The sequence below is a fragment of the Steroidobacter denitrificans genome (assembly GCF_001579945.1).
GTDB classification, from domain to species: Bacteria; Pseudomonadota; Gammaproteobacteria; order Steroidobacterales; family Steroidobacteraceae; genus Steroidobacter; species Steroidobacter denitrificans.
On the sequence record NZ_CP011971.1, the window covers coordinates 2,953,814 to 3,067,588 of the forward strand.

Genomic DNA, 113,775 nt, shown 5'->3' on the forward strand with positions numbered 1-113,775 from the left:
GTTTGCGCGCAACCATGGTGCAATTGACCGGCGTTGTCGCCATGGGCTGCATGGGTTTGGCGATGATACTGGCGCTGCGGCCACTGTGGCCCCAAGTCTGGATGGGCGGCCTCGACAAGATGTACCGGTTACACAAATGGCTCGGCATCTCAGTCCTGGTCGTGGCCACCATTCACTGGATGTGGGCGAAATGGCCGAAATGGGCGGTAGGCTGGGGCTGGCTCGAACGTCCGGCACGCGGTGCCAAAGCTCAGATCGACAATCCGGTCGCGGCCTGGCTGTCGAACCAACGCGGCTTGGCAGAAGGCGTGGGTGAATGGGCCTTCTACGCCGCCGCAGCACTGATTGCCTTGGCGCTGATTCATAAATTCCCGTACCGGCTGTTCTACAAGACGCATCGTCTCCTGGCCGTTGCTTATCTGGTGCTGGTCTTCCACGCCATCGTACTGATGAATTTCAGCTACTGGGCGTCACCTGTGGGCTGGCTGACAGCGGTACTGCTCGCCGCCGGAACCTGGGCAGCGCTCGTAGTACTGGCTCGCCGGATTGGCGCGAGCCGGAAAGTCCCGGGAACAATCACGTCCATGCGCTATTTCGCCGACGTGAGGGCTGTTGAAATCGAGACCGACGTGCAGGGTTGGCCGGGTCACAAACCTGGCCAGTTCGCCTTTGTCACATCACACGCCTCGGAAGGTGCACACCCCTACACCATCGCTTCCAGTTGGCACCCGCAGAACCCCAGGATCACCTTCATAGTCAAGGAACTGGGAGACTACACCCGCTGCCTGCGGGAAAATCTACATGCTGGGCATACGGTGAGAATCGAGGGGCCATATGGCTGCTTCACCTTCGACGACGGCCGGGCGCACCAGATTTGGATCGGCGGCGGCATCGGTATCACGCCCTTCATCGCACGTATGAAGCACATGGCGCTCGAACAGAAGGAGCGGGACTGGCCGGAAAACCAACGGATCGATCTCTTCCACAGCACCGCGGAAGTCGATCAGGAGGCGCTCGACAAGTTGACGGCTGATGCCGAGTCGGCGAACGTAACACTGCATATTCTGATTGACACGCGTGATGGCTTCCTGACGGGTGAACGCCTCCGGACTGCCGTGCCTGAATGGCGCAAAACGAGCATCTGGTTCTGCGGGCCAGCCGCCTTTGGCGAGGCGCTGAAGCGCGACCTGGCCGCTCACGGATATCCTGTAGAACAGCATTTCCATCAGGAGCTTTTCGCAATGCGGTAGGCGGACAAACCCCCGAGTTGGGGCACGGGACTTTCACTGAGGCGAAGCAATGAACCACGGCAGCGACGATCGGGTTTGGCGAGAGATCCTCGAGTTCTGGTTTCCGGAAGGGCGCTCGCTCCAGATCGATACCGCCGTCCACAAAAACCATTGGTACTGGCGGATGCGCGGCGGTGCGGACAGCGAAATTACAACCCGCTTCTCCAAACTCACTGCAGAAGCAGCCGCGGGCCATCTCGATCATTGGGCGTCCGATCCGGACGGTAGACTCGCACTCATCATCGTGCTCGACCAGTTCTCACGATCGGTCTGGCGAAACAGCGCCCGTGCCTTCGCGCAGGATCCCGCTGCGCTGGCTCTGGCACTGGAAGGGCTATCGAATGGTCACTATCTTGCGCTGCCCACGCCCTGGTTCAGGATCGTCCATGGTCTGCCGCTCGGCCACTGCGAGGGAGCAGATCACCTCGACCGTCTTGATCTGCTTATCGAGCTTCGCAAGGAAATAGCAGTGCAAGCACCGGGACACCTGCAGCCGATATATCAATCCCTGGTGAAACAGGCTCATGATGTACGAACGGTCATAGCCGCCTTTGGACGACATCCTCACCGCAATCAGCTGCTCGGTCGCCCATCGACTGCCGCAGAAGAAACCTACGTGGCGCAAAGGCAATTTCCTCACCTGCGAGTATTCGAAGGGTAATCGCCTGCAGGGCAACATTGGACCACCGAGGTAGGACATGGCTCGTAATGCCCGGCATCAGGCGCCGATCCGCGTCCTGGTCGTGGACGATCACCCCGGACTGGTGAGCAACCTGTTCGCCTATCTGGAGCGCAGAAACTTCATTCTCGACGCGGCCAGAGATGGTGAGTCGGCCGCGGAACTCGGCGCCCACGGACACTACGACGTGCTCGTGCTCGACTGGATGCTGCCGAGGCTCGATGGATTGCAGGTGCTGCAGCGCTTGCGTGCCGCCGATGTGGATACGCCCATACTCATGCTCACTGCCAAGAGCGACCTTCCCGACAAGCTTTCCGGGTTTGCCGCCGGCGCTGACGACTACCTGACCAAGCCGTTTTCGCTCGCGGAGCTCGAAGCCAGAATCCTGGCCTTGCATGCGAGACGGGTGGGACGTGAGAAAGTCCTGCAAGTGGGCGCGCTGCGCTACGATCTGGCATCTCAACAGGTCACTCGCGATGGCCGGCTCATTCAGCTTCATAGCGGGCCGCGGAAGCTGCTTCAATTGCTGATGAAAGAGAGTCCGAGTCTCGTCACCAAGGACCGCTTGGAAAGCGTGCTTTGGGGCGACGACCGGCCCGACAAGGATCTGTTGCGAACACACATCTACGAACTACGCAGGCGCTTGGATGCCGACCATCAGGCAAAGTTCTTGCAGACCATCCCGAGGATCGGCTATCGGATTGTCGATCCGGAATTCAATTCATGAAGCCTCGCCCACGCTTGAGAAAACTGATCGTCGTCAGCCTGGCCTGCTACACGATCGTACTGTCGTTGGCCGTATCTTTACACGGCCACCTGGTCAACGAGTACGTAGAGAGCCTGATATGGAAGTCGATGCTGGAAAACGAGATGGCCTATATCAAGCGGAAGATTGCCCAAGACCCGGAATACGGCTGGGCGGATCTCGATGCCCTTCACTGGTACGGCGAGCGCGGCAACCGGCCTATACCGTCGCAGTTCCAGGCACTGCCGGATGGCATGCACGATGAAGTGGTCGCGGATGGAAAGCTGTTCGCCATTCTCGTAGAGACCGGTGCTGAGGGGCGTAGAATTCTGGCACTCGATATCACGGATATGGAGCACAGGGAACTTGCAGTCGCAGCCGTGATTGCCGCCTCGATCATCCTGGTGATCGTCGTTCTGACCGTACTATCCTTCTACAGCGTGGACAGACTGCTGCGCCCGCTGACACGGATGGCTGACGAAATATCGAAACTTCCTCCCGACGGTGGCCAGAGGATCGCGACCGCTGACAAGGACGCTCATGAGACCTATACGATTGCCGCCGCCGTCAATGGGTTCACCGATCGAATCCGCGACTATATCGAGCGCGAACGCAAGTTCATCAACGTGGCCAGTCACGAATTACGCACGCCCATCGCAGTGATGTCGGGCGTGACCGAAGTCGTGCTGGATCATCCCGATGCCACACCGGCCATCAAGCAGCACCTGCTGCGTTCCAAGCATATCATTGGCCAGATGGAAGATCTGGTGGCGGTGCTTCTGACCCTTGCACGTGCTCCGGATACGCTGGCTGCCCATTCCGATAACGTGGACGTTCGGGACGAACTACCCGCCATCGTGGCCGACCATGAGCACCTTTGCCAAGGGAAAGACTTGTCGATCACCGTGGAACTGGAGTGGCCCATGCCGGTGGTCGCACCGCTTCACATCGTTCGCGTTGCGATCAGTAATCTCGTGCGTAATGCGATCGAGAATTGCGATCGCGGTGTCATTCGAATCTATTCCGATCGCCCTGGTGCGATCGTCATCGACGATCCTGGACACGGAATGACGCCCATGGAAATCAGCAGAATCTATACTCGCATGGCCAAATCCGGCCAGAGCACATCAGGAGGGATTGGTATCGACCTGATCATGCGTATCTGTAGCCACTTCGGATGGAAACTCGATTTCGAATCGGCCGTCGGGCGGGGGACCAAGGCCACTCTCATCTTCCATTGAATCTATGATGGAGCCACATAAGACCGCACTCGTTTTCCTCCTGCCATGACCCTGCCTTTCAGCATTCCATTTGCCGGTGCAGCCGTCGAGTTTTCCGCATCAAGAGGCCGCGACGATTCCTCGGCTGCACGTTGTCGGCGACCGTGGCAAATGTCCAGGTACAAGCTATACGCAGCCGTAAACGCCGGCAGCAGATTTTGCAACGCACCCACGGCATCCTGCTTGGATGAGAACAGAAAATAACTCAGCGCCATCAGGCTGCCGCCCAAACTCATATACCAGAACAGACGTGGAATCATTGGCTGTTGCGCTCGACGCGAAGCGACGAACTGAATCAGCCAACGCCCACCGAACAGCATCGCACCGGTCAGTCCGATCAGCTTCCACGGCGTCATGTGCAAGCCGGTCCAACCCAGCCACATGATCTCCTGGTCCAGCGCGCTCATAGCTTACGCCCCGAGCCGATTTCGCTCACAATGGGCACATGGCTGCGCTGGATCAGCCAGGATACGCCCAGCAGATCGCGGACGCCGACCAATGCACGACCCAGATTGGTGTACTTGGATTGCCCTGTACGGCGCGGTCGGTGGGACACCGGTACGCTCATCGTCTTCCAGCCGGCGCGCTGCATCAGCGCAGGCAGGTAGCGGTGCATATGATCGAAGTACGGCAAATCCAGGAAGGCGGCGCGATTGAACAGCTTGATACCGCAGCCGGTGTCCGGCGTGTCGTCATGAAGCAGGCGCCGGCGAATGTGATTAGCCCAGTGTGAAGCCCAGCGCTTGCCGGCAGCGTCCTGACGATCGACTCGCCAGCCCGTGACCAGACGGACCAATGGATCGGCATTCGCGCGCGCCCGAATCAAATCGTGAATGTCAGCCGGATCGTTCTGGCCGTCGCCGTCGAGCGTGACGACCCATGGGGACAGCGCATACTTCACTCCGGTACGAATAGCGGCACTTTGCCCGCAGCGGCACTGATGCACGAGCATGCGCAACTCGGGCACCTCGGCTGCCAGCGCGATCAGCACGTCGCGAGTATCATCCTCGGATCGATCATCCACGCAGATAATGTCGAAAGCGACTTGTCCGCGCAGATGCTGGATAATTTCGCGAACTAAGGGTGCGATGTTGCCGCTTTCATTGAAAACCGGAATGACGATGGATAGGGAGGTCATGGCACATCTCACGACGTAGCCCAGTATGCGACACCGCAGGTCGGAGAAATGTCGTGGCCTGGCCGGCTGGCGCACGGCGCATTTGGCCAACGCGCGGCCCATCGCATGGTCTTCAGTCTTCGCTGCTATTCACAGGCTCGTCGGCGGACACTTCGCAGCCTGGGATCCAGGCATCGCCTCGCGCAAGCGCCCACGCCCGCCGGTTGGACCGGCCTATGTCGATCACCTGCCGGGGATCCAGACACGGTCCGATGGCCTCTTTTCGCAAGAATAGCCAGCGACGAGTTGGATCTTCGAGCACCCATTCGTGCGCGCGCTGCCACTGAGCCGCACGTGGCTGCGTGAAGCCGAAATCCATCGCGCGCCGATCGGCTTGGAGCAGGTGCTGCTCGCGCCACCCCAACATAGCCAGGCCGGCATCGGGGCCGATGCGTTCACCGACACGCCGCATCAACGCTTGAGCGGAGCTGTCTGGGCTCAGGAGCGGCATGACACCCACGCCGTAAGTGGCCCACAACGCCGCAGTGACGATCACCAGCGCTATTTCCGGCTGTCGCTGCCTTCCCCACCCTGTCGCTATGATCGCTACAGAGGCGGCTCCTCCAAAGGCCAGCAACCACCACGACAGCGGCATCAACGTGGCGAGGTCCATGCCGCGGTCTTCGACCATCCACCGCAAACGCTCCGGCGACGCCAGCAGCAACCAGAGGCCCGCGCCGATGGTCACGATTACCAGTATGCCTAGGTATCCCCAGAGCAAGGCACGCACGGCGGTACGCCGCAGCAGTGCCGGCACCAGCGGCGCCGCTGCAACGCATAACGCCGGTAGCATGGGAAAGATGTACACATCGCGCTTTCCAGGGCTGACGGTGAAGAATGCCAGGACCAATAATGCCCATGTCAGCAACAGTACGTAGCGTGCATCCTTGCGGCGGATACGACGCCACCATGCCGGTAGTAGCCAGGGCGCCAACAACGTGCCGGGCAGCCACAACGTCAGCATCGCTTGAAGGTAGTACCACGCCGGCTTTACATGATGCCAGGCGTCTGCGTAGCGCGTGCCGGTTTGCCTGAACAGTATTTCACGTGCGTAGGCGTACGTTGCCGGATCGGTAGAGGACAGCGCGGCGGACAGCATCGGCACCAGCCAGACACTTGCGCCCAACAGGAAAGCAGTTGCACCGGCTAGTGCATGCCAACGCTGCGGTTGCACGGTCTGCCGAAACGCCGCGCGAACCCACAGCCACGGGAAAAAAACCAGCAGCGGCAGGAAGCCGACTCCCTTGGTCACCGTACCCAGGCCTGCAGAAAATGTACCCAGCGCCAGCAGCCACGGATTCGGCTTCTCGAGCAAATAGCGAAGCAGCGCCCACAATGACAGCGTGGTCATGCCCACCAGCACCATGTCGATCTGGGCACGCTTGGCTTGCAGCCCGAATTGCAGGCAGACGAATAGCCCGAACATAGCGTAAGGAGTGGCCCGGTATCCCCATAGCCGGCGGGCCAGATCGCCCGTCAACCACAGCGTAAGCAGCGCCGCCAGGAGCGACGGCAGCAAGAAGGCCACTTGCCAGTCACGTACCAGCAAATAGCTGGCCGCTTGCATCCACATGAACATCGGCGGCTTCTCGGCATACAGTTCGGTGCCGCGGTGCGGAAATAACCACTGACCCGACTCCACCATCGCTTGCGCGGCGAGCACGAAGCGTGGCTCGTCAGCTGGCATGGGTTCACGCATTCCCAGGCCTGCCAACAGCGCAAGTGCTATCAAGACCCGCAGTAGCGGCACGGGGCGAAGAACGCGCGGGAGGCGGGAGTGTATTGAACTCATCAGATTACGGGCAGGACGACGCCATGCAGGAGGGTGGGCCATCGCATGTATGAAAACCGTCGCAGTCCGACAATTTTCTGACGTAAGACCTGCAATGCTTCAAGCCTGCGTCATTACTGTCCAGAGAACCTCGTCGATGCGGCTGCTGGTCATCGAAGATAACCGGAGTCTGGTGGCCAATCTCTTTGAGTACTTCGAGATGCGTGGTCACATCCTCGATGCCGCGCCTGACGGCGCCACCGGCCTGCATCTGGCGACCACCCAAATCTACGATGCGATCGTCCTGGACTGGATGTTGCCGAGGATGGCCGGTCCCGATGTGCTACGCCGCTTGCGCGAGGATCACGCCTCGGTCGTGCCGGTCATCATGCTGACCGCACGCGATGAATTGCCGGACAAAATTGCCGGCTTCCGTGCCGGTGCCGACGACTACCTGACCAAGCCCTTCGCGCTACCCGAGTTGGAAGTACGGCTGAGCGCGCTGATGGCGCGCGCTCAGGGGCGCCAGCGCCGCAGCGTGCTGGAAGTCCATGATCTGCGTCTGGATTTAGCCACGCTGGAAATCACTCGAGCCGGACAGGTGCTGCATTTGTACCCGGCGTGCCGGAAATTGCTGGAGACGCTGATGCAGGCCAGTCCTGCGGTCGTCATGCGCCAGCAGTTGGAACACGCATTGTGGGGCGACGACCCGCCGGACGGGGACCTTCTCCGCTCTCATATCTACGAACTACGCCGCCGCGTGGACGGCCCATTCCCGGTCAAGCTCATTCAAACCTTACCGCGTACCGGCTACCGTTTGGCCGCACCTTACGAATCCCCCGCTCGTGACGACGCGTCGTAGCCTGCACGCACAGGTCATGTCGTGGCTATTCGGCTATGCCGTAGCGCTCACCGGGGCAGTGACGCTGCATGGCTTCCTCGTCAACGAGTTCGCCGAGAATTTGGTGTGGGAATCGCTGTTGCAGCGCGAGTTGGAAAACCACTTGCAGCGTACGGCGGAAGACCCAAGCTATCAATGGCGCCACACCGACAGCCTGCAGCTCTACGGCACACCAGGGCACGTGACGCCACCCGCCCTGTCCGCACTGCCCGAGGGTGTGCATGACGATTTCTGGTTGGACGGCCGCGAAACGGTGGTGCTGGTTCAGCGTGTGGACGGCGTAAACTACGCCATCGTCCTGGACATCGCCGATCTGGAAGCACAGGAGGCCACACTGACCTTGTTTGTGGCTGGCTTGGCATTGACCCTGGTGGTGGTGATGGGGCTGATGGTCGCATGGGGACTGCGGCGATCATTGCGGCCCCTGCTGAGCCTGGCGGATGATATTGGCGCCCTGGCGCCAGATCGCGCGGGCCAGCACGTTACGGTGGACCGGAAGGCCAGTTCCGAGCTGCATATCATCGCCAACTCGTTGAACGATTACCTGCACCGGCAGGACGAGTTTGTCGAACGCGAGCGCGCTTTCAATAACACCGCCAGCCACGAGTTGCGCACACCCATAGCGGTGATCGGGGGTGCCGCCGAACTGGCCCTGGACCAGCCCGGCCTGCTACCAGCCGTGCGCCACCAGATACAGCGAATCCGTCGCACCGCGCGCGACGTGGAGCACTTGATCACATTGTTGCTGACGCTGGCCAAGGATCCCGCGCGTTTGATGCGCACCGACGATGTCGTGCTGTTACATGAGCTTCTACCGGAAATCATCGACGACCATCGTCATCTGTTGCGGGGCAAGGCGCTGTCGATCGTGGTAGACGAACTGGCACCGTCCAGCGTGTCGGCTCCGCCGCATCTGGTGCAGGCCGCCATCGGCAACCTGCTGCGTAATGCCATCGAGAACAGCGACCAGGGAGAAATTCACATTCGCCTGGAAACGGACGCTACGGTCGTCATCCAGGATCCTGGACACGGCATGACGCCCGAGGAGATCAGCCGCATCTATACGCAAATAGCGCGCGGCGGCGGCCGGGAGGGGGGCGGCATCGGCCTGGAGCTGTTGGGCCGGCTGTGCGAACACCTGGGTTGGACGCTATCCATCATGTCCACACCAGGACGCGGCACGCTGAGTCAGCTGCGGTTGTTGGATCGGAGAAACGCGGCCAGTTCAAATAGGGCATGAAAACATCCCCGCACCGATGCTATCAGCCACGTTCTTAGCGGTAGGCGTGCCAACGCCGTGTGTGTCTCCGCGCGTATGTCCAGCGGTCCCACCGCCAACCACACCGCCTCGATCCGGATCATCTCAACAACTCGTGCAGCCAGACGCTACACGCCGCGGCACCTTTAGCCGGCCAACTCATCTTGATCGCAAGCTACCGCGCTGCACCTTGATCCGGATCTCACCGCGAGCACTTCAACCTCAGCCACGGACTTCGAGCCTTCCGCCTCGACCACCCCCTTGCGCAGCATGTTCGCACCAGACTGTTGGCCAGGGCGATCACTGCAATCGACACCCCTGCCCCCGGCAAGCCTCGATCACCGAGGTCTTGAATGCTGGAGTGTATCGTCTGCGCCGCTGTCGCTACGCTCGAAGCGTCCATGTGTCCGCCTTAATCTACGCGGACACGAGTATCCTTCCGGCTACCCCTTCAGGAAAGATAACTTCCCCGGACGGTTACGATCCAGGAGCAAGCAGTAGAAGTTCAGAGTCTCATACTCAGACGGTAGCGGCGATCGATTCGCCAGATCGCCCGGCAGAACGGGCTATCACGCAACACCGTTCGGCGGTATCTGCGCGAGCAGCCCGAGGTCAGGTACGGATAGCGCCAGTCACGGCGCTGCACATCCGGCTAGGTGCACCCAATATCAGGTTGCCCAGCGTCTGCAGGCAGCCCCGGCGCTCACCGCTCAAATAAGATCTACACACGCAAACGCAATCAGTTCAAGTTCCTCCGCAGAGGCATCCAGAAGATTACAGACAGCCTCGAACGCCGGGATCATGTATTCGAGATCGTCGACCTCCCATTTCGTGACTATTGCGTACCGGCAGCACTGGACTATGGAAACCGCTTTGAAGATCCGCTCGCGTTCAGCCTCCACTCGCTCGGCAAGCGGTGGAGCGGCATCGAGTCCGGTAATTGGTGGTGCGCTCTTGCGCGTCTTGGCATTCCCTTTCGATCCTGGCGCGGGGGTACGGGATTCTCTCGGCAGGCGTGTGCGCTTGATTGCGCCCTTGGTGGAAGGGCCGGACTTCTTCGAGGTAGACTTCTCTGAAACCATGACTTCCTCCGGGATGGTATGTGTCCTCAGGTAAGGCAGCACCGCACCAGAAACTAGCGAGGATTTGATGAACGAGCGCCCGTTCTTCGATTTCTCACGAAGCTGCCGAGAGCCACATCAATGGCGAAATAGCCGGAGATAGGAGCGACGACGAGGAAGATGCCCAACGTCCGCCCGCTTCCATCGTCCGGTTCTGATGTAATGAGCGAATGCCCTGCAGGCGAGTTGCCGGCTTCGGCAGACCGTTGCGTATAGGCAGTCGTCACAAGGTGGAGAGGATGACGAGGGCCAAGCGGCATCACCACCTGCAGGCCCAGCAACAGCCCCGCCTGGACGATATCAACAAGCTCGTGGAGCATTGACGGGGTTTGTTCGGTCCGGCAGCAGCTCCGATCTTCGTCGAGGTATTTCAAGCTTCGTGAAGAAAGGCATGGGAGGGTCGTCGAGGGCCGGGAGCCGCATGCGGACGAGCGCAATTGCGGCCTCGTCATTGGGTGGATTCCTGGCTACAGCCCGTGATGGCAACGATCCCGCCATTAACGCATGGGTCGACTCGATAAGGCAGCGTGGACTTTCGGCGAAGGATACCGCGCTCGAAGTTGTGCAGAGATTAGTTCCAGTTGGGGGCAGCGTCGATGAGGAGTCTGCCAGGAATGCCATGGATCACGCCATTGCCCATCTCTACGAAATGGAGCCAAACGCAGACATCTTCAATTTAACGGACGACCAGATAGCCAGCTTGATGGCGTATACCGTGGCATTTGATGTTTACAACCGCGTCCAGCTTGAACTTGGTCGAGTCTTCGAGAAACTTCAATACGCACCACAGGTTGTTCAGAGTCGCTTGGGACAGGTGCTCGACTACATCATGGTTGTAGTCAATCGATCGATGGAGAAGGCCCGCGCTGGTGGCGTGGAGCGAGCCATGCGAGAAATCGCGAATGCAGCGCTGCAAGATGCGCTAACGGTATTTGCCGAATCATGAACATTATCTGTTCGAGCGTCGATGCACTACCGGCTTCCCTGCCTTCGGGAGCGCGCGCATTCACCTTCTTGGAGTCATCATCACGACCAACGGTGGGCCGCATAGCCCACGGCTGGCGCCGAGAACTGGAGAAGGCTGGCTATGCGCCTTCAACCCCAGTGTGGGACTTTGTGCTCTTTTGCTTCGCCGTTTGTGCAGCCGACATAGCTGTCCTTCGCAAGAAAAGTGCGGACGGATGGACTCGCCAGATTGAGCTTGATATTACGCTCAGCGATCCAGCCCCATGGGAAAAGAATAAACGCATTGCGGAGAATATGCTGCGGGTGCTAACTGGTGATTTCTGGACACTTCGATTCAGTGAAGGCGGCCCTACTCCACCGAAAGGTCAGCGTCGACTCTGTGACCGCGACTGTGTTGCATTGCTTTCCGGGGGGCTCGATAGCCTGATAGGAGGCATTGATGCTGTCGCTCAAGGGCGTAAGCCAATCTTCGTTTCGCACCTTGCTTTTGAGGACTCGGCCAGACAAGTTGCCTACGCCAAAACATTGGGTGGTACAGATTGGCATCAACAGTGGAGTCACCGCATTGTTTTCGAGGGTGAAAAAGAAACCTCTACAAGGGCTCGCTCAATGGCCTTCTATGGCCTAGCCGTGCTCGCAACATCACTGCTATCACAGAAGAAACCAGAGATTCTAGTCGCAGAGAATGGTTTCATTAGCCTTAATCCGCCACTACTGCCAGGCAGGATGGCTAGCCTTAGCACCAGAACTACGCATCCGTTATTCATGCGCCTGCTGCAAGAGATGCTCGAAGGCATAGGCATCGAAGCAAGTTTGCTCATGCCATACCGGTTCAAGACTAAAGGAGAGATGCTGCGGGAATGTGCGAATCAAACGATCCTCGAAACGCATGCGTGTGACACCACAAGCTGTGGACGTTTTCGCACTTACAACCGGATGCACTGCGGACGTTGTGTGCCATGCATGGTTCGCAAGGCTGCCATTCACCATTGGGGACATCCCGATACGACAAATTACAAGTTTTCATCCCTTTCTTCATCAGGCAAAGCGAGTGCGGATGACCCCATGGCGGTAGCATGCGCGGTTCTTTCTGCTGAGCAACGTGGCCTTGATTCCTTCCTTGGTGCAACGCTGTCTTTTGCTCCTCAGGCTGATCGCCAAAATTATCGGCGTGTTATTGAACAAGGATTGAGCGAGCTGGCGGTTTTGCTTCGAGCAGATGGCGTAATCTGATGGATTTCCATTGTCACCTGGACCTCTATCCCAATGCGAAGCAAGTCTATGCTGATGCACTGAGAAAGGTGGAGTGCAGGATTTCGCGCAATGGACCCGCCCGATTTCCTCTGATTGGACCCACCTTGCGTGGGTTACCGGCGGAGCCGCTGGCGAGGAGTTTTACGCGTCCTTTTTGCGCGAAGCAAGTTTCTTGGCCTTGACACCGCGGTAGCTCTCGCCGGTGACCTCGATGGTCAGCGCCGAGTGCTGCAGCCGATCGAAGATGGCGTCTGCGATGACGGTGTCCGCGATCACCTCGCTCCAGTGAGCGAGGGGCAACTGGGAGGTGAACACCACGGATTTGCTGCTCGATCGCTCTTCCAGGATCTCGCATAGATCCTGAGCCTCGGTGGCGGTCAGTTTGCGGCTGCCCATCTCATCAAAGATGATCAGATCTAACTTGGCGAGCTTGTCCCGATAGCGCAGATACGTGCCGCTGGAGCGTGCCAGATTGAGATTCTCGAGCCACTTGGTGATGCTGGTGAACATGACGGATTTCCCGGTAGCACACGCGTGAAGTCCCGCGGCCTGCGCCACGAAGGTCTTGCCGACGCCAGTGGGTCCGAGGAGCATCAGTGGCCGTGCATCTGCGAGCCAGTCGAGGCTTTGGATCTCTTTGATCTGTGCTCGAGTGAGCGAACGCTTCGCGGTGAAGTCGAAGTCTTCGAAGGCCGGACGATCGCGGAACCGGGCGGCTTTGATGCGATTAGCGGTTTTACGCTGTTGCCGGTAATCGACTTCGGCTTGCACCAACTGATTGAGCAACTCGCTGCTACTGAGCTGATCGCGGGTGGCCTCGGCGAGTGCGTTGTCCAGCACGCCGAGCATACCGAGCAGCTTCATCTCGGCCAACTGATTTTTTACCATGGCAATACTCATAGCGGTAGATTCTCCTGGGCTGCAGTAGATGAGAGAGAAGGTTTGTCAGCGGCCTGCAGCGCTGCGCCGCCAACGTACCGGAGCATGGGATTGCCGGGCTTGCGCACGATGTCGCGCTCGGGCTGGGAGTTCATCGATTGTTTACGCGCCTGAGCGAGCAATTCCTTGAAGTACGGGACACGGATCCGGTTGTAGCGGCGCATGGCGGCAATGGCTGCGGCGATACGTACGCTGGCAAGTTCGTGTCCAACAAGATTGATCTCTTTGGTGCATGCCGAGACCAGCCCCATGGCGCGACGGATATGTGCAAAAACGTCGTCGTTGAACAACTCGATGAAGAGCGCGTGAAGATCGGCGTGGATAAAACGCGACTGTGACAACAGCCGCTGCGGTGTCGACTCGTAATAGGCATCGGAGTTCGGCGGGAAGTGTTCCTTGATCTTGATCCGCTGGCCGGATTTCATGCGGCAGCGTGGATGGACCGCCAGGCGTTCCAGGTTCAGGAAGATCTCGACCTGGTTATCGGTGAGCTTGATTCGTAGCGTTTTATGACGATGGATGTGCGGCGCGCTGTAGTAATCGCCTTCCACGGCGAGGAAGCAATCGGGATGCAGTTTCGCCTCCTTCCACTCCCCGCCATCGTACTCGGCTGTGGGCAACGCCTTGAGCGCGGCCCTTTCGATTGTCTCGAAGCGTTCGCGGCGCGAGACGCCAAAGCGTCGGTGCCGCTGGTCATTGATCCGCTCAACGCATACCATGAGCGCTCGATTGATCTCGGCGATGCAGGTAAATCGTGAGTGACGAAAGCGGAAGCGAAAGTAGCGACCGAGGATTTTTACCAGTCCCTCGACGATCGCCTTGTCCTTCGGCCTTCTGACGCGCGCCGGAACGATTGCCGTGGAAAAATGCGCGGCCATGTGTGCATAGTTTTCGTTCAGATCGGGGTCGTACAAGTGACATTTGACGACCCCTTGCCGCAAACAATCAGGTACGGTGACGTGAGGCACGCCGTTGTAATAGGCGTACATGCGTCGATGGCTGGCGATCCAGTTGCGGCTCTTCATATCCTCCGCCGCCCAGGCAAACAGCAATTGGCTGAAGCCCAGGCCGGACACGAACACATAAGCTTTGTGGATTTCGCCGGTCTTGATGTCGTACCACTCGATCGGATCGCCGGCGTAATCGACTTCGACGCGCTCCCCGGGCTCGAACGTTCGGGCGGTAACGCTGGCGTTGCGACACTGCGGGAACTTGCGATAAAACTGCTTCCAGAAGTTGGAGTACGTCGTCAGCGTCTGCGCCTTTTCTTCCCAAATGAACTTCAGCGGATGACCCAGCCCCAGATCGTGAATGATCACCGGCCAATCCAGCTGCGACATCCACAGTGGATCCGGACTCGCGGCGATCGCGTGTGTCACGCGCACGCCGTCGCGGATCTCGCGCACCAGGCGGCGTGAGCAACTCAACGCGCTCGCGATCTCACGTACGCTGCGGCCCTCGGCGAGCCGTCGTTTGATTTCTTCATATCTCTGCACCGTCAATTCCCTCCGCGCCATCCAGTTCTCCCCGTGCGAGCAAATTGCACGACGATAAGCGGATTGGCTGTGTGAGCGGGCCGGCGCCCGCGACTGGGTGGTGATTGCGGAAACGACGGTGCTCGCCGTAGAAGGCGCTGCGCCACGATCGAGCGCCCGGGGGGCGGGGCTCGCTCCGGGGCTTACCCCCGAATAGGACATCGCCTGGGTTGACATCGCCGTTTCGCTCCTGAGGCCGCGGCGGCGCGCAACAGCGCGCGCCGCCGGGCTCGAAAAGCAGCTCCGGCGGGTGGTCCCATTGCGAGGAAATTGGGTGGGTCCATTCCCAGGAAATCGAGTGGTCCCATTCCTAGGAAATTAGGCGGGTCCAATCACAGGAAATCCTGCAGTGGAGTTTGTTTGGCTAGTGACTACCAGCCCGAGAGCCTTTTCTGCCACATCAAAAATCCTTCCTGAAACAGAAAGCATCTTTATATCTCCTGGCCTTCACCCAGAAGTTGCTGACAAGAAATTTAGCGAACTGGACACCTTGCTTGCTCAGATAGAGAACTGTTCAGGCGTTGGAGAAATTGGCCTGGATGGTTCGGCCCGTTATAGGCAACACAAGGAGCTTCAACGGCACATATTTCAATCCGTGCTACAGAAGTGCGTTACGCTTGGGGGGCGTGTCCTAAGCATTCATTCACGAGCGGCCGCTCGGGAGACTCTGGATTTTCTTGAGGCCTATTCTGGCTTCGGTATCGCAGTTCTCCACTGGTTCACAGACTCTTCTTCGCAACTATTACGCGCCAAAGAGTTAGGGTGCTGGTTCAGCGTCGGGCCTGCGATGTTGCATTCTGCTAATGGGCGGAAACTTGCTGAATTGATGCCACGAGACCGAGTGGTATCAGAGAGCGATGGCCCCTTTGCCAAGGTACGCGGAGTATCTGTGATGCCTTGGGATGCAGCAACAGTCTCAATTCAACTTGCTGAGATTTGGGATATACCGCCAGAACAAGCAGCTCAAGCTCTGAGGTTGAATGGCTTGCGGTTAGCAAGCCTTCTTACTGGAGATACGAGGATGAGCAAAGCTGGCCGATGAGTTGTTGTTAAGACAGCTACGGATCGTCGGGGTCGCCCATGTCGATTCGCCAGTCATCCTTGTCGTACAAACCGACGCCTGAATGGCCGTCCCTGAGTTCCGGCTGCTTCTCGTCATCCAATTCGGAGTTCCGTACAAGCCAAGCAGCAGCTACTGCGAACGCGAGCAACAAGGCCAGCCAGAACGCGACGTACAGCAGCACGGCGAAGACGGCGAGCTTCACGATCCAGAGCAGGAGCCGCGCTACGCCGGCCGGCAGCCCCTTACCGGCGAGCCACTGGACTGCACGGGCCTCTTGCCGAACGAATCCCCGCCATGCGCGGCCGAACCATCTGCCGGCGCGTTCTGCGTTCGTGGTACGGGATGTCGTTTTCATCGCTCTTACCTCGTATGGAGGGTTTATCGCGTCTCCTGTGTAGACCAGTCGGACCGGCTCGCGGCCACCAGGCTTGCCCAATCGTCCGGCGGGTTTCCTCGTTCGAGCATCTTCTCGAACACCGCGTAGGGATCGGACTTGCTACCCGCCGAGCGCAACGTCTGCTCATCGTTGACCCAGGCGAACACGATGGTCTTCGCTCTGGAGTCGTAGCGGAAGAACAGGCGGAACCGCCGTCCGATCTTCGCGCGCCGCCAATGGCGATGCTCCGGTCCCAGGGTGTTGCCCTGGCGGTACTCGTCCCGCGCCGGATCGCTCGGCACGGTATCCAGAATCAGTTGGCTCAGCGCTCGGAACAGCTTGACGTTGGCGTTGTGCTCGAAACCTTCCGGATCGTTGCGCCGTGCACGTTCGTCCGCCGCGTGCAGCTTCTGCAGTTGTTCCACGATGCACTCATGGAACAGCAGCACCCACCCATGACGCTGCATCAGAGCGCGACCTCACCCTCGATGGGCTCATCGAGGTCGTTGGCGTGGCCGACGTTGGCGAGCATGGCCTGGGCGAGATCTTCCGGCAACGCCCGGACGTTCCTGCCGTCGCGGATGTCCACTTCCAGCAGTCCCAGGAAGGCGCCGATCGCCGGGTCTTCGTGCTCGGCCTCGGCTCGGGTGACGACGACCTCGCCGCCGCGCAGCTCGAACGCCACCTTGCCGCCGGTGGTCACGCCTAACGCTTGCCGGATGGACTTGGGCAACGTGATCTGTCCCTTGGATGTGAGTGTGGCAAGTTCGTGGATGCCAGGCATGGTCGGACTCCTGTCTTTGATCTTCATGCCTGCATGGTAAGGAATTTTCCTTACATTGTCAAGCCATACCCCCTCGGGTACGCCATGTCGCTGTATACCCATGATGTCCAGCCTGCTGTGAGAAAGGGACCATCGTAAACAGGGCACAAACTGCCTTCCGCCCTCAATGCGGTACGGGACGGCACCCCTTTGTCTGTGGCCGGGTAGCCACGAGTTGCCCTATACAAGGCCTGGAAAGGGTAGACAGTAGCTCGCTGCCTCGATTAGATGTTGTATGGAAAATAAAATATGATGGTATTTTCAATGCGATCACCGCATAGGGCACTTCCGGTTGATTGGATTTTGTGTTATTTTTCCTACATGGATAGAAGTCCCAGACATCAGGTAATCAAGCGCCTGCAGGCGGAGCTACCGCGTGGGGCGCCGTTCGACCTTGCTACCCTGAACCAGTTCGGGGTATCGCCCCAGCTCGCCGCCCACTATGCGGAGGGAGGGTGGCTCGTGCGCCTGGCCCAGGGCGTCTATGCCTTCCCGAACGACGACTTCGGCGTCTACGGTGCGTTGAAGCTCCTGCAACAGCGTGTGCCCGGCCTGCATGTCGGCGGCAAGAGTGCCCTGGCCCTGCAAGGCGTGCGGCACAACCTGGGCAGCCGGGACACGCTGGTACTGTGGGGCGACAGCCGCTTCGCGTTGCCAGCATGGTTCACCTCACGCTTTCCGGCACGCTACGTCCACGCTCGCCTGTTCGATTGGCCGGACACCACTCTGGCCAACAAGACCCTGACCACGCCGCCGGGCCTGCCCGAGCACCTGCAGGTCGCTGTTTCCGAGCGCGCCGTCCTGGAGCTGCTGTACGAGGCCGGCGTCAAGCAAAGCCTCGAAGAAGCACGCAATCTCTTCGATGGGCTGCGCTCACCCCGCAAGGAGTTGTTCGGGCAACTGCTGTCCTGTTGCACCAGCGTGAAGGCCGTGCGCCTGTTCCTCACCTGGTCGCGCGAGACGAACCTTGTGGATGTCGATGCCCTGCTGGAACAGTACCCGGTTCGCACTGGCAGCGCCGCGCGCTGGATGAGCCGGCTTGATGACGGCAGCCTGTTGAGCCTGAACCCCCATGGATAAGGCCTACGCGGACACCGTTCACGGGGCTTCACCAGCGGCACCGATCGCCAATCTGGCGTGGTGCTTGTCGCTACGCCACCTGCAGCGGAAACCATTCGCCTTCCCTCACGTCTGTGGACACGACCATGATGGCCTTGTCGAGATTGTCTGCCGTGACGGCCTCGATGGCGGACCGACGGCCCAGCGCCCCACGCGGTTTCAGCAGCGCGTGGTAAATCTTCCAAGGGTCTGCGTCCCTGTTCAGCTTCAGGACGGCTTGGATCAGGGCATGCTTGTGCGGGTCGAGATGCCAGTCCGGCACACGCTGGCCCCGGTTGCCGACGTTCAATGCCAGCAGGTTTCCGGCCCTGACCTCGTAGCTGATCCAGCGGCGGGACTTCCCCGCCAGCTTCGCGTATGCGGCGACCGGTAGGTTGTGCGGTGACTCAAAGACATCGATCAGCTCCATCCGCTCGCGCTGGACATCGGAAAGCGGCTGCGCTGTTGGCTGTGGCAAGGTCACAGCGGAGAGTCGATGAGCGGCAGTGGTAACCAGCGGCACCGCATCCCCAGGCTTCGTGACCAGCAGGATCGGGGAGGTCGCGGTCGTCTTGGGAGGCTCGGCGTCGTTTGCCTGTTCGTTCGTGACCGCGGATACACCTTCCACGTGAATGGTCAGGGGCATGCTGGCCGCCTCCACCATGTTCTGCTCGAAGAGATCGAGCCGGTCGGCCCAATCCTGCATCATGCGTCGGCGCTGCTCGACGTACTCGGCATGGTTGTAGGTGGCGCTGGTCTTGTTGGGATCGACGTGCGAGAGCTGCGCATCGACCCACTTGAGGGGATAACCGATCTCGTTGAGCGCGGTGGACATGACAGCCCGAAGGCCGTGCCCGGTCTGCAGGTCGCGATAGCCCATGCGCTTGAGCGCGGTGTTGAGCGTGTTCTCGCTCATGCGCTTCTTCAAGTCGTAGTCGTGCCGGAATAGATAACGTTGCGCCGGCTTGAATTGGTCCAGCAGATGCCGAACGATCTCGATGGCCTGCGCTGACAGGGGCACGATGTACGGCGGGATGTCCTGCGGCTTCTGACGCTTCCTGCGCATGTCCGTCTGCAACTGCTTCACGATCTCTGGCGGGATGATCCATAGCCCCTGGTCCAGATGGAACTGATCCGGCGTCGCCAGCCGCAGTTCGCCTGTGCGCACGCCGGTCAGGAGCAAGAACCGCAGTCCAAGCTGGGTCTGCAACCTGCCGCGATACTTGCGCAGCCGCTGCAACAGCTTCGGCAGGTCGGGCATACGTAGGAACGGGTTGTGGTTCACAGGCGGCAAGGGCACCGCGACCACATCGAGATCGGACGCCGGGTTGTACTCCAGGTCCGGCACGACGACCAGCGCGTAACGGAACATCTGGTTGAACCAGGTTCGCACCTTTTCGGCGACGGACAGCGCCTTGCGCCGCTCGATCCTGGCGATCACTTCCAGCAGATCGGGGCGCTTGATCTCGTAGATCGAGCGCTTGCCCAACAAGGGCAGAACGTCCTTGTCGAAGATGCGCGGGAGCGTCGAGGACGTGCACTGCCGACCCTTCTTGAGACTGAGTTCGCGGTGGGTGAACCACTGCTTGTACACAGCCTCGAAGGTGTGCTCGCCAGCGAGCTTGGCAGCGGCGCGCTTCTGCTTGCGGTGGACACGCGGGTTGATGCCTTTGGCCACCAAAGCCCGAGCTGCGTCCCGCAGCGCGCGGGCTTCGAGCAGCGACACCTCTGGATAGGTGCCGAACGACATCCGCTTGCGCTTGTTCAGCCAGTAGTAGCGGAAATGCCAGCTCTTGCCACCGTTGGCGGTGACGGCCAGATACAAGCCCAGCGTGTCGTAGAGGTCGTAGGCCTTGCCGGTGGCTTTCGCGCGCCGGACAGCCATGTCTGAGAGCACCATGCTCTGGCTCCTGAACAAGCTTCAGGAACCGGATAGTTATCTCGTCAGCCGTGCTCCTCCAGCAACAATCCGGAAGCCGCCGTACCCGTGAAAATGGGCCCAAAAATGGGCCCAAAAGTCCCGGATTCAGGCGGATTTCGGTAGACGGCTCTGGAACGTCGAGTCACGAAAAACTTCGGTCGTGACAACGACTTGCAGCGCTTCCTGGCCGTCCACGGATTTCCGCGGAATGTTGCAGTGGAGCGGGTGATGGGAACAGCACCGGCTATCCAACTCATTGATGGGTAACGCTTCTTCCACAATGAATCTAGTGATATGGACTCGATTGTGGACTTGATTCTGGCACACCAGCGAGGCAGCAGCACAAGAAGTTCCATTGCGGTCCAGTGAGGTTTGCAAATTGCCACGAGCCAGCATCTATCGCTCAGCACCGGTTTCTTTTCGCCTGCAGATGACGGTGGCACAAGCAGCTGGCGCATCTTTTGGCAGCAGCAGTAATTGCTGTTCGCGGGCAGGCGATGCCTCGAAGCCGAAACACAGATACGTACCGGCAACGATAGGCGCTGGATCAGGCGGCTCGATCAGGCTACCCGCCGAAGGCTGGATGTCAGTCCGTCCTGGGACTACCGCAGCCTGTTCTTGAGACGGACCATGAGATCCATCCGCTCGTGCAGGATGGCGAGAATGAGTGCCGGGCGGTCAGGCTGTGGCAGGCAGAAAATGTAGTGGTGCCCGGCCAGCTTCATCCGCAGGCCAGGATGCACGTCGTCCAGGTTCTTGAACGGGCCTTCACCCTTGGCCAGGGCGCAGGCGGTTTCCTCAATCTGAGCAACGTAGGTACGGCATTGCTCTTTGCCCCATTGCTCGACGGTGTAGCGCACGATACCGCGCAGATCGGCCACGGCGCCTTGCGTAAGGCGGTAGGGAAGCGTCATGTCCTGCTTGTGTGGCGCAGCTCATCATCCGCGACGTCGGTGATGCTGCCCTCAACCAGTTCGCCGCGCTGGGCTTGCGCGATACGTTCGGCCAGCAGGGCTTTCAGCTCCTGCAGGGCCTGCTCCTCCGGGGAGGCGGAGGGGAACAGGCGTTCGAGCGCGTACTGCTTGATGGACTTGCCTTCCAGCGCGGCCAAAGCCTTGAGGGCTTGGTGCTGCTGGTCGGTGACGTCGATGGTCAGACGGCTCATGGGCGCGCTCCAAGGACGGGAAATTGAGATGGTTCAGTATCCATCAATTGTGGGTTTGTGGCAATGTGGGTAGTGACAATCCACACCAAGCCTGAAACGAGATGGGCGAGGGTGCTTTCCGGCGCGCCATATCCGTTCGGTCGTTCTCGCGAAGACAACGCTGTACACGCCGCCCAGCCTACCCGAGGGAGTGCGGGTCTTCGCATTCGTTGGCCTATTATGCCAATCGTTCTACACTCAGGCCATCGTCTCGGGAGCCAACGACCATGCCGACGCGCAACGTGGTACTCAGCAAGCATCAACACGATCTCGTCGAAGCTTTGGTGCAATCCGGGCGCTACCAGAACGCCAGCGAAGTGCTGCGCGAAGGCCTGCGCCTGATCGAGCAGCGTGAGCGGCTCGAAGCAGCCAAGCTCAAGGCGCTGAAGGAGGCGGCTGACCAGGGTTGGGCCGCAATCGCTGCCGGCGATTACACGGATGTTGCCGAAGACCAGATCGAAGACTTCATCGACCAGTTGAGTGAGCAGGCGGTCAAACTCGCACACACGGCAGACTGATGGCTGGCTACCGGCTGTCGGGCCCAGCCAAAGCCGATATTGTGAAATTACTCGCGTGGACTGAACGGCAATTTGGAGAGGCCGCCCGCACACGCTACGCAGCCCTGATCACGGCTGCACTGCACGACATCTCCAGCCAACCTGACAGGGTTGGCAATATCCTCCGCCCGGAACTCGGCGAAGGCGTCCGATCCTGGCACCTGAGACTCAGTCGGGAGCGCGCACGTACTGTGACCGGCATCGTACGCCGGCCGAGGCATTTCCTGATCTACCGGATTGAGGATGGCCTAGTTGTCATTGGCCGGGTACTGCATGACGCCATGGAGTTGGTGCAGCACTTGGACCCTGAGAAGTCCTGGGAATAGATAGCCGCAACCTTATGCCATTGGAACCCCAGAGCAGGGATGAGAAACAAGGCCACCTGGGAGAGAGCAGTTGAGGTGCAGGGCATGGCCGGTTCGGAACGTGCCCTAAACCGCGCGTCAAAAACGGGCAACACATGCCTTCCAGCGCAAACCAGCCACGGCTATGGCTACAGACAGTCAGTTCCGGGAGGCAATGCCTTTCGCTTGAATGAATGATGCGGAGATACTTCAGATTCTGACCCACACGGATCAACGTCCAGCGACGGCCTGATGGATAGCAACAGCCACGAGCGTACCCAGTCCTACATTCTGGCGCGCCAGCAGAATCCTGCGTGGCAGCTACTGGCTGGGCGCCGAGCTCCACTGGTGCTGGGTTGTCTGCAGGCGCTGTTCGAGGAAAGTCAGGACGGTGTCGATTACGACGATGCCCAGCAAGCCTTGGCCGAGTTGCTGGCTGGGCATGTCGGACTGAGCGAGTTCGAGATCAGCGGTGATACCGCCATGTTGGCACGCAGGGAGCTGCGTACCTGGATACGGCGCTCCCTTGTGGTTGAGCGCGAGGGGCGACTGTACGCCACAGATGCGCTGGAAACTGCGCTGCGTTTCGTGGAAGCGCTGGACAGCCGCATTATGACCTCCACGGCTTCGCGTCTGGCAGTAGTTCAGCGCGAGATCGAGCGCCTGGAAGCTCGGCTGAACCCTGATCCACAGAGCCGGGCCGAACATCTGCGCCGGCAGATAGCCGACCTGCAACGGGAGTTGGATGAGGCTGAAGCCGGCCGGATCGAGGTCGCTGACGCCAAGGAAGCGGCCGAGGGTATCCGCGAACTCTACGCGCTGGCGACCAGTCTGCGCGCGGACTTCCGAAGAGTGGAGGATTCCTGGCGCGCTGCCGACTTGCGCTTGCGTCACGCCGTCGTCAACGAAGGCCACCACCGCGGCGCGATCGTCGACACCCTGCTCGACGGCCACGACACATTGCTCGAAACCGCTGAAGGTCGGGTATTCCAGACGTTCCATCAGCAGTTGCAACAGGAAATCGAGCTTGAAGCGATGAAGCGCCGGTTGCGCACCATCCTGCAGCATCCCCAGGCCGGGATCGCGTTGACACTGTCGCAACAGGCCGATCTGCGGTGGCTGGTGATGCGTCTGGTCAAGGAGTCGGCCTCAGTCATCCGCGCACGCTCGCGCAGCGAACGCGATGTCCGCAGTTTTCTCCGCACCGGTCTGGCAGCCGAACATCATCGGGTCGGACAACTGCTCAACGAGGTCTTCCGCCATGCCCAGGCAGTGGACTGGAATATCGCTTCGGTACGCCGGCAACCGGCCCGCCTGCCGCCTCTGGCCATCGCTTGCGGCGGCCTACCCTTGGTGGAACGGCTGCGCTTCAAGTCTCTGGATCAGCAGGCACTGCGCGATCTGGATCTGCAACGCATGGCCGGTGACATCGACCAGATCGACGAGGAGTTCTGGTCCTCGCTGGACAGCCTCGACCGCGAGGCATTAGTGCGCGACACCGTGGAAACGATACGCGGCAGCGACCAGCCACTGAGTCTGGCCGGCCTGGCACAGCGGCTGCCACCCACGCACGACCTGGAATCCCTCGCCGTATGGTTGGGCATGGCACGGGAAGCGGACTGCACCATCGGCGAAGAATGCGAAACCCTGGATCTCGCCACCCGAGACGATCAGAACCTACGCTTCCATGTGCCGTTGCTCGGGCTCGACCCGGCGGCGTTCGAGCACTTCGAATGGGAGCCTTGACATGACGGCCGGCACTGAAGGTATCGACCCGACCGTGGCCAGCTCCGGCGGATGCGACACCGGCGCCCATTTCACCGACGGGAGCGCGAAGACATCCGATCAGGCCCACGTGGCCGCAGCGGTACGGGCTACGATCCTGGAGCTGATGAAGTACGGGCTCCTGGAGGAAGCCAGCAAGCCCAATCTCTACCGTAACGCGCTGTTGCACCGGGATGAAGTGGATCGGATGCTGGGCTGGCTGGAACTGGCGCTGCGTATCGATGACATCCGCGGCCTGGCGTTCATCGTCGTGGCCGCCGCGCCCGACCGGGACGACGACGAATGGTCGCACCCGCTGGTGCGCCGGCAGCGCCTGACCCTGGAGCAATCGCTGCTGGTCGCGATTCTGCGCCAGCAATTCGTCGCCCACGAAGTGGAAGCCGGCGTCGGCGCCGGTGATGCCCGAGTCGCACTCGACGATCTGATTCCGCACCTGCAGGCTTATCTGGGCGACCTGGGCAGCGACGCCCAGGAAAGGAAACGCCTGCTGACTCTGCTGGAGCAGCTCAAAGGCCACGGCATCGTCTCCGACGTCGATCAACAGGAGCGGGTGACGATACGCCCGATCATCGCCCACCTGGCCAATCCGGAGAACCTCACCAACCTGGTGCAAGCACTGCGCGAGGCTACCGGCGGTGGCGATATCGGCCCGACATCGGTCGAGGAGGCGGACGAATGAGCACCTCACCTGCGCTCGCTTCGGGTAGCTACGTGCTCACGCACCTGGACGTGTACGACTGGGGCGCCTTCGACGGTCGCCACAGCGCGCAGATCGATTTGGCCGGCACCGCGATCATCGGCCCCACCGGCAGCGGCAAGACCACGCTGGTCGACGCGCTGATGACCCTGCTGGTCGCCAGCCCCCGCTACAACCTGGCCTCCACCGGTGGCCATGAAAGCGATCGCGACCTAGTCTCCTACGTCCGCGGCGTGTCTGGTGCCGGCAACGACAGCGAAGCCAACGAACACATTGCCCGGCCCGGTCCTGTCGTTACTGCGATCGCCGCACGCTTCAGCAACGGCGAAGCAGTGTTGCGCATCGGCGGCGTGTTCTGGCTCGACGGCACCAGTTCGGCTTTGACCGACCTCAAGCGCCGCTGGCTGTTCTGCCAGGGCGACACGCCGAGCCTGGACGAGTGGCTGGAAACGCACCGCGATGGCGGCGCACGGGCGCTGAAGGAGTTGGAACGTACTTGCCCCGGCTTTAAGGTCTACGATACCAAGCAAGCCTTCTTGGCACGCCTGCGCAACCACTTCGAGGTCGGCGAAAACGCGTTCGCCCTGCTCAATCGCGCTGCCGGCCTCAAGCAGCTCAACAGCATCGACACAGTGTTCCGCGAACTGGTGCTGGACGACCGTTCCGCCTTCGACAGCGCGCGCGCCGTCGCCGATGAGTTCGACACGCTGGCCGGCATCCGACAGGAACTCGAGACCGCTCGCAGACAGCGCGACACACTGGCGCCGATCGATAAAGGATGGGCCGATCATCAGGAAACGTCCGTCAGATTGGACGAACACAACCGGCTACTGGCGCTGCTGCCGGCTTGGTTCGGAGAGCAGGCGATCACCCTGTGGGAGCGCCGAGCCGCCGCCGAAAATATCAAACTGCTCGAACAGCAACAACAGGCCGAGGCGCTGTCCAAGGACCTGGCGTTGGCAGAAGCAGAGGATCAGGCGCTGCAGGTGATCTACCTGCAGGCAGGCGGGCAGAGAATCGAGGAGCTGCGTCGACACATCGATACGCAGGAAGAGAAGCTCGAGCGGTGCCAACGCCAGGCCAAGGACTACCAAGCATGGACCATTAGCTTGGGTCTGAGCCCAGCACTGACGCTTGCTGCGGTGCAGGCCAACCAGACGGAAATCGAACAGCGGCGGATCGATGAAACAGAACGTTGGGAAGTGCAGAAGCGGGCGGCTTGGGAAATAGGAGCGAAGCAACAAGCGCTACTTGCCGAGCGTGACCGGCTCAAGCACGAGCTGGACGAGTCGAAGCAGCGGCCCGGTTCGAACATCCCGGTCGAGCAACAGCGTTTTCGCAGTCTTCTCGCAGACCATCTCAGCCTGGATGAGAGCGCCTTACCCTTCGTTGCCGAGTTGGTCGAGGTCCAGCCTGAGCAGGCACGTTGGCGTGGCGCCATTGAACGCGCCATTGGCAGCGAACGCCTGCGTCTGTTGATCGCTCCGGAACATGCTCCCGCTGCACTAACCTGGATCAATGCGCGTGATAACCGCCTTCATGTTCGGCTGCGCGAAGCGGATGCGCCTGCCGAGCAGGCGCGATTCTTCGACGATGGATTCACCCGCAAGCTCAATTTCAAGCCTCATGCCCATCGTCAGGCATTGAAGCACCTGCTCGCCAGCATCGATCGGCATTGCGTGGACGACGTTCAGGCCTTGCGCCGCACGCCGTATGCGATGACCGTACAGGGGTTGATGTCCGGCCGCAGCGGCTACTTCGACAAGCAGGATCAGAAGCCGCTCGGGCGCGACTGGATGACCGGCTTCGATAATCGCGATCAGCTCGCGCGCCTCGCGCAGGATCTCGCCACGGCGACGGAGCTGCATGCGGTGAGCCAGAGTGAAATGCGTAAGGCCGAGGAACTGGTAGAGAACACCAGAAAAGGCCTCTCGCTGCTGGATCGGATCAAAGATGCGGTGTTCAACGATATCGACGTTCCTGGTGCGCAAGCGGAACTTGATCAGTTGCGGCAGCAACTGCAAGCATTGACGGCGCCGGCGTCCGATGTCGAGCAGGCAAGAATCAAATGGGAGATCGCCAAGGCGGGCACCGAGGCACTACGCGGCAAGCAGATCGAACTGCAGACGCAGATCAGGCTGCTCACCCAGGCCATTGAGCAGGCGAACGACGCCGTGGGCCGTATTCGCAAGAGAATCGGCAGCGGGCTGGATGAGGCGCAGAGAGCGCTGGCTACCCAACACCTGGAAACGCAACGGGTCGACGAGCCTTCCGAGTTGGACGACCTGGAGCGCCGGGAAAGGGAGGGTATCCAGCGGGCCATCGAGCGCCAATCCGCGCGTCTCAGAAATGTCGAACAACAGCTCGTTCGCGACATGGCCAAAGCAAAGGCGGCGGACACCGGCGCATTGTCCGAGGTCGGCACCGAACTGCAGGACGTACCCGCCTATCGCGAACGCCTGCGCGTGCTCGACGAGGAAGCACTTCCCGAGAAACTCGGCCGCTTCCTCACCTATCTTAACCAGTCCTCCGATCAGGGCGTGACGCAGCTGCTTAGCGAGATCGACAGCGAAGTCTCCGTGATTGAAGAACGCATAGCCGATCTCAATGCCACTCTGGAACGGGTGGACTTCCAGCCAGACCGCTACCTGCGCCTGGAGCCGCAGCGGGTCGAGCACGAGAGCCTGCGCACCCTGCGGCAGGCGCGAGCCCACCTACGCTCGGCCCAGCTCAAGGATGACCAGGGCGAAAGCCACTACCGTGCCTTGGCCGACCTGGTCGGCCTGCTGCGCGATGCCGTGGAACGGCGCAAGACCCTGGGTGCGCTGGCCCTGCTCGATCCACGCTATCGGCTGCAGTTCGCCGTTCTGGTGATCGAACGCGGCAGCGGCAAGATCATCGAGAAGCGCACCAGTTCCCAGGGGGGTAGCGGCGGGGAGAAGGAGATCATCGCCAGCTACGTGCTCACCGCCTCGCTCAGCTACGCCCTGTGCCCACCGGGCAGCCAGCGGCCGTTGTTCGGCACCATCGTGCTCGACGAGGCCTTCTCCAAGAGTTCCCAGGCGGTGGCCGGACGCATCATCCGCGCCCTGGCGGAATTCGGCCTGCACCCGCTCTTCGTTACACCCAACAAGGAACTGCGCCTGTTGCGGGAACACACCCGTTCCGCCATCGTCGTCCACCGCAAGGGCGCACAGGCGACCATGACATCGCTGAGCTGGGAAGCGCTGGAAGCGCATGCGCGCAACCGCACCCAGCGACAGGAGCACGATGTTGAAGTCGCCTGATGAACTCGCCAACCTCCTGACCCGGCAATGGCACAGCGCCGACAAGCGTGAACGCCGCCTGCTCGATCCGCAGGCTTGGCCGCTGCAGCTCGCCATCGGCCGCCCACCACCAGCGCTGTTCGCGCACCACACGGCCCGGGTCCGCGAGCACATCGCACGCTGGCGGACAGTGACCGTGGGCGAAGTGCGATGGCAGGACACGGCCTTCCGCAGTGCCGCCGAGCCGGTGTCACTGCCGCTGCACTGGCAACTTTCCTCACCGGAGGAGTGGGCACAGGCGTCGGGCGATGCCCAGGTGCAACTGGAACTGCAACGACTTCGATACCTGCTCGATCGCGTCGACCCGCGCTTCCACGCACTTCTGATCCGGCAGCGCGGGCTATGGCACGAGCGTAACGACGAGGAGGTCGTGCAAGCGGCCGCGTTGACCTTCGAACTGGAACCCGGCATCGCGGCCGGCCGCCCCCTGCGCGGCCTCGCCCTGGCCGGCATCGACAGCAAGTTCATCGAACGCAACCGCGGATTGGTGACCGCGCTGCTGGATATCCGCTTCGAAGGACAGGCATCCCAACTTGGCCTCACCAGCTTTCTGGATGCCGCCGATGAGGGCGACCATTGGCTGCTGGTCGCGCCGCTGACACCGGGGCTGCTACCCTTCGCCCAGCAGCGCGTGCGGGCCCGTGAATTGATGGATACACCGCTACCGGCCGGGCACATCCTGCTGATCGAGAACGATCGCTGCCTGCACCTGCTGCCACCACTGCCCGATACCATCGCCGTCCTCGGTTCCGGCCTCGACCTGGCATGGTTGCGCGCGCACTGGCTGCGCCAGCGTCACCTGGGCTACTGGGGCGACATGGATACCTGGGGCCTGCATATGCTGGCACGCGCTCGCAGCCTGCAACCCCACCTGCAACCTCTGCTCATGGAGCGCGCCCTGTTCGACCGCCACGCCGCTGCACTCGCGGTGCCGGAGCCGATCAATGCCGGCGCGGAACCGCACGATGGCTTGTTAGATCACGAGCAGGACTTCTACCGCCATTTACTCACTCTGCCCAAAGGCAGAATCGAACAGGAATTCCTGCCTGGAGAGACTGTCACCCACGTGCTGTCCCGCTGGGTCAACACGAACTTTGGTGCGCCAGAGTAATGGGTCCAAGAGCACTGGCTGTAAACGGATCTTGGAGGACGTCTGTGGAACGTCCCACCAATGAAAACTAACGAGAAAAGGGGCCGAAGCCCCCTTTTCCCAGCACTTCCTGGATGTCACTGGACCTCCATGGAATTCAATCCTTGGAGCGGGTGATGGGAACAGCACCAGCCACCTAACTCTTTGGTTAAAAAGAGTTCTCACACAATGTGTTCACCGATGTGGACTACATTGTGGACTAGATTTTCGCACACAATCGAGGCAGCAGCACAGGGACGTCCAGGTTGGGTAGTGTCTCAGTTTGAATTCTGAGCCGAATTCTCTGCCTGCCCAGAAAAGGCCGCGCCGATCCATGTAATGTGCTCTTGCGCCAACGTGTAGCTAGCGTTTACGGCGTTCAACATTGCTGCCTGCGCCGCGGGTGACAACCTCCCAAGCAGCGCAGACGGGTTAGTCCGCACTTCCCGATCCAAGTATTGACGGGTGAATGCGTGTACGTCACTGCAATCAAGCCACGAGTCGTATTTCAGAAATCTGTGCTCGCTCTGGAGTACTTTCACTTGCGCATCAAGAAGGGTACGACGGCGTTTGATGTAGTTATTGATTCCGCTGTTTATGAAGAAACCCATGACCAGCGGATCTAGGCACACAAGTACATAGTATTTGTTGTGAGGTGGCGTGATGTGCGACGCGAATACCTCAACGACGCAACCTGTCGTAAGCACGACTACGCTGCCCGTTCGTCGGCAATCTCTAAGTGTTCAAGCACTTCTTCGGTGTGTTCCATCATCCGCGCTATTTCTAGCAACGACATCTCTTGTCCCTCAGATGTCGCCCGCCATGCTGCATCATGGCTTTCATCGACTAACTGCCCAAAGCTCTTTCTACCGTATTTAGCGATGGACCTATCAATGCATTCAAGATCTGATCTGCTAAAGATTGAATTTCGGGATTCTCTAAGCGGATGCACGGTGTAGCGACCAGGAACGCTAATGGAGTTCTTAATAGCTTCTTTTTGATCGACGAATTCTCTAGCACCGCGCCCCGCGCGCATAATGTTATGCACGTTGCTTGGTACTGGGCCGTACTCCATCGCAATGTAACGATCACCAGCCACAAAACGACCATAGTTCGCAAGATGATCTAGATCGGCGAAATAGAGAACCTTGGAAATGTGGTGAAACGTGGGGTCGGGAATACGAGCGGCGATATAGATAATTGCTTCCAGCCCCTTGTCGAAATCAAATCTGAATCGACCCATGTGGCTTTCCCCGAAAATCAACACTTGTCAAGTATATCACCTCGCCATTCAGGGCAGGGCGGCGATTTCTTCCAGTGACCAGACGTGATCCGATACGCCAGCGGCCATTGCCGGGGTAATCCGCAGGCTCTTATGGATGCGGCCGAAGTTGTAGTACATGAAGTGCAGCGCGACGGCGTGGGCGTGATTCTCGACCTTCTTTGAGAAGCCGTTGGTCAGGCGGGTAAAGCGGCGCATGCTCATACGCATCGTGAGATTCTGGCGCTCCACGTAGGACGTGCTGACGTGCTGCATGGCAGGACCGCCGCTGACATGGGCAACCTGGGTTCCGACGCACTGAGCAGGGCTGTAGCGGCGCTGGCCTTCCGGGGCCGCGCCGTAAATCTTGATGAGCTGGGCATAGTCCACGTCGCGACCGAACGCGCTTTCCACGGCTTCGAGGTAAGCCTTGTGGCCGTCGCTGGTGAGCTGGATACGTGAAGCCATACGGCTGGCCAGGTCGGTAATGAAGTCCATCGCGTAGCCGCCATCGCGTCCGCCCACGAGGAAGGACGGAACCAGTTTCGTGTCGGCGCAGATCGCCGTCCAGGTCCACACATCGCCGGCCTGCCCTTCCATGCCATCGGGCACGTTCTTCTGCTTCGAGTACACGAAAGACCAGATTTCATCGACCTGGACGCGCTTGCAGGGCAGGTTCCGCAGTGCCTTGTCCTGGTACTCGGCGCAGGCAGTACCCACGTCCACGAGCAGCTTGGTTACGGTGTTGATGGAGCAGTCGGCAAGCCGGCTGGTGGCCCGCAGGCTGGTGCCTTCAACCAGGAGGCCGAGGATTTGAGCGCGCTTCTTAAGGGGCAGCTTGTTCATGTAATCCATCATAGTACGCTATGCGTGACCAGTCAAGCATTCTATTCAGTTTAACGCATGGCGTTCAGTCGCTATTGCAATGGACGCAACCTTCCCATAAAATGCGCTCGCATGGAAGTGATCTTCGGGAACAAGAAGCTGGCGCTAGTTGAGACAGACGAAGCGGCGCACACGCAGCTCCCTATTTCCGTGATCACGTCATGCCGCAAGAAGCTGGTGCTACTGCGCGCCGCGCCAGATGAGCGAACGCTTAGGAACTGGAAGAGCTTTCATTACGAGAAGCTTTCCGGCGACCGCGAGGGGCAGAGATCAATCCGACTGAACGACCAATGGAGACTGATATTTCAGCTAGACACGAGCAGCAGTCCGCCGCGAATCATTGTTTTGGAAATAGCCGACTACCACTGAGATAGAAGCATGGGCAATCACACAACTACTGCAGTCCCTGCTCCTGGAGTTTTCCTGAAAGACGAACTCGAAGAGCGCGGCTGGTCGCAGCGCGACTTGGCGTATGTGCTCGGCTGCCCGGAGCAGGCAGTGAACATGATCATCTCTGGTAAGCGAGGCATTAGCCCGGAGATGGCGAAGGCCCTTGGGAAGGCGTTCGATGTGCCGGCTGAGTTCTTTGTGAACTTGCAGACAGCCCACGACCTCTCCAAGGCGAGTGATCCTGATCCGGGCGTCGAATGCCGAGCCATGCTCCAGAGGCACTTTCCTATCAGAGAGATGATCAAGCGCGGCTGGCTTGAGGATACTGATAGCGAAATGCTCAGCGTGCAGGTTGCACGTTTCTTTAAGGTCGAGAAACTGGATCAAGTGCCGCATCTGCGATATGCCGCCAAGAAGACTCACTACGACGAAACCCCGCCAGTACAACTTGCGTGGCTATTCCGCGTGCGTCAAGTTGCCGAGAGTATCACTGTGCCCGCGTACTCTGAGCGAAAACTGCGAGAGGCTGTCGAGCAGCTAAGGCGGCTCATCGCAGCGCCGGAAGAGACGCGACAGGTAGCAAGGCTCTTGGGCGAGTGCGGCGTTAGATTTGTGATTGTTGAGTCGCTACCAAGCGCGAAGATAGACGGGGTGTGCCTGTGGCTTGATAAGCAGTCTCCGGTTATCGGGATGTCCATGTCGAGAGATCGCATCGACAACTTTTGGTTCGTTTTGCGCCATGAGATAGAGCATGTGCTGCAGAAGCACGGACAAAAAACCGAGTGCTTGGATGTTGAATTAAGCGAGGACGGTGCCGCCAACGCAAACGAGCCCGACGATGAGCGCATTGCCAACACCGCAGCGGCGGACTTCTGCGTGCCAACCGCGCCTATGAATGACTTCATCGCCAGAGTGCGCCCGTTCTTCTCTGAGCAGCGCGTCGTTCTGTTTGCTCAGCGAATGAATGTGCATCCGGGGCTTGTGGTTGGGCAGATCCAGCGCCGCACGAATAACCACGCCTTTCTGAAGCGATACCAAGTGAAGGTACGCCAATTTGTCGTCCCTGCGGCAACTGTGGACGGATTTGGGCAGGTCGCCCCAGTCAATCTTTGAGAGAATCTTATGACGTACCGCGAGCAGCTTCAGCAATTCTTCGCAAGATACAGCCGTGAGACTGGCAGAACCGGCCCGATCGATCCGCATGACGTTGCCGGCTGGGCTATTACGAATAGGCTGTGGGAACCTCGGCCGCGAGATGTGATCAATCAACTCGCCGACGATATTTCAAAAGCCCTGCGCGAGGAATATCGGACGGATGAGCACGGCCGGCGATATCGCGCCAAGCACGCAGTGAATGGTGGACCACAGCAGGGAACGCTGTGGGCGGATATCGACACCGCGCCGCATGCGCATATGGAGCGTGCGTTCGCGCAGCGCAGACAGCAGGTTGTCGGCGACTGTTTGCAACTCAAGACCGACGTTGATGTTTATAACGATAAGCGGTCTGATGAAGAACCCATCAACATGGTTCTCGATTTTACGAACGACGTTGCGGAGTTGCAGTTGCAGGTCCCGTATCGGAAGGTCGGCTAGCGGGATCGCTTCCACCTAGCCTGTGCGGCGAGTTTCGCAATCTTTGCCCGCTGATCTGCGCTGAGCATGCTGGCGCGCGCCTTCCCGCCCTTCAAGCCGCCCTTACGGCCCAGCGCGACGGCGGCGGGGTCCTTCCCCTCATCGGTCTTGGGCAACTCCACCTCGCCAGTGGCAACGTCCGTAATGAACTTGGCGAGCTGGTTGGTATCGCGGGGGCGTTTCGATTTGGTAGCCATGCCGGTAGTCTGTCATGCTTGAGCGGTCAGGCTCAAGCCGGCAGGCGACCTACGCATTTTCAAACTGAGACACTACCCCAGGTTGATCTGTGTCGGGCTACTGTAATCTGCCCGCGATGTTCAAACGGAACGCGGCAGCACGATCTCGAACCGCGTCATCCTGTCATCGGACACGCCACGAACAGCCCCGCCGTGCGCCTCGACGATCGACTTGACGATGGCAAGCCCCAGCCCTGCACCATCACCCTTGCGTTGCCGAGACGGGTCGCCGCGGTGGAAGCGATTGAAAAGCCTTGGCAACTCCTCCGCCGGAATCTTCTCGCCCGGATTCTCGACGCTGACGGTGGTGGTTTGCTCATCCTGGGACAACCCGACCGTAACCGTCTCTCCCCGCTGTGTGTAGCGAATCGCGTTGGACAGAAGGTTACTGAGTGCCCGGCGAAGCATCTCTCGATCAGCCTGTATCGGCGCCGCCTGTCCTTTGAGTTGTAACGAGACCCCCTGTTCTTCCACCCATGCCTCGAAATACTCGAACAAACCCCGGATAGTATCCGCCAGATCCACACTCTCAAGCGCGAGGCTATGTGAATCATTCTCGGTCTGCGCAAGAAACAGCATGTCGTTGATCATGCGATTCAGGCGCCCGAACTCCTCCAGGTTCGAATAAAGAATCTCCCGATACTCATCGGCGGAACGAGACTGGCCAACGGCGACTTCCGTCTGCGTGGTCAAGTTGGTGACCGGCGTTCGCAGTTCATGGGCAATGTCGGCGGAAAAGTTCGACAACTGCTCGAAGCCATCCTCGATACGCCCGAGCATGTTGTTGAACGAAGCGACCGTCTCCTCCAATTCAATCGGCACTTCCTCGGGGTTCAATCTCGCATCCAGCTTCGACGCCGTGATTGCGCGAATCTTCTCGTTGGCTCTGCGGATCGGGATGTGTCCCCACTGAACGGCGAACCACGCAACCAGTATTGCGATGCACATGACGACGAAAATCGTCCACCACTGGATACGCTTGAAGCTCCTGATGAATTGAAGGTGGTGGTCGATATCCATCGCCACTGCGACTGTATAGACATTATTGTCGAGGCTGGCATCACCGGCCACTCGTATCACTGCTCCGCGGTAGGAAGTCCCGTCTTCCCGCCAGATTGTCATGTCGCGCCTGCCGGCGAGATCCACGGGGCTTTGGTTCGCAGCAAAGCGCGCCAGATCGGGGCCATCCGCAGCCGCATAGAGCGCGTTTTCCGCGGCATCTGCAACGTAGTAGAAAACTCCATGATGTCCTCTTACTGCCCGTTGAAGCGCCTCGTCGCCGACACCGGAATACACTTCCCTCAACGCCTGTATAACGGAAGCGGATACCACCCCTAGTTCGTCCTCGTCCATCTCTGCAAAGTGTCGATCCAGGGATCGCACGCTGACCCAACTGAAAATGAGAAAGACGAGCGTCATGGCAACGCCCACGAGCGTGGTCACGCGCAGTGCAAGTGACGCTGGGCGACGAAAAGGAGAGCTAGTCGCCATCCGGGACATCCAGCGTATAGCCCATGCCCCGCACGGTTTGAATCAGCTTGGGCTCGAAATTGTCGTCGATCTTCGCGCGCAGTCGACGAATGGCGACGTCAATGACGTTGGTATCGCTATCGAAATTCATGTCCCAAACTTGAGAAGCGATCAGTGAACGCGGCAGCACTTCACCCTGGCGACGCGCCAACAGCTCAAGCAGTGCGAATTCTTTATTAGTCAAATTGATCCGTTGCCCGCCTCTTACCGCACGTCGACGCGCCAAGTCGAGTTCCAGATTCGCAATCTGAATTCGATCGTGGTGAGTGGGCGTGTGTCCTCTACGTAGCAGCGTTCGCACACGAGCAAGCAACTCCGCAAAGACAAACGGCTTGACCAAGTAATCGTCGGCGCCCAACTCCAGACCCTGAACTCGATCATCCACATTGCTGCGTGCGGTCAGGAACAACACCGGAACCTGGTTGCCCGTAGCCCTGACCGCCTGCAGGATGCGCCAGCCGTCTATATCAGGAAGCATGACGTCGAGAATGATCAGGTCGTAGGCCTCCGTCATGGCCATGTGGTGGCCATCGAGCCCGGTGCGCGCCAGGTCTACGACAAACCCCGCTTCTACGAGGCCCTGACGAACATAGTCCGCCGTCTTGTTCTCGTCTTCGACAACCAGCAGTTTCATCATTGCTTACTCATGCGGCACCCCGGCGGGGAGGCGGCCCCTCGTGACGGACGAAGCGGGGCGGGTGACTTCAACTGGCAATCTATCTAGCCGGACCTGCCAGGATGATGACGCAGAGATTACAAGAATGTAATTTTCATGTCACTAGAACGACAGCGACAGCTCCATAGGATGACTGCGAAACCGGCGTGAACTCCCTTCCGGACGCCGCGACCATGGAGCTTTCCTATGAGCAGCCACCCCAATCAAAAGCGCAGTTTCTGGCGCAGCCCCGCGGGCTTTGTCCTGTGCGCCTTCCTCATTATCGCTGGATTATTTCTCTGGCTTGAACACCGTGTTCATGTACTCGGGGCGTGGCCGTTCTTTCTGCCTCTATTGATCTGTGTCGGCCTGCACTTCTTCCTGCACCGGAATCATGGCGGGCATGGCAACCACAGCAACCACGACCCCCGGAACGATCGCGATGCACGGTGACGTCCCGGCTTACGGTCTGTGGTTCCTGGCTATTGTGAACGCGGGCATCTTCATCCTGTTTGCCTTCAGCTTCTTCAAGCCCAAGACGGCCCAGGATTGGCGCTCACTGGGGGCGTTCTCCGCCTTCATCGTCGCCCTGTTCGTGGAAATGTACGGCTTCCCGCTGACCCTCTATCTGCTGGCGGGCTGGATAGGCAGCCGGTTCCCGGAACTCGACCCGCTATCCCACGATGCAGGCCATCTGTGGCCCGCGTTGTTTGGCTGGTCGATGGACCCGCACTGGAGCCCCTTCCACATACTGAGCTATGTGCTGATCGGCGGCGGATTTTTTCTTATCGCCAGCGGCTGGAAGGTACTCCATGAGGCGCAGCGCGCCGGCTCGCTGGCGACAACAGGGCCTTACGCTCAGGTGCGGCACCCGCAGTACCTAGGATTCGCACTCATCATGATCGGCTTCTTCTTTCAATGGCCGACGCTGGTCACCGGCCTGATGCTGCCGGTGCTGCTCGTCATGTACTGGCGTCTCGCCAAGCGGGAAGAACGAGACGTGGAAACGGCGTTTGGCGATGTGTATCGCCGCTATGCGCAAGAAGTTCCGGCATTCCTGCCCCGGCTTGGCAGGCTGTTCAAAGAAAGAAAAGAGGCCTGATCCCATGGCAACGAACGACCCGCATGCACAGCACCGCCATGGCCACGGCCAACATGGGCATCACGCCACCCACGGCGGCGGCACCATCGCCGCGGCCGGCTCCACAGACGCGGCACATGCCGGGCACGGCGGCCACGACCATGCCGCCATGGTCGCCGATTTCCGCCGCCGCTTCTGGATCACGCTGCTGCTCAAGTGCCTTCCGTTCGCGGGTATCGCCGGCTCCCCTCGCACCCCGCCCAATGAGTCCACACCACGAACACGGTGACACGATCTGCCCATCCCACGGCCCGAGGGGCCAATCGCCACCACTGGTTCGCCACACTGGCCCTCGCGCTTGCGTTCGCATGCCCGGCGTCGTTTCCGCGAGCGAAGGCGGGTTCCGCCTCAACGTGTTGATGCGGGGACAGGTGCTGGAGAAGCAAGACGAAACACTCGTGGTCTGTGTCGGACAGGTCGATGGCGCTCAGGTCGGGCAGGTGCTGGAAGTGATCCGGCACAAGCGCCGAGCCCGCCACTCGCGGGGAGGCCCCACGCTACCGCCGTGAAGCGGTCGGGCAGGTGCGCATTGTCGAACTATTCGACAGCCATTACGCGGAGGCTGAAGTGATCTCCGGGACGCCCAAGGTCAACACCGTCGAGCTGATTCGTCCCTGACCAGACGCGCGACCGACGCGTAGGCGCGTCGGTTGGGAGTCGTGCCATCCGCCATCACTTCCTTGCAGAACCGGAGCCTCATCATGACTGCGTCTTTCAGCCCCACCCTCCAGTTCCTCGGCGCCGCGGGCACCGTGACCGGCTCGCGCTACCTGGTCGAGGCCAATGGCCAGCGCGTGCTGGTCGACTGCGGCCTGTTCCAGGGCTACAAGCAGCTGCGCGATCGCAACTGGGCGCCGTTTCCGGCTGAGCCGTCGTCGATCGACGCGGTGGTCCTGACCCACGCCCACCTGGATCATTCGGGCTACCTGCCCGCGCTGGTCAAGCAGGGGTTCCGCGGGCGGATCCACTGCACGCACGGGAGCGTTGCCCTGTGCGGGCTGCTGCTCCCCGACAGCGGACATCTTCTTGAGGAAGAGGCGAAGTACGCGGCGCGCAAGGGCTACTCGAAGCACAAGGAGCCACGACCGCTCTATACCGAGGCCGAAGCGCGGCGCAGCCTGAACCAGCTCAAGGGGCATGACTATGGGCGCGACATCGAGGTCGCGCCGGGGGTCACGGCCCGCTTCCATCCCGCCGGCCATATCCTGGGTGCCGCCCACGTCAGCCTAGACGTGCAGGGCCAGCGCCTGCACTTCAGCGGCGATCTAGGGCGTCAGCACGAGTCGCTGATGAACCCGCCCACGCCCCTGCCCGCCTGTGACGTGCTGGTCTGCGAATCGACCTACGGCAATCGGGCGCATGTCGTGATCGACCAAGAAGCCGAACTTGCCCCCATCGTGCGACGGGTCGCCGCCCGCGGTGGCGTGATCGTCATCCCGGCCTTCGCCATCGGCCGCGCGCAGGCGCTCATGCTGCATCTGGCGCGGCTGCGTGAGCGCAAGGAGATCCCACGGGTGCCGGTCTACCTCAACAGCCCGATGGCGATCAATGCCACCCGGCACTACCACGCCCACCACGCCGAGCACCATGTGTCCGACGAGGACTGCCGGCGAATGTTCGAGGTGGCCACTTTCGTCAACACGGTCGAGGAGTCGAAGGCGCTCAACCGCCAGCGCGGCCCGATGATCATCATCTCCGCCAGCGGCATGGCGACCGGCGGGCGGGTGCTGCACCACATCGAAGCGTTCGGCCCCGACGACCGCAACGCGATCCTGCTCGCGGGCTATCAGGCCGGCGGAACCCGTGGCGCGGCGCTGGCGGCGGGGGCCCGCACACTGCGCATGTTCGGCCGCGAGATCCCCATCCGCGCCGAGGTGGTGCAACTCGAAGGGTTCTCGGGCCACGCCGATGCCGGGGAACTCCTGGCGTGGATGCGCACCGCGCCCTCCGCGCCCCGCATCGTCTACCTCACCCACGGCGAACCCGATGCGGCCGACACGCTGCGCGGGCGCGTCCAGCGCGAGCTGGGCTGGCGCGCACGCGTGCCGGAGCACCTGGAGCGCGTTGAACTGGAGGCTGCGCGATGACCACACAGGTCCCGAGCCACACCCGCCTGCGTGTCACCCGCGCCGGGATCGACACGTACCAGCAGCCGGTGGTCTACATGCACCGCGACTGTGAGGTCTGCCGCGCCGAAGGCTTCGCCGCGATGACCCGCGTCAGGCTGGACGTGGGTGGGCGCACCCTGGTGGCGACGCTGAACGTGGTCGTGAGCGACCGGGTCGGCCTGGACGAAGTCGCGCTGTCGGAAGTTGCCTGGGCACTCCTGGATCCCACGCCCGATGCCTTGGCCCGGGTCCGCCACGCGGAGCCGGCGGCCTCAGCCGGCGCCCTGCGCGCCAAGGTGTTCGGCGCGCGGCTGGACGACGCGCAGTACCGCGCCCTGATGCAGGACGTGATGGAAAGCAGGTTGTCGGACCTGGAACTCGCCGCCTTTGTCACGGCCAGCGCGGGCGACCGTCTGGACCATGCGGAAACCACGGCCCTGACGCGCGCCATGATCGCCGTCGGACAGCGACTGGACTGGGGCGAAGGGCCAGTGCTGGACAAACACTGCGTGGGCGGCCTGCCGGGCAACCGCACCACACCGATCGTGGTGGCCATCATTGCCGCGCTGGGCTACCGCATCCCGAAGACCTCGTCCCGCGCGATCACGTCGCCCGCAGGTACCGCAGACACCATGGAGGTCATGGCGCCGGTTGCGCTTGACCTGGCAATGATGCGCCGTGTGGTCGAGCGCGAGGGCGGCTGCATCGTCTGGGGCGGCAACGTACGCCTGAGCCCGGCGGACGACATCCTGATCCGGGTCCAGCGGCCGCTGGATTTCGACAGCGACGGCCAACTGGTCGCCAGCGTGCTGTCGAAGAAGATCGCCGCCGGCTCCACCCACGTCCTGATCGACATGCCAATCGGCCCCACCGCCAAGGTGCGCGGCGACGCTGCAGCCGACAGCCTCGGTGCACGGCTCGAACACACCGCCGGCGCGCTCGGCTTGCGGCTGGGCATCCATCGTTCCGACGGCACACAGCCGGTGGGGCGCGGAATCGGCCCGGCGCTGGAAGCACGCGACGTGCTGCAGGTGCTGCGGAACGTCCCCGGTGCCCCTGTGGATCTGCGCGAACGTGCGCTGGCCCTGTCCGCGGCGCTGCTGGACATGGCGCCCGGCAGCAACGCGGGCACCGGACTTGAAGGCGCGCGCGGCGTGCTGGAGTCCGGCGCGGCCCTTGCCAAGTTCCTGGCCATCTGCGACGCCCAGGGCGGGTTCCGCGAACCGCCGAAGGCGGCGTTCACCGCCGACGTTCCGGCGACTGCGTCGGGTCGCATCGCGGCGATCGACAACCGCAGGCTGGCGCGACTCGCCAAGCTGGCTGGCGCGCCGGCCGCCCCCGCCGCCGGCCTGGAAACGAGCCTTCGGATTGGCGACACGGTGGAGCGTGGACAGCCCCTGCTGACGCTGCATGCGCAGTCGCCCGGAGAACTGGCCTATGCCCTGGAGCACGCCGCGGCGCTGCAACCCTTTGCCCTTGGGGAGGCCCCATGAGCCGCGTGCTGATGCCGTTCCCGTCCGATGCAGTGCTGGCCGGCACCATCGCCCAGCCTCTGCAGGCGCGCATTTCACCCGTGGCCTGGCGGCACTTCCCCGATGGCGAGTCGCTGGTGACCCTGGACGACACGCTGGCCGGCGCCGACGTGGCGATCCTCGCCAGCCTGCGCAGCGCCGATGCCCTGGCCCTCCCCTTGCGCTTTGCCGCCTTGACGGCGCGCGAGTTCGGGGCGCGCTCGGTCGGCTTGATCGCCCCCTACCTGGGGTACATGCGCCAGGACACCCGCTTCCATCGCGGTGAGGCGGTCAGCACGCCGCTGTTCGCGCAGTACCTCGAGGAGGCGTTCGACTGGCTCGTGACCGTGGACCCGCACCTGCACCGCGTCGAGCGCCTGCAGTCGCTCTACCGGATCCCGACGGGCCACGTGTCGGCAACGCCCGCCGTCGCCGACTGGATCGCGAAGACAGTGCCTGACGCGATACTGATCGGACCCGACAGCGAGAGCGAGCAATGGGTGGCGGGCATCGCCGCCCGGTCCGGCATGCCGTACCAGGTGCTGGCCAAGGAGCGGCATGGCGACTACGACGTGCGCGTGAGCCTGCCCGACCCGGCGGCCGTGGCCGGCCGGACCCCGGTCCTGATCGACGACATCGTGTCGTCCGGGCACACGATCCTGGAGACCCTTGCGCACCTGCGCCAACTGTCTCTGCCGGCGCCGATGCTGGTCGCCATCCACCCGGTGTTCGCGGGCGACGCCTATGCCCGCCTGCAGGAGGCGGGTCTGGCCCGCATCGTGAGCACCGACACCATTGCCCATCCGTCGAATGCGATTGCGCTGGGCGCGGACCTTGCCGCCGCGGCATCGCCTCTGATGATTGCATCGAGCCAACCCCCGGAGAAGCCATGAATCTGCATCTGAACTGCTGCACCGCCGACCAGCTTTCGGCAGCCGAGCGCCAACGGATCTCCGAGCTCGCCGCCGCCCACCGGCAGGACGACCCGGCCTTCGCCCACTGGGCGGCCGGGTACGGCGTGGTTCGCCACGACCCGCTCACCCAGCTCCGGGTCCGCCAGATGGTGGACGAACTGGTCGCCCTGGGCCGCACGCCCGACGCCGGCACCGCCTGGCAGCGGCTCGCCGCGGCCGACCGCGTCGCCAGCGCCGGCATGTGGCTGGTGGCCCACATGACCTATAGCCACCGGGTCCGCACCGACGGTACGGCGCTCGACGCTGATGATTTCAAGGCCACGCCCGAAGGCCACACCGGCGGGTCCCTCAACATGGTGCCCGCCTACGCCGGCTACCTGCTGATGGACGCACTGGAGGGGGTGACCCGCGCCTGGATGATGGGCCAGGGGCACTGCGTGGCCGCCATCGACGCGCTGAACCTGCTGGTCGGCAACATGACGGCTAGGCACGCTGAACGCTATGACCGCTCCGACGCGGGACTGAGCCGGTTCGTCGGCGACTTCTATGCCTACACCCTCAATCCGGACGGCACGCCGGCGTCTCCGCTGGGTTCCCACGTCAACGCACACACCGCGGGCGGCGTGATGGAGGGCGGCTATCTCGGTTTCGCCGAACTGCAGTACGTGCATGCGCCGCTGAAGGACGAGCGCCTGGTGGCGTTTCTCAGCGACGGCGCGTTCGAGGAGCAGCGCGGCAGCGACTGGGCACCGCGCTGGTGGCGCGCCGAGGACAGCGGCCTGGTCAGTCCGATCATCATCCTCAACGGACGACGCATCGAACAGCGCAGCCAGATCACCCAGCAAGGCGGCGAGCGCTGGCTGGACCGGCACCTGCGGCTGAACGGCTTCGATCCGATCGCGCTGGACGGGCGCGATCCAGCGAGCATCGCGTGGGGGATCCACGTGATGGAGTCGCGCCTGCAAGCTGGCGCCGCCGTCCCCGACACCGACGTGCGGCTGCCCTATGGCATCGCCGAAACCGTCAAGGGCTTCGGCTTCCCCGGCGCGGGGACCAACGCCTCGCACAACCTGCCCCTGCCCGGGAATCCGGCAAAGGATGCCGATGCACGCGCGCTTTTCAATGAAGGCGCCGCGGTGCTGTTTGTGGCCGCCCCGGAGCTTGACGCGGCCATCGCCGCGCTCAACAGCCATGATGGCCAGCAACGGGTGCGCGAGCGGGACCATGCATTGGCTGACCGCCAGGTGGTCCCGCCCCGCGTTCCAGCGATCGCCGACCGCGGAGCCGGCGGCGAGAGTTCGCCGATGACCGCGCTCGACGACCAGTTCGTCGCGATCACCGAGGCGAATCCTGAACTGCGCGTGCGCGTGGGCAATCCCGACGAGTTGCGCAGCAACAAGCTCGACCGCACCCTGGACGCGATGAAGCACCGGGTGCATGAACCCGAGCCAGGCGTCGCCGAATCGCCGACGGGCGCGGTCATCACCGCGCTCAACGAGGAAGCCGTGGTCTGCGCCGCGCTCGGCAACAAGGGCGGACTGAACCTGGTGGTCACCTACGAGGCGTTCGCACCGAAGATGCTCGGGGCCGTACGCCAGGAGCTGATCTTCGCTCGCCACCAGGCCCAGGCAGGGCGTCCGCCCGGCTGGTTGGGCGTGCCACTGGTGCTGACCTCCCACACTTGGGAGAACGCCAAGAACGAGCAGTCGCACCAGGACCCGACCATGGCCGAGGCCCTTCTGGGCGAAATGGCCGACATCTCGCGCGTGGTGTTTCCCCCTGACGCCAACGGCGCGGCCGCGGCCCTCGCCCACGCCTACGCACAGCGCGGCACCGTGACCACCCTGGTGGTGCCGAAGCGGCCGGTGCCCCACGAGCTGACGCCGCAGCAGGCGCGGGCGCTGGCGGCGACCGGCGCGGTCTGCCTGACGGGTGATCCGGCAACGGCCGCGATCCTGCTGGTCGCCACCGGCGCCTACCAGTTGCAGGAAGTGCGCCGCGCGCAGGCGCGTCTGGCCGAGCGCAACGTGGCGGCGGCGCTCGTCTATCTGGGCGAACCTGGCCGGTTCCGCGCGCCGCGCGATCCGGAGGAGGCGCAGTATGTACACGCCGACAGCTACGTGCAGGCCTTGTTCCCGACGGACCGGCCGCGCGTATTCGTCACGCACACCCGGCCCGAACCGTTCCTCGGCGCGCTGCGCAGGCTCGATACCGGCCCGGCCACGACCACGGCACTGGGTTTCGTCAACCGCGGCGGCACGCTGGACGTGCCGGGACTGCTGTTCGCCAACCGGAGCACCTGGGCACACGTGGTGGATGCGGCCGCGAGTGTGCTCGGTCAATCCCGTGGCAGCCTGTTGTCCGAAGCGGAACTGGCAGCGGTAGACGGCCGGGGCGACCCGGCAACCATCCTGCGTCCAGCCACGGGGCCGGGGCAGTGAGCCGGCCGACCTCCCCACAGATTCATCCTTGCATCCCTGCATCCTGGAAGACGGACCCATGAAACAACACGACCATCATCAACACGATCATCACGCGCATGGCGGGCATGCCTCCCATGCAGGGAAAGCTGCTCCTGGCGACGCCCACGCCGGGCACGACAAGCATGCCGGCCACAGCGTGGCGATGTTCCGCGACAAGTTCTGGCTCACGATGGTGCTGGCCATTCCCACCGTGATCTGGAGTGGAATGATCCAGCACTGGTTCGGCTACACCGCGCCGCAGTTCCCGGGGTCGGCGTACATCCCGGCGGTGTTCGGCACGATCGTGTACTTCTACGGTGGCCAGCCGTTCCTCCGCGGCGCATACAACGAGCTGCGCAATCGCCTGCCGGGCATGATGACGCTGATCTCGCTCGCGATCACCGTCGCCTTCGTTTATAGCGCGCTGGTCACGCTCGGCGTCGTCGAAGGATTGGACCTGTGGTGGGAGCTGGCCACGCTGGTGGCGATCATGCTGCTCGGCCACTGGATCGAGATGCGCTCGATCACCCAGGCCCAGGGCGCTCTCAAGGAACTCGCGAAGCTGCTGCCCGACATGGCGGTGCGGCTGGATGAGTCGGGCACCCCAAAGGAAGTCCCTGTCGCGGAACTCAAGCGCGGCGACCTGCTGCTCATCCGGCCCGGCGCGGGCATTCCAGCCGACGGTGACGTGAAGGAAGGGACCAGCGCCGTCAACGAATCAATGATCACCGGTGAGTCCAAGCCCATGGACAAGGTGGCGGGCGACAAGGTGATCGCCGGCACCGTCAACGGACAAGGCTCGCTGCGCGTCGAGGTGACAAAAACCGGCGACGAGACCGCGCTCGCGGGGATCATGCGGCTCGTCGAGCAGGCGCAAACGTCGCGCTCGCGCGCCCAGGCGCTGGCGGACCGGGCCGCGTTCTACCTCACCATCATCGCCATCGTCGCTGCCACCATCACGGCCATCGTCTGGCCACTCCTCGGTGAGTCATGGGCCTTCACGATGGAGCGCGTGGTCACCGTGCTCGTGATCGCCTGCCCCCATGCACTGGGTCTCGCCATCCCGCTGGTGACCGCGATCTCGACCACGATCGGTGCACGGAACGGCTTGCTCGTGCGCGATCGACGCGGCCTCGAAGAAGCTCGGCTCCTGGATACGGTCGTGTTCGACAAGACAGGAACGCTCACGCTCGGTTCCCATCGTGTCGTGAAGATCACCGCCGCCGAGGGATTCACCGACGACGAGGTGCTTCGCGTGGCCGCGGCCGTTCAGCGCGATGCCGAACATCCGATCGCGCAGGCGCTGATGACCAGCGCCAAGGAACAGGGCATCGACGTTCCGATGTCGCAGGGCTTCGAGTCCATGCCAGGCCGCGGTGTACGCGCAGTCGTCGAAGATCGCACGCTCCACGTTGGCGGGCCGGGGCTCCTGAGAATGCTCGGCGTCGAGCCGCCGGAGACGCTTCGTCAGGCCGCCGCATCCGCGGCCGCCGATGGCCAGTCCGCAACCTACCTGGTTGAAGGCGCTCGGGTACTCGCCGCGTTCGCGATCGCCGACGCCATCCGTCCCGAGTCCTTCGAGGCGGTCAAGCGCCTGCACGACAGCGGCGTGGAGGTTGTCCTGCTGACCGGCGATTCCACGGCGGTCGGAAACGCCGTCGCGAAGGAACTCGGCATCGACGCCGTCTTCGCCGAGGTACTCCCCGAAGACAAGGTGGCCAAGATCGAGGAACTGCAGGCCCATGGCAAGCGCGTCGCAATGGTGGGTGACGGCGTCAACGACGCGCCGGCGCTGCTTACGGCCGACGTCGGCATCGCCATCGGCGCAGGTACGGATGTCGCGGTCGAGGCCGGCGACGTCGTGCTTGTGCGCAGCGACCCGCGCGACGTGCCGGCGATCATCAAGCTGAGCAAGGCGACCTATCGCAAGATGATCCAGAACCTGTGGTGGGCCGCCGGCTACAACATCGTCGCCATCCCCCTCGCGGCTGGCGTTCTCGCCCCATGGGGGATCCTGCTGCACCCTGCGCTCGGGGCCGTGCTCATGTCGCTGAGCACCATTATTGTGGCGATCAACGCGCAGCTGTTGCGCCGGGCGGTGTAGCACAGTGATCGCCACCGACCTGTTACGACAGGCACAGCTCAGTGACGGGCGCCCTGTAATCTCCGTCCACCACCACGGCCTGGGCTTCACGCAGGCGGCACTCGCGCGCATGGGCAACCGCTTGGCGCCGGCGTTGGTCACCTTGGGCCTGTACGTGAGCGGGGCGCTCTTGAGCCTGCATTCCGACGGTCCGCAAGTGTTGCGGCCACTTGCCCTTCCTGGGCATGTTGGCCTTCGCCGCAGCGGGGTTGTTCTCGCTGCGGCTGGTCACCGCAATCGCCAGATCGGGGCATCTGTGACCGGCCGGCGGCTCCTGGCGCTGAACGTAGGTTCCACCACGCTGAAGGGCGCGGTGTATGCACTTCCACCCGCGGGGAGCCGGGAGGCACCGCATGTGATGGAGCGCGCCCGCGCCGAGATCCCGATCGGAGACGGGCCACAGGCGGGACTGGCAGCCCTGTTCGAGACATTGTCGGAGCCGGCGCACGGCCCCGACGTGGTGGTGCACCGCATCGTCCATGGCGGTGACCTGCGCGACGCCCGCGAACTCGACGACAACCTGCTCCCAGCTTGCCGTGGAACTGTTTGCAGTCCGGATTGCGCAGTCCATAGCGGCGATGGCGACGGGAATCGGCGGACTCGACCACGTCGTCTTCTCCGGCGGCATCGGCCATCGCGCGCCCATTCTGCGTGCACGGATCGTCGCGCGCCTGGGCTGGCTCGGCTTGACGCTAGCTCCTGACGACAACGACGCTGGAGCCGTGAGGATCGACAGCGGAATTGGACCGGCCATCTGGAACGTCGCAATCGATGAGGAACGCGAACTGGCCGAATCCGCGGTGACCTGGCTCTAGCACCCGGCACGACCGGACGCGGCTGTCCGGACGGGAATCACGCGTGGATCAGTGGCGTCGTGCGGGAGCTCGATGGCATCACGGTCGAATACCCGGACTGGTGATTCAACGTGCGCGCCTCGCATACCGAGCCGGTAGCCAAGGTGGTAATCGAAGTCGGCTCGCCGGATGCTCTTGCGGCCCGGCAGGAGCAGGTGCTCGCCGCGCTGCGCCAGCCTTGATCTGCATCAAAGAACGCGGCGCCGGGCGCTCTCGGCAAGGAAGGATGCCTGCCCGCTTGCCGAAGCGCGTCTCAGAGCGACCGCGCTCATCCGGCAGGCTTCCCCGGATCATCTGTCGCGCTTTGCTGCGCCACGCCGCGCAGCGCCCGGGCACGCATAAGAAGAGCCGCCCCGGCCCAGGCAGACAGCAAAGCAAGCGGCAGCACGATGGCGAGCGGCCAGAGCAGTCCGATGAGTGCCACCGCCAGCAGGACGAGCGCCGCGCCGCTCATGATGCCGGCCTCCGCCGGTCCGAGTACCCGCCGGTCGGTGATCGCCGCGCCGACCGCGTTGCCGATGCGCAGCGCACCGGCTGCGGCGCGCGACGCGCTGCCGCCGACGCTCCTGCGCCTCAGGGATGTCTTTGCGCCCGCGGGACATACGCGGCGACGAGCGTCGAGCACGATTTCCGTTGCATTGGCGATGTCCTCCTCGTACATGGTCTCCATGGCGGCGGCGAAACGCCCGTCCTCGACCGCGACATCGAGCTCATAATTGCCGAGCCAGCTGGAGAGATTCAGGTTGGTCGAGCCGATGCGCGCCCAACGCCCGTCGGCCACCGCAGTCTTCGCGTGGAGCATCGAGCCGTTCCACTCGAAGACGCGCACGCCTGCCTCCAGAAGCGGCCTGTAGCCCGAGCGCGAGAGCGAGCTGACGAGCGGCAGGTCGCTCGCGCCGGGAACGAGCAACCTGACGTCCACGCTGTCGAGCGCGGCGGCACGCAGCGCCTGAACGTACGGCGCGACACCGACGAAGTAGGCATCGGTGAGCCAGAGGGTCCTGCGCGCCATCGCGGCGATGAGCTGGTCCAGACGATAGAGGCCGGCGAGGTTCGGCGCAGCGGCGAGCACGCGCAGCGCCACGTCGCCGGCCTCGGGCATCCCTTCGGGCGCCGTCAGCTCCTCCGTGGCAAGCGCCGGCCCCGTCGCCGACCATGTTTGCGCGAACGCCTGCTCGATACCGGCGACCCCCGGCCCGCGCACCTCCATCCCAGTATCGCGCCACGGGGCGATGCCTTTCGGCCGGTCGCCAAGCCACTTGCGGCTCACGCACAACCCGGTGACGAAGCCGATGCGCCCATCCACCGCGAGCATCTTGCGGTGGTCGCGGGTGAGCCAGCCGAGCGGGCTGGCGAGTCGCGGCGGATTGAAGGCGCGCACCTCGCCACCCGCTTCCAACAGCGGGCGCCACAGCCGCCGGCCGGCGGCGAAGCTGCCCAGCCAGTCGTAGATGACGCGTACCCGGACGCCTTCGCGCGCTTTTACCGAAAGCGCCGCGACGAACTCGCGCCCGACGTCGTCGTCGGCAAAAATATAGTTCTCGAAGAACACGGTGCGGCGCGCGGAAGCGATGGCCGACAGCCATGCGGGATAGTGCTCCGCGGCATCTTTCAGGATGCGCGCGCTGTTGCCTGTCACGAGCGGCGCGCCCCCCGCGCGCGACAGCGCCTGCCCGGCGAGCAGGCGCAGCACGGACTCGGCCGCCGGATCGGGACAGCGCAGGTTCAAGCGGCCGGCTCCCGCGTAAGCACCACGACCGATCTCGCTGCCACGCGGTAGCGTTGCGACTCGAGCCGCAACGCCTCACCCCCCTCGAGGAAATCCGACGGGCTCTCCCTGCCCGTGTCGACCACGCGACACCATTCGCGCGGCTCGCCCTCCTGCACGTCGAAATCGAGGTCTTCCCAGTAGGCGTTGATCATGACGTACAGGTCACGATCCTGCTCCGAGGCGCCGTGCAGCGCAAAGGCGAGGCTGTGCGACTGCCAGGAAAGGTCGGGCTCGCGGCCTACTCCGTACCAGCGCACGTCCTCGCGCCAGAAGCGGTTGCGCGCGAGTGATGGGTGCTCCTTGCGAAACGCGATCATCAGCCGGAAGAAGCGGAAAACGTCCGCGTTCGCCTCGAGCCGTCGCCAGTCGAGCCACGCAGTCTCGTTGTCCTGGTTGTAGGGATTGTTGTTGCCGCGCTGCGTCTGCAGGAACTCGTCACCCGCGCGGAACATGGGCGTGCCGTTGGCGAGGAGGAGCAGGCAGCAGAAGTTCTTCGCCTGGCGCCGGCGCAGGCTGGCCACTTCGAGCAGCACACCCTCGTCGCCTTCCCAGCCGCAGTTCCAGCTGTAGTTCTCGTGCGGGCCGTCGGTGTTGCCGTGTCCGTTGGCCCAGTTGCGCTTCGCGTTGTAGGCGACGAGGTCGTAGAGCGTGAAGCCGTCGTGCGAGGCGATGTAATTGACACTCTGGTGCGGCCGGTAAGCGTGCATGCGGTCGTCGGGGAAGAGGTCGTCGCTGCCGTAGAGCCGGCGCATGAGCGCGCCCACCATGCCCGGATCGCCACGCACGAAGCGGCGAATGTCGTCGCGGAACTGCCCGTTCCACTGGCATGCCGTCACGCCCGGAAACGCCCGCCCAAGCTGGTAGGCGCCGGCCGCGTCCCAGGGCTCGGCGATGAGGCGCAGGCCGGCGAGCCCCGGGTCGGAAGCCGCGTCGGAAAGCAGTGGCGCATCCGCCAGGTTGATCGAGCCGTCTGCATTCCGGGTGAAGACGGACGCGAGGTCGAAGCGAAACCCGTCCACGCCCATGTCGTGCGCCCAGTGGCGCACGCTGTCCATGATCATCTTGCGCACCGCGCGGTTCGCGCAGTTGAGCGTATTGCCGGTCCCCGAGAAGTTCTCGTAGGGCCGCTCCGGGCGGTCCGAAATCATGTAGTAGGTGCTGTTGTCGATTCCCTTGAAGCTGTAGGTCGGCCCAGTGTGATCGCCCTCGCCGGTGTGGTTGTACACCACGTCGAGCACCACCTCAATGCCCGCCGCATGCAGCGCGTCCACCATCTCGCGACACTCCGCGTGCTGCGACTCCGCAGCACGACGTACCAGATAGCCGTTGTGGGGTGCAAAGAAATTGAGCGGCGAGTAGCCCCAGTAGTCGCCATCGGAAACGTCGAACTGGAACACCGGCATCAGCTCCACCACGGTGACGCCGAGCTCCTTCAGGTAGGGAATCTTCTCGATCACGCCAGCGTAGGTTCCGCGCGCCTCGCGCCCTACCCCCGAGCTCGGATCTCGCGTGAATCCCCCGACGTGCAGCTCGTAGATCACCGTCGTCGCCTCGTGCCGCACGCGCTTTCCGGCCGGCTGGCAGGCCGCCTCGCGTTCGAAGGCGAGCACGCCGAGCGGCGCCTTCCCGGCGTTCGAGCCCGGACGCGCCGCCGCGAGGCGATCGAACGACGGCGGGAAGAACACGGATCTTGCGTAGGGATCGAGGAGCACCTTGTCGCGATCGAACGCGTGCCACTCGAAGCGGCCAGCAGGCGGCGGTCCGTCGATGCGATAGGCGTAGTAGGCCGCACATTTCATCGCCTCCCGCGGTATACGGCAATGCCAGACGCGCCCCGACTTGTTCCTGAGGTGGTCGAAGGCATGGATCAGCACCGGATTCACCAGATCGTCCGACGCGTACAGCAGGAGCTCCACGGTGTGCGCGTGCTTGGAGTAGAGAGCGAAGTTGAACGCCTGCACCTCTTCGACCCAGGTCGCGCCGAGCGGGAACGGCAGCCCTTCCGCCGCCCAGCGTGAGCCTGGCGGGTGCGACGTCTTCAATGTATCCACGCGCGGCCGGAACAATGTTCCAGGCGAACGCCGCGTTCCATTCCCGCTGTCGTCGCTCATCGTTGCCACAGAATGCGTCCCGCTTCGAGAGGCACTGCGGCATCGAGTTTGGGACTAATCCGCGGTGTATAGTCGCTGGCTGGCCGCGTCGCTGTCACACGCGCCGTGTAGGTGTACGTGCTATCTGCGCCGGTGTGGCGCTCAGCGCGGCTCATCTGCCACCGAATCGGTTCGCTACCGTTCGCACCGTCCGCGTAGAGCTCCACACGCACGTGCTCGGGGTCGAGTTCGCCGAGGTCGATCCGCACATGGAAGGCGTGCCCTTCCGCGGTGCTCTCGACGTGCATTTCGTCGAACCGCAGCGCACTCCAGTTTTCTTCAATAGCGCGTATACGCCGCGCGAGCTCTTCTCCCCGCGCTCCGGACTCGGCTGCGCGCGCGAGATAGGCTGCCGCGGCCGGCAGATAGTGCCGCTCGGTATATTCCCGCACCGAACGGTTGGCGGAGTAAGTCGGTGTAAGTGACGCCATGCTCGCACGCATACGGCCAACCCACGCCCGCGGAATCCCGTGCTGGTCGCGTACATAGAACTCCGGCGCCACCTGCTTCTCCAGGATTTCATAGAGCTGTTCGGCTTCGATGGCGTCCCAAGCGGGATCGTCGCCGTGTTCATTGCCATCCCCGATGGCCCAGCCGACCTCCGGGCGGTACGCCTCCGCCCACCAGCCGTCGAGCTCTGACAGATTGAGTCCGCCGTTGACGAGCACCTTCATTCCGCTCGTGCCGCTCGCTTCCCAGGGACGCCGCGGCGTGTTGATCCACAGATCAACGCCCTGTACGAGATGCTCGGCGAGCGCGACGTCGTAATCGCTGAGGAAAACGACACGGCCGCGTGCCCCGGGCCGGTCGAGAAAGCGCATCCATTCGCCGATGAGCGCCTGCCCGGCACCGTCGGCGGGATGCGCTTTACCCGCGATGATGAGCTGCATGGGGCGCTCGGGATCATCGAGGAGCCGCAACAGGCGCTCGGCGTCATGCAGAAGCAGATTGGGCCGCTTGTAGGTAGCGAAGCGCCGGGCGAAACCCAGAGTCAATGTCCCGGTATCGCACACCTGATTCGCCGCCTTGATTGCTTCGGCCGGCGCAGCGCCTGCTGTGCGCTCGGCGACGAGCCGCTGGCGAACATAAGCGATCATCATCGCCCGGTTGGATGTGCGCAGCTGCCACAGCGCGGCGTCGTCAACAATGCGGATGTGCTGCTCGAGCCCTTCTGTCGGGTGCCGCCAGCGACCCTTGCCGCATGCTCCGGTCCAGAGCGCGTCGGCTGCGGGCGAATCCCATGCCGGCACGTGAACCCCATTGGTGACGTGTCCCACCGGCACTTCGTGCTCCGGCCAGCGCGGGAAGAGCGGCCTGAAAAGCCGCCGGCTCACGGCAGCGTGCAGTCGGCTGACGCCATTCACTGCGCCGCTTCCACGCATTGCGAGGTATGCCATGTTGAAGGGCTCGTCCCGATTGGCTGGATCGACCCGGCCAAGCGCGAGAACATCACGCACGGGGATGCCGAGGGACTGCGTCACGTATTCGCCGAGCGTGCGCTCGACCAGTGCCGGAGCGAAGACATCGAACCCGGCCGCCACTGCGGTGTGGGTAGTGAAGAGATTGCCCGCACGTATGGTCGTGAAGGCGGCATCGAACGATCGTGCAGTCACCTGCATGAAGCTGCGCGCGCGCTCGAGGACGGCAAGCGCGGCGTGACCTTCATTCAAGTGGCACACTTCAGGCGCGTGCCCGAGCGCGAGCAACAGACGCCAACCGCCGATCCCGAGGATGACCTCCTGCTTCAACCGCAACTCAGCGTCGCCGCCATACAGCTCGCTGGTGATGCCGCGATGCGCCGGGAAGTTCGATGCGTCGTTGCTATCCAGGAGGTAGAGCGTGACGCGGCCCACCTGCACCTGCCACGCCCGCAGCGACTCCGGCAATCCGGCAAGGCCGAGGCGTACGTGGACCCATTCGCCCTTTGCGTCGCGGACGGGCGTGATGGGCAACTGGCCCGGATCGTTATACGGGTACAGCGCCTGCTGCGCGCCATCCGGACCGATCGTTTGACGGAAATAGCCGCGCTGATAAAGCAGTCCTACGCCGATGACGGGCACACCGAGATCGCTCGCCGCTTTCAACTGATCGCCGGCGACGTTGCCAAGCCCGCCCGAGTAGATCGGCAGCGCTTCACCCAGCATGAATTCCATGCTGAAGAAGGCGACACACGTGAGGCGGGCGTTGCCGTGAACGCGCTGAAACCACGCGGGCGCCTGCATCGCAGCGCGATTCGAGCGCAGCAGCTCGTCGACCTCTTTGCGAAAGCCGCGATCGGACAGACACTCGCGCAGCCGCTCGCGCGATATCGTCTGCAGCACGATCCACGGATTGTGCGTGCGGTCCCACAGAGCTGGGTCGAGCCCCCGCCAGAGGCGGTCGGTGCAATGGTTCCACGACCAATGCATGTCGAGCGCAAGAGCGGCGAGAGACCTGAACCCATCCACATCGGTTGGAAGGAAGCTATAGAGCGCGTCGCTTGACGGTAAGTGCATCATGCCCTCCGATCCTCGTTTCCTGCAGGCATTGCGCAATGCATCCTCGACGACCGTCTGCGCTTCGAGCAGGCGGCACAGGTGATCCGCGCCCCCTGAGGGGCATGCCGCGAACCAGGCGCTATCGCTGGCGTCGGCGTGTACTCGTCGTCGTCAGCGTGGCCAAGACAGCGACTCGCTTCCACCCCACGAAACCTTGCGTCAGCACGGCCGCCGCCGCCCTACATGTGGCCCATCTTCTTCTTGCCCATGCCGCTGCCCATGCTCGAATCCATCTTCTGCTTGGTGGAATCGACCTTCTGCATCTGCATCTCGCAGTGCTCCATGTCCTTCTTCATCTGTTCCATGTGCTGCATCATGGCCGACATGTCCATGTCTTTGTGCGCGGAGGCATCCCCACCCTTCATCGACATGGCCTGCTGATGCATCTGCGTGCTGCCTTCCTGCATCTGTCGGCCCATGGCCTCCATGGCTTTCCCCCTTTCGCGCATCATGGTGGCCATCTCCTCCATGTGCGCGGCCATGGCGTCGGGCGGCGCTGGCGCATTCTGAGAAGCCGAGGACTGCGGATCAGCAGCGTGCGCTGCCGGAGCGTGGGGTGACGCTGGGGTGCTTGTGCTGGCGGGCTGTTGCTCCATGGCGCCCGACTGACCATGCTTGTGCATGTCATCATCAGCCAGCGCCGAGCCAGCGAGCGCGGCACCGAGGATACAGACCATGACGAGCGACGGCCGACGATAGTGCTTCATGACAACCTCCGATATGTTGGCGACGATTCCCCTCGGGAACCGTTGAGCGCGACGCGCTCAAGAAAAAACCAACCTGTGTGTACGGTTGGTTCGTTCATCCTACGTGCGGGAAGCTGTCGATGGCATGACCCCGACATTACGATGTTGCAATCTCCTCGTCATGCAACGACGACGCCTTTCGGGTTCAGCCCATTGGCTAGCTGCGCGCGCCTCGTCGCGCAGGCATGCTGGCAGACACCAGACCGATAGGAGGTTCCCATGCAGAAGTTCGACATCCAGAACATGACCTGTGGCGGCTGCGTTCGCGGTGTCACACGGGCCATTCAATCCGCCGATCCCGCCGCACAGGTTCACGCCGACCCGGCCAGCCGAAAGGTGGACGTCGTCTCCGAGCAACCGCATGCGGTGCTGCAAGCTGCACTGACGAAAGCTGGCTATCAAGCGGTCGGGATCGATCCGTAACAAACACCCAACAGCTTCACCGGGGCGTCCGCCAGGCCGGAGTGGACAGCGACAATACTCCGGCTGTTCTCCAGCCGACAGCTCAGTCGACCGGCAACCTGATCGCTCAATCCGATGGACACGGGCGGTCAGACTCCGCTGGGCGACAACGCTGCGACGACCGCACCATTACAGTGGTGCAATTTCCCTGTCAGCTTTCTTGCCCCCAGAAAAATGCGCTTTTCTTGACCTGTCGCACCACGATAGAGCCTTGATCGTGCCGTTTTAGGTGTTGCACTTAAAAATGTCATAACGATTACATGAATGTAATTATGATGTCATCCATGTGACAGCAACCTCTACCTAAGCTGACTTGGCGCTCATCCGCGTCAACCGTTAACCCTGTACAACACCCCCCGTTAGGAGGAACACCTATGAAACCTATGAAAACACCTTGGATGGTCCTGGTGGCAGCACTCTTTGTCGTGGCCGTTCCCGTGCATGCGCAGCCGGCAGAGGAGCCCATCGTCAAACTTCTCAACGAGATGTCAGAGAAGCCGGAGCATCATCTGGCCATCGCAGGCTACTACCGCACGCTGGCCGCCGAAGCGCTCACGGAAGTGCAGAAGCATGAAGCCATGCGCAACACCTATCGGCGGCACGACCACCGGCGGCTCAAAACCGGCATGCCGGCGAGGCGGTCAATGAAAAGGCATTGTGATCGCCTGATCGAACTCCACCAGGAAACCGCCAGGGAGTACGAAGAACTCGCGAAATTGCACGAAGCTGAAGCAGCGACAAATTGACGGCCTGAGAGCGAAACTCCGCCCACCAGAGGACGGCACTGAGGGGCGGAGCATCCTTCTTTCGGGCAAGTCCGCTTGTAACGCGCCAAGCTGCACGCCTGCGCACAAGCCATCATCTATAACGACGATTGGTGCACGCACAGTACGGAATACAACGACGGTAAGAGCCATCGTCTTCATCCACTCATGAGCGCTACGATCAGTCTTCCTTCGCGCTCCGATCGCGCCCGATTCGCAACTCATCGGAGATCGGTTACCGGAGACGCCATGACAAAATAACAGGTGTCCGTCGTGTCCCATCAGATTCGCACTCGTATTTTTACACTCCTGGTTCTGGCCACCTCGACCACGGGCGCCGCAGCAGCGGATGTTGTGTTGCCGGACCCGTTGCGACTTGCTGATGTGACGTCCGTGGCCCTGCGCAATCGAGCCGAGGTTTCCGCCGCCACCGCCCAGGCGGACGCGCTGGCCGAGAGGCCTGCGATCGTTTCGGCGCTCGAAGACCCGATGATTACGACCTCCATCGGCTACCCCGACGAAAGCATGATGGGGGTCGACCGACGATACGACCGCAGCATCTCGATCGAACAACGCTTTCCTCTGTCAAGGGTGCGTGCGCATCGCCGGGCAGCGGCGCTCGCCGATGCCGACCGGGCCAGGGCACAGGCGAATGCCACCGGACTCGACGTGGTACTGGATGCACAGCGCAACTTCTTCATGCTGCTTGAGCGGCGCCGCATGCGGCAGATCGTCGACGAACAGATTGCACTCGCTGAGCAGCTCCTCGACGTGGCCGCCAGCCGTTACGCCAGCGGCACGAGCCCGCAGGCGGATGTGCTGCGCGCCGAAGTGGAAGTCGCGCGTCTGCAAGCCGAACGACAGGCGCTGCTGGCACAGATTCGCGGGGGCGAAGCGATGCTCAATGCCAGCATGGGACTGCCTGCCGATGCTCCACTTCCGGCATTGGAACACGATCCTGATCTAGCCGTGCCGGCGTCAGAGGCCGAGGTATTGCGCCAGGCTTCCACCCATCGACCGGAACTGGCGGTCGGAGCCGCGGAAGTGAATCGGGCCAGGGCCGAGATCAATGTCATACGTTCCATGTACAGACCAATGGGCATGGTCAGCGTCGGACGAGCATCGACGATGATGACCGGCGATGAAACGATGCTCATGGTCGGCGTGAGCGTACCGATCTGGCGCAGCAGCCTGCGGGCCAGCGTGAACGAGGCGAACGCCATGCAGCGCATGGCCGATGCCGACCTGATCGCCATGCACAGCATGGTTGCCGGCGAAGCGCTGGCCGCCCGCGAGGAAGTCAACGCCGTGCGGACCCAGGCGCTGGTGCTGCGGACGGAGGTCGTGCCTCGTGCGGTGGCGGCGACCGAAGCCGCACTGGCGAGCTACGCCTCCGGGCAAGGCACGCTGATCGCCGTAGTCGAGTCCGCGCGGGCGCTGTGGGAGGTGCAGGCGGAGCAGGTCATGGTCGATGCGGCCGTTGGCGAGGCCTGGGCCAACCTGGATCGAGCCACGGGCACCCTTCGGGAGATAAGCCGATGACCGACATTCGCCGACGGACACTGCTCGCGAGCGCCCTGATCCCGGTCGGGCTGCTGGCGGTGATGCTGTATATCCAGGATCAACGACAGGGTTGGCCCTTCTCGCGACACGCCGCGCATGCCCCAGCCGTGCAAGCCGCCCCGCAAGCAGCCGGAGAGAGCGCCAGCGACCTGCTCTCGGCGCGTGTCCCGGTCGATATGTCGGCGCGGCAGATCGAGATGCTGGGCGTGCAGACCGAGCGGGTCGACACACAAAGACTCGACTATCCGGTACGCGCAGTAGCCACGATCGTCGCCGACGAATCGCGTGTCGTTCACGTGCATACGCGGGTGTCGGGCTGGCTGGAAGAACTGTATGTGAACACCACTGGAGAACAGGTGCGCGTCGGCCAGCCGCTGGGCGCCGTGTTTTCGCAGGAACTGTATTCCTCCCAGAGCGAGTACCTGTCGGCGTTGCGTCGCGCCGGCAGCGGTCCGGCCAGCGCCGTACTGGACGCCGCGCGCACGCGCCTGACCCTGCTCGGCATGAGCGCCGCAGAGATCGCACGCATCGAGGACACCGACGAAGTGCGCCGCCTGGTCACCGTCGCGGCACCGATCAACGGTATCGTGCTGAACCGCGGCGTCACGCAGGGCACCACGATCGATCCGTCCACCGAAATCCTGACCATTGCTGACCTGTCCCGAGTCTGGGTGATCGCCGAGGTCGCGGAGGGCGATGCGGCGCACATCGGCACCGGATCGACGGCCACGCTGAGCTTTCCGACGTCCGGTCGCGAGACTTTCGCCGCCGACGTGGAATTCGTCTATTCGACGCTGACCGAGCGCACCCGGACGGTACGCGTGCGCATGAGTGTCCCGAACACCGACGGCCGCCTACGGCCCGGCATGTACGGCAGCGCCCGCTTCCAGGTCGCGACTCGGGACGCGCTCACCGTGAGACGCGATGCGGTCATCGACACCGGCCAGGCCCAACACGTATTCGTGCAGACCCCGGAGAACCTGTTCGAGCCCCGCCCGGTCAGAGTCGGCGCCCGCTTCGCGGATCGGGTGGAAATCCTCGACGGGCTGGCGCCCGGCGAGCACGTGGTGGCCTCGGGCGTCTTCCTGATCGACTCGGAAAGCCGGCTGCGCGCCTCCGGCGGCGGGCACTTCGGCCATGGCAGTCAATCCAGCCCGGCGCAGGACGGCACCGACCGATCCGGCGAGCACGAGGAGCATTCGCACTGACATGATCGAGCGCATCATCGAATGGTCCGCCACGCATCGCTGGGTCGTCCTGGGGGTGGCCTTCATGCTGGCACTGTGGGCCGCCGACTCCATCCGCAAGACGCCGCTCGACGCGCTGCCCGACCTGTCCGACCCGCAGGTGATCGTCTTCACCGACTGGATGGGGCGCAGCCCGGATCTGGTCGAAGACCAGATCACTTATCCGCTGGTACGCGCGCTGCAGAGCACGCCGGGTGTGCAGGTCGTGCGCGGCTACTCCATGTTCGGCATGAGCTTCGTCTACGCCATCTTCGACGACGGCACCGACATCTATTGGGCACGCACCCGCGTGCTCGAACAGATCGGGCAGGTCCAGCAGCAGCTTCCCGCCGGCGTGTCGCCGACCCTCGGGCCGGACGCGAGCGGCGTGGGCTGGATCTACCAGTACGTGTTGGAGGATACCTCCGGCAGCCTGGACCTGGCCGAACTGCGCGCCCTGCAGGACTTCACCGTGCGCCCGGCCCTGCAGGGCGTCCAGGGCGTCGCCGAAGTCGCTTCGCTGGGCGGCTTCGAGCGCCAGTACCAGATCCTGCTCGATCCGGATCGGCTGGTCGCCTACGGCATTACACCGTTGGACATCTCCCGCGCCGTGCGCGACGCCAACGTCGAAGTCGGCGCGCGCGTGCTGGAGATGGGCGGCCGCGAGTATGTGCTGCGCGGTCGCGGCTACGTCAGGACACTGGACGACCTCGAACAGAGCGTGGTCTCGGTAACCGCCGGCGGCGTGCCGGTCCGGGTTCGCGATGTGGCGACCGTGCAGTTTGGCGCGGAGATCCGGCGCGGCGCCGCGGACTTCAACGGCATCGGCGAAGCGGTCGGTGGCATCGTCGTGATGCGTATCGGCTCCAACGCGCTCGACGTGATCCGCGCGGTGGAGGCGCAGATCGACGCATTGCCGCTGCCGCCCGGCGTGCGGTTGGTCCCCACCTACGACCGCTCCGGGCTGATTCTGGATTCGGTCGCGACGCTGCGTGCGACCTTGATCGAGCAAGGCACCATCGTCGTCATCATCTGCCTGATCTTTCTGCTGCACGTGCGCTCGGCGCTGATCGTGCTCGTCATCCTGCCGCTGTCGGTGCTGCTGTCGTTCATCGTCATCCGCTATCTCGGTCTGTCGATCAACATCATGTCGCTGGGTGGTGCTGCCATCGCGATCAGCGAGCTGACCGACGCCAGCGTCGTGCTGATCGAGCGCGCCCACAAGCGGCTGGCGGAAAACCTGCGCCCCGAAGACCGGGTACGCATCATCATCGAGTCGTGCAAGGAAGTCGGCCGCCCCATTTTCTATTCCCTGCTGCTGGTGACGGTGAGCTTCCTGCCGGTGTTCGCGCTGACCGGCCAGTCGGAAAAGCTGTTCTCGCCGCTGGCCTACACCAAGACGCTGGCGATGTTCTCGGCCGCAGTGCTGTCGATCACGCTGGCGCCGCCGCTGATGGTCTGGCTGCTGAAAGGCCGCTTCCGCTCCGAGACGCAGAACCCCGTCAATCGTGTGCTGACCGGTATCTACCGGCCGGTCGCTGGCATGGCCGTGCGCCGGCGCGTAGCTGTGTCGATCGCCGCCGCGCTGGTCATGCTGGCCACGATTCCGGCGTTCATGCGGCTGGGCTCGGAATTCATGCCTCCACTGGACGAGGGATCGCTGCTGGTGATGCCGACGACCTTCGCGGGCATCTCCATCGAGGAGGCGCGGCGCGCATTGAACGCGCAGCATCGCATCATCATGGAGTTCGACGAAGTGGCCAGCGTGCACGGCAAGACCGGCCGCGCGGAAACCGCCACCGATCCGGCGGGGTTGGACATGAACGAATCGGTGGTGACGTTGAAGCCGCGCGACGCCTGGCCACGGCTGCCGGCCGAACGCTGGTACAGCGGCTGGGCGCCGGCATGGCTGCAACCCGGCCTGCGCCGGGTCTGGCCGGATCAGCGCCCACGCACCCCGTCCGAGCTGGCGCGCGACCTCGACACCGCGCTGCAGATGCCCGGTTATCAGATGGCCATCGCACCGCCCATCCGCACCCGCATCGACATGCTCACTACCGGCGTGCGCACCCCGGTCGGCATCAAGGTGTTCGGCCCCGATCTGGCGGGCATCGAACGGATGAGCCTGGAACTCGAAGGCATGCTGCGGCAGGTGCCGGGCACCCGCAGCACCTTCGCCGAGCGCCAGAGCGGACGCGAGTACATCGACATCGTGCCCGACCGCGACGCCATCGCACGTTACGGCCTGAGCGTGCGCGATGTTCATGATCTGGTGGAAACCGCCATCGGCGGCATGCCGGTGTCCACCGTCATCGACGGCCGCGCACGCTACTCGGTCAACGTGCGCTACGCCGCCGATTTCCGCGACGATCCGCACACCTTGCAGGCGCTGCCGATACCGATTCCGGCCGCCGAGCCCCTGTCCTTCATCGGCGCTGGCGGGGCCGGCCGCGGCAGTTCGCCGGCCCCGCGGTCACAGGTGCCCTCGCGCGGCGGCGGGATGGACGCCATGGGCATGGGCGGTGGCGGCATGGGGAACATGGACGGCATGGGAACCGGCGCGACCGCCGGCCCGATGGGTGCCCCGGCCAGCGCCGGCAACCTCTGGGAGCAGGGATTGCAGGCCGGCACGGCGGTACCGCTCGGCGCGCTGGCCGACGTGCGCGTGGTCACCGGCCCGCCGATGATCCGCAACGAGAACGGCACGCTGGTGGGCTACGTGTTCGCCGACTTCGACAGCGCCCAGCGCGACATGGGCGGCTGGGTCAACGACGCCAAGGCGGTCGTGGAGCGGCAGCTCCACCTGCCGCCCGGCTTCCGGATCGAGTGGACGGGACAGTACGAGTTCATGGAGGAACTGCAAGCCAATCTGCAGACCGTGATCCCACTGACCCTGCTGCTGGTCATCGGCCTGCTGTACCTGGCCCTGCGCGATTGGGCACAGACCTGGCTGGTGCTGCTGACCGTGCCGTTCTCGGTGGCTGGCGGCATCTGGCTGCTGGCACTGCTCGACTACAACCTGTCGACCTCCGCCTGGGTGGGCCTGATCGCGGTCGGCGGGGTCGCGGCGCAGACCGGCATCGTGGTGATGGTCTATCTCGACCGGGCCTATCGCGACGCGCTGGAACAGGGTCGCCTGCGGTCCGGGCAGGACGTGGATGCGGCCGTCATCGACGGCGCCCTGAAATGCCTGCGCCCGATGCTGATGACGGTGGTGACGACCACCTTCGGACTGATGCCGCTGCTGTGGAAGTCGGACGTCGGTGCCGACATGTCGGCGCGCATCGCGGCGCCCGTCGTGGGCGGGATGTGGTTCTGCATGGTCCTGACCCTGCTGGTGCTGCCGGCGGCCTATGCCATCTGGTGTCACTGGCAGTTCAGCCGCTCTCCGGCCCAAGCATGAGACCACAAAGCAGGTGTCTGATTGCTGTGCGAAACCCGCATAGATGATAAGCAAATGACATAAATGTAACGATCGGGTCATTTGCCTGACAGCGCGTGCTCTCTAGCATCGGTATGAAGACGCATGGTGCATTTCGGGCCTCGAATCACGCCCGAGTGCCATGAATTCCCCAGTACCGACAATTGAAGAGTCACGGAGCCGAGCATGATGAATGTCACTCTCAAATACCGCGCTTGGTTGGCGGGCCTGTTTTTGTCGTCCATGCTCGGTACCGGTACGGCAACCGCATCGGAGCTGATCGCCGAAGTCTGGAAAGATCCCAACTGTGGTTGCTGCAACGAATGGGTCCAGCATCTCGAAGAAGCCGGCATCCGGGTGCGCACTTTCAATACCGGCAACACCGACATACGCGAACGGCTCGGCATCGCCAGGCAGTTTGGCTCCTGCCATACCGCCAGGATCGGCGACTATGCCGTCGAAGGCCATGTACCGATCGCCGACGTCAGACGCCTGCTGGAAGAAAAGCCCGAGGCGATCGGCTTGGCCGTGCCCGGCATGCCGATCGGGTCACCTGGCATGGACGGCCTGATGTATGGCGATCGCAAAGACGCCTACGACGTCCTGCTGATCCAAGTCGATGGCAGCACCAGCGTCTATCAACCCTATCGCTGACCGGAACATTCAGCTTCACCGTCGAACACGCGAGCGCCCGACGTGGCATTACCACCCAACCCGCCTCAGGCTTGCTGCCTGCCGCCTACTCCGCGCACTCGCTGGATCCCTCTAGCACTGGCCGGGATGTTGTGGGCACTGAGCTTACCTGCCATTGCCACCCAACCCGTGCCCGGTCGGACGGTGGAATCGGTCCGCACCTGGTTGCTCGACCAGAACCCTGAACTTCAGGCACTGGGTTTGGAAGCCGAGGCCGCGGAGGCCCGCATCGTGCCCGCAGGCGCGCTGCCCGATCCATCCGTTTCGATTGCCTTTAGGGGCCTCGACCCGGACAGACCCTGGCGCAGCCAGGACGCCAGCGACGAAGTCGAATACGAGGTACGCCAACGATTCCCGCTCTGGGGCAAGCGCACCCTGGCCCGGACCGCGGCCCGCCAGGAAGCGGTGGCGACCGGACTTGACCGCAGTGCCGCGGCACATGATCTACTCGCAGAAGCCGAGGCGGCCTACGTGCGTTACTGGCATGCCGACGAGGCTGTTACCGTGCTGGACCGCCGCATTGCGCTGCTACAACAGATCGAGGAAATGGCCAGTGTGCGCTACGCGCTCGGCCGGGCGGCGCAGCAGGACGCGATCCGGGCTCAGGTCGCACAGACCACCCTCCACCGCGAACGCATCGAGCGCCTCGCAGCCAAGCACGAGGCCACCGCGAATCTCAACGCGCTCCTTGGTCGTCAGGCCAACGCACGACTTGCGTCACCGGAAGGTCCCCCAGTTCTGCCTGTCCACAGCCCGGACCTATCCAATGCACTGGATACAGCGGATGCGCATCCGGCGGTACGTTCCCAGCAAGCGCGCGCCGAAGCCGCACACACGAATGTCACGCTACAGCGACGAAACCGCTTCCCGGACGTCACCGTGGGCGTAGGCGCGATGCAGTTCGGAAACGGGATCGAGAGTACCGCGCTGATGCTCGAAGTCGAGATTCCGTTCCAGCAACGCGCCCGCCGTGAACGCGAGCGCGAATCGCGCCTGCTGGAGCAAGCCGCGCTTGCACGGAAGGCATTGGCCTTGCGGGCGATCGAAGGTCGTGGCGCGGCGGCCTGGGCCCAGTGGAACAGCGCACGCGAGCGTCGCGGGCTTATCGAAGACACATTGCTGCCGCAAGCGGACGCCAACTACCAGTCCGCGCTGGCCAGCTACCAGGTAGGTGAAGTCGACTTCGGAACCCTGCTCGAAGCACTCGACGAATGGCAAGGTGCCGACCTCGCACAAGTCGATGCGTTACGCGACGAACTGTTGGGTGCGGCCGCCGTGCGCGCCATCGAAGGAGAGATCCGATGACCCGTGTCCAGACCCTGTCGCTCGCCATCGGCGTCGCACTCGCCGCCCTCGCCGTCGGCTGGATGGCCGGCCGCGCGACGAACGATGCTCCGAGCGCAGCCACGTCCGCCGAAGCGCCGGCCGCGGAACGCAAGGTGCTCTATTACCGCAATCCCATGGGCCTTCCGGACACCTCGCCGGTGCCGAAGAAGGACCCGATGGGCATGGACTACATTCCGGTCTACGCCGGCGACGCGCCTGCCGCGGCGCCGGGAACGGTGGTGATGCCACCCGACAAGGTGCAGGCGCTGGGCGTGCGCACCGAAGCGGTCCAGCGCGCAGTCCTGGCTGCGACCGTGCGCACCAGCGGCACCGTCGAGGTTGACGAGACCCGGCAGTACGCGATCGCGCCACGCTTCGAAGGCTGGGTGGAGCGGTTGTACGCGAACCAGACCGGCATGCGGGTCCGCGCGGGGCAACCGCTGCTGTCCGTCTACAGCCCGCAGCTGGCCGCGGCGCAGCAGGAATACCAGCTGGCCGACGAGACCGCCCGCAGGCTGGCGGCGTCCGACCCCGCGAGCGCGGCGTCAATGATCCGGCTGCGCGATGCCGCCCGCACCCGCCTGCGCAACTGGGAAATCAGCGACGCGCAGCTCGGCAAGACGGCCCTGGTGCTCACCGCACCCGCGGACGCGGTCGTGATCGAGAAGCCGGTGGTCCAGGGCGCGCGCTTCGAGCCGGGCGAGACCATCCTGCGCCTGGCCGACCTGTCGACGGTGTGGGTGATCGCCAAGGTGCCCGCGGCGCAGGCCGCGGACATCAAGCCCGGCCAGGCGGCCCGGTTTGAAACCGTGGCCCTGCCTGGCCAGGTGGCCGAGGGCGAAGTCGCCTTCGTGCAGCCCATCATCGATGCCATGACCCGCACGGTGGACGTGCGCATCGCGCTGCCCAACCCGGCCGGCGATCTGCGTCCAGGGCTCTACGGAACGGTGCTGCTCGAGGAGCCGGGGTCCGGACCGGTCCTGACCGTCCCGCGCTCGGCCGTGCTCGACAGCGGCACCCGCCAGGTGGTGCTGGTCGAGACCGGCCCCGGCAGTTTCGCGCCGCGGGATGTCACCCTGGGGCGGCGCGGCGGCGATCGTATCGAGATTCTGGACGGGGTCGCCGAGGGCGAGCAGGTCGTGGTCTCGGCCAACTTCCTGATCGACGCAGAAAGCAACCTGCAGTCGGCGCTCCAAGGACTTGAAGGTCACACAGGACACGGGACCCCCTCGGGCACCACTGAGGATCCGCACGCCGGGCACGGTGAGGACGCCGCTGACCCGCACGCAGCCCATGGTGATGAGGTTGCTGATCCGCACGCCGGCCACTCCATGCCCGCCGCCCCGGAGAAGACTCCGCCCTCCCCCAGCAGCCACGAGGGGCACTGACATGCTTGGCCGCCTCATCGAATGGTCGGTCCGCAACGTCTTCCTGGTCCTGGTGATGACACTGGCGATCGTCGCCGGTGGCATCTACGCACTGATGAACACGCCGCTGGATGCCCAGCCGGACCTGTCGGACGTGCAGGTGATCGTGTTCACCGAGTATCCGGGGCAGGCGCCCCAGGTGGTCGAAGACCAGGTCACCTATCCGCTGACCAGCGCCCTGCTCGCGGTGCCGAAATCAAAGGACGTCCGCGGCTTCTCGTTCTTCGGCGCCTCCTTCATCTACGTCATCTTCGAGGAGGGCACGGACCTGTACTGGGCGCGCTCGCGCGTGCTCGAAAACCTCAACGTCGCGTCGAAGAACCTGCCGGCTGGCGTGGCACCGGCGCTGGGCCCCGATGCGTCAGGCGTGGGCTGGGTCTACCAGTACGTGCTGCAAAGCGACCGCCACTCGCTGGATGAACTGCGCGCCATGCAGGACTGGTACCTGCGCTACCAGCTCACCACCGCGCCCGGCGTGGCCGAGGTCGCCAGCGTCGGCGGCTTCGTGCGCCAGTACTCGATCACCGTCGACCCCGTGCGCCTGCGCGAGTTCGACATCCCGATCTCACGGGTGTCCGAAGTGATCGCCGCGAGCAACCGCGACGTCGGCGGCCGCGTGATCGAAATGGCCGAGACCGAGTACATGGTCCGGGGACGTGGCTACCTGCGCGGCATCGAGGACATCGAGAGCCTGGTGCTGCGCGCCGAAGGCGGCGCACCGGTGCTGATCGGCGACGTCGCCCGGGTCGAACTGGTGCCCGACGAGCGCCGTGGCATCGCCGACCTGGACGGCGAAGGCGACGTCGTGGCGGGGATCGTCATTGCGCGGTTCGGCGAGAACGCCCTGGCCGTGATCGGCGGGGTAAAGGACAAGATCGCGGAACTTGCACGCGGCTTGCCCGAAGGCGTCAGCGTCCAGGCGGTCTACGACCGGTCAGATCTCATCGTGCGTGCGATCAAGACGCTGCGCACGACCTTGCTCGAGGAGAGCCTGATCGTCGCGCTGGTTTGCCTGCTGTTCCTGTTCCATGCGCGCAGCGCGCTGGTCGCGATCGTCATGCTACCGGTCGGCGTGCTGATCGCAGTCATCGCGATGCGTGCGCTCGGCATGAACTCCAACATCATGAGCTTGGGCGGCATCGCGATCTCGATCGGCGTGATGGTCGACGCGGCGATCGTGATGATCGAGAACGCGCACAAGCACATCGAGCGCTCCGACGGCTCCCGAAGCCGAGCCCAGCTGATCATCGACGCCTGCCGGGAGGTCGGGCCGGCGCTGTTCTTCAGCCTGATGATCATCACCGTCTCGTTCCTTCCGGTGTTCGCCCTGGAGGCGCAGGAAGGCCGCCTGTTCAAGCCGCTGGCCTTCACCAAGACCTTCGCCATGGCCGGTGGTGCGCTGCTTTCGGTGACCTTGGTGCCGGTGCTCATGCTCCTGTTCGTGCGCGGCAAGATCATGCCCGAGCAGAAGAACCCGGTGAACCGGTTCCTGGTCGCGGCCTATCGGCCCGTGATCGACGTCGTGCTGCGGTACCGCATGGCCACGATCGCGATCGCGCTGGTCGCCCTGTTCGCCAGCCTGTGGCCGGCGTCACGCCTGGGCAGCGAGTTCATGCCCACGCTCAACGAGGGCACCCTCCTGTACATGCCAGCGTCGCTGCCGGGCATGTCGGTGACCAAGGCGTCGGAGCTGCTGCAGCAGCAGGACCGGATCATCAAGGGCTTCCCGGAGGTGGAGTCGGTGTTCGGCAAGGCGGGCCGCGCCCTGACCGCCACCGATCCTGCACCTTTGGAGATGTTCGAAACCGTCATCAACCTCAAGCCCGAGGACGAGTGGCGGGACGGCATGACCACCGACAAGTTGATCGCGGAGATGGACGAGGCGCTGAAGTTCCCGGGCGTGGCCAACTCCTGGACGATGCCGATCAAGGCCCGCACCGACATGCTGGCCACCGGCATCCGCACGCCCGTGGGCATCAAGTTGTTCGGCACGGATCTTGAGCAACTCGACGCGCTGGCCACCGAGATCGAAGCCGTTGTGCGCGAAGTGCCGGGGACGACCAGCGCGTTCGCCGAGCGCCTGACCGGCGCCTACTACCTCGACATCACCCCCGACCTTGGCAGCCTGGCCCAGTACGGCGTGACCCTGGGCGAGGTGCAGGACGTGGTGGCGGCCGCGCTGGGCGGCGAGATCGTCACCACCATCCTGCAGGGCCGCGAACGCTTCAGCGCGATCGTGCGCTATCCACGCGAGCTGCGAGACAACCCGCACCGTATCGGCAGCCAAGTCCTGGTGCCCGTGCCCGGCGGCGCGCAGGTGCCCCTCGGCGAGTTGGCGCGGATCGAGGTCAGGAAAGGGGCGCCGAGCATCCGCACCGAGAACGCGATGCTGGCGGCCTACATCTACGTCGATACGCGTCAGAGCGATTTGGGCCGCTACGTGAAGGCGGCGCAGGAAGCGGTCACCGAACAGGTGCAGTTCCCACCGGGCTACTACGTGACCTGGAGCGGTCAATACGAGTACATGCAGCGTGCCGCCGAAAAGATGCGCGTCGTCGTCCCGGTGACGTTGGCGCTGATCTTCCTGCTGCTGTACCTCAACTTCCGCCGCGTCACTGAGTCGTTGATCGTGATGTTGTCGGTGCCGTTCGCGCTGGTCGGCGGTGTGTGGCTGATGTGGCTGCTCAACTACAACGTCAGCGTCGCCGTGATCGTCGGCTTCATCGCGCTGGCCGGCGTCGCCGCGGAAACCGGCGTGGTGATGCTGATCTATCTCGACCACGCGCTGGAGGCTCGCGCCGCGCAGCGCCAAGCCGAAGGCCGCTCGCTGGATGCCGGCGACCTGCGCGAGGCGATCATCGAAGGCGCGGTCGACCGCGTGCGCCCGAAGATGATGACCGTGGTCGCGATCATGGCCGGCCTGCTGCCGATCATGTGGAGCAGCGGCACAGGCTCGGAGGTCATGCGCCGCATCGCCGCGCCGATGGTGGGCGGCATGGTCTCGTCCACGGTGCTGACGCTGGTGGTCATCCCGGCGCTGTACTCGTTGATCAAGCAGCGGCAGCTGGCCAGGAAGCGGCCAACACCTGCTGCGCTGCCGGCGGACGTGTCGTGATGTGGCCGACCTTCAACGCGCCAGGGCAAAGGCGGTCCGCGTGTGCGTTGACCCAAGATTATCGCTGCGGGAGCACTCGATGCCTTGGTGTGGATGGAGGCGTGTCAGCCGAGCTTGACCTGTGTGCGGGACACAGGTCTAGCGTGATCACCATCTTTCCTGGAGCGCGCCAATGATGGGCAAAGACGAAGCAGCGCCGCCGCTGATGACGGTACGCCAGCTGGCACAGCAGGGCGACGTCACGGTGCATGTGGTGCGCAACTATCTGCGGCGCGGCCTCCTACAGGCGGCCACGCACACCGAGGGCGGGTATCAGCTCTTCTCGGCTTCGGAGCTCCAGCGCCTGCACTTCATTCGCACGGCACAGCAGCTTGGTTTCACGCTGGCCGAAATCGAGGAAATCATCCGCCACAGCCTGCAGCGGCATAGTCCCTGCCCGCTTGTGCGGGACATCATCCGGCGCAGGCTTGACGACACCCGCCAACAACTGGACAGGCTGCTCGCCATGCACGAGCGGATGGAGCGTGCCATCCACGCCTGGGCGAAGCTTCCGGACTCCATTCCGACTGGCAATGACGTCTGCGCATTGATCGAAGCCGTTGCCGCGACAGAAGGCGGCAAGTTCGTCAGGTCCACCCCGCGACGCCTTCTCGGACGCCTCACTCAGGATTTGCCATGACTGCCCCCCGCTCTCCAACCACGTCGGGGTCCGGACGTTGGGTCTTCTGGATTTTCCTTGCGCTGGCCGTCTTCTATCTTGGCGTCGAGCATCGCGCCCACCTTGCTGGAGCACTCCGCTGGTTGCCATTGGCCATCCTGCTGCTGTGCCCCCTCATGCATGTGTTCATGCACAAAGGACATGGCGGACATGGCGGACATGGACAAGGCGGCAATGCCGACGACTCATCCAATGGGGGCCATGGCGGCAGCAAGCGGGCGCTGACCGACGAAACGTCCGACACCTCGAACGGAGGGCAATGACATGCACGCATCTGACGCTGGCTACGGTCTTTGGCTCCTCGCCGCCATCAACGCCGCCTTCTTCATCTTCTTCGCCTGGAGCTTCTACAAGCCGTTGACGCGGTGGGACTGGCGGGGGTTCGGGATGTTCTCCGCCTTCGTCGTGGCGCTGTTCGCGGAAATGTATGGCTTCCCGCTGACACTGTACGTCCTGGGCGGCTGGCTCAGCGCCAACTATCCGCAGGTGAACTGGCTCAGCCATGACGCGGGCCATTTGCTGGAGATGTGGTTCGGCTGGCGCGCCAATCCGCATTTCGGTCCATTCCACATCGCGAGTTTCGTGTTTATCGGCGGAGGGTTCTGGTTGTTGTCGACCGCCTGGCCCGTGCTGTATCGGGCACAGCGAGAGGGTCGGCTTGCCCGTGAGGGCGTGTATGCGCGCATGCGCCACCCGCAGTACGTTGCCTTCGTGCTGGTGCTGACCGGCTTCCTGCTGCAGTGGCCCACGCTGCTCACGCTCGTCAGCTATCCGGTGCTGGTGTGGGCCTATGCCCGCCTCGCGCGTCGTGAGGAGAGGGATTGTCTGAGCCGCTTCGGCGAGGACTACGTGAGCTATATGCAGGAGGTGCCGGCCTTCATACCGCGACGCCGGCGCGGTCCTATCCGATCGGCGGGGGAAGCCCGATGAAGGCCGACCGTCGTGTTCCATCCCTTCGTGCTCTAGCAGTCTCGCTGTTTCGCCTCACATCCATGCAAGGAGTCCACACAATGAACAACGTCACACATGCCGCCTGTTTTTCTGGCCCACGCACCAATCCCAATCGCTGGTTCGCCGCGCTGGCGCTGGCGGGCGCCTTCGCCTTCTCCTTCGCACTGCCGGGGGTTGCTTCCGCGGGCGAAGGCGGGTTCCGCCACAACGTGTTGATGCGCGGCCAGGTTCTGGAGACGCAGGACGACACACTGGTGGTCTGCGTCGGCAAGGCCGACGGAGCCCAGGTCGACCAGGTGCTGGATGTGATCCGGCACAAGCGCCGTAACCGCGGTCCTCGGGATATCGGGCCGCGCTTTCGCCGGGAAGCCGTCGGTCAGGTGCGCATCACCGGGCTGTTCGACGACCACTACGCAGACGCTGAAGTGATCTCCGGAACGCCCAAGGTCAATGACATCGTCGAGCTGATTCGACCGTGAGCAAGCCACGCGTCCGGCGCAATCTGCGCCGGACGTGCGCCCGCTGTCCGCCCTCACTTCCTGCCAGAACCGGAGCTCATCATGACCTCGACTTCCCGCCCGACGCTGCAGTTCCTCGGTGCCGCCGGCACCGTCACCGGATCGCGCTACCTGGTCGAGGCCAACGGTCAGCGCGTGCTCGTGGACTGCGGCCTGTTCCAGGGCTACAAGCAATTGCGCGACCGCAACTGGGCTCCGTTTCCCGTCGAGCCGTCATCAATCGACGCGGTGGTCCTGACCCACGCCCACCTGGACCATTCTGGCTACTTGCCCGCACTGGTCAAACAAGGGTTCCGCGGCCGGATCCACTGCACCCATGGCAGCGTGGCCCTGTGCGGCCTGCTGCTTCCCGACAGCGGACACCTGCTCGAAGAGGAGGCCAAGTACGCGGCCCGCAAGGGGTACTCCAAGCACAAGGAACCACGACCGCTTTATACCGAGGATGACGCCCGCCGCAGCCTGAAGCAGCTCAAGGGGCATGACTATGGTCGCGACATCGAGGTCACATCAGGCGTCACGATCCGCTTCCATCCTGCCGGCCACATCCTGGGCGCTGCCCATGTCAGCCTGGACGTCCAGGGCCAGCGCCTGCACTTCAGTGGCGACCTGGGACGGCAGCAAGAGTCGCTGATGAATCCGCCGACGCCCCTGCCCGCCTGTGACGTACTGGTCTGCGAATCCACATATGGCAATCGGGAACACGTTCCGATCGACCAGGAGGCGGAGCTGGCCCCCATCATCCGCCGCGTCGCTGCCCGTGGGGGCGTAATCGTCATTCCGGCCTTTGCCATCGGTCGCGCCCAGGCGCTCATGCTGCATATCGCCCGGTTGCGCGAGCGCAAGGACATCCCTCGCGTGCCGCTCTACCTCAACAGCCCGATGGCAATCAACGCGACCCGGCACTACCACGCCCACCATTCCGAGCACCACGTGTCCGAAGAGGACTGCCAGCGGATGTTCGACGTGGCCACCTTCGTCAACACTGTAGAAGAGTCGAAGGCGCTCAACCGCCAGCGCGGGCCGATGATCATCATCTCGGCCAGCGGCATGATCACCGGCGGGCGCGTGTTGCACCACATCGAGGCGTTCGGCCCCGATGACCGCAACGCGATCCTGCTCGCGGGCTACCAGGCCGGAGGAACACGCGGTGCCGCGCTGGCGGCAGGCAAGCGCACGTTGCGCATGTTCGGCCGCGAGGTCCCCATCCGCGCTGAAGTGGTGCAGCTGGAAGGCTTCTCCGGCCACGCCGACGCCGGGGAGTTGCTGGACTGGATGCGCACCGCGCCGTCCGCGCCGCGCGTGGTGTACCTCACCCATGGCGAGCCCGATGCAGCCGACACACTGCGCGCGCGCGTGCAGCGTGAACTGGGCTGGCGTGCGCGCGTGCCGGAGCACCTGGAGCAAGTCGGATTGGAGGATGCGAGATGACCACGCAGGCCCCGGGCCACACCCGCCTGCGCGTCACCCGTGCCGGCATCGACACCTACCAGCAGCCGGTGGTCTATATGCACCGTGACTGCGAAGTCTGCCGCTCGGAAGGCTTTGCCGCGATGACGCGCGTGAGGCTGGACGTCGGCGCGCGCACGCTGGTGGCGACGCTGAACGTGGTCGTCGACGATCGGCTCGGCCTCGACGAGGTGGCGCTGTCGGAGGCCGCGTGGACGCTCCTCGATCCCATGCGCGATGCCCTCGCCCGGGTGCGGCATGCGGAACCCGCGTCGTCGGCAGGCGCGCTCCGCGCCAAGGTGTTCGGGGCACGGCTGGACGACGCGCAGTACCTCGCCCTGGTGCAGGACGTGATGGAAAGCAGGCTGTCGGACCTGGAGCTTGCCGCTTTCGTCACGGCCAGCGCGGGCGACCGCCTCGACAACGCCGAGACGACCTCGCTGACACGGGCCATGATCGCCGTTGGCCAGCGCCTGGATTGGGGCGATGGGCCGGTGCTGGACAAGCATTGCGTCGGCGGCCTGCCCGGCAATCGCACCACGCCGATCGTGGTGGCCATCGTGGCTGCGCTGGGCTACCGCATCCCGAAGACGTCCTCGCGCGCGATCACGTCGCCCGCGGGCACCGCCGACACCATGGAGGTCATGGCGCCGGTGGCGCTCGATCTGGCGGCGATGCGCCGGGTGGTGGAGCGCGAGGGCGGCTGCATCGTCTGGGGTGGCAACGTGCGCCTGAGCCCGGCCGACGACATCCTGATCCGGGTCCAACGGCCACTCGACTTCGACAGCGACGGCCAACTGGTTGCCAGCGTGCTGTCAAAAAAGATCGCCGCGGGTTCAACCCACGTCCTGATCGACATGCCAGTGGGTCCGACCGCCAAGGTGCGTGGCGAGGCCGCGGCCCACAGCTTGGGCACGCGGCTTGGACACACCGGCGCTGCGCTTGGACTGCACTTGGGGATCCATCGCACTGACGGCACCCAGCCGGTGGGTCGGGGAATCGGCCCGGCGCTCGAGGCGCACGACGTGCTCAAGGTGCTGCGCAACGCGGCCGATGCACCCGCCGACCTTCGCGAACGCGCACTTGCGCTGTCCGCGGCGCTGCTGGACATGGCAGCGGGCAGCAACGCCGGCACCGGACTGGAGCGCGCGCGCGGCGTGCTGGATTCCGGGGCGGCGCTGGCCAAGTTCCTGGCGATCTGCGAGGCCCAGGGAGGCTTCCGCGAACCGCGGCGGGCAGCATTCACCGCCGACGTCCCGGCAACCGCATCGGGTCGGATCGCGGTGATCGACAACCGCAGGCTGGCCAAACTGGCCAAGCTGGCCGGCGCACCGACATCCCCCACCGCCGGCCTCGAAACCGGTCTGCGGATCGGCGATACGGTCGAGCGGGGACAACCTCTGCTCACCCTGCATGCGGAGTCGCCGGGAGAACTGGCCTACGCCCTGGAGCACGCCGTGACGCTGCAACCTTTTGTGCTTGGAGAGGTTCCATGACCCGTGTGCTGATGCCATTCCCGGCCGATGCAGTGTTGGCCGGCAACATCAACCAGCCCCTGCAGGCGCGCATTGCACCCGTGGCTTGGCGGCACTTCCCAGATGGCGAGTCGCTGGTCACCCTGGACGACGCACTGGCCGGAGCCGATGTGGCGCTCCTGGCCAGCCTGCGCAACGCCGATGCCACGGCCCTCCCGTTGCGCTTCGCCGCCCGGGCCGCGCGCGAGTTCGGGGCTCGTTCGGTCGGCCTCATCGCACCCTACCTGGGGTATATGCGCCAGGACACCCGCTTCCATCGCGGCGAGGCGGTCAGTACACCGCTGTTTGCGCAATTCCTCGAAGAGGCTTTCGACTGGCTGGTGACCGTGGACCCGCACCTGCACCGCGTCGAGCGCCTGCAGTCGCTCTACCGCATTCCGACGGTCCACGTATCGGCGACGCCGGCCGTGGCCCGCTGGATCGCTGAGACCGTCCCCGACGCTGTGCTGATCGGCCCTGACAGCGAGAGCGAGCAGTGGGTAGCGGACATCGCCGCCCTGTCCGGCATGCCCTACCAGGTGCTGGCCAAGGAGCGGCACGGCGACTACGACGTGCGCGTCAGCCTGCCCGACCCGGCAGCCGTGGCTGGTCGGACTCCGGTGCTGATCGACGACATCGTGTCGTCCGGCCACACGATCCTGGAGACCCTCGCACACCTGCGCCGGTTGTCGTTGCCGTCGCCGTTGCTGGTCGCCATCCATCCGGTGTTCGCAGGCGACGCCTATGCCCGCCTGCAGGAGGCGGGCCTGGCCCGCATCGTAAGCACTGACACCATTTCCCACCCCTCCAACGCCATCGCGCTGGGTGCGGACCTCGCCGCCGCGGCATCGACCCTGATGACCGCTTCGACCGATTCCCCGGAGGACCCATGAACCTGCATCTCAACTGCTGCACCGCCGACCAGCTGTCGGCCGCCGAGCGCCAGCGGATCCTTGAACTCGCCGACGCCCACCGGCAGGCCGATCCCGCGTTCGCCCACTGGGCGGCCGGCTATGGGGTGATCCGACATGACCCGCTTACCCAGCTCCGGGTCCGCCAGATGGTGCACGAGCTGGTCGCCCTGGGCCGCACGCCGGATGCCGGCACCGCATGGCAGCGGCTCGCCGCGGCCGACCGCGTCACCAGCGCCGGCATGTGGCTGGTGGCGCACATGACCTACAGCCAGCGCGTTCGTACCGACGGCGCGGCCCTGGAGGTCGATGATTTCAAGACCACGCCTGAAGGCCACACCGGCGGGTCCCTCAACATGGTGCCCGCCTACGCCGGCTACCTGCTGATGGATTCCCTGGATGGCGTCACCCGCGCGTGGATGATGGGCCAGGGGCACTGCGTGGCCGCCATCGACGCGCTGAACGTGCTGGTTGGCAACATGACCGACCGGCACGCCGAACGTTACGACCGCACCGGCGAAGGGCTGAGCCGGTTCGTAAGCGACTTCTATGCCTACACCCTCAATCCGGACGGAACGCCGGCGTCGCCCCTCGGCTCCCACGTCAATGCGCACACCGCCGGGGGCGTGATGGAAGGCGGCTATCTCGGCTTTGCCGAGCTGCAGTACGTGCATGCGCCGCTCAAGGATGAACGCCTGGTCGCCTTCCTCAGCGACGGTGCGTTCGAGGAACAGCGTGGCAGCGACTGGGCGCCACGCTGGTGGCGCGCCGAGGACAGCGGACTGGTCAGCCCGATCATCATCCTCAACGGGCGCCGCATCGAACAGCGCAGCCAGATCACCCAGCAGGGCGGCGAGCGGTGGCTGGACCGGCACCTGCGATTGAACGGCTTTGATCCGATCGCGCTGGACGGGCGCGATCCGGCCAGCATCGCGTGGGGCATCCACGTGATGGAGTCGCGCCTGCAAGCGGGCGCCGCTGTTCCCGCCGACGTGCGGCTGCCCTATGGCATCGCCGAAACCGTCAAGGGCTTCGGCTTCCCCGGCGCCGGGACCAACGCCTCGCACAACTTGCCGCTGCCGGGGAATCCGGCGAAGGATGCCGCGGCGCGCACGCTCTTCAATGAAGGCGCAGCGGCGCTGTTCGTGGCCGCGTCGGAGCTCGAGCAGGCCGTTGCCGCACTCAACAGCCACGATCTCCAGCAGCGGGTGCGCGAGCGCGACCATGCGCTGGCCGATCGCCAGGTGGAACCGCCCCGCGTCCCGGCGATCGCCGACCGCGGCGCAGGCGGCGAGAGCTCGCCGATGACCGCGCTCGACGAGCAGTTTGTCGCCATCGCCGAAGCGAACCCCGGGCTGCGCGTGCGCGTGGGAAATCCGGACGAGTTGCGCAGCAACAGGCTCGACCGCACCCTGGACGCGATGAAGCACCGGGTGCACGAGCCCGAACCCGGTGTCGCCGAATCGACCACCGGCGCGGTCATCACCGCACTCAACGAGGAAGCCGTGGTCTGCGCGGCGCTCGGCAACAAGGGCGGGCTGAACCTGGTGGTCACTTACGAAGCGTTCGCACCGAAGATGCTGGGCGCCGTGCGCCAGGAGCTGATCTTCGCCCGCCACCAGGTCCACGCGGGACGCCCGCCCGGCTGGCTGGGCGTGCCTCTCGTGCTGACCTCGCACACGTGGGAGAACGCGAAGAACGAGCAGTCCCATCAGGATCCGACCATGGCCGAGGCGCTCCTGGGCGAAATGGCCGACATATCGCGCGTGGTGTTTCCCCCGGACGCCAACGGCGCCGCCGCGGCCCTCGCCCACGCCTACGCGCAACGCGGCACGGTCACCACCCTGGTCGTCCCCAAGCGGCCGGTGCCCCATGAGTTGACGCCACAGCAGGCCAAGGCGCTGGCCGAGATCGGAGCGACGTGCCTGGCCGGCGATCCGGCGACGGCGGCGATCCTGCTCGTCGCCACCGGCGCGTACCAGCTGCAGGAAGTGCGCCGCGCGCAGGCGCGTCTGGTCGAACGCGGTGTGTCGGCCGCGATCGTCTATCTCGCCGAGCCCGGCCGGTTCCGCGCGCCGCGCGATCCGGAGGAGGCACGGTACGTGCACTCCGACACCGCGGTCCAGGCGCTGTTCCCGGTGAGCAGGCCGCGCGTATTCGTCACCCACACCCGTCCGGAGCCCTTCCTCGGCGCGCTCCGCCGGCTCGACACCGGCCCGGCCACCACCGCGGCGCTGGGCTTCGTCAACCGCGGCGGCACGCTGGACGTGCCGGGCCTGCTGTTCGCCAACCGCAGCACCTGGGCACACGTGGTCGACGCGGCTGCGCACGTCCTCGGCCAGTCCCGTGGCAGCCTGCTGTCCGAAGCGGAGCTGGCGGCAGTGGATGGCCGCGGCGATCCGGCCACGATCCTGCGCCCTGCCACGGGGCCAGCGTCGTGAGTCGCCCGGCCAGGACCTCGCGCTGATGGCGGGTACAGTGCGGCGCGGAGGTCAGATTGCCTGGGCCGGACTGAAGCTCGGAGTCGCCGTGCTGCGCCTGCGCCGGCGCGCACCCGACCTGCTCCCCGCATACGTCAGCACCACCCTGGTGGGGTTGGGCACCACCTTCGTCAAGCTGGGCCAAGGCTTGAGTCTGCGCTGGGACCTGCTGCCGGCACCCTACCGCGAGGCGTTGTCGCGATTGCACAGCGATGTGCCCCCCTTCCCGGCGGAGGAGGCCATGCGTATCGTCGAACAGGCGTTTGGCGCGCCGGTCGGCGAACTTTTCGCCAGCTTCGATGACAAGCCCCTGGCCGCGGCTTCAGTGGCCCAGATCCATCCAGCGCGCATGCATGATGGTCGCGATGTGGTCGTCAAGATCACCCGCCCCGGGATCCATGCCCAGGTGCAGGCGGATCTGCTGCTCCTGCGGCGCACGATGCGCGTCGCCCAGTGGATCTGGCCGCCACTGAAACGCCACCGGCCGCTCGAACTGGTGGACGAACTAGGCGCATTCCTGCGTGACGAGATCGACATGCGTCACGAGGCGCAGAACATGCGGCGCATGGCCAAGGTGCTGGATGCCCTGCCCGGCATCACCCAGCCGCACGTCGTCGAGCCGTATGCCACCCGCAACGTGCTTGTGCAGGATCGAAGCCACGGGACCCGTCTGGAGGCCGCGTACGGCACAGCGGCCGCTCCCGCACTGGCAAGGGCGCTGCTCGGTGCCTACGTGCATCAGCTCTTCGGCGCCGGCGTCTTCCATGCCGACCCGCACCCGGGGAATCTGTTCTTCTTTGACGACGGTCGCCTGTGCCTGCATGACTTTGGCTCGATCGGCGTGCTCGACCCTGCATCCCGGCTCGCGCTCGGCGGCATGGTCGAGGCCATTGCGGCCGACGACGCCGAGGGCGTGCTGGATGCAGCGATCGCCATGGGCTTCTTCCCGCCGCAGGTCGACCGCCGCTCGCATGTGCGCGAGATCCACCTGATCCTGGCCGAGATGGCCAGCCGTCCGCTGGCGCAGTGGTCCATTGCCGAGGCAATCTGGCGCGTGGCACGCATTGGGCAGGGCGCTGGCTTCCGGCTTCCGGCCCACCTGCTGTCCCTGATCCGGACGCTGTTCCTGGTCGAGAACACGCTGCGGGCGCTGGATCCGGATCTGGACCTGCTGGGGACGCTGTCCGCGCAGGCGGCCGCGATCGCCGACATTGCCGAAGCCAGCCGCCCCAGCGGCAACAGGCCGCTTGCCATGCGGCTGGCCCGCACTGCGCGCCAACTGCCACAGATCGCCACCGACCTGTTGCGGCAGGCGCAACTGAGCGACGGACGACCCGCCTTCTCCGTACACCACCATGGCCTGAGTTCCACGCAGGAGGCAATCGCGCGCACGGGCAACCGGCTGGCGTTGGCCCTGGTCACCTTGGGCCTGTACGTAAGCGGTGCGCTGTTGAGCCTGCATTCCGACGGCCCGCAAGTGTTCGGTCACATGCCTTTCCTGGCTATGGTGGCTTTCGCTGCTGCGGGATTGCTCTCACTGCGGCTGGTGATGGCCATCGCCAGATCGGGACACTTGTAACAGAACACTGATCTATCTCCCCGCTGGTGCCCGGCGCATCAGTGCATCCAGGAAGGCAGACCCATGACGCAACACAATCATCATCATCAAGATCATCAGGCGCACGGCGAGCAACCGCCGCATCCCCGCACGGGTGCTGAAGGTGACGTCCATGCCGGGCACGACAAGCATGCCGGCCACAGCGTGGCGAGCTTCCGCGACAAGTTCTGGCTCACGCTGCTGCTGACCATCCCCACTCTGATCTGGAGCGGGATGATCCAGCATTGGTTCGACTACACCGCACCACAGTTCCCGGGGTCGGCGTACATCCCGGCGGTGTTCGGCACGATCGTGTACTTCTACGGCGGCTCGCCGTTCCTCCGCGGCGGATACCACGAGCTGAGAAATCGCCTGCCGGGCATGATGACGCTGATCTCGCTTGCGATCACCGTCGCCTTCCTTTACAGCGCGTTGGTCACGCTCGGCGTTGTCGAGGGCTTGGACCTGTGGTGGGAGCTGGCGACGCTGGTGGCGATCATGTTGCTCGGCCACTGGATCGAGATGCGTTCGATCAACCAGGCACAGGGCGCTCTCAAGGAACTCGCGAAGCTGCTGCCTGATATGGCGGTGCGGTTGGATGAGGCCGGTACCGCGAAGGAAGTCCCTGTCGCGGAACTGAAGCGCGGCGACCTGCTGCTCATCAGGCCCGGCGCGAGCATTCCCGCCGACGGCGTCGTGAAGGAAGGGACCAGCGCCGTCAACGAAGCGATGATCACCGGCGAGTCCAAGCCGATGGACAAGTCGACGGGCGACCGGGTGATCGCCGGCACCGTCAACGGACAGGGCTCGTTGCGTGTCGAGGTGACGGGAACCGGCGACGAGACCGCGCTCGCGGGTATCATGCGGCTCGTCGAGCAGGCCCAGACGTCGCGCTCGCGCGCCCAGGCCCTGGCGGACCGGGCGGCGTTCTACCTCACGATCATCGCCATCGTCTCCGCCGCGGTTACCGCCATTGTCTGGCCACTCCTCGGTCGACCGTGGAGCTTCACGATCGAGCGCGTGGTGACCGTGCTCGTGATCGCCTGTCCCCATGCGCTGGGCCTGGCCATTCCGCTGGTGACCGCCATCTCGACCACGATTGGCGCACGGAACGGCCTGCTCGTGCGCGATCGACGCGGCCTGGAAGAGGCCCGTTTGCTGAACACGGTCGTGTTCGACAAGACAGGCACGCTCACCCTCGGTTCGCACCGCGTCGTGAAGACCACTGCCGCCGATGGACTCACCGACGACGAGGTGCTTCGCGTGGCCGCGTCGGTCCAGCGCGACGCTGAACATCCGATCGCGCAGGCGCTGATGACCAGCGCCAAGGAACATGGCATCGACGTTCCGATGTCGCAGGACTTCGAGTCCATGCCGGGACGCGGCGTGCGCGCAGTCGTCGAGGAGCGCTCGCTTCACGTTGGCGGGCCGGGTCTGTTGAGAATGCTCGCGGTCGAACCGCCGGAGACGCTTCGGCGGGCTGCCGAATCAGCGGCAGCCGATGGTCAATCTGCAACCTACCTGGTGGAAGGCGACCGGGTGCTCGCCGTATTTGCGATCGCGGATGCCATCCGTCCCGAATCGTTCGACGCGGTCAAGCGGCTGCACGACGAAGGACTGGAGGTTGTCCTGCTGACGGGTGATTCCACGGCGGTCGCAAACGCGGTCGCGAAGGAACTCAACATCGACACCGTCTTCGCCGAGGTATTGCCCGAGGACAAGGTGGCAAAGATCGAGGAGCTGCAGGCCCAGGGCAAGCGCGTCGCGATGGTGGGTGACGGTGTCAATGACGCTCCGGCGCTGCTCACGTCCGACGTCGGCATCGCCATCGGCACAGGGACGGACGTCGCGGTCGAGGCCGGCGACGTCGTACTCGTGCGCAGCGACCCGCGCGACGTGCCAGCGATCATCGAATTGAGCAAGGCCACCTATCGCAAGATGATCCAGAACCTGTGGTGGGCCGCCGGCTACAACATCGTCGCCATCCCTCTCGCCGCTGGCGTTCTCGCCGCATGGGGGATCCTGCTGCAACCTGCGCTTGGGGCAGTGCTCATGTCGCTGAGCACCGTCGTTGTGGCAATCAATGCGCAGTTGTTGCGCCGGGCGGTGCGGTCCCCATGAACATGATTCGGGGACACCTGTGACCACGCGCCGGCTTCTTGCACTCAACGTTGGCTCGTCCACCCTCAAGGGCGCGTCCTATCTGTTCAACACTGAGGGACACGGCGCGCAGTCTCGTCTGCTCGAGCGCTCCCGGGCCGAAATTCCAGTCGGCGTGGATGCGCAGGAGCGCCTTGCCACCCTGCTCGAGGCATTGTCGGAGCCGTGGCCCAGCCCCGACGTGGTGGTGCACCGAATCGTACATGGCGGTGACCTGCACGACGCCCGCGAGCTCGACGAAACCGTGCTCGCGAAACTGGATGCATTGGTGCCGTTCGCACCCTTGCACCAGCCGGTAGCCCTCGCTTTCGCGCGTGCCGCGCGCATGCGTTGGCCGCACGCGCGCCAAGGCGTGGCCTTCGACACCGACTTCCACGCGTCGCTCGCGCCCTGGAGCCGGCGCTTGCCTGTCCCTGAAGCATGGGATGCGCTGGGCATCCGCCGCTACGGTTTCCATGGACTCGCCTTTGCCTCCGCGCTCCGCATAGTGGCCAGCCACGACGCTGGAATCCTGAAGGGCCGCGCTGTCTTCGCGCATCTGGGGGGTGGCTGCAGCGTCTGCGCCGTCGAGGGCGGCCGCAGCCGCGACACCACCATGGCGCTCACTCCGCTGGGTGGAATCCCGAGCCCTACCCGCTCCGGAGATCTCGATCCCGGCGCGTTGCTGTATCTGCTGAGGCATGAACGCCTGGATGCGCAGGCGCTTGAAAACGGCCTGTACCGCAGTGCAGGCCTTGCCGGAATCGCCGGCCATGGCGACATGCGCGTGTTGCTGACGGATCCCGGCCCGCAGGCCCAGCTTGCCGTGGAGCTCTTTGCAGTCCGGATTGCGCAGTCCATCGCGGCCATGGCCACGGCAATTGGCGGTCTCGACCATGTCGTCTTTTCCGGCGGCATCGGCCATCGCGCGCCGGTTTTGCGGGCTCGCATCGTCGCGCGACTGGCCTGGCTCGGCCTGGCGCTGGCACCTGACGTCAACGATGCTGGAGCCACGCGGATCGACCGCGGGGGCGGGCCGAGCATATGGAACGTCGCGATCGATGAGGAGCGCGAACTGGCTGAATCGGCACTCGCCTGGCTGTAGCCACGACACGCCCCAAGGGTCGGCTCCGGTGGGGAATCACTCCTCGATCCGTGACGACGTGAGCACCGCTGCGAATCCACCACCGGGGGTGCGCATGTTCGTGGTCTGGCCCTGGTACAGCCTGGCCGCGAACAACAGGACACCCGCCTCGGACGCGAAGCAGCGCACATCCGCCTTGAGGGACTGGCCCCCATGCACGATCCGCATGCTCGGTGGCGCGAAGGCCTGTGCGATGTAGGTCGCCGACGCCATAGACGCCCAAGTCCGCCGGGTCAACTTGTCGCCCCGATAACTCCCACGGCTGCCAAACCCTGCTGCAGGCTTGAAGAAATATCCGTTGCGCACTGCCCACAACGCATCCCGGTTCGCGGGCACGAGTTCGACCGTGGGCGGGATCACCTGGACCAGCAGTGCCGTCGAACCCGCATCGACCCCGAACCCGCCGAGCAGGGCCGGGTCCCCGAGCAACGCAAGGTTGCGCTTGTCGGCAAACAGCGCGTGTGCTCGGGGATGCGGCATCAGCGCGACGTCCCCTGCCAGGTAAGCCTCACGAATGTCTGCATGCGAGGCATCCTCGAGCGCGAAATCGGTCAACCGGTTGTAGACAGTGTCGATTCGACCGTGGGCATCCTCAAGCCCGTCCGGACCAAACGACAAATCCTCGGGAGCGCTGATCACGCAGTCCACGCCATGGTCCCGAAACGTGTTCGCGTACAGCTCAAACTCGGGGTAAAGGAACTGCGCTCGCGGAGTGCTGTCCACGATGGCCAGGCGCGACGGCGTGCGCCCGGATTGCTGCCGAGCATCCTCCATCCAGGCCGTGACGGCCGCATCACGCGCTTGGGCCGCGTTGGTCCAGGTGGCCCATGCTGGCGGCGCGCAAGACCGCACGGCATCGAGCAACAAGGCATTGAGGAGCAGACCGCCTGGATTGGTGTTGACCTCGATCAGCCGCGGGCCATCGACCGTCAGGTGAAAGTCCAGACCCAGGACGCCCCCCGCCGAACCCGGATCATGGGTTGCAATGTCAGGGGCCCATTGCAGGACCCGTTGGCTATATCCCGGGTTTCCTGCGACGTCGAAGACCGCCGCCGCGACTCGTCCCATGGCCTCCAACGCGGGCCGATCAACGAACAAGGCATAGGGTGAAAATAAGTGCGCGTGTACGGCGGGATCAGTCGTGAACTCCGGAAAGGCACCCCGGATCGACTCGTGCAGACGGAGGATGTCGACCACTTCGCATGCACACCGCTGGTTGAGCGGCGCGCTTTCCAGGGTGGCACAGTCGATCTCGCAGCCTGTCTGTCCAACTATTATCGGAGTCCGCGGTTCAACCACAACAGGGATTGTTCTGTTGGATCGGTGGACATGGCACTGTTCCGAACGAGCAGAACACACAGCAGTCGCCTTGATGCGGACGCAAAACCGCTCCACAGCCCGTGCACTCATAGAAGAATTGACACGCTGTGATGGGCATTGTCTCGGTCGCCCGATGGCCGCACTCCGGGCAGGTCAAGACGCTTTCCAGCTTGACGTCACTCACCGCCAGTCCGCACCTTGGCCGGGAAGCCTGCTTCCGTGACTGCACGCGCGATTCCGGCTGCATCCGTCTGGCTCGATTCGAACGTCACCGTGACTGTTTCAGCCCGGGTGTCCACCTTCACATCGGCCACGCCCGGCACCTTCTCCAGCGCCTTCCTGATGGTGATGCCGCAGGCGGGACAGGTCATGTTCTCAGCATCGAGCATCACTACGGTTGCGGGCGTCGCAAGAGCGGCACCGACCGACAGAGCAGCCACCAGGGCCAGTATCCACTTGTGCATCGCGCCTCCTACAGAATCCAGACGATGTAATAGGGAAACAGCAGCAACAGGACGATGAGGGCTGTCGCCAACCAGAGCCAACGTCGCCTGCGTCGCAGAGCGTCCGGGGCGATGCAACTGCCATCCACACCGCACCGTGCCGCCGGTCGATACAGCATCCAAAACGCCACGGCCAAGGACAGTACGGCGGCGGCGCTGAACCAGGGCCTCAAGGGATCGAGAGCTGTCAGGGTGCCGATCCAGGCGCCACTGATGCCCAGCAGGACCAGCACCAGCGGCACGACGCAGCAGACCGATGCGCCAATGGCGGCGATGCTCGCGCCAACGATGGCTGGAACAGACGATTTGGCCGGGGTTGTTTGCATCAGAGCATACTAGCCTCTGTACCTAGGTACGGAGTCAAGCCGTGCGTCCGAACACGTTTACGATCAGCCAGCTGGCGGCGGCGGCCGACGTGCATGTCGAAACCGTGCGCTACTACCAGCGCCGTAGGCTGCTGCGTCAACCCGAGCGACCGATAGGAGGCGTGCGTCGTTACGACGAAAACGATGTCAATCGGCTTCAGTTCATCCGTCGCGCTCAGATGATGCAGGTACCAACAAGATTGATCACTGAGAACAGCGCGAGGTGATCGCTCAACCGACCTTGATGATCATCGCCAGCGAGCAAGCAGCCCGCAAGATCAGGACGCTGCTGGAACATCTTCCAGAACTCCCGACTCTCTGGCCACTCGACGGGCTTCATCGGCACCCTTCCGCTCGCTGTAGCGATCGACCAAGTAATCACTCCGCCCGCGCACCAGGAGCGTGAACTTGACCAACTCCTCCATTACGTCCACCACCCGGTCGAAGAACGGCGAAGCGCGCATGCGCCCCGCGTCGTCAAATTCCTGCCACGCCTTCGCGACCGACGACTGGTTGGGAATCGTCACCATCCGCATCCACCGTCCCAGCACGCGCAGGGCGTTGACCACGTTGAACGACTGCGAGCCGCCGCACACCTGCATGACCGCCAGCGTTCGTCCCTGGGTGGGTCGCACGCTACCGTCCTCGAGCGGCAGCCAGTCAATCTGGTTCTTGAATACGCCGGTGATCGTGCCGTGGCGCTCGGGCGACACCCAGACCTGGCCTTCCGACCACTGCGACCATTCGCGCAGCTGCTGCACTTTCGGGTGATCGCTGCCGACGCTGTCCAGCATGGGCAGGCCATGCGGATCGAACACCCGGGTTTCGGCGCCGAGGTGTCGCAGGATGCGCTCGGCTTCCAGTGCCAGCTTGCGGCTGTAGGACTGCGGTCGCAGGGAGCCGTACAAGAGAAGGATGCGTGGCGCTGGTGCCGTCGCGTCGACGCCGAGCGCGTCATGGCGAGGACCGGGAAGCAGGTCGGCGGCCAGATGAGGGAGGTCGAGGAGCACGGGTGATTGCAGTTCGTTATTCATTCGACTATTCTAGAATGATGGAAACGAATCAGGCAATCGCTGCGCTGACGGCGCTGGGCCACGCCACCCGGCTGGCGATCTTCCGGCTGCTGGTCGAGGCCGGCCCCAACGGCCGCATGGCCGGTGAAATTGCGGAAGCACTGGCCGTCCCTGGCGCAACCCTGTCATTCCACCTGAAGGAGCTCGTCCATGCCGGTCTGATCGGCAGCGAGAGCCGGGGGCGCAACGTCTGCTATCGCGCCAACTTCGAAGCCATGAACGAACTGGTCGCCTACCTGACCCACAACTGCTGCGTGGGCTCCGCGGATGAGAGCTGCCCCCCTGGTGCCGGGGCCGCCTGCGCCTGTTGATCCTCTCCCACCTGTCACTCGAGGAACCGCCCCGATGAAGCGTCGCGTCCTTTTCCTGTGCACCGGCAATTCCGCGCGCAGCGTGCTGGCCGAGGCCACGCTCCGCGCCTGGGCCGGCCACCGCTTCGAAGTCTTCAGCGCCGGCAGCCAGCCGGCCGGCACGGTCAACCCCTGGGCGCTTGCCCAACTGGCGGCCGAAGGCATTGCCACGGCAGGCCTGCGTAGCAAGTCCTGGGACGAGTTCACGACGCCGGACGCGGTACCGATGGATCTGGTGGTGACCGTCTGCGATTCGGCCGCGGCCGAAACCTGCCCCGTCGTGCTCGGGGACTTTCTTCGCGTGCACTGGGGGCTCCCGGACCCGGCAACCGTTGAAGGCGATGACGAGGACAAGCGGAAGGCATTCCGCCAGGCCCACCGCATCGTCAAGGCGCGACTGCAGGCTCTGCTGGCGCTGCCGACCGAGGTCTGGGATGATCGTGAAGCGTTGAAGGCGGCCCTCGACCGCATCGGCTTCGTACAACCTGAAGACGAGGCGGTCGCCCATGGCTGAGGCAGCGCCCCGCATGGGGCTGTTCGAACGCTACCTGACCCTGTGGGTCGCGCTGTGCATCGTGGTCGGCACCAGCCTGGGACATTTCTTGCCAAATGCTTTCGCAGCCCTCGGCGGCATGGAAGTCGCGAAGGTCAACCTGCCGGTGGCCGCACTGATCTGGCTGATGATCATCCCGATGCTGCTGAAGGTCGACTTCGGCGCCATGCGGGAAGTGGGCAGGCACTGGCGCGGCATCGGCGTCACCCTGTTCGTCAACTGGGCGGTCAAGCCGTTCTCGATGGCCCTGCTGGGCTGGTTCTTCCTGCGGCATGTCTTCGCCGACTGGCTCCCGGCGGACCAGATCGACTCCTACATGGCGGGGCTGATCCTGCTGGCCGCCGCACCCTGCACCGCCATGGTGTTCGTGTGGAGCAACCTGTGTCGCGGCGACGCGAACTTCACGCTCAGCCAGGTCGCGCTCAACGACGCCATCATGGTGGTGGCGTTCGCACCGCTGGTCGCCCTGCTGTTGGGACTGTCGTCGATCACCGTGCCCTGGGACACGCTGGCGCTGTCGGTGGGCCTCTACATCCTGTTGCCGGTGGCGGTGGCTATCGTCTTGCGTCGCTGGCTGCTTGTACGCGGCGGCGAGGCCAGGCTGGAACGGGTGCTCGCTCGTTTGGGACCTGTCTCGCTGGTTGCACTGCTGGCGACGCTGGTGCTGCTGTTCGGCTTCCAGGGAAGGCAGATCGTCGAGCAGCCCCTGATCATCGCGATCCTGGCGGTGCCGATCCTGATCCAGGTCTACTTCAACTCCGGGCTAGCCTACCTGCTCAACCGCAGGCTGGGTGTCGCCCATTGCGTGGCCGGACCGTCGGCGCTGATCGGGGCCAGCAATTTCTTCGAGCTGGCGGTCGCTACGGCGGTGGCCCTGTTTGGCGTGCACTCCGGCGCGGCGCTGGCTACCGTGGTCGGCGTGCTGATCGAGGTCCCCGTGATGCTATCAGTGGTCAGGATCGTCAACGGCACACGCCCGTGGTACGAGCGGCAGGTCAAAGCGTCGTAGAGCATGGACTGGACTTCCGTGTCGTTGACCTGATCACGATCAATTGGTTTGAGAGTTCAGAACCCATCGGTTTCGTGATGCCGACCTCTCGGCGCCATCAGAGTACTTCATCATCAGGCCGACCGGTCTCTCTCCGGTGCCATTCGAGGGTCGACGCTTGCACACCACCACCCCGCCGCAGATAACCCGACATATTCGCCAGCTGGTCCAGAGAGTGGTTCCTGGCGGCGTGGCGACCTACATGGTTGTCGAGCCCGAACCTGATGCGCTTGAAAAAGAGTGCTTCCCTAACGTCGAGGCGAAGATCGCGCGGGACGGCGGACGCATGCTCTGCGGTTGGCAGCTATGGGAATGGCCGCATGTGATGGTCGAAGCGGAGTTTCACGCGATCTGGCTGTCCCCTGACGGCCAGATGGTCGATGTCACGCCCAAGCTCCACCATGAAACCAAGGTCCTCTTCGTGTCTGACCCGCGACGCCGCTACACCGGCGCGACGGTCGACAACGTGCGCCTGCCGGTTCGCGATGACCAGTTGATCCGGCACTTCATCGGGGTGTCCGAAGCGATCACGCACGTGCTGAGTCGGGGCGTACCGACGGCCGACGGCCATGTCAGTGTCCCGGCGAACGAGATCGAACCGCTGCAGCAGGCGCAACAGTTCCTGGGACACGCGCTGCTGACCGGGCTGCGCGATCATCAGCCGTGTCTGTGCGGTGGTGGCCGCAAGTACAAGCGCTGCCATGGCCCCGAGCTGGAGCGCGCCTTCGCCCTGTAGCCCTCGCGGCATTCAGCGAAATTGTATACCCCCTCGCCCGCAGGTACCCTGCGTGGTCATGGTCCGCTTGCCCCGCCACCGCTGGTTCCCGCTCCTGCGCGTTTTCGCGCTGGGGCTGGTTGCGCTGGGATTGGTGCTGCAACCGGTCATGACAGCCGCCGGCGAGATGCACGAGCTCGCACACGACCCGTCGGGCATGCACAGCCACGGCCCGCATGCCAACGATATGGGCGCGGAGCTCACCGCGACAGGTGCGCACGATCAGGATGGATCGGAGACCTTGCACGTGCTTCTGGATTTTGCACATTGCTGTGGCGCAGCTGCGGCCGCAATGCCTGTCCTGGAGTCCTTGTCTGCTCTTCCGGTAGCCGGTCGGCTGGTGATTGAGAAGGCGTCGCTCCCACCGGCCGTACGCCTAGCGAGTCCGTTCAAGCCTCCGATCTTCGGATGACTGCGCCATCGGCCTGACGCCGACACCCGTCATTTCGATTCACCGGAGCAACCCCCATGCGTTTGCGATCAGCGGCATTGGCCGCGTTCGTCGTCGTGTGTGCCGTGGCATTTCCCACGCACGCCGCCGGCCCTCTTACTCTGGACGACGCATTTTTTCGCGTTGCCAGCACTCACCCCAATCTGCGCCTGTTTGGCGCCCGCCATGAGGCCCTGGCAGCCGAGTTGGAGCGAGCCTCCTTGCGCCCGGCGCTGGTTGCTGGCGCCGAACTCGAGAACATGCTGGGTCCCGGCCCGGCCAGCGGTCTCGACAGCGCCGAGATCACGCTGAGCCTAGCTTCCGTGCTGGAGCGGGGCGGCAAGCTCGATGCCCGCCGCACGCTCGCGCAGAGCCGCATCGACGCGCTGGCCATTGCGCGCGAGGCGCAGCGGTTGGATCTTCTGGCCGAAGTGGCCCGCCGCTACCTCGCGGTCGTCGGTGCGCAACGGCAAGGCGAGCTCGCGCAGTTGGACGTCGACCAGCGCGAGCGCACCGTCGCTGCGGCACGCCGGCGTCACGAGGCCGGTGCTTCGCCCGAGGCGGTCGTACTCACCGCCCAAGCTGCTCTGGCACGGGCCGAACTGGACGGGGCTCGGGCTCGACAGCGTGAGACAGCCGCCCGCCAACATCTCGCGGCCCTTTGGGGCGAGCGCAATCCGGCATTCGAGATCGCTGGGGGCGATCCGCTGGCAGTGCCGCAGGTCGCGGACTTCGCGGTACTCGCCGACTGGCTGCAACGCACCCCCGAGCTCGCGCAGTTCGTCGACCAGCAACGCATTGGCGAGGCGCGGTTGCAGCTGGCGCGCAGCGAGGCGACACCCGACCTCGACTGGCAAGTCGGCGTCCGGCGGATGGCGGATGGCGATGACTTCGCCCTGGTTGGCAGTGTCTCGATCCCGCTGGGCACCACCAGCCGCGCGCAACCGGGCATCCGTGCCGCACGCGCCGAGTTGACGGCGTTGGAAATCGAACGAGAGGCTACGGGTCTGTGGCTCTACTCCACCCTTGCCGAGGCGCATGGCCGCTTCGGTGTGGCGCGCCTGGAAGCGCAGCGGCTGGGTGAGGACGTGCTCCCACGCCTGGCAAAGGCCGAAGCCGCGGCCGCCACCGCGTATCGCGCAGGGGCGGCCAGCTATCTGGAGTGGTCGAGCTTGCAGGCAGAGCGCGCCGCGGCCCGGCGGCAACAATTGGAGGCGGCGCTGGAAGCCCAGCGTGCCCTGATCGAGATCCAGCGGCTGACCGGTCAGGCCTTCGTCGTCGGCCCTGGCCCGCACGACAACCAAGGAGCAACGCCATGAAGCCTACTCACTTGATCCCCGCGCTGGCGCTGGCGCTAAGCCTGGCGGCCTGTGGTGGTGACTCGGACCAGCCGGCGAATGGCGTCCATGCCGACGAGGCGGCTGACCAAGGCACAGAGGCCGACGATCACGGCCATGAGGCGGGTGAAGTCGCCAGCACGGTCATTCCGGCCGAGATCGCCGAGAAGTCCGGTATCAAGACGCGATCTGTCGGGCCCGGCGTGATTGCCGACGAGCACGAGGTGCAAGGCCTGCTGACCGCGGTCGATGGCCGTGTTGCCCAGATCTCCGCCCGCTTTCCCGGACCGATCCGTTCGCTGCGCGCCAATGCCGGCGACCAGGTTCGCGCCGGCCAGACGCTTGCGACGATCGAGAGCAACCTGAGCCTGAGCACCTACAGCGTGACCGCGCCGATCTCCGGTGTGATCGTCGAGCGCAATGCCTCGGTCGGCGGCCTGGCCAGCGAAGGCACTCCACTGTTCGAGATCGCCGACCTGTCCCAGCTCTGGGTCGACCTGCACATTTTCGGAGCCGACGCCCAGCACATCCAGCCGGGCGTGCCGGTAATGGTCACCCGCATGAGCGATGGCGAGGCGCTGCTCACCACGCTCGAACGTGTACTCCCGGGCATGGCCACGGCGAGCCAAAGCACTGTCGCCCGCGCGACGATCGACAACACCGACAGCCAGTGGCGTCCGGGAACCGCGGTCAAGGCGCGGATCACGGTCGCACAGCAGCCGGTTGATCTGGTGGTGCCGTTGACCGCGCTGCAGTCGATGGATGGCCGGGAAGCCGTGTTCGTTCGCGAGGGCGAGACATACCAGGCCCGACACGTCGAGCTCGGCGTGCGCGATGCCACGCAGGTGCAGATCCTGTCAGGCCTGAGCGTGGGCGAGGAGGTCGTGGTCGCGGAGAGCTACCTGATCAAGGCGGACATCGGCAAGGAGGGCGCGGCGCATGAGCACTGACGCCACAGCCCACCAGGCCGGGCTGGTGGAGCGACTCGTCCGCTTCTCGATCCGGCATCGCTGGATGATGCTGGTCCTGACCCTGGGCCTGATCGGAGGGGGCATCTGGAGCTTTACCAGGCTCCCGATCGATGCAACCCCCGACATCACCAACATCCAGGTGCAGATCAACACCGAGGCGCCCGGCTACTCGCCACTGGAGTCCGAGCAGCGAGTCACCTATCCGATTGAAACGGCGCTCGCCGGCTTGCCCCGGCTCGACTACACGCGCTCGCTGTCGCGATACGGCTTGTCGCAGGTCACCGTCGTGTTCGAGGACGGTACCGACCTGTACTTCGCCAGACAGCAGGTAGCCGAGCGCCTGCAGCAGATCCGCTCACAGATTCCCGAAGGGTTGGAGCCCGAAATGGGGCCGATCTCGACCGGGTTGGGCGAGATCTTCCTGTACACCGTCGACGCGGCGCCCGGGGCGGCCAAGCCGGACGGCACGCCGTGGACCGCCACCGACCTGCGCACCCTGCAGGACTGGGTCATCCGGCCGCAGATGCGCAACACACCGGGGGTGACCGAGGTCAACACGATCGGCGGCTTCGAGCGGCAGATCCACATCACGCCGGACCCGTCTAAGCTGGTTGCACTCGGCTTCACGCTGCAGGACATCGTCGACGCGGTGGCGGCCAACAACCAGAACATGGGCGCCGGTTACATTGAGCGCAACGGCCAGCAGTACCTGGTGCGCGTGCCCGGCCAGGTCGGCGGGATCGACGAGATCCGGAACATCGTGCTGGACCGACGCGACGGCCTGCCGATCCGGGTCGCTGACGTGGCACAGGTGGGTGAGGGTCCGGAGCTTCGTACGGGCGCGGCGACCCAGAACGGCGAAGAGGTCGTGCTGGGCACCGTGTCGATGCTGGTCGGCTCCAACAGTCGCACGGTCGCGCAAGCCGCGGCGGCGAAGCTGCAGGATGCGAACGCAAGTTTGCCGGAAGGCGTCACCGCGACGGCGGTCTACGACCGCACCGGGCTGGTCGAACGCACGATGCAGACCATCTCGAAGAACCTGATCGAGGGTGCCTTGCTGGTGATCGTGGTCCTGTTCCTGCTGTTGGGGAACTTCCGCGCCGCGCTCATCACCGCAGCCGTCATCCCGCTGGCCATGCTGTTCACCATCACCGGGATGGTGCGTGGCGGCGTGTCGGGGAACCTGATGAGTCTCGGTGCGCTCGACTTCGGGCTGATCGTCGATGGCGCGGTCATCATCATCGAGAACGTTCTGCGGCGGTTTGGCGAGATGCAGCACCGACTTGGGCGGACGTTGACACGCGAGGAACGCAACGACCTGACGGCCACTGCCACGGTCGAAGTCATCCGGCCCAGCCTGTTCGGCATGTTCATCATCGCCGCGGTGTACCTGCCGATTTTCGCGCTGACCGGGATCGAGGGAAAGATGTTCCACCCGATGGCGATCACCGTGGTGCTGGCCCTCACCGGTGCAATGGTCCTGTCGCTGACCTTCGTTCCCGCGTCCATCGCGATCTTCATGGGCAACCGCGTCGAGGAGAAGGAGAACAGACTGGTCCAATGGACGCGGCGGCGCTATGAGCCGCTGCTTGCGTGGTCGCTTCGCCGGCAAAACTGGGTCCTTGGCGGGGCACTGATGCTGGTCGTCGTGTCCCTGCTACTCGCCACACGCCTGGGCAGCGAGTTCATTCCCAGCTTGGACGAGGGCGACCTCGCCATGCAGGCGATCCGCATTCCCGGAACGGGCCTGGAGCAGTCGGTGAAGATGCAACTGGCCGTGGAAGAACGCCTGATGCAGGTTCCGGAAGTCGAGCGTGTCTTCAGCAGGATTGGCACGGCGGAGGTGGCCACCGACCCGATGCCACCCAACGTGGCGGACACCTACCTGATGGTGAAGCCACGCGGGCAATGGCCCGATCCACGCAAGCGCAGGGATGTGCTGATCGACGAAATCGAAGCGGCAGTGGCGACGCTTCCCGGCAACAACTACGAGTACTCGCAACCGATCGAGATGCGGACCAACGAGCTGATCTCCGGCGTGCGTGCGGATGTGGCGGTCAAGGTGTTCGGTGACGACCTGGACACGCTGGTCGAGGTGGCCGAACAGGTCGAGGCGGCTGCCAGGCAGGTCGAGGGCGCGGTCGACGTCAACACCGAACAGGCAACCGGCTTGCCACTGCTGACGATCGTCCCGGACCGCGCAGCGCTTGCGCGCTTCGGACTGAATCCGGGGATCGTGCAGCAGACCGTTGCCACTGCGGTGGGTGGCCAGGTGGCCAGCCAGCTGTTCGAGGGCGACCGCCGCTTCGACATCGTGGTTCGACTGCCGGAACAGATGCGTGTCGATCCGATCGCCCTGCAGGACCTGCCGATCCCCTTGCCCGACGTTGCGAACGCGGACCGGTCGAGCTTGGAGCCACGCTGGGCGACCGCGCGGACCGTACCGCTGCGGGAGGTTGCGAAAATCGAGAGCCTGCTCGGACCAAACCAGATCAACCGCGAGAACGGAAAGCGCCGGGTGGTGGTCACGGCCAACGTGCGTGATCGCGACTTGGGCGGCTTCGTTGAAGACCTGCAGCAGCGCATCGAGCAGCAGGTGAGCGTTCCAGAAGGCTACTGGATCGACTACGGCGGCACGTTCGAGCAGTTGATCTCGGCCAGCCAACGGCTCGCAGTAGTGGTACCGGTGACCCTGGTCCTCATCTTCGGCCTGTTGTTCATGGCGTTCGGCTCGGCCAGGGATGCGGTGATCGTGTTCAGCGGCGTGCCGTTGGCCCTGACCGGCGGTGTGGCCGCACTGGCACTGCGTGGCATCCCGTTGTCGATCACCGCCGGGGTCGGCTTCATCGCCCTGTCGGGCGTGGCGGTGCTCAACGGCCTGGTCATGATCGCCTTCATTCGCAACCTGCGGGAGCAAGGGCAGTCGCTGGATGACGCCGTCTTCAACGGCGCACTCGAGCGGCTACGGCCGGTCTTGATGACCGCCCTGGTGGCATCGCTCGGCTTCGTCCCGATGGCGCTCAATGTCGGCACGGGCGCGGAGGTGCAGCGTCCGCTCGCCACCGTGGTGATCGGCGGGATCGTGTCCTCCACGCTGCTCACCCTGCTAGTGCTGCCGACCCTCTACCGTCTTCTGCACCGCGGCGACGCAGCGAAGTCGCAACGGGAGGCCCACTGACGTGAGCGAAGAGAAGATCGAAATACACGACGCCCACCAACGCCGGATCCTGTTGATCGTCCTTGCCTTGAACCTCGCGCTTGCCGCGGGTTCTGGGTCACGGGCCTCGCTGCCGGCTCAAGCGCCCTGATTGCGAATGGACTGGACAATGCGTCCGACAGCGCTGTCCACATCATCACCCTGCTCGCGCTCAGTCGTTCACCGGCCTGGAAACGATCGGCGGCCAAGGTGTCCGGCTGGCTGCTGATCCTGTTCGCCGCGGGAATCCTGGTTGACGTGGGCCGTCGATTTTTCGGCGACGTCGAGCCCATTGGCACAACGATGATGGTGATGGCCCTGGGAGCCGCCATAGTGAACGCGACCTGTGTGTGGCTACTCAAGAAGATCCGGCAGACCAACGTGAACGTGCGCGCCGCGACCACCTTCAGCACCAACGACTTTGTCGCCAACGCGGGCGTGCTTGTGGGTGGCGGATTGGTGCTCTGGACCGGGCGGGCCTGGCCCGATCTAGTCGTCGGTCTTGCGGTGGCGGCGATCGCCCTGAAGGGGGGCATCGAGATCCTGCGGGATGCGCGAGGTCAAGAGCATGGCTAGCAGAGCCGGCTTGCAGTACTTTCTCCATCGGAGCCGCGCTTTGTGTCGGGGCATTCGGCAGGGCACAGCGGTCACCCCATGAGTCGGTTGAACGATGTGCGTGACAGACTGGAACGGCACCAGATCCCGATCTATTTTCTGGCGATTGCGCTCGGCTTCGCCGTCGCGTTGACCGTACCCGGCACCGGCAGGCTGGAAGTCCTGATCAATCCCGCGCTGGCATTGATGCTGTTCGTCACCTTCCTGCAGGTGCCGTTGGTCAAGCTGCGAGCCGCGCTGGCGAACCGGCGCTTCCTGGGCGCATTGCTCGTTGCAAACTTCCTGGTCGTGCCGCTGCTGGTCGCGGCCATGTTGCCGCTTTTGCCAGCAGACCCGCTGGTCCGTATCGCCGTGCTCTTCGTACTGCTGTGCCCATGCATCGACTACGTGGTCACCTTTTCCCATCTGGGCAAGGCGGACTCCGCGCTGCTGCTGGCTGCGACGCCGGTTCTATTGCTCGTGCAGATGTTGCTGTTGCCGCTGTACTTCGGCGTGCTGATGGGCGAAACATCGGCCTCACTGGTCCAGGCAGGTCCGTTCCTGCACGCATTCGTCTGGCTGATCGCGGTCCCGCTACTGCTCGCGGCGGGCCTGCAGGCAGCCGCCTCGCGCTCGCCGAGAGTGGCCCGTTTGGCCGGCCTGGGTGGGGTGATGCCGGTACCCGCCACCGCGGGGGTGCTCTTCGTGGTGATCGCAGCGGTGACACCGCAGCTGGGACCAGCAAGCAATGCTGCGGTCTCGGTAGTGCCGTTCTACATTGCCTTCGCGATCATCGCGCCACAGCTCGGCCTTGCGGTGGCACGGATTTTCAAGCTGGCTGTTCCGGCGAAACGGGCCGTGGCGTTCGCGTCGGGCACGCGCAACTCACTGGTGATATTGCCGTTGGCCCTGTCGATCCCCGGCGCGCTTCCCATCGTACCGGCGGTGATCGTGACCCAGACGCTGGTCGAGTTGATCGCAATGCTGGCCTACATACCGCTGATACGACGGGTGGCAACGCGTTGACTGCCATGCTGCCGCCCGCCCAGGTCACTTCTCGGTGCTTGTCAGTGGGCGCCGCAGCGTGTCCAGGATGACACATTGGCCGCGCTCGCCCCCACTGCAGCTGCCGATCACCCGTTCGAGCTCAGCGGCCATCCGCTGCAGGTCCCCGAGCCGGGCCTGAATGTCCACCAGGTGCACGCGGGCGAGCCGGTCGACATCTTGGCATGACAATCCGTCGTCCTCGGCCAGGCCCAGCAGGCTGCGGATCTCCTCCAGGGAGAAGCCAAGGTCGCGGCCACGACTGATGAAGCGCAATCGATCCACGTCCGTTGACCGATAATCGCGGTACCCGCTCGCTGTGCGCGGCGGCGCAGGCAACAACCCGATGCGCTCGTAGTAGCGCACGGTTTCCGGATGGCACCCGCTGCGTGTCGCGACCTCTCCAATCTTCATGGGCTTGACCCTGTAGCGGCTACAGACTTTAGGATCGCCGACCTGACAGCGGTCCGCAATTCCTGCGTCCGCTCCCATCTGGAGACTTGACCATGGGTGACTCGTGCGGCTGCGGAAGCACAGTGGATATCCGGGCCTTGGAGGCCGGGCAGCGGCGCGTGCTGATGATCGTGCTGGCGATCAACATCGCCACCTTCGTGATGATGATCACGGCGGCGATTTACAGCGGATCGTCCTCGTTGCTGTCAGGCAGCCTCGACAATCTTGGCGATGCGCTGACCTACTTGCTGAGCCTGGCGGTGATCGGCGCCAGCTTGCGCGCCAAGGCCAAAGTGGCGCTGATCAAGGGACTGCTGATTTTCGGCGCCGCGGTGGCGGTCGCCATCCAGATCGGCTGGCGCCTGGCCCATCCGGAGGTACCGATCTTCGAGGCCATCGGCATTGCTGCGGTGATCAACCTTGCGTTCAACGCACTGTGCCTGTGGTTGCTGACGCCGTACCGCTTCGGCGATGTGAACATGTCATCGGCGTGGGAGTGTTCGCGCAATGATCTGTACGAGGGTGTTGCGGTACTGCTGGCGGCCGCCGGCGTGTGGCTGTTCGATGCGGGCTGGCCCGATCTGGTCATCGCCGGTGGACTGTTGCTGATGTTTCTGCGGTCCGCCTGGCGGGTACTCCGTATGGCTTGGCGGAGCTACCGGGACGAGGCGAAATAGCAAGTTGCGGCCCGTTGCCCGGCCCAAGAGAAGAAATGCCCCGTATGCCGGGGCGTTTGTTCGCCGAGTTGGCTGATGATCGGCATCCAGTGGCCGCGACCGCTATCCGCAGCAGGGATTCTGTTGCTGGATCGGTGGACACGGCACGGTGCCGTACGAACAGAACACACAACAGTCGCCCGGCTTGGGCCGCAGTACCGTGCTGCAGCCTGGACACTCGTAGAAAAACTGACAGGCCGTGGTAGGCATCATCTCGCTGGCCTGGTGCCTGCATTCTGGGCAGGTCAGCATGCTTTGCAGTTGCAGATCAGCCACCATTTGTCCGTGCCTTGGCCGGGAAGCCTGCTTCGGTGATGGCCCGTGCGATGTCCGAAGCACTTGTACGCTCGGAATCGAAGGTCACCGTTACCGTGGCTGCCTTGGTATCGACCGCAGTGTCAGCTACGCCGGGCACCTTCTCGAGCGCTTTCTCAATGGTGATGCTGCACGTAGGGCAGGTCATGTTCGCGGCCTGCAACACCACCGTCTCAGTGGGGGCGGCCCCCGCCGTTCCGGCCCATATGACGGCCATCAAGGCCAATGTCCACTTGCGCATCGATCGTCTCCTACAGAAGCCAAATCACGTAATACGGAAACAACAACAACAAGGCGATCACGACAGTGGCTAACCAAAGCCAGCGCCGCCGCCGGCTCAAGATGCCCGGATCCACGCATTGGCCTTCGGCGCGGCATCGAGAGGCTGGTCCGTACAGGCCCCAGAAGGCTAACCCCAGCGACAGCAGGGCGGCAGCACTGAACCAAGGGCGCCATGGATCCAGCGCGGTCAGGTTGCCGATCCAGGCGCCACTGATGCCCAGCAGGACCAACGCCAGCGGCACGACGCAGCAGACCGATGCGCCAATGGCGGCGATGCTCGCGCCAACGATGGCTGGAACAGACGATTTGGCCGGGGTTGTTTGCATCGGAGCATACTAGCCTCTGTACCTAGGTACGGAGTCAAGCCGTGCGTCCGAACACGTTTACGATCAGCCAGCTGGCGGCGGCGGCCGACGTGCATGTCGAAACCGTGCGCTACTACCAGCGCCGTAGGCTGCTGCGTCAACCCGAGCGACCGATAGGAGGCGTGCGTCGTTACGACGAAAACGATGTCAATCGGCTTCAGTTCATCCGTCGCGCTCAGATGATGGGATTCAGCCTCGACGAGATCGCTGGCCTGCTACAGATCACAGGCGAGCGTTCTTGCGAGCAGACCCGTCAATTGACCGAGCGAAAGCTCGCCGATGTCCGTCTACGAATCCGCGAGCTGCGACAGCTGGAGAGGGATCTCGAACAGAAAGTAGCGCGGTGCGCCCAAGTGCCGGCGGGAGAGTACTGCCCAACCCTCGATTTTCTGGAGCGGCCAAGAAAGCCAGCTGCGACAGGCAGTTAGGTCACTTTCGGCCGTTTTTTACACGAATCCCTGCCGACCCTCTGATTCGGCCGCTCGACGCAGGCCGGCACTATCGACAACGAATGGAGCACACAGCATGAAAACCCGCAAACTCGGAAACGACCTGGAAGTCTCCGCCCTCGGCCTGGGCTGCATGGGCATGACCGCCGTGTACGGCCCGGCCGCCGACAAGCAGGAGATGATCAAGCTCATCCATGCCGCCCACGACCGCGGCATCACCCTGTTCGACACCGCCGAGGCCTACGGTCCCTTCGCCAACGAGGAACTGGTCGGCGAGGCGCTGCAGCCGATCCGCGGCCAGGTGGTCATCGCCACCAAGTTCGGCTTCGACATCGACCCGGAGGCCGGCGAGCGCGGCCTCGGCACCGACAGCCGGCCCGAGCACATCGCGCGCGCGGTCGAGAAGATGCTGCAGCGCCTGCGCACCGACCATATCGACCTGCTGTACCAGCACCGCGTGGACCCGGCGGTACCGATCGAGGACGTGGCCGGCGCGGTCAAGGACCTGATCGCCGCAGGCAAGGTCAAGCATTTCGGCCTGTCCGAGGCCGGCGTGCAGACCATCCGCCGCGCCCACGCCGTGCAGCCGCTGACGGCGGTGCAGAGCGAGTACTCGCTGTTCTGGCGCGGGCCGGAACTGGAACTGTTGCCGCTGCTGGAGGAACTGGGCATCGGCTTCGTGCCGTTCAGCCCGCTCGGCGCCGGCTTCCTGACCGGCAAGATCACCGACAAGACCACGTTCGATCCGACCGATTTCCGCAACCACGTGCCACGTTTCTCCGTGGAAGCGCGCAAGGCCAACATGGCGCTGGTCAAGGTGGTCGAGTCCGTCGCCGGGCGCAACGGCGCCACGCCCGCCCAGGTCGCGCTGGCTTGGCTGCTGGCGCAGAAGCCCTGGGTCGTGCCGATTCCCGGCACCACCAAGCTCAATCGCCTGGAAGAGAACATCGGCGCGGTCACGCTCGACCTGAAGCCTCAGGACATCGCCCAGCTCAATGCCGAGGTTGCCAAGATCAAGGTGGAAGGCGAGCGCCTGCCGGAAGCAGCGCTCAAGATGACCGGCCTCTGATCTGAAGGGCCGGCGTCGCCGCCAGGCCGTCGCGGAGTGGCGGTGACGGCGTTTCGATGGCCGGCAGTGGGTGGCGGCAGACGATGCCGGGGCATCATCGCCGGGAAGAATACGGGCATGGCTTTCATCTCCAATGCCGAATCCGTGACCGTCCTGATCGTGGATGCCGACCGGCATCCACGACGGCATGGGTCGGAACCCGGCTCGGACATCGCCACCTATCTCGCACGCCACAACACGGACGTCGTGTTCGACCGGATCGCCTCGGACGGCTCGCCTGTCGCAGAAGCGATCCTAGAAGAAGGTAGCGCTTGGCCCCACCCCTGCCATCTTTCCAGCCCCGAGAGCTTCGTCAGAACCAGAAGCGCAGGCCGATCACCCACCGGTTGTCGGTTCTGGAATGACTGCTAAGCCCGCGCAGGTCCGACGTCTTGCCGAAACTCCATTCGCGCTCGAATCCCACGTAGGGCGCGAACTGCCGCGTGATCTCGTAACGCAAGCGGACGCCTCCCTCCACGGTACTCAGGCCCGCACCGATGACTTCCTCCGGATCGGTCTGCCCGAACCAATTGGCTTCGAGCCCCCAATTGGCGATCAACCGGTTGGTGAACAACATCTCATACTCGACCTCGACGATGGCCGCCGTCTCGCCGCCCTCTCCGACGTAGCCCGTTGCCGAGACCTCGAACTTGTAGGGCGCCAGACCCTGGACGCCGAACGCGGCCCAGTTGCGCGGCGTTCCGCCTCCACCGAAGTCACCAAAATCCCGGCGCACGCCGACCACGGCATCCCACCAGGGATGGATCGCGCGGCCGTACAAGGCTTCAATCCGCCCGCGCTGCAGGCTTTCGTCCAGCGCGTGACCCTTGGTTCGCAACCAGAGGCGGTTGAGGTCGCTGCCGACCCAACCGATCCCCTCCCAGGCGATCTCCCTGCCTTCATCCGTGTTCGCCCCTTCCAACTGGTCCATGAGCCAGAACGAGTTCAGGCTGGTGCCGTGCTTGTGGTAATCCTTCAGCAACGGGAACGCCGCCGAGCGATCGGCATCGGTGAGAGGAGGGATGGGTTCGCGTGGCAGGGCGGGGTTCCCCATCTCGGAATGGTCCATCTCGGAATGGTCCATCTGGGAGTGGTCGACCTGCGGACGGTCCTGTTGTCCATGATCCATCTGCGCGTGGTCGTCACCACTGCCGGCGTGCTCGGAATGGGTCTCCTGCGAACGCTTCGAATGATCCATGCCGGCATGGGGAGGCTGCGTCGTCGCATCTTCTTCCTGCCGGTCCGTCGTCGCACTTGACGTCGCAGGCTGGCCATGTCCGGCGTGCTGCGCGTAGGCGCCGACAGGGAGCGACAGGACGACGGCCAGCCCAGCCCACAGCATCGTTTTCGTTGGGCTCCTCATTCTTCGACCCTCACTTCCCGGAACATGCCCGATTCCATGTGGAAGAAGAGATGGCAGTGGTAGGCCCAACGCCCGAGCGCATCGGCCCGGACTCGGTAGCTGCGCTTCGTGCCCGGAGGCATGTCCACGGTGTGCTTGCGCAGATGGAAGTTGCCCTGTTCGTCTTCCAGGTCGCTCCACAGGCCGTGCAGGTGAATCGGATGCGCCATCATGGTGTCGTTCACCAGCACGATGCGCATGCGCTCGCCGTAGTTGAGGCGCAGCGGCTCGGCATCGGCGAACTTGATCCCGTCGAACGACCAGGCGAAACGCTCCATGTGCCCGGTCAGGTGCAGTTCGACCGTGCGGCCAGGCTCGCGCCCGTCGGGATCCGGGAACAGGCTCTTCAGGTCGGCATACGTCGCCACCTTGCGGCCGTTCCCGCGCAGGCCGATGCCCGGATCGGACAGTCGAGGCGCCGGCGTCATGGTCTGCATGTCGACCAGGGGGTTGCCGGTCTCGCTGGCCGGGTGCGCCTGCATCTGCATGCCTCCGGCCGGCGCGCCCTGCATGGCCGTGGCCGAGGCGCCGTGGCCGGCATGTGGATCGACAGATGCTGCGGCACCATGGCCAGCGTGTGGATCCGAAGCCGGTGTGGCGCCATGCCCGGCATGCGGATCGGCGGCGGCCGGCGTCGCGCCGTGTCCCGAATGCGCGGCGTGGTCGCCGTGTCCCATGTCGGCCATGGTCAGCAGCGGACGCGGATCGACCGCCGGCACCGGTGCACGCAGCCCTTCACGCACCGCCAGCGTGCCGCTGACGTAGCCGGTACGGGCACTGTCCTGGGCAAAGAGGGTGAAGGCGTCCTGGCCGGTCGGTTCGACGATCACGTCGAAGGTCTCGGCGGTGGCGATGCGGATCTCGTCCACCGTCAGCGGATGGACGTACTGGCCGTCGACCTCGACCACCGTCATCTTCAGGCCCGGGATGCGCACATCGAAGTAGCTCATCGCCGAGCCGTTGATGAAGCGCAGCCGGATCTTCTCGCCGCTGCGGAACAGGCCGGTCCAGTTGCCCAGCGAAGTGGTGCCGTTCATCAGGTAGGTGTAGGTGTGCGCGTTGACGTCCGACAGGTCGGTGGGCGTCATCCGCATGCGGCCCCAGGCCGCGCGGTCGCTCAGGGTCGCACGCAGCCCGTCGTTGCTTACGTCGCGGAAGAAGTCCCCTACCGTCCGCTGGTAGTAGTTGTCGTACTCCGACAACTTCTTCAGGCGGGCGAACAGACGCGCAGGATCCATGTCGGTCCAGTCGGACAGGAACACCACGTAGTCGCGGTCGTAGGAGAACGGCTCGGGTGCGATGGGATCGATGATCAGCGGCCCGTACATGCCGCCCTGTTCCTGGAAGCCGGAGTGGCTGTGGTACCAGTAGGTGCCGCCCTGGCGAACATCGAACTCGTACAGGTAGCTCTCGCCGCGGCCGATGCCATCGAAGCTGAGACCGGGCACACCATCCATGTTCGCCGGCAGCAGGATGCCGTGCCAGTGGATCGACGTGGAGTCACCGTGGATCGAGCCTGGGGGCAGGTCGTTGCGGACCCGCAGCTGCACCCGCGTGCCTTCGCGCCAGCGCAGGATCGGTGCGGGCACCGAACCGTTGACGGTGATGGCGGGCCGCGTCTTGCCCGTGTAGTTGACCGCGGTCTCGCCCACGCTCAGGTCAAACTGCGTGCCGGCGAGAACTTCGAGCTGGCCCGGAGAGCGTAGTGCCCAGCTTTGCTTCGGCCACAGCCCCAGGCCCAGCACCGCACCCCCCGCCGCCAACCCTTGAACGAACTGCCTTCGGGAAAGCAGGCGTTGTTCTTCGACGTTCGCACCTGAAGGTCTGGATCGCATGCATGATCTCCTATGATCGGTAGGGGCTGGCCGCAAGGGCGCCCGGTTCATCGCCACGATCCAGGCGATGGGAACCCGCGACGCCGGAGACGCCATCGTGGGGACGGATGCCGTTCAGCGTGCGCAAGACGAGCGCCGCGGCAGTGGCCGGAATTCCCAATGGATAAGGGACTCAGGAATCATGCAACGGTCGGGATCGAGCACATGGCCATGAAACTCGCGTCATCACGGCCAGCTTAGGAGGAGGTCACTTTCGCCGGGATGACCCGTCCATTACATTCCCGTCATTGCAATGTCATTCCCGCTCGGCCAGCGGGTCGCAAGACCTATCGCGGGTCCGTTCTACCTGCGCGGGGTCTTGCGCTTCCGGACCCCAGGCTCATCGACCGCGCCACGTCGGCGTTTGGGTTCTCCCGCCGCCGCTGCCGATGGCTGTTCCAGATCGGCCAGGATCGGGCAATCGGGCCGATCGTCTCCCGAGCAGCCCATCACCAGTTGCTGGAGCGTGCCAGCCATCTCCTGCATGTCCGTGATCCGTTGCCGCAGATCTTCGATATGGCCCAGGGCGATGCGCTTGACGTCCGCACTGCGCCGGCGGCGGTTCCGCCAGAGCTGCAGCAGGCCATCGATCTCGGCGACGGAAAACCCCAGATCCCGCGCCCGCCGCACGAAGCGCAGTACGTGCACGTCGTTCTCTGTGTAGTTCCGGTAGCCTGCGTCCGTGCGGCTGGCCGCCGGGATCAAACCGGTCGCCTCGTAGTAGCGGATCATCTTGGCCGATACCCCTGAAGCGTTCGCTGCTTGACCGATGTTCACGTCATCCTCCTTTCGACCGACCCGGTCGCACCGTGGCCGGCGGACGCGACGGCCTCTCCCGAAACATCGGGCCGGCCAGTCACCGCGGACGCCACGGGCGGATGGAACCGCCGCAGCCTGAGGGCGTTGCCGAGGACGAAGACGCTCGACAACGCCATGGCGCCTGCCGCCAACACTGGCGAGAGCAGGACGCCGTAGGCCGGATAGAGCACGCCAGCGGCGACCGGGATCAGGGCGGCGTTGTAGCCGAACGCCCAGAACAGATTCTGCCGGATGTTGCGGATCGTCCCCTTCGACAGGGCGATGGCGTTGGGCACGCCCTTGAGGCTGCCCGACATCAGCACCACGTCGGCCGCCTCGATCGCGATGTCGGTGCCCGTGCCGATGGCGATGCCCACGTCGGCCTCGGCCAGGGCCGGCGCATCATTGATGCCGTCACCCACGAACACCAGATGGCCGTGAACGGCCCTGAGACGGCGCACCGTCTCGATCTTGCCTTTCGGAAGCACCTCGGCGACCACCTCGTCGATGCCGAGACGGCGGGCGATGGCCTCGGCTGTGCGCCGATTGTCGCCGGTGATCATGGCGACCTTGAGGCCCAGCGCGTGCAGCGCGGCGATGGCCTCGGGCGTGGTGTCCTTGATCGGATCGGCAACGGCGATGACGGCCGCGAGCTTTCCGTCGATCGCGGCGTAGAGCGGCGACTTGCCCTCGTCGCCAAGCCGCTCCGCGATACCGGAAAAGGTGGCCACATCCAGGCCCAGCCGGTGCATGTAACGGTCGGCGCCGATCTGGATACTCACTCCGTCCACCATCGCCTCGACGCCGAACCCGGTCTCGGACCTGAAGCCAGCGACCGCCGGCAAGGTCAGGCCTTGGGCTTGGGCGGCTTCTACGATGGCATGGCCGACGGGGTGTTCCGACTTCGCCTCGACGGCCGCGATCCGCGCCAGTACCTGCGCGCGATCGAAGCCTTCGGCCAGTTCCAGATCGGTGAGCACCGGCCGGCCTTCGGTCAGCGTGCCGGTCTTGTCCAGTGCGATGACCTTCGCATCCTTGAGCCACTGCAAGGCTTCGCCCTTGCGGAACAACACGCCCATTTCGGCGCCGCGCCCGGTGCCGACCATGATCGACGTGGGCGTGGCCAGCCCCATGGCGCAGGGACAAGCGATGATCAGCACGGCGACGGCATTGACCAGCGCGAACGTCAGCGCCGGTGCCGGGCCGAAGGCGAGCCAGACGAGGAACGTCAGCAGCGCCACACCGATCACGACCGGGACGAACCACAACGTCACCTTGTCGACCAGTGCCTGGATCGGCAGCTTGGAGCCCTGCGCTTCCTCCACCATGCGGATGATCCGGGAGAGTACCGTGGCCTCGCCTACCGCGGTTGCACGGAAAGCCAGCGCGCCGTTCTGGTTGACCGTACCGCCGACCACCGCGCTGCCGGCGGTCTTTGCCACCGGCACCGGCTCGCCGGTGATCATGGACTCATCGACGTAGCTGTCGCCATCGATCACCTCGCCGTCGACCGGAACACGTTCGCCCGGTCGCACTTCGACAATATCCCCCGGCACGACGTTGCCGAAGGCGATCTCGGCCGTCTCCTCGTCACGGCGCACTCGCGCGGTCCGCGCCTGCAACCCAATCAGCCGCTGGATCGCCTGGGAGGCGCGCCCCCTGGCCCGCGCTTCCAGAAAGCGGCCGATGAGAATCAAAGTGACGATGACGGCCGCCGCCTCGTAGTAGACGTTGACCGCTTCCGCGGGCAACAGCGCAGGCATGAAGGTCGCAACCAGCGAGTAGGCGTAAGCCGCCAGGGTACCGACCGCGACCAGCGAGTTCATGTCCGGCGCCAGGCGGAACAGCGCGGGAAAGCCATGCTGGTAGAAGCGCCGGCCCGGCCCGAGGATCACCAGTGTCGTCAGCGCGAACTGGATGACCCAGTTCCACTGCATGCCGAGGGTGCGGTTGATCAGGTGATGCACGCCGGGAACGAGGTGCGCACCCATCTCCAGCACAACCACCGGCAAGGTCAGCGCGATGGACACGGCCACGGCGCGTTTCAGGGCCGCCTGCTCGGCGTCCTTGCGGACCGCGTCATCGGCCTCGCGCGAGGACGCCCGGTCGATCGGCCGCGCCGCGTATCCCGCGTCGTCGATGGCCTGGATCAGCAACCTGGCGTCCACACCCCCTTCCACGACTGCGCGCTCTGTCGCCAGGTTGACGCGTGCCGCCGTCACGCCGGGGACGGTACGCAGTGCGCGCTCCACACGTCCGACGCAGGACGCGCAGGTCATGCCCTCGATGGCGAGTTCGGTCTTGATGATCGGAACCGCATAGCCCGCCCTCTCGATGGCCCGGGCCAGTGTCCGGTGGTCGGCCGGTGCCACGGTCTGCACGTCGGCCCATCCGGATGCGGGATCGACGCTCGCACCGTGAACGCCGGGGACGGCCCTCAGTGCCTGCTCGATCCGGCCGGCGCAGGAAGTGCCGCGCATTCCCGCGATGGGTAGGCGCACCGCCTCCAGTCGGAGGGAGGCGTCTTGTGAAGGGGAATCCATGTTCATCTCGCCGTACGATGGGGTCGATGGCCGAGTCTGTGGCTTACCACGGTGGGAAGGTCAACGCTTGCGCGGCCGGCCTGTGAACCCTTGACCTTCCAACGATGGCAAGGTCCATGATAGCCGTACGCAAACCAACAGGAGTTGTCCCATGCAGACGTTCCACATCCAGAACATGACTTGCGGCGGCTGCGTCCGAGGCGTCACGCGCGCCATCCAGTCCGTCGACCCGGCTGCGCGGGTTCACGCCGATGTTCCTGCCCGACGGGTGCAGGTCGTCTCCGACCAGCCCCGTGAGATCGTCGAGGCCACACTGACCAAGTCCGGCTACCAGGCGGTTTGGATCGCTCCGTGAAGCACCGCCTGGCGGCCTCGTTCAGGCCTCGTTGATCGTCAGGGTCAAGCGACCAGGTTCTCGGCCAGTGCGGTCGTCGGACGAAGCCGTTCTTGAACTGACCGGCCCGACCACTCAGTTGCAGGTACTCGGGTGGTCGGGCGGGGAGGGTCGATTGCGCCGCCACGACCATCCTCTCTCGATCTCGATTTGAAGTGCGACGCTCAAAAAGGTTCGGATCAGCACGATCAGCGCAAGGATCGCGACGCCCTGCAGCGAGGGATCGATCGTAACGGTTCGGATGATGTCGGCGGCCACGAGAAATTCCAGGCCCAGTACGATCGCGCCGCCGAGCTCCTGCCGCAGGGAGTGATATCGCGCCGTCAGTTCGAACCCCTTGTGGATGAAGGCGAATCGGCCGCAAGCCAACACGCTGCCCAGGGTGATGACCCCGACGCCGAACAACTCGAATCCCGCGACCGCGATCCCGATCGCCGCATGTGGCAAATCAGCGCTCATCGGCATATCCGGTCAATGGTGATCGTAGATCCCCACACCCCGGATGTCGTTCCATGAAGTGGTCTGGTGGCAGAGATAGCACTGCTCAGGTTCCGCATTCCTGACACCCGCTATCGGCTTGGACATCATTCCGAAGTGCTCCTTGTAGTGGCTGAGCGGCGCGAGGTGGCACTGGCCGCACTCGGTGGAACTCGGCGGTGGATGCCGGTACTCGGCAATCGACCATGTGGTCGTGCCGTGGCATGTCGCGCAGTCGTTTCCGAAGACCTGGACGTGCGGGTCGGTGGTCTTGTGGCAGCTCGCACAGTCCAGCAGCGTCTCCTTGTAAGTCATGCCGTTGGCAAGCGAGAGGTTGCCCGGCAGCGCCTCGGGCCGGTGTGCCTTGAGGTGCGCGAGCAGCACCGCCCCCTCATGACCCTCCGGGGCCCGATCGAGCCATCGCACGATGATGTCGGTCAAAGCCGCATGGTCCATACCACGCAGGCTGCGGCCGGCGTCGTGTTCCTTGTGGCAGGCCACGCAGTTGTTCGAGCCGGCGATGTCGGCATGGAATGCCGTCGGTTGTCGCTGGACCAGGACGGTCTCGTTTGCATGGCAGGCCACGCAAGTCGCGTCCTCCACGCCCTTCACCGGCGTGTGGCACGCCGCACAGTCCTCTTTGAGAAACGCATGTGCGCTGGACAGGGGGCCCGGAGAGGCCATGTTCTGCCACGTCGCGGCGCGCTGCATTTGCGGAAGGTATGTCCACAGTGCGACTGCCGACACCGGCGCCAGGACCGCGAGCAGCGCGGCGAGGATCTTTCCCTTTCGACTCATCTGAACCAGCGCAACCCGAAGTAGATGCCAGCCCAGATATGCAACGCCAGCAGAAGATAGAAGATGATCGAGAACGCGATGTGTGCCGACAGCCAGGCGTTGAACAGCCTGCGCACCCGCTCCTGGAACTGGATCGAGTACTGCAGATCGGCGGCGGCGGATGCCAGTGGCAGCAGTTCGGCGCTGGCCTTGGGCGTACCGGCAACGCCCGCTGTTGGTCCTTGCGCGTAGGCCCAGTACTGCCCATCCAGAAGGCGCCACAGCCCGTCGATCTGCGCCTTCTTCTCGCGGATGTTCTCCGCGACGTAGCGCAGATAATGCTGGCCGATGAACCCAGTGAGCACGCTCAGCAGCATCGATGCCGTCAGCGCGACGCCGAGCGCACTCTGGAACTTGTGCCCGCTATGGAGGATGGCCAACAGCGCGCCTACCAAGCCGAAATAGACGTGCGCCTGCAGCAATGCGCCGAAGCCATGCTTCCTGGTGAATGCGCGGCGCAGCGTAGCGCTGCGCTTGATTACGGTGTAGGTGAGCGGGACGAGCATGAACGCCGCGCCTACGACGCCGAACACGCCACCCAGGAGGCTTCCGGCGAAGAAGGAAGAGCGGTGCACCAGGAAACCCAGCCACAGGACCACCAGCATCGAGAAGATGATCGTCGCGATGATGCGATCCTGGTTGCGCATCTACGCATCCACCGAGATATCGGCCGACGCTTTCGCCTGGCAGGCCAGGATCACGCCCGAGGAACGATCGAGTGGCGTCAGGCTGTCGTCCACGTCCATGGTGACCTCGCCCGACAGCAGCTTGATCTTGCAGAGGCCGCAGTAACCCTGCCGGCAGGCATATTCGATCGGAACGCCGACCTCTTCGGCGGCCTCGAGAACGGTCTGGCCGGCCGCCAGCGGCGCCTTTTTTCCGGACCGCTCGAAGCTGCAGGTGACGGCCGTCGCCGTGTCGCCCGCCGACACCTCCGGGCCGGGAGGCACTGTCCTGGAGGGGCTCAGGAACAGCTCGGAATGAACCGACGCCAGGTCGATGCCCAGCTTGCCCAGTTCGTTGCGGACCGCGTCCATCATCACCGGCGGACCGCACAAGTGGATGCGGCGCGAACGGATCTGCGGAATCTGCCCCAGCAGTTCGGCGGTGATGAACCCACGCGGGCCGGTCCATGCCGCCGATGACTCGTCGCTCAGCACGATGGACACATGCAGGTTCGGATGCCGGCGGGCGAGTTGGTTCAGCTCGTCGCGGAAGATCACACTTTCCAGGTCCTTGCAGGCGTAGACCAGGTCGATCCGGCCGTTCCAGCTCTGGTCGGTCAGGTAGCGGATGGAACTCATCAGCGGCGTGATGCCGACGCCGCCGCCCAGGAACACGACACTGTCGGACTCGACGCCGCGGAAGGTGAAGCGGCCGTAGGGGCCGGACGCATCGAGGAGATCGCCTTCCTTCACCTGCTCGTGCAGGTAACCCGAGACGATGCCGCCGCTTTCGTGCTTGACCGTCAGGTCGCACCAGCCGTGGCAGCATGGCGATGAAGCGATCGAATACGAGCGCTTGACCTGGTTCCCGCCTGAATGCACCGAAAGCGTGAGGAACTGGCCGGGCTCGAACTCGAACGGCAGCGCACCCACGCCCTCCACTGGCGCCAGCCGAAACGTCTTGACCTTGGGCGTCTCCTGGAAGACGCGTGCGACCCGCAGCTTGCCCACCCAGCCGCCCATGGTGGACACGGGTGCGCGTGCCTGCGGCTCGCCCTCGGCCGGCACGCCCGGAGACACGGGCGCCGCGGGGGCCGGCGCCACACCGGAACGAGGCGCAGCGGCGGGGGCCGGAGGCACCGGTGCCCCGGTGCGCAACGTGGCGAGGACCGCATTCGTGCGTCGGGTTCGCGCCACGTACATCCAGGCGGCCAGCAGCGCAAAGGCCAGCAGCAACGCCATCGTGAAGTAGTGGAAGCCCGACAGGCCGAAGACGCCGTGCGCCGGGGCCGTGGTCAGGGGATCGGTCAGGTTCATCTCGCGCCGGAACCACGCCAGCGCGATCCCCCGCGGCGCCTGTCCTTCGGCCAGTGCGCGGTAGGCCGACAAGCCGCTGTCGAATTCGCCCCAGGCCACGCGCATGCGGTCGGATGCTTCCTGCAGGCCGCCGTAGTCGTTGCGCTGGACCGCGTGCGACGCCTCCGACGACAGGGACGCCAATAGCTGGACCCTTCGTGCATCCGGTGGTGGGCGAGCTGCTCAACGCTCGCGCGCCGCTCCGGCGGTAGATCCGGCAGCGCCATCAGCTGCGGATACAGCAGCTTGTTGAGGCGCCGATCCCGACCGCACTCGTCTCCGCGGCAGCCGCGCATCATGTCGTCCATCATGCCGCCCATGGAACCGGCCATCGATGCACCACTCGAAGCCGGCATGCTGGCAGTCGCGTCCGGGTGATGCGCGGCGTGATCGTCATCGCCCGCCGATGCGTCAGCCGGCGGTGTGGCGCTCATCGGCATGCCGTTCATCGGGCTGCTGCTTTGCGCCGGCATGCCATCGGCTGGCGCCGGCTGCGGTACCGCCATGCTTCCGGCCTTGTCCGGATGATGCGCGGCGTGATCGTCATCGCCCATCGGCGCGCCAGCCGGCGGCGTGGTGCCCATCGGCATACCAGCCATCGAGCCGCTGTCCCGGGCCGATGACGTGCCGGCAGCGTCCGGCTGCGCAGCCGTCGTGCCGCCGGTCTTGTCTGGCGGATGGGCTGCGTGTGGATCAGCAGCCGACTGAGCGCCGGCCGCTCCATGAGCCAGCAGCATCGCCAGCGTGGCCAGGGCGGCGACTCGCTTCCACCCCACGAAGCCTTCCGTCAGCACCGCGGCGGCCTCCGCTACATATGGCCCATCTTCTTCTTGGCCATGCCCCCGCCCATGCTCGAATCCATCTTCTGCATGGTGGCGTCGACCTTCTGCATCTGCATCTCGCAGTGCTCCATGTCCTCCTTCATCTGCTGCATGTGCTGCATCGTGGCGGGCATGTCCATGTCCTTATGCGCGGAGGCATCGCCAGCCTTCATCGCCATGGCCTGCTGATGCATCTGCATGCTGCCTTCCTGCATCTGTCGGCCCATGGCCTCCATGGCTTGCCCCCGTTCGCGCATCATGGCTGCCATCTCCTCCATGTGCGTGGCCATGGCATCGGGCGTTGCGGGCGCATTCTGAGAAGCAGGGGACTTCGGATCGGTAGGGTGCGCCGCTGGAGCGTGAGGTGCCGCCGGGGTGCTGGCGGGCTGCTGCCCCATGGCGCCTGGCATGGCATCCTTCTTGTGCATGTCATCATCAGCCAGTGCCGCGCCAGCGAGCGCGACACCCAGGATGCAGACCATGACAAGTGACGGCCGACGATAGTGCTGCTTCATGACAACCTCCGATAAGTAGGCGGCGGTTCCCCTCGGGAACCGATGAGCGCAACGCGCTCACGAAGAAACCGACCCGCGTGCGTGGTCGGTTCGTTCGTCCACCGTACGTGCGGCAAGCTGTCGATGGCATGACCCCGACATTACGATGCCGCAATCTCCTCGTAATACGACGCCGGCACTGGAGGAAGGTCCTACCGGAAGAAAGTGCCACTTCGGATGCCACTCTGTTCGCGTTCAAGAAGTGACAAGATGATTACGCAAATGTAATGACTGGGTCATTCAGCTGAAAGCAGGCCCTTCCTAGGCTGATATCGGGCGTTCCTCCCCTCAGCCACCAGGAGATTGTCATGAAATCCATCAAAGCGTCGTGGGTCATTTTGTTGTGTGCGATGTTCGCAGTAGCCGTTCCGGTCTACGCGCAGCAGCCCACCGAAGAACCGATCGTGAAGCTGCTCAACGATATGGCGGACAAGCCGGAGAATCATCTGGCCATCGCCGCGTACTACCGCACGCTGGCCGGCGACGCGCTGGCTGAAGCCGAGAAGCACAAGGCGATGCGCAACACCTATCGGCACGACCACCAGAAGTTCAAGTCTGGAGCTGCCACGGGGCAGTCGATGGCACGGCACTGTGACCGGCTGACCAAGCTCCAGGAAGAGACCGCCGCAGAGTACGAGGCGCTTGCAAAGCTCCATGAAGCTGAGGCGGCAGCGAAATAACAGCCAGACGGTTAGACGTCAAATACCCCGCTCCACCGATCGACGGGAGCGGGGTATTTTTGCTCCATAGACGCCAACCTTGGAAGGAGCATGGCTGGCGCCAAGGCGAAGATGAAGGCGAAGCAGCGTTAACGGGAACGCTCTGAGAGCAACTGCTTCATCTGAGCGATCTCCTGCGTTTGGGAGGCAATGATGTCCTGGCATAGCTTGGCCAGTTCGGGATCCTTGAGGCGGTTCTCCTCACACATCAGGATCGCTCCCGCGTGATGCGGAATCATGGAGCGTATGAACTGCCGGTCTGTGACGGCAGCCTGGCTGCGAATGCCCCACCAACAGAACAGCATGAATACCACCGCCGCGCCGGCAAGGATCAGGTTTCGCCGACGATCCGGGTACATTCCGGACATGAGCCACAACTCAATGAGCAGCATGGGAGAGGCCATCAGGCCTGCCATGTAGAACTGATTGATGTTGTTGTAGACATTGGCCCACTGATCGACCATGGAATACATCAAGGCGTACATGGCCAAGAAGGAGAGCGCCATCATCAACAGCAAACGGCCATAGTGGCCCTGATGTTGCGGCTGGGCGTTCTCGTGCTTTCCGTGCGAAGTGGACATCACGATCTCCGTGAGAACTCGGAGCGAGTCTATACCCGCCCCCTGATAACGGGAGGTGACCACCAGATCGAGCCCACTTCACGGCGCCAGCGACGCTCATCTGCACACGCTCAGACCGACCCAAAAAACGGCGTCATTTTCATGACGGGAATGTAATGAACGGGTCACCTGTCTGACAGTGGCGGCTCTGCATGCTCCGAGCAGGACCATGGCGATGATTCCGCATATCCAAAGCATGTGGTCACCGAATCCGAGATCCGTAGCAAAGTCGTCGAACATGAAAAGTTCAAGCACAAAGCACCGTCACTTGTCAGCAGTCGTGGTTCTGCTGGCCATGGCTGTCACAGGTATGGCGGCAGCCTCCGAGCTGGTCGCCGACGTCTGGAAAGATCCCTACTGCGGCTGCTGCAAGGTGTGGGTGGATCACCTGAAGGAAGCGGGCATCACTGTGCGCGTCTTCAACACAGGAAACACCGGCGCACGCGCGCGCCTCGGCATCCCAGCAAAGCTGGGCTCCTGTCATACGGCCAAGATCAATGGCTACGTGATCGAGGGTCATGTGCCGGCAGCCGACATCCAGCGTCTGCTCAGGGAGAAGCCGAAGGCGGTTGGCCTGGCCGTGCCCGGCATGCCTTTGGGATCGCCGGGTATGGACGGACCGGTCTACGGCAACCGCGTGATGGCCTACGACGTGCTGCTGGTACAGGCCGATGGAAGCACCAGCGTGTACCAGTCGTACCCCGGATCGCAGTAAGCAGCCCGCGGAGGCACGGCATAAGCGGCTCGGCTCTGCGAGCCAGTACAGCGGCAATTCGGCGTCGGTGCCGTCGGGCACCATGCTCGGCCGGTATCCGCTAAGCCTCCACAGTCGATGCGACGAGAAGTTTTCGCGTATTGATTCTAGGTAACCCATAACGGAGAACAACTATGAGCAACATCAGCACTCGCGCCATTCGCTCTTTTACACTCGGCATCGGCCTCGCGGTCAGCCTCCTGTCGGCCTCGTTCGCCTATGCGCACGCCACATTGGTTCAGTCCACGCCGGCGGCCAATGCGGTCGTGGCGTCTCCTCAGCAGATCGACCTCATGTTCAACGAGACGCTCGTGCCGCGTGCTTCACGCCTGGAGCTGGCAATGATCCACGGCAACTCGACCATGCCGATCGAGCATCTGGAGATCGAGGTCATCGGCAAGACGTTGCGCGCCAAGCTGCATCATCCGCTGGAAGCCGGTACTTATCGCGTACAGTACCGCGCCGTCGGGCCGGATAATCACCCGATGACGGGGGACTTCAGCTTTACCGTCGGCTGAGGCACCGCCGACTTGTCGAGCGTGCCCGCCTATGCCTTGCGGTTCGTCCAGTACCTGGACCTCATGCTGCTGTTCGGCCTTCCGCTGTTCTCGTGGTATGGCCTGCGCCGATCGGTGCCTGGCGGAGACCCGTGGTTGCCCCTGACTAGGCCCGCGCTCTCCGGGGCACTTCTGGTCAGCGCCGTGTTCGGTGTGGCGCTGACCGGTATCGACGTCGTCTTCAAGACGACGGAGATCATGGGGATGCCGGTCACCGAACTCGACCGCGCATCGCTTGGCTGGTACCTGTTCGAGACCGCCGCTGGCCGAGCCGCACTGGCACGGACCGCAGTGCTGGTCGTGCTGATAGCCTTTCTTGGTTGGCAGTCGCGTCGCGAAGAGCGCTCCTTCTTCTCGCCTCTGGTGGCCGCGCTTGCCGGATGTGCGCTACTCACACTGGCGTGGAACGGTCACGCGGCTGCGGGAGAAGGCGCGTCCGGCGTGCTGCGACTGGCCGCGGGCATCGCCCACCTGCTTGCGGCTGGCGGCTGGATCGGCGCCATCGCGGCCTTCCTGATTATCCTCTCGCGTCGCAGCGCATCCGCCAGGAGCGCCCCCCTGCAAGTGCTCCACCAGAC

109 protein-coding genes and 3 pseudogenes (2 of these 112 only partly in view) are annotated in these 113,775 nt (G+C 64.1%); 69 read left to right on the plus strand and 43 right to left on the minus strand.

All coding sequences use genetic code 11. The annotated features are described in order from the left end of the window. From ACG33_RS13270 to ACG33_RS13285, 4 genes are all read left to right on the plus strand, one after another. Window positions 1-1,250: the 3' portion of a ferredoxin reductase family protein gene (locus ACG33_RS13270; protein WP_066921913.1), read on the plus strand. 100 nt of this gene lie to the left of the window's left edge; 1,250 of the gene's 1,350 nt are visible here — the last part of the coding sequence; the start codon falls outside the window, past its left edge; it ends in the stop codon at window positions 1,248-1,250. Between the two features lie 49 nt (window positions 1,251-1,299). Then, window positions 1,300-1,950 (plus strand): DUF924 family protein, encoded by a 651-nt coding sequence (locus tag ACG33_RS13275; protein ID WP_066921915.1) that lies wholly within the window; start codon window positions 1,300-1,302, stop codon window positions 1,948-1,950. Between the two features lie 67 nt (window positions 1,951-2,017). Next, entirely contained in the window at window positions 2,018-2,695 is a 678-nt protein-coding gene (locus ACG33_RS13280; protein ID WP_066923419.1) for a response regulator transcription factor, read from the plus strand. Beyond that, window positions 2,692-3,954 (plus strand): sensor histidine kinase, encoded by a 1,263-nt coding sequence (locus tag ACG33_RS13285; RefSeq protein WP_066921917.1) that lies wholly within the window; start codon window positions 2,692-2,694, stop codon window positions 3,952-3,954. Before ACG33_RS13280 ends, ACG33_RS13285 begins: the two co-directional genes overlap by 4 nt. Before the next feature lie 125 nt (window positions 3,955-4,079). Here the strand turns inward: ACG33_RS13285 and ACG33_RS13290 are convergent. From ACG33_RS13290 to ACG33_RS13300, 3 genes and pseudogenes are all read right to left on the minus strand, one after another. Beyond that, window positions 4,080-4,400 (minus strand): annotated as a pseudogene (locus tag ACG33_RS13290) (lipid-A-disaccharide synthase N-terminal domain-containing protein); the annotation flags it as partial. Then, entirely contained in the window at window positions 4,397-5,131 is a 735-nt protein-coding gene (locus ACG33_RS13295) for a glycosyltransferase family 2 protein (protein ID WP_066921919.1), read from the minus strand. The pseudogene ACG33_RS13290 and the gene ACG33_RS13295, both read right to left, overlap by 4 nt. 112 nt (window positions 5,132-5,243) lie before the next feature. Beyond that, window positions 5,244-6,962 carry an ArnT family glycosyltransferase gene (locus ACG33_RS13300; protein WP_066921920.1) on the minus strand — a complete coding sequence of 573 codons (1,719 nt, stop codon included), beginning with the start codon at window positions 6,960-6,962 and terminating at the stop codon, window positions 5,244-5,246. A 136-nt stretch (window positions 6,963-7,098) separates the two neighbouring features. Between ACG33_RS13300 and ACG33_RS13305 the strand changes: the two genes are divergently transcribed. From ACG33_RS13305 to ACG33_RS16810, 3 genes and pseudogenes are all read left to right on the plus strand, one after another. Continuing rightward, window positions 7,099-7,803, plus strand: coding sequence for a response regulator transcription factor (locus tag ACG33_RS13305; protein WP_066921921.1), 705 nt, complete (start codon window positions 7,099-7,101; stop codon window positions 7,801-7,803). Between the two features lie 16 nt (window positions 7,804-7,819). Continuing rightward, entirely contained in the window at window positions 7,820-9,082 is a 1,263-nt protein-coding gene (locus ACG33_RS13310) for an ATP-binding protein (protein WP_066923422.1), read from the plus strand. 500 nt (window positions 9,083-9,582) lie between these two features. Beyond that, a pseudogene (locus ACG33_RS16810) lies at window positions 9,583-9,720 on the plus strand (helix-turn-helix domain-containing protein); the annotation flags it as partial. A gap of 90 nt (window positions 9,721-9,810) precedes the next feature. Here the strand turns inward: ACG33_RS16810 and ACG33_RS13315 are convergent. Both ACG33_RS13315 and ACG33_RS16270 read right to left on the minus strand, forming a co-directional pair. After that, complete coding sequence (locus ACG33_RS13315; protein WP_157071801.1) at window positions 9,811-10,182, minus strand: hypothetical protein; 372 nt, start codon at window positions 10,180-10,182, stop codon at window positions 9,811-9,813. A gap of 53 nt (window positions 10,183-10,235) precedes the next feature. Next, on the minus strand, window positions 10,236-10,541 hold the full coding sequence (locus ACG33_RS16270) for a hypothetical protein (protein ID WP_157071802.1): 306 nt from the start codon (window positions 10,539-10,541) through the stop codon (window positions 10,236-10,238). Between the two features lie 101 nt (window positions 10,542-10,642). On the opposite strand from ACG33_RS16270, the gene qatB reads away from it, so the two are divergent. Both qatB and qatC read left to right on the plus strand, forming a co-directional pair. Next, complete coding sequence (gene qatB / locus ACG33_RS13320) at window positions 10,643-11,167, plus strand: Qat anti-phage system associated protein QatB (protein ID WP_157071803.1); 525 nt, start codon at window positions 10,643-10,645, stop codon at window positions 11,165-11,167. Continuing rightward, complete coding sequence (qatC, locus tag ACG33_RS15860) at window positions 11,164-12,420, plus strand: Qat anti-phage system QueC-like protein QatC (protein WP_210399079.1); 1,257 nt, start codon at window positions 11,164-11,166, stop codon at window positions 12,418-12,420. Before qatB ends, qatC begins: the two co-directional genes overlap by 4 nt. 162 nt (window positions 12,421-12,582) lie before the next feature. On the opposite strand, the gene istB is transcribed toward qatC, so the two are convergent. Both istB and istA read right to left on the minus strand, forming a co-directional pair. Then, window positions 12,583-13,341, minus strand: a complete 759-nt coding sequence (istB, locus tag ACG33_RS13325; RefSeq protein ID WP_066918470.1) for an IS21-like element helper ATPase IstB — start codon at window positions 13,339-13,341, stop codon at window positions 12,583-12,585. Then, on the minus strand, window positions 13,338-14,876 hold the full coding sequence (gene istA / locus ACG33_RS13330) for an IS21 family transposase (protein WP_168159999.1): 1,539 nt from the start codon (window positions 14,874-14,876) through the stop codon (window positions 13,338-13,340). The genes istB and istA overlap by 4 nt, the downstream gene beginning before the upstream one ends. Window positions 14,877-15,282: 406 nt before the next feature. Here istA and ACG33_RS15865 point away from each other — a divergent pair, with 406 nt between their 5' ends. Beyond that, window positions 15,283-15,957, plus strand: a complete 675-nt coding sequence (locus tag ACG33_RS15865) for a TatD family hydrolase (RefSeq protein WP_210399080.1) — start codon at window positions 15,283-15,285, stop codon at window positions 15,955-15,957. Window positions 15,958-15,973: 16 nt separating this feature from the next. Here the strand turns inward: ACG33_RS15865 and ACG33_RS13335 are convergent, their stop codons facing one another. From ACG33_RS13335 to ACG33_RS13345, 3 genes are read right to left on the minus strand one after another with little or no spacing between them, the layout of a single operon-like run. After that, entirely contained in the window at window positions 15,974-16,333 is a 360-nt protein-coding gene (locus tag ACG33_RS13335) for a DUF3742 family protein (RefSeq protein WP_066921925.1), read from the minus strand. A gap of 23 nt (window positions 16,334-16,356) precedes the next feature. Beyond that, window positions 16,357-16,821 carry a type II toxin-antitoxin system YhaV family toxin gene (locus tag ACG33_RS13340; protein ID WP_066921927.1) on the minus strand — a complete coding sequence of 155 codons (465 nt, stop codon included), beginning with the start codon at window positions 16,819-16,821 and terminating at the stop codon, window positions 16,357-16,359. After that, complete coding sequence (locus ACG33_RS13345; protein ID WP_066923425.1) at window positions 16,821-17,138, minus strand: type II toxin-antitoxin system PrlF family antitoxin; 318 nt, start codon at window positions 17,136-17,138, stop codon at window positions 16,821-16,823. The genes ACG33_RS13340 and ACG33_RS13345 overlap by 1 nt, the downstream gene beginning before the upstream one ends. Before the next feature lie 360 nt (window positions 17,139-17,498). On the opposite strand from ACG33_RS13345, the gene ACG33_RS13350 reads away from it, so the two are divergent. Beyond that, a complete protein-coding gene (locus tag ACG33_RS13350; RefSeq protein WP_066921929.1) occupies window positions 17,499-18,257 on the plus strand; it encodes a type IV toxin-antitoxin system AbiEi family antitoxin domain-containing protein in 759 nt (252 codons plus the stop codon). Between the two features lie 70 nt (window positions 18,258-18,327). On the opposite strand, the gene ACG33_RS13355 is transcribed toward ACG33_RS13350, so the two are convergent. The 3 genes from ACG33_RS13355 to ACG33_RS13365 all read right to left on the minus strand — a co-directional run bounded on the left by ACG33_RS13355 (window position 18,328) and on the right by ACG33_RS13365 (window position 21,361). Beyond that, window positions 18,328-20,175 carry a tyrosine-type recombinase/integrase gene (locus ACG33_RS13355; RefSeq protein ID WP_066921931.1) on the minus strand — a complete coding sequence of 616 codons (1,848 nt, stop codon included), beginning with the start codon at window positions 20,173-20,175 and terminating at the stop codon, window positions 18,328-18,330. A 623-nt stretch (window positions 20,176-20,798) separates the two neighbouring features. After that, entirely contained in the window at window positions 20,799-21,110 is a 312-nt protein-coding gene (locus ACG33_RS13360) for a type II toxin-antitoxin system RelE/ParE family toxin (protein ID WP_066921932.1), read from the minus strand. After that, complete coding sequence (locus ACG33_RS13365; protein ID WP_066921934.1) at window positions 21,107-21,361, minus strand: antitoxin; 255 nt, start codon at window positions 21,359-21,361, stop codon at window positions 21,107-21,109. The genes ACG33_RS13360 and ACG33_RS13365 overlap by 4 nt, the downstream gene beginning before the upstream one ends. Before the next feature lie 266 nt (window positions 21,362-21,627). On the opposite strand from ACG33_RS13365, the gene ACG33_RS13370 reads away from it, so the two are divergent. The 6 genes from ACG33_RS13370 to ACG33_RS13395 all read left to right on the plus strand — a co-directional run bounded on the left by ACG33_RS13370 (window position 21,628) and on the right by ACG33_RS13395 (window position 29,220). Beyond that, the gene (locus ACG33_RS13370; protein ID WP_066921936.1) at window positions 21,628-21,918 is read left to right on the plus strand and encodes a type II toxin-antitoxin system ParD family antitoxin; all 291 of its coding nucleotides are present in this window, start codon (window positions 21,628-21,630) and stop codon (window positions 21,916-21,918) included. Continuing rightward, window positions 21,918-22,283 (plus strand): type II toxin-antitoxin system RelE/ParE family toxin, encoded by a 366-nt coding sequence (locus ACG33_RS13375; RefSeq protein WP_066921938.1) that lies wholly within the window; start codon window positions 21,918-21,920, stop codon window positions 22,281-22,283. The genes ACG33_RS13370 and ACG33_RS13375 overlap by 1 nt, the downstream gene beginning before the upstream one ends. Before the next feature lie 270 nt (window positions 22,284-22,553). Beyond that, window positions 22,554-24,047 (plus strand): DUF3375 domain-containing protein, encoded by a 1,494-nt coding sequence (locus ACG33_RS13380; RefSeq protein WP_066921944.1) that lies wholly within the window; start codon window positions 22,554-22,556, stop codon window positions 24,045-24,047. A 1-nt stretch (window position 24,048) separates the two neighbouring features. After that, a complete protein-coding gene (locus ACG33_RS13385; RefSeq protein WP_066921946.1) occupies window positions 24,049-24,765 on the plus strand; it encodes a DUF4194 domain-containing protein in 717 nt (238 codons plus the stop codon). Beyond that, complete coding sequence (locus ACG33_RS13390) at window positions 24,762-28,070, plus strand: ATP-binding protein (protein WP_066921948.1); 3,309 nt, start codon at window positions 24,762-24,764, stop codon at window positions 28,068-28,070. The genes ACG33_RS13385 and ACG33_RS13390 overlap by 4 nt, the downstream gene beginning before the upstream one ends. Continuing rightward, window positions 28,057-29,220, plus strand: coding sequence for a Wadjet anti-phage system protein JetD domain-containing protein (locus tag ACG33_RS13395; protein WP_066921950.1), 1,164 nt, complete (start codon window positions 28,057-28,059; stop codon window positions 29,218-29,220). Before ACG33_RS13390 ends, ACG33_RS13395 begins: the two co-directional genes overlap by 14 nt. Window positions 29,221-29,516: 296 nt before the next feature. Here ACG33_RS13395 and ACG33_RS16600 read toward each other — a convergent pair whose 3' ends face one another. From ACG33_RS16600 to ACG33_RS13410, 3 genes are all read right to left on the minus strand, one after another. Beyond that, a complete protein-coding gene (locus tag ACG33_RS16600; protein ID WP_066921951.1) occupies window positions 29,517-29,849 on the minus strand; it encodes a hypothetical protein in 333 nt (110 codons plus the stop codon). A 98-nt stretch (window positions 29,850-29,947) separates the two neighbouring features. Then, window positions 29,948-30,481 (minus strand): Panacea domain-containing protein, encoded by a 534-nt coding sequence (locus ACG33_RS13405; RefSeq protein ID WP_066921953.1) that lies wholly within the window; start codon window positions 30,479-30,481, stop codon window positions 29,948-29,950. Between the two features lie 48 nt (window positions 30,482-30,529). Continuing rightward, complete coding sequence (locus ACG33_RS13410; protein WP_157071804.1) at window positions 30,530-31,345, minus strand: IS1 family transposase; 816 nt, start codon at window positions 31,343-31,345, stop codon at window positions 30,530-30,532. A gap of 111 nt (window positions 31,346-31,456) precedes the next feature. On the opposite strand from ACG33_RS13410, the gene ACG33_RS13415 reads away from it, so the two are divergent. The 3 genes from ACG33_RS13415 to ACG33_RS13425 are packed head-to-tail and all read left to right on the plus strand — an operon-like array spanning window position 31,457 to window position 33,367. Continuing rightward, window positions 31,457-31,753, plus strand: coding sequence for a type II toxin-antitoxin system RelE/ParE family toxin (locus tag ACG33_RS13415; RefSeq protein WP_066921955.1), 297 nt, complete (start codon window positions 31,457-31,459; stop codon window positions 31,751-31,753). A gap of 9 nt (window positions 31,754-31,762) precedes the next feature. After that, the gene (locus ACG33_RS13420; RefSeq protein ID WP_066921957.1) at window positions 31,763-32,887 is read left to right on the plus strand and encodes a HigA family addiction module antitoxin; all 1,125 of its coding nucleotides are present in this window, start codon (window positions 31,763-31,765) and stop codon (window positions 32,885-32,887) included. 9 nt (window positions 32,888-32,896) lie between these two features. Then, on the plus strand, window positions 32,897-33,367 hold the full coding sequence (locus ACG33_RS13425) for a hypothetical protein (RefSeq protein ID WP_066921959.1): 471 nt from the start codon (window positions 32,897-32,899) through the stop codon (window positions 33,365-33,367). On the opposite strand, the gene ACG33_RS13430 is transcribed toward ACG33_RS13425, so the two are convergent. The 3 genes from ACG33_RS13430 to ACG33_RS13440 form a co-directional block, all read right to left on the minus strand. Next, a complete protein-coding gene (locus ACG33_RS13430) occupies window positions 33,364-33,603 on the minus strand; it encodes a histone H1 (protein WP_066921961.1) in 240 nt (79 codons plus the stop codon). The two genes, ACG33_RS13425 and ACG33_RS13430, sit on opposite strands and share 4 nt — an antisense overlap. Window positions 33,604-33,723: 120 nt before the next feature. Further along, window positions 33,724-35,133 carry a Cu(+)/Ag(+) sensor histidine kinase gene (locus ACG33_RS13435; RefSeq protein ID WP_083537279.1) on the minus strand — a complete coding sequence of 470 codons (1,410 nt, stop codon included), beginning with the start codon at window positions 35,131-35,133 and terminating at the stop codon, window positions 33,724-33,726. Then, a complete protein-coding gene (locus ACG33_RS13440) occupies window positions 35,123-35,806 on the minus strand; it encodes a heavy metal response regulator transcription factor (RefSeq protein ID WP_066923431.1) in 684 nt (227 codons plus the stop codon). Before ACG33_RS13440 ends, ACG33_RS13435 begins: the two co-directional genes overlap by 11 nt. Before the next feature lie 228 nt (window positions 35,807-36,034). Here ACG33_RS13440 and ACG33_RS15870 point away from each other — a divergent pair, with 228 nt between their 5' ends. The 10 genes from ACG33_RS15870 to ACG33_RS13490 all read left to right on the plus strand — a co-directional run bounded on the left by ACG33_RS15870 (window position 36,035) and on the right by ACG33_RS13490 (window position 46,921). After that, a complete protein-coding gene (locus tag ACG33_RS15870) occupies window positions 36,035-36,280 on the plus strand; it encodes a DUF2933 domain-containing protein (protein WP_083536942.1) in 246 nt (81 codons plus the stop codon). Then, entirely contained in the window at window positions 36,270-36,929 is a 660-nt protein-coding gene (locus ACG33_RS13445) for a methyltransferase family protein (protein WP_066923433.1), read from the plus strand. Before ACG33_RS15870 ends, ACG33_RS13445 begins: the two co-directional genes overlap by 11 nt. A 4-nt stretch (window positions 36,930-36,933) precedes the next feature. Then, the gene (locus ACG33_RS13450) at window positions 36,934-37,197 is read left to right on the plus strand and encodes a hypothetical protein (RefSeq protein WP_066921970.1); all 264 of its coding nucleotides are present in this window, start codon (window positions 36,934-36,936) and stop codon (window positions 37,195-37,197) included. A 79-nt stretch (window positions 37,198-37,276) separates the two neighbouring features. Continuing rightward, window positions 37,277-37,477 (plus strand): hypothetical protein, encoded by a 201-nt coding sequence (locus ACG33_RS13455; protein WP_066921972.1) that lies wholly within the window; start codon window positions 37,277-37,279, stop codon window positions 37,475-37,477. 192 nt (window positions 37,478-37,669) lie between these two features. Then, the gene (locus ACG33_RS13460) at window positions 37,670-39,055 is read left to right on the plus strand and encodes an MBL fold metallo-hydrolase RNA specificity domain-containing protein (RefSeq protein WP_066921974.1); all 1,386 of its coding nucleotides are present in this window, start codon (window positions 37,670-37,672) and stop codon (window positions 39,053-39,055) included. After that, window positions 39,052-40,569, plus strand: coding sequence for a thymidine phosphorylase family protein (locus tag ACG33_RS13465; RefSeq protein ID WP_066921976.1), 1,518 nt, complete (start codon window positions 39,052-39,054; stop codon window positions 40,567-40,569). Before ACG33_RS13460 ends, ACG33_RS13465 begins: the two co-directional genes overlap by 4 nt. Next, on the plus strand, window positions 40,566-41,480 hold the full coding sequence (locus ACG33_RS13470) for a ribose-phosphate diphosphokinase (protein WP_066921978.1): 915 nt from the start codon (window positions 40,566-40,568) through the stop codon (window positions 41,478-41,480). Before ACG33_RS13465 ends, ACG33_RS13470 begins: the two co-directional genes overlap by 4 nt. Continuing rightward, window positions 41,477-43,942, plus strand: coding sequence for a phosphoketolase family protein (locus ACG33_RS13475; RefSeq protein WP_210399082.1), 2,466 nt, complete (start codon window positions 41,477-41,479; stop codon window positions 43,940-43,942). The genes ACG33_RS13470 and ACG33_RS13475 overlap by 4 nt, the downstream gene beginning before the upstream one ends. 58 nt (window positions 43,943-44,000) lie before the next feature. Then, window positions 44,001-46,067 carry a heavy metal translocating P-type ATPase gene (locus ACG33_RS13480; protein WP_237392631.1) on the plus strand — a complete coding sequence of 689 codons (2,067 nt, stop codon included), beginning with the start codon at window positions 44,001-44,003 and terminating at the stop codon, window positions 46,065-46,067. 518 nt (window positions 46,068-46,585) lie between these two features. Next, the gene (locus ACG33_RS13490; RefSeq protein WP_083536947.1) at window positions 46,586-46,921 is read left to right on the plus strand and encodes an acetate and sugar kinases/Hsc70/actin family protein; all 336 of its coding nucleotides are present in this window, start codon (window positions 46,586-46,588) and stop codon (window positions 46,919-46,921) included. A gap of 307 nt (window positions 46,922-47,228) precedes the next feature. On the opposite strand, the gene ACG33_RS13495 is transcribed toward ACG33_RS13490, so the two are convergent. The 4 genes from ACG33_RS13495 to ACG33_RS13510 form a co-directional block, all read right to left on the minus strand. After that, entirely contained in the window at window positions 47,229-48,689 is a 1,461-nt protein-coding gene (locus ACG33_RS13495) for a phospholipase D-like domain-containing protein (protein WP_083536951.1), read from the minus strand. Further along, window positions 48,686-50,842, minus strand: coding sequence for a glycogen debranching protein (locus ACG33_RS13500; protein WP_083536952.1), 2,157 nt, complete (start codon window positions 50,840-50,842; stop codon window positions 48,686-48,688). Before ACG33_RS13500 ends, ACG33_RS13495 begins: the two co-directional genes overlap by 4 nt. Next, window positions 50,839-53,379: an alpha-glucan family phosphorylase gene (gene glgP / locus ACG33_RS13505; protein WP_210399083.1), complete on the minus strand. Its 2,541-nt coding sequence runs from the start codon at window positions 53,377-53,379 to the stop codon at window positions 50,839-50,841. The genes ACG33_RS13500 and glgP overlap by 4 nt, the downstream gene beginning before the upstream one ends. A gap of 218 nt (window positions 53,380-53,597) precedes the next feature. After that, window positions 53,598-54,125: a hypothetical protein gene (locus ACG33_RS13510; protein WP_066921992.1), complete on the minus strand. Its 528-nt coding sequence runs from the start codon at window positions 54,123-54,125 to the stop codon at window positions 53,598-53,600. Between the two features lie 258 nt (window positions 54,126-54,383). Between ACG33_RS13510 and ACG33_RS13515 the strand changes: the two genes are divergently transcribed. From ACG33_RS13515 to ACG33_RS13610, 20 genes are all read left to right on the plus strand, one after another. Further along, on the plus strand, window positions 54,384-54,587 hold the full coding sequence (locus ACG33_RS13515) for a heavy-metal-associated domain-containing protein (RefSeq protein ID WP_066921993.1): 204 nt from the start codon (window positions 54,384-54,386) through the stop codon (window positions 54,585-54,587). Between the two features lie 413 nt (window positions 54,588-55,000). Continuing rightward, window positions 55,001-55,372: a hypothetical protein gene (locus ACG33_RS13520; protein WP_157071805.1), complete on the plus strand. Its 372-nt coding sequence runs from the start codon at window positions 55,001-55,003 to the stop codon at window positions 55,370-55,372. A 291-nt stretch (window positions 55,373-55,663) separates the two neighbouring features. Then, entirely contained in the window at window positions 55,664-56,932 is a 1,269-nt protein-coding gene (locus ACG33_RS13525; RefSeq protein ID WP_168160099.1) for a TolC family protein, read from the plus strand. Beyond that, entirely contained in the window at window positions 56,929-58,161 is a 1,233-nt protein-coding gene (locus ACG33_RS13530; protein ID WP_066921996.1) for an efflux RND transporter periplasmic adaptor subunit, read from the plus strand. Before ACG33_RS13525 ends, ACG33_RS13530 begins: the two co-directional genes overlap by 4 nt. 1 nt (window position 58,162) lies before the next feature. Beyond that, window positions 58,163-61,582 (plus strand): efflux RND transporter permease subunit, encoded by a 3,420-nt coding sequence (locus ACG33_RS13535; protein WP_066921998.1) that lies wholly within the window; start codon window positions 58,163-58,165, stop codon window positions 61,580-61,582. 204 nt (window positions 61,583-61,786) lie between these two features. Then, window positions 61,787-62,254 (plus strand): DUF411 domain-containing protein, encoded by a 468-nt coding sequence (locus ACG33_RS13540; protein WP_066922000.1) that lies wholly within the window; start codon window positions 61,787-61,789, stop codon window positions 62,252-62,254. 126 nt (window positions 62,255-62,380) lie between these two features. After that, window positions 62,381-63,598: a TolC family protein gene (locus ACG33_RS13545; RefSeq protein ID WP_083536956.1), complete on the plus strand. Its 1,218-nt coding sequence runs from the start codon at window positions 62,381-62,383 to the stop codon at window positions 63,596-63,598. Continuing rightward, window positions 63,595-65,007, plus strand: coding sequence for an efflux RND transporter periplasmic adaptor subunit (locus tag ACG33_RS13550; protein ID WP_066922002.1), 1,413 nt, complete (start codon window positions 63,595-63,597; stop codon window positions 65,005-65,007). The genes ACG33_RS13545 and ACG33_RS13550 overlap by 4 nt, the downstream gene beginning before the upstream one ends. Before the next feature lies 1 nt (window position 65,008). Then, window positions 65,009-68,161: an efflux RND transporter permease subunit gene (locus tag ACG33_RS13555; protein WP_066922004.1), complete on the plus strand. Its 3,153-nt coding sequence runs from the start codon at window positions 65,009-65,011 to the stop codon at window positions 68,159-68,161. A gap of 172 nt (window positions 68,162-68,333) precedes the next feature. Further along, on the plus strand, window positions 68,334-68,840 hold the full coding sequence (locus tag ACG33_RS13560) for a MerR family transcriptional regulator (protein WP_066922005.1): 507 nt from the start codon (window positions 68,334-68,336) through the stop codon (window positions 68,838-68,840). Next, window positions 68,837-69,142 carry a DUF2933 domain-containing protein gene (locus ACG33_RS16815; protein ID WP_066922006.1) on the plus strand — a complete coding sequence of 102 codons (306 nt, stop codon included), beginning with the start codon at window positions 68,837-68,839 and terminating at the stop codon, window positions 69,140-69,142. Before ACG33_RS13560 ends, ACG33_RS16815 begins: the two co-directional genes overlap by 4 nt. 1 nt (window position 69,143) lies before the next feature. After that, on the plus strand, window positions 69,144-69,809 hold the full coding sequence (locus tag ACG33_RS13570) for a methyltransferase family protein (RefSeq protein ID WP_066922007.1): 666 nt from the start codon (window positions 69,144-69,146) through the stop codon (window positions 69,807-69,809). A gap of 80 nt (window positions 69,810-69,889) precedes the next feature. Further along, window positions 69,890-70,309: a hypothetical protein gene (locus ACG33_RS13575; protein WP_066922009.1), complete on the plus strand. Its 420-nt coding sequence runs from the start codon at window positions 69,890-69,892 to the stop codon at window positions 70,307-70,309. A gap of 81 nt (window positions 70,310-70,390) precedes the next feature. Further along, window positions 70,391-71,776 carry an MBL fold metallo-hydrolase RNA specificity domain-containing protein gene (locus ACG33_RS13580; RefSeq protein ID WP_066922011.1) on the plus strand — a complete coding sequence of 462 codons (1,386 nt, stop codon included), beginning with the start codon at window positions 70,391-70,393 and terminating at the stop codon, window positions 71,774-71,776. Continuing rightward, complete coding sequence (locus ACG33_RS13585; protein WP_066922013.1) at window positions 71,773-73,290, plus strand: thymidine phosphorylase family protein; 1,518 nt, start codon at window positions 71,773-71,775, stop codon at window positions 73,288-73,290. The genes ACG33_RS13580 and ACG33_RS13585 overlap by 4 nt, the downstream gene beginning before the upstream one ends. Continuing rightward, complete coding sequence (locus ACG33_RS13590) at window positions 73,287-74,201, plus strand: ribose-phosphate diphosphokinase (RefSeq protein WP_066922015.1); 915 nt, start codon at window positions 73,287-73,289, stop codon at window positions 74,199-74,201. The genes ACG33_RS13585 and ACG33_RS13590 overlap by 4 nt, the downstream gene beginning before the upstream one ends. After that, window positions 74,198-76,660 (plus strand): phosphoketolase family protein, encoded by a 2,463-nt coding sequence (locus ACG33_RS13595; protein WP_210399084.1) that lies wholly within the window; start codon window positions 74,198-74,200, stop codon window positions 76,658-76,660. The genes ACG33_RS13590 and ACG33_RS13595 overlap by 4 nt, the downstream gene beginning before the upstream one ends. A gap of 88 nt (window positions 76,661-76,748) precedes the next feature. Then, complete coding sequence (locus tag ACG33_RS13600; protein WP_210399085.1) at window positions 76,749-78,278, plus strand: ABC1 kinase family protein; 1,530 nt, start codon at window positions 76,749-76,751, stop codon at window positions 78,276-78,278. Between the two features lie 63 nt (window positions 78,279-78,341). After that, the gene (locus tag ACG33_RS13605) at window positions 78,342-80,417 is read left to right on the plus strand and encodes a heavy metal translocating P-type ATPase (protein WP_082316348.1); all 2,076 of its coding nucleotides are present in this window, start codon (window positions 78,342-78,344) and stop codon (window positions 80,415-80,417) included. Between the two features lie 19 nt (window positions 80,418-80,436). Beyond that, window positions 80,437-81,540 carry an acetate/propionate family kinase gene (locus ACG33_RS13610; protein WP_036196077.1) on the plus strand — a complete coding sequence of 368 codons (1,104 nt, stop codon included), beginning with the start codon at window positions 80,437-80,439 and terminating at the stop codon, window positions 81,538-81,540. Between the two features lie 36 nt (window positions 81,541-81,576). Here the strand turns inward: ACG33_RS13610 and ACG33_RS13615 are convergent, their stop codons facing one another. From ACG33_RS13615 to ACG33_RS13625, 4 genes are all read right to left on the minus strand, one after another. Beyond that, window positions 81,577-82,776, minus strand: a complete 1,200-nt coding sequence (locus ACG33_RS13615) for a hypothetical protein (RefSeq protein ID WP_066922017.1) — start codon at window positions 82,774-82,776, stop codon at window positions 81,577-81,579. A gap of 94 nt (window positions 82,777-82,870) precedes the next feature. Next, the gene (locus tag ACG33_RS16950; protein ID WP_083536958.1) at window positions 82,871-83,083 is read right to left on the minus strand and encodes a GDCCVxC domain-containing (seleno)protein; all 213 of its coding nucleotides are present in this window, start codon (window positions 83,081-83,083) and stop codon (window positions 82,871-82,873) included. Next, window positions 83,076-83,363 carry a heavy-metal-associated domain-containing protein gene (locus ACG33_RS13620; RefSeq protein WP_017355169.1) on the minus strand — a complete coding sequence of 96 codons (288 nt, stop codon included), beginning with the start codon at window positions 83,361-83,363 and terminating at the stop codon, window positions 83,076-83,078. The genes ACG33_RS16950 and ACG33_RS13620 overlap by 8 nt, the downstream gene beginning before the upstream one ends. Before the next feature lie 8 nt (window positions 83,364-83,371). Beyond that, complete coding sequence (locus tag ACG33_RS13625; RefSeq protein WP_017355168.1) at window positions 83,372-83,728, minus strand: mercuric transporter MerT family protein; 357 nt, start codon at window positions 83,726-83,728, stop codon at window positions 83,372-83,374. A 41-nt stretch (window positions 83,729-83,769) separates the two neighbouring features. Here ACG33_RS13625 and ACG33_RS13630 point away from each other — a divergent pair, with 41 nt between their 5' ends. Beyond that, complete coding sequence (locus tag ACG33_RS13630) at window positions 83,770-83,994, plus strand: MerR family transcriptional regulator (protein ID WP_210399086.1); 225 nt, start codon at window positions 83,770-83,772, stop codon at window positions 83,992-83,994. Window positions 83,995-84,045: 51 nt separating this feature from the next. Here the strand turns inward: ACG33_RS13630 and arsH are convergent, their stop codons facing one another. After that, complete coding sequence (arsH, locus tag ACG33_RS13635; RefSeq protein WP_024889933.1) at window positions 84,046-84,801, minus strand: arsenical resistance protein ArsH; 756 nt, start codon at window positions 84,799-84,801, stop codon at window positions 84,046-84,048. Window positions 84,802-84,818: 17 nt separating this feature from the next. Here arsH and ACG33_RS13640 point away from each other — a divergent pair, with 17 nt between their 5' ends. From ACG33_RS13640 to ACG33_RS13685, 10 genes and pseudogenes are all read left to right on the plus strand, one after another. After that, entirely contained in the window at window positions 84,819-85,151 is a 333-nt protein-coding gene (locus ACG33_RS13640; RefSeq protein WP_024889932.1) for an ArsR/SmtB family transcription factor, read from the plus strand. 34 nt (window positions 85,152-85,185) lie between these two features. Next, window positions 85,186-85,704: an arsenate reductase ArsC gene (locus ACG33_RS13645; protein WP_024889931.1), complete on the plus strand. Its 519-nt coding sequence runs from the start codon at window positions 85,186-85,188 to the stop codon at window positions 85,702-85,704. A 13-nt stretch (window positions 85,705-85,717) separates the two neighbouring features. After that, window positions 85,718-86,752, plus strand: a complete 1,035-nt coding sequence (arsB, locus tag ACG33_RS13650) for an ACR3 family arsenite efflux transporter (RefSeq protein WP_024889930.1) — start codon at window positions 85,718-85,720, stop codon at window positions 86,750-86,752. A 157-nt stretch (window positions 86,753-86,909) separates the two neighbouring features. Next, window positions 86,910-87,527 carry an SEC-C domain-containing protein gene (locus ACG33_RS13655; RefSeq protein WP_237392632.1) on the plus strand — a complete coding sequence of 206 codons (618 nt, stop codon included), beginning with the start codon at window positions 86,910-86,912 and terminating at the stop codon, window positions 87,525-87,527. A 58-nt stretch (window positions 87,528-87,585) separates the two neighbouring features. Continuing rightward, on the plus strand, window positions 87,586-87,978 hold the full coding sequence (locus ACG33_RS13660; RefSeq protein WP_157071806.1) for a hypothetical protein: 393 nt from the start codon (window positions 87,586-87,588) through the stop codon (window positions 87,976-87,978). 56 nt (window positions 87,979-88,034) lie between these two features. Then, complete coding sequence (locus ACG33_RS13665) at window positions 88,035-89,315, plus strand: TolC family protein (protein WP_066922021.1); 1,281 nt, start codon at window positions 88,035-88,037, stop codon at window positions 89,313-89,315. Beyond that, on the plus strand, window positions 89,312-90,283 hold the full coding sequence (locus ACG33_RS13670) for an efflux RND transporter periplasmic adaptor subunit (RefSeq protein ID WP_083536960.1): 972 nt from the start codon (window positions 89,312-89,314) through the stop codon (window positions 90,281-90,283). Before ACG33_RS13665 ends, ACG33_RS13670 begins: the two co-directional genes overlap by 4 nt. A 22-nt stretch (window positions 90,284-90,305) precedes the next feature. Then, window positions 90,306-93,482, plus strand: coding sequence for an efflux RND transporter permease subunit (locus ACG33_RS13675; RefSeq protein WP_066923456.1), 3,177 nt, complete (start codon window positions 90,306-90,308; stop codon window positions 93,480-93,482). Window position 93,483: 1 nt separating this feature from the next. Beyond that, window positions 93,484-94,076, plus strand: a pseudogene (locus tag ACG33_RS13680) (cation transporter). Window positions 94,077-94,163: 87 nt separating this feature from the next. Further along, a complete protein-coding gene (locus ACG33_RS13685; protein ID WP_083537283.1) occupies window positions 94,164-95,120 on the plus strand; it encodes an arsenic resistance protein in 957 nt (318 codons plus the stop codon). A 24-nt stretch (window positions 95,121-95,144) separates the two neighbouring features. Here ACG33_RS13685 and ACG33_RS13690 read toward each other — a convergent pair whose 3' ends face one another. Then, window positions 95,145-95,552 carry a MerR family transcriptional regulator gene (locus ACG33_RS13690; RefSeq protein WP_066922027.1) on the minus strand — a complete coding sequence of 136 codons (408 nt, stop codon included), beginning with the start codon at window positions 95,550-95,552 and terminating at the stop codon, window positions 95,145-95,147. 92 nt (window positions 95,553-95,644) lie between these two features. On the opposite strand from ACG33_RS13690, the gene ACG33_RS13695 reads away from it, so the two are divergent. Further along, window positions 95,645-96,268 carry a cation transporter gene (locus ACG33_RS13695; RefSeq protein ID WP_066922029.1) on the plus strand — a complete coding sequence of 208 codons (624 nt, stop codon included), beginning with the start codon at window positions 95,645-95,647 and terminating at the stop codon, window positions 96,266-96,268. A 102-nt stretch (window positions 96,269-96,370) separates the two neighbouring features. Here the strand turns inward: ACG33_RS13695 and ACG33_RS16955 are convergent, their stop codons facing one another. The 3 genes from ACG33_RS16955 to ACG33_RS13705 are packed head-to-tail and all read right to left on the minus strand — an operon-like array spanning window position 96,371 to window position 97,230. Next, window positions 96,371-96,586, minus strand: coding sequence for a GDCCVxC domain-containing (seleno)protein (locus ACG33_RS16955; RefSeq protein ID WP_322109198.1), 216 nt, complete (start codon window positions 96,584-96,586; stop codon window positions 96,371-96,373). Further along, window positions 96,576-96,863: a heavy-metal-associated domain-containing protein gene (locus ACG33_RS13700; RefSeq protein WP_036196115.1), complete on the minus strand. Its 288-nt coding sequence runs from the start codon at window positions 96,861-96,863 to the stop codon at window positions 96,576-96,578. The genes ACG33_RS16955 and ACG33_RS13700 overlap by 11 nt, the downstream gene beginning before the upstream one ends. 10 nt (window positions 96,864-96,873) lie before the next feature. Next, window positions 96,874-97,230 carry a mercuric transporter MerT family protein gene (locus ACG33_RS13705; RefSeq protein ID WP_066922031.1) on the minus strand — a complete coding sequence of 119 codons (357 nt, stop codon included), beginning with the start codon at window positions 97,228-97,230 and terminating at the stop codon, window positions 96,874-96,876. A gap of 41 nt (window positions 97,231-97,271) precedes the next feature. Here ACG33_RS13705 and ACG33_RS13710 point away from each other — a divergent pair, with 41 nt between their 5' ends. Then, window positions 97,272-97,697 carry a MerR family transcriptional regulator gene (locus ACG33_RS13710; protein WP_066922032.1) on the plus strand — a complete coding sequence of 142 codons (426 nt, stop codon included), beginning with the start codon at window positions 97,272-97,274 and terminating at the stop codon, window positions 97,695-97,697. 97 nt (window positions 97,698-97,794) lie between these two features. Beyond that, window positions 97,795-98,787, plus strand: coding sequence for an aldo/keto reductase (locus tag ACG33_RS13715; RefSeq protein ID WP_014159579.1), 993 nt, complete (start codon window positions 97,795-97,797; stop codon window positions 98,785-98,787). Between the two features lie 352 nt (window positions 98,788-99,139). Here ACG33_RS13715 and ACG33_RS13720 read toward each other — a convergent pair whose 3' ends face one another. The 4 genes from ACG33_RS13720 to ACG33_RS13735 all read right to left on the minus strand — a co-directional run bounded on the left by ACG33_RS13720 (window position 99,140) and on the right by ACG33_RS13735 (window position 105,443). Continuing rightward, window positions 99,140-100,168, minus strand: coding sequence for a copper resistance protein B (locus ACG33_RS13720; RefSeq protein ID WP_083536962.1), 1,029 nt, complete (start codon window positions 100,166-100,168; stop codon window positions 99,140-99,142). Between the two features lie 17 nt (window positions 100,169-100,185). Beyond that, window positions 100,186-102,063 carry a copper resistance system multicopper oxidase gene (locus ACG33_RS13725; protein WP_043290350.1) on the minus strand — a complete coding sequence of 626 codons (1,878 nt, stop codon included), beginning with the start codon at window positions 102,061-102,063 and terminating at the stop codon, window positions 100,186-100,188. Between the two features lie 342 nt (window positions 102,064-102,405). Continuing rightward, complete coding sequence (gene cueR / locus ACG33_RS13730; protein WP_066922033.1) at window positions 102,406-102,879, minus strand: Cu(I)-responsive transcriptional regulator; 474 nt, start codon at window positions 102,877-102,879, stop codon at window positions 102,406-102,408. Further along, the gene (locus tag ACG33_RS13735) at window positions 102,876-105,443 is read right to left on the minus strand and encodes a heavy metal translocating P-type ATPase (protein ID WP_043290895.1); all 2,568 of its coding nucleotides are present in this window, start codon (window positions 105,441-105,443) and stop codon (window positions 102,876-102,878) included. The genes cueR and ACG33_RS13735 overlap by 4 nt, the downstream gene beginning before the upstream one ends. Window positions 105,444-105,594: 151 nt before the next feature. On the opposite strand from ACG33_RS13735, the gene ACG33_RS13740 reads away from it, so the two are divergent. Next, a complete protein-coding gene (locus tag ACG33_RS13740) occupies window positions 105,595-105,798 on the plus strand; it encodes a heavy-metal-associated domain-containing protein (RefSeq protein WP_014159574.1) in 204 nt (67 codons plus the stop codon). A gap of 114 nt (window positions 105,799-105,912) precedes the next feature. Here the strand turns inward: ACG33_RS13740 and ACG33_RS13745 are convergent, their stop codons facing one another. Genes ACG33_RS13745 through ACG33_RS13765 form a run of 6 tightly spaced genes read right to left on the minus strand, consistent with a single transcriptional unit; the run spans window position 105,913 to window position 110,508 of the window. Further along, the gene (locus ACG33_RS13745) at window positions 105,913-106,296 is read right to left on the minus strand and encodes a DUF1622 domain-containing protein (RefSeq protein ID WP_066923461.1); all 384 of its coding nucleotides are present in this window, start codon (window positions 106,294-106,296) and stop codon (window positions 105,913-105,915) included. A 12-nt stretch (window positions 106,297-106,308) separates the two neighbouring features. Continuing rightward, window positions 106,309-107,112, minus strand: coding sequence for a multiheme c-type cytochrome (locus ACG33_RS13750; RefSeq protein WP_014159572.1), 804 nt, complete (start codon window positions 107,110-107,112; stop codon window positions 106,309-106,311). Further along, window positions 107,109-107,798: a hypothetical protein gene (locus ACG33_RS13755; RefSeq protein ID WP_003292130.1), complete on the minus strand. Its 690-nt coding sequence runs from the start codon at window positions 107,796-107,798 to the stop codon at window positions 107,109-107,111. Before ACG33_RS13755 ends, ACG33_RS13750 begins: the two co-directional genes overlap by 4 nt. Then, a complete protein-coding gene (locus tag ACG33_RS13760; protein ID WP_210399088.1) occupies window positions 107,799-109,238 on the minus strand; it encodes a 2Fe-2S iron-sulfur cluster-binding protein in 1,440 nt (479 codons plus the stop codon). After that, window positions 109,130-109,966 (minus strand): hypothetical protein, encoded by an 837-nt coding sequence (locus ACG33_RS16605; protein WP_210399089.1) that lies wholly within the window; start codon window positions 109,964-109,966, stop codon window positions 109,130-109,132. Before ACG33_RS16605 ends, ACG33_RS13760 begins: the two co-directional genes overlap by 109 nt. 14 nt (window positions 109,967-109,980) lie before the next feature. Beyond that, entirely contained in the window at window positions 109,981-110,508 is a 528-nt protein-coding gene (locus tag ACG33_RS13765; RefSeq protein ID WP_043290347.1) for a hypothetical protein, read from the minus strand. A gap of 347 nt (window positions 110,509-110,855) precedes the next feature. Here ACG33_RS13765 and ACG33_RS13770 point away from each other — a divergent pair, with 347 nt between their 5' ends. Next, window positions 110,856-111,227: a hypothetical protein gene (locus tag ACG33_RS13770; protein WP_066922034.1), complete on the plus strand. Its 372-nt coding sequence runs from the start codon at window positions 110,856-110,858 to the stop codon at window positions 111,225-111,227. 128 nt (window positions 111,228-111,355) lie between these two features. Here ACG33_RS13770 and ACG33_RS13775 read toward each other — a convergent pair whose 3' ends face one another. Continuing rightward, window positions 111,356-111,847: a DUF305 domain-containing protein gene (locus ACG33_RS13775; RefSeq protein WP_014159568.1), complete on the minus strand. Its 492-nt coding sequence runs from the start codon at window positions 111,845-111,847 to the stop codon at window positions 111,356-111,358. Between the two features lie 277 nt (window positions 111,848-112,124). On the opposite strand from ACG33_RS13775, the gene ACG33_RS13780 reads away from it, so the two are divergent. The 3 genes from ACG33_RS13780 to copD all read left to right on the plus strand — a co-directional run. Then, a complete protein-coding gene (locus ACG33_RS13780; protein WP_066922035.1) occupies window positions 112,125-112,601 on the plus strand; it encodes a DUF411 domain-containing protein in 477 nt (158 codons plus the stop codon). A gap of 173 nt (window positions 112,602-112,774) precedes the next feature. Next, entirely contained in the window at window positions 112,775-113,158 is a 384-nt protein-coding gene (gene copC, locus ACG33_RS13785) for a copper homeostasis periplasmic binding protein CopC (protein ID WP_014159566.1), read from the plus strand. A 21-nt stretch (window positions 113,159-113,179) separates the two neighbouring features. Then, window positions 113,180-113,775: the 5' portion of a copper homeostasis membrane protein CopD gene (copD, locus tag ACG33_RS13790; protein WP_237392731.1), read on the plus strand. The gene runs 340 nt beyond the window's last position; the window shows 596 of its 936 coding nt (coding positions 1-596); it begins with the start codon at window positions 113,180-113,182; its stop codon lies beyond the right edge, outside the window.

Bases quoted from the DNA above. Each gene is read 5' to 3' on its own strand.
- ACG33_RS13770 (WP_066922034.1), top strand. From the start codon at position 110,856: ATGAAATCCATCAAAGCGTCGTGGGTCATTTTGTTGTGTGCGATGTTC.
- ACG33_RS13715 (WP_014159579.1), top strand. From the start codon at position 97,795: ATGAAAACCCGCAAACTCGGAAACGACCTGGAAGTCTCCGCCCTCGGC.
- ACG33_RS13560 (WP_066922005.1), top strand. From the start codon at position 68,334: ATGATGGGCAAAGACGAAGCAGCGCCGCCGCTGATGACGGTACGCCAG.
- qatB (WP_157071803.1), top strand. From the start codon at position 10,643: ATGCGGACGAGCGCAATTGCGGCCTCGTCATTGGGTGGATTCCTGGCT.
- ACG33_RS13305 (WP_066921921.1), top strand. From the start codon at position 7,099: ATGCGGCTGCTGGTCATCGAAGATAACCGGAGTCTGGTGGCCAATCTC.
- ACG33_RS13420 (WP_066921957.1), top strand. From the start codon at position 31,763: ATGGGCAATCACACAACTACTGCAGTCCCTGCTCCTGGAGTTTTCCTG.
- ACG33_RS13335 (WP_066921925.1), bottom strand. From the start codon at position 16,333: ATGAAAACGACATCCCGTACCACGAACGCAGAACGCGCCGGCAGATGG.
- ACG33_RS13640 (WP_024889932.1), top strand. From the start codon at position 84,819: ATGGAAACGAATCAGGCAATCGCTGCGCTGACGGCGCTGGGCCACGCC.
- ACG33_RS13380 (WP_066921944.1), top strand. From the start codon at position 22,554: ATGGATAGCAACAGCCACGAGCGTACCCAGTCCTACATTCTGGCGCGC.
- ACG33_RS13625 (WP_017355168.1), bottom strand. From the start codon at position 83,728: ATGCAAACAACCCCGGCCAAATCGTCTGTTCCAGCCATCGTTGGCGCG.
- ACG33_RS16815 (WP_066922006.1), top strand. From the start codon at position 68,837: ATGACTGCCCCCCGCTCTCCAACCACGTCGGGGTCCGGACGTTGGGTC.
- ACG33_RS13515 (WP_066921993.1), top strand. From the start codon at position 54,384: ATGCAGAAGTTCGACATCCAGAACATGACCTGTGGCGGCTGCGTTCGC.
- ACG33_RS13295 (WP_066921919.1), bottom strand. From the start codon at position 5,131: ATGACCTCCCTATCCATCGTCATTCCGGTTTTCAATGAAAGCGGCAAC.
- ACG33_RS13405 (WP_066921953.1), bottom strand. From the start codon at position 30,481: ATGGGTCGATTCAGATTTGATTTCGACAAGGGGCTGGAAGCAATTATC.
- ACG33_RS13465 (WP_066921976.1), top strand. From the start codon at position 39,052: ATGACCACACAGGTCCCGAGCCACACCCGCCTGCGTGTCACCCGCGCC.
- ACG33_RS13735 (WP_043290895.1), bottom strand. From the start codon at position 105,443: ATGGATTCCCCTTCACAAGACGCCTCCCTCCGACTGGAGGCGGTGCGC.
- ACG33_RS13415 (WP_066921955.1), top strand. From the start codon at position 31,457: ATGGAAGTGATCTTCGGGAACAAGAAGCTGGCGCTAGTTGAGACAGAC.
- ACG33_RS16270 (WP_157071802.1), bottom strand. From the start codon at position 10,541: ATGCTCCACGAGCTTGTTGATATCGTCCAGGCGGGGCTGTTGCTGGGC.
- ACG33_RS13645 (WP_024889931.1), top strand. From the start codon at position 85,186: ATGAAGCGTCGCGTCCTTTTCCTGTGCACCGGCAATTCCGCGCGCAGC.
- ACG33_RS13570 (WP_066922007.1), top strand. From the start codon at position 69,144: ATGCACGCATCTGACGCTGGCTACGGTCTTTGGCTCCTCGCCGCCATC.
- ACG33_RS13755 (WP_003292130.1), bottom strand. From the start codon at position 107,798: ATGCGCAACCAGGATCGCATCATCGCGACGATCATCTTCTCGATGCTG.
- ACG33_RS13355 (WP_066921931.1), bottom strand. From the start codon at position 20,175: ATGGTGCTCTCAGACATGGCTGTCCGGCGCGCGAAAGCCACCGGCAAG.
- ACG33_RS13470 (WP_066921978.1), top strand. From the start codon at position 40,566: ATGAGCCGCGTGCTGATGCCGTTCCCGTCCGATGCAGTGCTGGCCGGC.
- arsB (WP_024889930.1), top strand. From the start codon at position 85,718: ATGGGGCTGTTCGAACGCTACCTGACCCTGTGGGTCGCGCTGTGCATC.
- glgP (WP_210399083.1), bottom strand. From the start codon at position 53,379: ATGATGCACTTACCGTCAAGCGACGCGCTCTATAGCTTCCTTCCAACC.
- ACG33_RS13340 (WP_066921927.1), bottom strand. From the start codon at position 16,821: ATGCAGCGTCATGGGTGGGTGCTGCTGTTCCATGAGTGCATCGTGGAA.
- ACG33_RS13375 (WP_066921938.1), top strand. From the start codon at position 21,918: ATGGCTGGCTACCGGCTGTCGGGCCCAGCCAAAGCCGATATTGTGAAA.
- ACG33_RS13450 (WP_066921970.1), top strand. From the start codon at position 36,934: ATGGCAACGAACGACCCGCATGCACAGCACCGCCATGGCCACGGCCAA.
- ACG33_RS13670 (WP_083536960.1), top strand. From the start codon at position 89,312: ATGAAGCCTACTCACTTGATCCCCGCGCTGGCGCTGGCGCTAAGCCTG.
- ACG33_RS13590 (WP_066922015.1), top strand. From the start codon at position 73,287: ATGACCCGTGTGCTGATGCCATTCCCGGCCGATGCAGTGTTGGCCGGC.
- ACG33_RS13300 (WP_066921920.1), bottom strand. From the start codon at position 6,962: ATGAGTTCAATACACTCCCGCCTCCCGCGCGTTCTTCGCCCCGTGCCG.
- ACG33_RS13510 (WP_066921992.1), bottom strand. From the start codon at position 54,125: ATGAAGCACTATCGTCGGCCGTCGCTCGTCATGGTCTGTATCCTCGGT.
- ACG33_RS13455 (WP_066921972.1), top strand. From the start codon at position 37,277: ATGCCCGGCGTCGTTTCCGCGAGCGAAGGCGGGTTCCGCCTCAACGTG.
- ACG33_RS13535 (WP_066921998.1), top strand. From the start codon at position 58,163: ATGATCGAGCGCATCATCGAATGGTCCGCCACGCATCGCTGGGTCGTC.
- ACG33_RS13595 (WP_210399084.1), top strand. From the start codon at position 74,198: ATGAACCTGCATCTCAACTGCTGCACCGCCGACCAGCTGTCGGCCGCC.
- ACG33_RS13780 (WP_066922035.1), top strand. From the start codon at position 112,125: ATGAAAAGTTCAAGCACAAAGCACCGTCACTTGTCAGCAGTCGTGGTT.
- ACG33_RS13740 (WP_014159574.1), top strand. From the start codon at position 105,595: ATGCAGACGTTCCACATCCAGAACATGACTTGCGGCGGCTGCGTCCGA.
- ACG33_RS13550 (WP_066922002.1), top strand. From the start codon at position 63,595: ATGACCCGTGTCCAGACCCTGTCGCTCGCCATCGGCGTCGCACTCGCC.
- istB (WP_066918470.1), bottom strand. From the start codon at position 13,341: ATGAGTATTGCCATGGTAAAAAATCAGTTGGCCGAGATGAAGCTGCTC.
- ACG33_RS13665 (WP_066922021.1), top strand. From the start codon at position 88,035: ATGCGTTTGCGATCAGCGGCATTGGCCGCGTTCGTCGTCGTGTGTGCC.
- ACG33_RS13490 (WP_083536947.1), top strand. From the start codon at position 46,586: ATGGCGGTGACCTGCGCGACGCCCGCGAACTCGACGACAACCTGCTCC.
- ACG33_RS13530 (WP_066921996.1), top strand. From the start codon at position 56,929: ATGACCGACATTCGCCGACGGACACTGCTCGCGAGCGCCCTGATCCCG.
- ACG33_RS13475 (WP_210399082.1), top strand. From the start codon at position 41,477: ATGAATCTGCATCTGAACTGCTGCACCGCCGACCAGCTTTCGGCAGCC.
- ACG33_RS13750 (WP_014159572.1), bottom strand. From the start codon at position 107,112: ATGAGTCGAAAGGGAAAGATCCTCGCCGCGCTGCTCGCGGTCCTGGCG.
- ACG33_RS13760 (WP_210399088.1), bottom strand. From the start codon at position 109,238: ATGCGCGTGGCCTGGGGCGAATTCGACAGCGGCTTGTCGGCCTACCGC.
- ACG33_RS13435 (WP_083537279.1), bottom strand. From the start codon at position 35,133: ATGGCGACTAGCTCTCCTTTTCGTCGCCCAGCGTCACTTGCACTGCGC.
- ACG33_RS13695 (WP_066922029.1), top strand. From the start codon at position 95,645: ATGGGTGACTCGTGCGGCTGCGGAAGCACAGTGGATATCCGGGCCTTG.
- ACG33_RS13440 (WP_066923431.1), bottom strand. From the start codon at position 35,806: ATGAAACTGCTGGTTGTCGAAGACGAGAACAAGACGGCGGACTATGTT.
- ACG33_RS13690 (WP_066922027.1), bottom strand. From the start codon at position 95,552: ATGAAGATTGGAGAGGTCGCGACACGCAGCGGGTGCCATCCGGAAACC.
- qatC (WP_210399079.1), top strand. From the start codon at position 11,164: ATGAACATTATCTGTTCGAGCGTCGATGCACTACCGGCTTCCCTGCCT.
- ACG33_RS13385 (WP_066921946.1), top strand. From the start codon at position 24,049: ATGACGGCCGGCACTGAAGGTATCGACCCGACCGTGGCCAGCTCCGGC.
- ACG33_RS13365 (WP_066921934.1), bottom strand. From the start codon at position 21,361: ATGAGCCGTCTGACCATCGACGTCACCGACCAGCAGCACCAAGCCCTC.
- ACG33_RS13705 (WP_066922031.1), bottom strand. From the start codon at position 97,230: ATGCAAACAACCCCGGCCAAATCGTCTGTTCCAGCCATCGTTGGCGCG.
- ACG33_RS13580 (WP_066922011.1), top strand. From the start codon at position 70,391: ATGACCTCGACTTCCCGCCCGACGCTGCAGTTCCTCGGTGCCGCCGGC.
- copC (WP_014159566.1), top strand. From the start codon at position 112,775: ATGAGCAACATCAGCACTCGCGCCATTCGCTCTTTTACACTCGGCATC.
- ACG33_RS13555 (WP_066922004.1), top strand. From the start codon at position 65,009: ATGCTTGGCCGCCTCATCGAATGGTCGGTCCGCAACGTCTTCCTGGTC.
- ACG33_RS13430 (WP_066921961.1), bottom strand. From the start codon at position 33,603: ATGGCTACCAAATCGAAACGCCCCCGCGATACCAACCAGCTCGCCAAG.
- ACG33_RS13540 (WP_066922000.1), top strand. From the start codon at position 61,787: ATGATGAATGTCACTCTCAAATACCGCGCTTGGTTGGCGGGCCTGTTT.
- ACG33_RS13620 (WP_017355169.1), bottom strand. From the start codon at position 83,363: ATGCACAAGTGGATACTGGCCCTGGTGGCTGCTCTGTCGGTCGGTGCC.
- ACG33_RS13390 (WP_066921948.1), top strand. From the start codon at position 24,762: ATGAGCACCTCACCTGCGCTCGCTTCGGGTAGCTACGTGCTCACGCAC.
- ACG33_RS13765 (WP_043290347.1), bottom strand. From the start codon at position 110,508: ATGAAGCAGCACTATCGTCGGCCGTCACTTGTCATGGTCTGCATCCTG.
- arsH (WP_024889933.1), bottom strand. From the start codon at position 84,801: ATGAATAACGAACTGCAATCACCCGTGCTCCTCGACCTCCCTCATCTG.
- ACG33_RS13575 (WP_066922009.1), top strand. From the start codon at position 69,890: ATGAACAACGTCACACATGCCGCCTGTTTTTCTGGCCCACGCACCAAT.
- ACG33_RS13745 (WP_066923461.1), bottom strand. From the start codon at position 106,296: ATGAGCGCTGATTTGCCACATGCGGCGATCGGGATCGCGGTCGCGGGA.
- ACG33_RS13605 (WP_082316348.1), top strand. From the start codon at position 78,342: ATGACGCAACACAATCATCATCATCAAGATCATCAGGCGCACGGCGAG.
- ACG33_RS13315 (WP_157071801.1), bottom strand. From the start codon at position 10,182: ATGGTTTCAGAGAAGTCTACCTCGAAGAAGTCCGGCCCTTCCACCAAG.
- ACG33_RS13460 (WP_066921974.1), top strand. From the start codon at position 37,670: ATGACTGCGTCTTTCAGCCCCACCCTCCAGTTCCTCGGCGCCGCGGGC.
- ACG33_RS13480 (WP_237392631.1), top strand. From the start codon at position 44,001: ATGAAACAACACGACCATCATCAACACGATCATCACGCGCATGGCGGG.
- ACG33_RS13285 (WP_066921917.1), top strand. From the start codon at position 2,692: ATGAAGCCTCGCCCACGCTTGAGAAAACTGATCGTCGTCAGCCTGGCC.
- ACG33_RS13700 (WP_036196115.1), bottom strand. From the start codon at position 96,863: ATGCGCAAGTGGACATTGGCCTTGATGGCCGTCATATGGGCCGGAACG.
- ACG33_RS13370 (WP_066921936.1), top strand. From the start codon at position 21,628: ATGCCGACGCGCAACGTGGTACTCAGCAAGCATCAACACGATCTCGTC.
- ACG33_RS13345 (WP_066923425.1), bottom strand. From the start codon at position 17,138: ATGCCTGGCATCCACGAACTTGCCACACTCACATCCAAGGGACAGATC.
- ACG33_RS13775 (WP_014159568.1), bottom strand. From the start codon at position 111,847: ATGTCCACTTCGCACGGAAAGCACGAGAACGCCCAGCCGCAACATCAG.
- ACG33_RS16955 (WP_322109198.1), bottom strand. From the start codon at position 96,586: ATGGTGGCTGATCTGCAACTGCAAAGCATGCTGACCTGCCCAGAATGC.
- ACG33_RS15870 (WP_083536942.1), top strand. From the start codon at position 36,035: ATGAGCAGCCACCCCAATCAAAAGCGCAGTTTCTGGCGCAGCCCCGCG.
- ACG33_RS13720 (WP_083536962.1), bottom strand. From the start codon at position 100,168: ATGCTGTGGGCTGGGCTGGCCGTCGTCCTGTCGCTCCCTGTCGGCGCC.
- ACG33_RS13310 (WP_066923422.1), top strand. From the start codon at position 7,820: ATGTCGTGGCTATTCGGCTATGCCGTAGCGCTCACCGGGGCAGTGACG.
- ACG33_RS16600 (WP_066921951.1), bottom strand. From the start codon at position 29,849: ATGGGTTTCTTCATAAACAGCGGAATCAATAACTACATCAAACGCCGT.
- ACG33_RS13585 (WP_066922013.1), top strand. From the start codon at position 71,773: ATGACCACGCAGGCCCCGGGCCACACCCGCCTGCGCGTCACCCGTGCC.
- ACG33_RS13520 (WP_157071805.1), top strand. From the start codon at position 55,001: ATGAAACCTATGAAAACACCTTGGATGGTCCTGGTGGCAGCACTCTTT.
- ACG33_RS13350 (WP_066921929.1), top strand. From the start codon at position 17,499: ATGGATAGAAGTCCCAGACATCAGGTAATCAAGCGCCTGCAGGCGGAG.
- ACG33_RS13410 (WP_157071804.1), bottom strand. From the start codon at position 31,345: ATGAACAAGCTGCCCCTTAAGAAGCGCGCTCAAATCCTCGGCCTCCTG.
- ACG33_RS13445 (WP_066923433.1), top strand. From the start codon at position 36,270: ATGCACGGTGACGTCCCGGCTTACGGTCTGTGGTTCCTGGCTATTGTG.
- ACG33_RS13360 (WP_066921932.1), bottom strand. From the start codon at position 21,110: ATGACGCTTCCCTACCGCCTTACGCAAGGCGCCGTGGCCGATCTGCGC.
- ACG33_RS13275 (WP_066921915.1), top strand. From the start codon at position 1,300: ATGAACCACGGCAGCGACGATCGGGTTTGGCGAGAGATCCTCGAGTTC.
- ACG33_RS13545 (WP_083536956.1), top strand. From the start codon at position 62,381: ATGTTGTGGGCACTGAGCTTACCTGCCATTGCCACCCAACCCGTGCCC.
- ACG33_RS13500 (WP_083536952.1), bottom strand. From the start codon at position 50,842: ATGAGCGACGACAGCGGGAATGGAACGCGGCGTTCGCCTGGAACATTG.
- ACG33_RS13425 (WP_066921959.1), top strand. From the start codon at position 32,897: ATGACGTACCGCGAGCAGCTTCAGCAATTCTTCGCAAGATACAGCCGT.
- ACG33_RS13725 (WP_043290350.1), bottom strand. From the start codon at position 102,063: ATGCGATCCAGACCTTCAGGTGCGAACGTCGAAGAACAACGCCTGCTT.
- ACG33_RS13660 (WP_157071806.1), top strand. From the start codon at position 87,586: ATGGTCCGCTTGCCCCGCCACCGCTGGTTCCCGCTCCTGCGCGTTTTC.